Genomic DNA, 111,647 nt, shown 5'->3' with positions numbered 1-111,647 from the left:
CCCCCGGTGCCAGGCCTTGGCCCAGCGCAACCAGCGCGCCGCTGAGGTTTTCCCAGGCATCGCTGTCGAGTACGCCGGCCGGCAGCATCGAGCCGGTAAACACCACGCGCGCATGCAGACCGAGCAACTGGAAGCTCATGGCTGCGGCGCTGTAAGCGAGGGTGTCGGTGCCGTGCAGGATCAGCACGCTGTCGCAGCCTTGAACATCAACGGCGTCGACCACCGCTTCACGCAACTGTTGCCAGTACGTGGGGGTCATGTTGGCGCTGTCGATCAGCGGGGCCATTTCGCGGAAGCGCCAGTTCGGCACCACCAGGTCCGGCCGACCGTGGAAGTAGTCGCGCATACGCGCTTCGAAACCGGACGCCGGGGCCAGGCCGTGGGCACTGGCTTGCATGCCGATGGTGCCACCGGTGTAGAGCACCATGACGTGCTGGGCAGCAGGAAAAGTCGAAGGGTTCATAGGATTCTCCGAAACGATGAGTTCCTGTGGGAGCGGGCTTGCCCGCGAAGAGGCCAGCACATTCAGTATCAGTTTTGAATGTAATACCGCAATCGCGGGCAAGCCCGCTCCCACAGTTTTCCGAACTTTAAATGACGGGCACAGAGTATGCGCCCATCATTCACCGATCAGCGTTGCGCTGCGGTCACGCCTTGCGGCTCAGCTGCGGCCGTAGGAGCGACGGCTGGCGGATTGGCTGGCCAGGCTTTCAGGTCGAGATCCAGATCCGGGAATTTGCTCGAATCGAACACCGGCGTCTTGATGCCCGCAGCGCGTTGGTCGTCGTAGTCACGCAGGATGCGCATGCCGACCTTGAACAGCAGGAACAGCGCGATCAGGTTGACGAAGGCCAGCAGGGTCATGGTGATGTCAGCGAAGGCGAACACCGTACCGAGGTTCTCGATCGCGCCCCAGAAGATCAGCACCAGTACCAGTGCGCGGTAGCCGATCAGCGCCTTGCGGTTCTCGCCGAGCAGGAAGCGTAGGTTGTTCTCGCCCAGATAGTAGTTGTAGAGGATCGAGGTGAACACAAACAACGCCAGGGCCACGGAGATGAACATCCGGCCCCAGTCACCGACCACGGCGGCCAGAGAGTTCTGGGTCAGGGCAATGCCGTCGCCTTCGAAGCCCGGGGTGTAGAAGCCCGACAGCAGGATCAGCAACGCGGTGCAGGTGCAGATCACGAAGGTGTCCAGGAACACGCTGAACGCCTGAACCACGCCTTGCGAAACCGGGTGCTCGACCGAGGCCACAGCGGCCACGTTCGGTGCACTGCCCAGGCCCGCTTCGTTGGCGAATACGCCACGCTTCACGCCCATGACGATCGCACTGCCGATCAGGCCGCCGAACGCCTGGTCCAGACCGAAGGCGCTTTTGACGATGGTCATCAACATGCCCGGAACGTGGTCGAACTGCAGCACGATCACGTAGATGGTCACGCCGATGTACACCAGGGTTTTCACCGGCACCAGCAGGTCAGCGACCCTGGCGATCCGCTTGATACCGCCGATGAACACCAGACCCAGCAATACTGCCAGGGCCAACCCGGTGTAAGTGGTGTCGAGGCCGAAGGCGTTGTTCAGCGAGTGGGTCACGGCGTGGGCTTGCAGGCCGTTGAAGGCGAAGCCGAAGGTGATCAGCAGCAGGAAGGCCATGATCATGCCCAGCCAGCGTTTCTGCAGACCGTGCTGAATGTAGAAGGACGGGCCGCCACGGAACTGGCCTTCGGAGTCGCAGCGCTTGTAGAGCTGGCCGAGGGAGCATTCGAAGAAGCTGCTGGACATGCCGACCAGCGCGGTCACCCACATCCAGAACACCGCACCGGGGCCACCGAGGGTCACGGCGATGCCGACACCGGCGATATTGCCCGCACCGACGCGGCCGGCGAGGCTGAGCATCAGGGCCTGGAACGAGCTGAGTTGACCGGCGCTGCTGCGCAGGCTGTCACGGAACACCGCGAACATGTGAAAGAAATGACGGAACTGAACGAAACGCGAGCGGATCGTGAAGTAGCTACCGAGCCCGACAATGAGCACGATCAGTACTTTCCCTGAGAGGAAGTCGTTAATGACTTCGAGCATGGAGTATTCCTCGCTGTTTTTTGTGTAGGCAAATGCTGGCCGGTCCGACACATCGTGTTACACCAGTCTGCGCACGGCACAACGGGTGGGGCGAAGGTACGTCCCGGATCCATATCGCGGGTTGTTATTAGTTCGGGTTTCGCATGTGTTTGGGCCTCGTTACCGACGACCGCTCACGCGAAGAGGGGCGGCACTATACATAGGAGTGCGCCGTCCGTCTGCACGGTTGTGGTGCAAGCGATGAAACGAAGCGTTGAAACACCTGACGTTATGGCGTCGGGCTCTTGTGGGAGCGAGCCTGCTCGCGATGCAGACACCGCGGTTTTTCAGGTACACCGCGTTATCGTTCATCGCGAGCAGGCTCGCTCCCACAGGTTCTGCGTTGTTGCAAACAAGTTAAAAAAAAGGGCCCGGAGAGTAATCTCCAAGCCCTCAAAAGGTGAGAGGTGTCTAGTCCCTCGACCTGGTGAGCGGTGCTCTTCGTGCTCTTCGTTAAATAGAGAAAGAGCCAGCGTTCGGTTAAGCCTTCAGAGGCACGAGACGCGGAGCAATCATGTTTTCCGGGCGCAGGATGTCGGCGAGCATGGCGTCGTCGAGCAAGCCTTCTTCGCGCACCAGTTCCAGCACGCCGCGGCCGCTTTCAAGGGCGATACGGGCGATGCGGGTGGCGTTTTCATAGCCGATGTAGGGGTTCAGCGCGGTGACCAGACCGATCGAGTGTTCGACCAGTTCGCGGCAGCGGGCTTCGTTGGCCGTGATGCCGACGATGCAGTGCTCGCGCAGCATGTCCATGGCGCGTTGCAGCAGGCGGATCGAGTCGAAGATCTTGAAGGCGATCAGCGGCTCCATCACGTTCAGTTGCAGCTGGCCGCCTTCGGCCGCGATGGTCAGTGCCAGGTCGTTGCCGATGATCTGGAATGCCACCTGGTTGACCGCTTCCGGGATAACCGGGTTGACCTTGCCGGGCATGATCGAGCTGCCTGGCTGACGGGCTGGCAGGTTGATTTCGTTGATGCCGGTACGCGGTCCGCTGGACAGCAGGCGCAGGTCGTTGCAGATCTTCGACAGCTTGACCGCAGTACGCTTGAGCATGCCGGAGAACAGTACGAAGGCGCCCATGTCGGAAGTGGCTTCGATCAGGTCGGCGGCCGGTACCAGTGGTTGACCGCTGATAATCGCCAGACGCGATACGGCCAGGTGCTGGTAACGCGGGTCGGCGTTGATGCCGGTACCGATCGCGGTGCCGCCCAGGTTCACTTCGGTCAGCAACTCAGGTGCCAGTGTTTTCAAGCGCGCCAGGTCTTCGCTCAGGGTAGTGGCGAAAGCGCGGAATTCCTGGCCGAGGGTCATCGGCACGGCGTCTTGCAGCTGGGTACGGCCCATCTTCAGAACGTGGCTGAATTCTTCACCTTTGGCGGCGAACGACTGGATCAGGCTGTCGAGGCTGGCCAGCAGCGCGTCGTGACCCAGCAGCAAACCCAGGCGGATCGCGGTCGGGTAGGCGTCGTTGGTCGACTGCGCCATGTTCACGTCGTTGTTCGGGTGCAGATACTGGTATTCGCCCTTGCTGTGGCCCATGGCCTCCAGCGCGATGTTGGCGATGACTTCGTTGGCATTCATGTTGGTTGAAGTGCCAGCGCCGCCCTGAATCATGTCCACCACGAACTCTTCGTGGAAATCGCCGCGGATCAGACGTGCACAGGCTTCGCTGATCGCTGCGTGCTTGGCTTCACTGAGGTGACCCAATTCACGGTTGGCGTCTGCGGCGGCCTGTTTGACCATTGCCAGACCGACGACCAGCTTCGGGTAATGCGAAATCGGAACGCCGGAGAGACGGAAGTTGTTCACCGCTCGCAGGGTCTGGATGCCGTAATACGCTTGAGCAGGTACTTCGAGTACGCCAAGCAGGTCTTTTTCTGTGCGGAAAGATGCAGCGGAGGACATGATAGAAATCATCTCGATATGGACCCGGTCTGTGCCGGAACGCTGTCAATGCTAGGCTTGCAGGCAATTTAGGGCCAATGCTGTTAAGCACTAGCCTATGCATAAACGGCATAATGCCCATGTGACGCCGCTTAGGCGTCGAGCGTATGACCTAAAATGGTGCGTGTCCGGGAGGACGTGATGAATCTGGAAAGTAAATGGCTCGAGGATTTTAGTGCTCTGGCCGCCACCCGCAGCTTCTCCCAGGCTGCCGAGCGACGTTTCGTCACCCAGCCGGCGTTCAGTCGGCGGATCCGCAGCCTCGAGGCCGCGCTGGGCCTGACGCTGGTCAACCGCTCGCGCACGCCGGTCGAACTGACGGCGGCGGGGCAGTTGTTTCTGGTGACCGCGCGCACCGTGGTCGAACAGCTCGGCGAAGTGCTGCGGCACTTGCATCACCTGGAGGGCGGGCAGGGCGAAGTGATGCAAGTCGCCGCCGCCCACTCTCTGGCGCTGGGCTTCTTCCCGCGCTGGATCGCGCAATTGCGCAATGAAGGCCTGAACATCGCCACGCGGCTGGTGGCGACCAACGTCGGCGACGCCGTGCATGCTCTGCGTGAAGGCGGCTGCGATCTGATGCTGGCGTTCTACGATCCGGATGCGGCGATGCAGATGGACCCGGAAATCTTCCCTTCGCTGCATCTGGGAGACACCGAGATGCTCCCGGTCTGCGCGGCCGATGCCGAGGGCAAGCCGCTGTTCGACCTGGAAGGCGAAGGCAGTGTGCCGTTACTGGCCTACAGTGCCGGCGCCTTTCTCGGGCGTTCGGTGAACATGCTTTTGCGTCAGCGCGCCCTGCGCTTCACCACCCTCTATGAAACCGCCATGGCCGACAGCCTGAAAAGCATGGCGCTGGAAGGCCTGGGGATTGCCTGGGTGCCGCGACTCAGCGTACGTGCCGAGCTGGCGCGTGGTGAACTGGTAATCTGCGGCGGTCCGCAATGGCATGTGCCGCTGGAGATTCGTTTGTATCGCTGCGCTTTGGTGCGCAAGGCGAATGTGCGGTTGTTGTGGCGCAAACTTGAGGGCGGAGCAGCCCAAGGTACGACCGGATCCTGAATACAATGAAGAACCCTGTGGGAGCGAGCTTGCTCGCGATGACGGACTAACATTCACCATCAATAGTGACTGTCCCGACGCTATCGCGAGCAAGCTCGCTCCCACAGGGGATTTGTGTCGATCTTTCGTTGACCTTCGAGTCAACAAAATCGCCACTTTGCGCCATATGACAGATGGTCGAACCGGGGGCTGTTTATCTGCCTCTTTGCGGTATACTGCGCGGCCTTCGGCCGGTCCAATCCGGCCTTAATTCGTACAACAAGCCACGCCGGTCCTCCCGCGTGGCTTGTTGTTTTTTGACGCGCCTGCGGGCGCCCAGAGAGAAGAGGCACGACGATGAGTGCACTGGTTGGCGTGATCATGGGCTCGAAGTCCGATTGGTCCACCCTTAGCCACACCGCCGATATGCTGGAAAAGCTCGGCATCCCTTACGAGGTGAAAGTGGTCTCTGCCCACCGCACCCCGGACCTGCTGTTCCAGTACGCTGAAGAGGCCGAAGCGCGTGGCATCGAGGTGATCATCGCTGGCGCCGGTGGCGCTGCCCACTTGCCTGGCATGTGCGCGGCCAAGACCCACCTGCCGGTGCTGGGCGTACCGGTGCAGTCGTCGATGCTCTCGGGGGTCGATTCGCTGCTGTCCATCGTGCAAATGCCCGCGGGCATTCCGGTGGCGACCCTGGCAATTGGCAAGGCCGGCGCAATCAATGCCGCGCTGTTGTCCGCGAGCATCCTTGGCGCCAAGCACCCGCAATTTCATACGGTGCTGAAAAAATTCCGCGCTGAGCAGACAGACAGCGTCCTGGAAAATCCAGACCCACGCATCGCCTGAGGTTGTTGACGATGAAGATCGGTGTAATCGGTGGCGGCCAGTTGGGTCGCATGTTGGCCTTGGCGGGTACCCCGCTGGGGATGAACTTCGCTTTTCTGGACCCGGCGCCGGATGCCTGCGCAGCGGCTTTGGGCGAACACCTGCGGGCCGATTACGGCGATCAGGACCATTTGCGTCAGCTGGCCGATGAAGTGGATCTGGTGACCTTCGAGTTCGAAAGCGTCCCGGCTGAAACCGTGGCCTTCCTGTCGCAGTTCGTGCCGGTCTACCCGAGCGCCGAAGCCTTGCGCATCGCCCGCGATCGCTGGTTCGAAAAGAGCATGTTCAAGAACCTCGGGATTCCAACCCCGGCGTTCGCCGACATCCAGTCGCAAGCTGATCTGGATGCGGCCGTGGCCAGCATCGGTCTGCCGGCCGTGCTGAAAACCCGCACCCTGGGTTACGACGGCAAGGGCCAGAAAGTCCTGCGTATACCAGCTGATGTGGTTGGCACTTTCGCCGAGCTGGGCAGCGTTGCCTGCCTGCTGGAAGGCTTTGTGCCCTTCACTGGTGAAGTCTCGCTGATCGCTGTGCGTGCCCGCGACGGCGAAACGAAGTTCTACCCGCTGGTACACAACACCCACGACAACGGCATTCTCAAGCTGTCCGTGGCCAGCACCGACCATCCGCTGCAAGCCTTGGCTGAAGATTATTCCAGCCGGGTGCTCAAGCAGTTGGAATACGTCGGCGTGATGGCGTTCGAGTTCTTTGAAGTCGACGGCGGCCTCAAGGCCAACGAAATCGCCCCGCGTGTGCACAACTCCGGGCACTGGACCACCGAAGGCTCCGAGTGCAGTCAGTTCGAAAACCACCTGCGGGCGGTGGCCGGTCTGCCGCTGGGTTCTACCGCCAAGGTCGGCGAGAGCGCAATGCTCAACTTCATCGGCAAGGTGCCAGAGGCCGAGAAGGTCATGGCCATTGCTGACTGCCATCTGCACCACTACGGCAAGGCGTTCAAGGTCGGTCGCAAGGTCGGTCATGTCAGCCTGCGTTGCGCCGACAAGGCCACGCTTGCACAGCAGATCCTGAAGGTCGAAGCACTGATCGCCGAGTAACTATCCTCATGGCTGGCGGGAACCTTCGTTCCTCGCCGATCTCTGATGGCAGTATGCCAAAGTCTGTCTAGGCTTTGGCATATCCAATTCATACAGAGGGAAATGTCATGGGTATCATCGGAACCATCTTTATCGGCTTGATCGTTGGGCTGCTGGCGCGCTTCCTGAAACCTGGCGATGACAGCATGGGTTGGATCATGACCATTCTGCTCGGTATCGGCGGTTCGCTGGCGGCAACCTATGGTGGCCAGGCATTGGGCATCTATCAGGCGGGCCAGGGCGCGGGCTTTATCGGTGCATTGGTCGGCGCCGTGGTGTTGCTGGTGGTCTACGGCCTGGTTAAAAAGAACTGATTCAAGCGACAAAGTCCTCTCTGCGCCGCATGCAGGGAATGGTGCCCTGTCTCGGAAATGACTGTTCCGCATTTCCGAGACAGGGCACTAGAATGCTCGGCGATCGACTGTCCCTTTCTTTTGCCGAGCACCTCCATGCGCCGTCTTCTGTTGACTCTCCTCTTGCTGGGCAGTGGCCTGGCCCATGCCGGCGAACTGCCGGAAACCGACTGGCTGGAACTGATGCCCAAGTCGGACCAGAAAGCCCTCGAACAAATGCCGGAAATCGATCATGACTCGCCCGAAGCCAATGGCACCTTTACCGACAAGGGTGGCTTGAAGCAAAGCAAAGGCCTGCCCGCGGTGATGTATTCGAGCAAAACCGTGGCGGCGATGAACGACAAGAACATCCGTATCGGTGGTTATCCGGTGCCGCTGGAAACGGATGCCAAGGGTCGCAGCACGCTGTTCTTCCTGGTGCCATACCCGGGCGCCTGCATCCACGTGCCACCGCCACCCCCCAATCAACTGGTGCTGGTGCGGTATCCAAAGGGTTTGACGCTGAACGACATCTACACGCCGCTGTGGGTGACCGGCACGCTGAAAGTCGAGAAGGTCAACAATGACCTGGCTGATGCGGCGTATGCGCTGGATGCGGCGAAGGTGAAGGTGGTGCAGGAGTCGGATTTGTAGGTGTGAGTTGAATCCATTCGCGGGCAAGTCGGATCGCCGCACCGCCGCTCCCACAGGTCTTGTGGCGAGCACAATGTCTGTGTCTGGCAGCAACACTCCTTGTGGGAGCGGCGGTGCGGCGATCCGGCTTGCCCGCGAAGGCGTCGGGGTGATCGCTACAAAGGCTTGCTGACAATACTCACACCCAGCGTATGACTCGCCTCCGGCGCCAGAGTCACCACGTCATCCATCACATTCGCCGTCTCGATGCACAGCATGCGCTGCCAGCCATCGTCGGCCATGTCGCTGAATTGTCTGGCGCGTTCGATCCAGGGATTCCAGATCACCGCCGAGCGCGAGCCGCGGCTGGTCAGTTGAATTCGCCGTTCCCAGCTTGGGTCAACGATACTCATCAGTTCAGGCGTATCAAGGTAGATGCGATCCGTTTCACCGCTGAAATGCAGATCGCCGGCCTGAGTACAGGTTTTCCAGTCGTCCAGGGTTTCGATATAGCTCAGCCCGTCCAACCCTTCGACGTGCACGTTGCGTACATCGCTGACTGCAAAGTAGCTGTGCAGCGCCTGGCTGATGCTCACGCTTTCAGTGCCCAGGTTGTGGCTGGTGAGGCTGATGTGCAATTGCTCATCCAGACGAATGCTCAGCTTCAACTCAACCTGGTGCGGCCAGCCCGGCAAGCCGTCTTCGGGCTGCGGGAGGACGAATTCGACCTTCAGGTTTTCACCTTCAGCTTCGATCCCGAGCAACTCCCAGTCTATCGTCCGTACCAAGCCGTGAGCGGTGGCGGGTTCAGTGCTCTGGCGCATGTCCTGAACACTTTGCGGGTTGCGCGCCAGATTGCCGAACCACGGCCAGCACACCGGAACCCCGGCACGAATGCTCTTGCCGGTGTTGAACGCGGCCTCATCGTTGAGCCAGATCAGTGGTGGTTGCCCGGCCAACTGATAGCTGAGGATATGCGCACCTTGCTGGGCCACCAGCAATTCGGCCTGCCCGTGGCGAATGCGCCAGCAGTTCAGTTCATCCAGTTTCACGGCTTCAACGTTGGGCGTAGGCATGCTGCAGGTCTCACTCAGGAACAATGACTGCAATGGACCCGCAAAGGGCCCATGAGTTTAACGCCGTGGCGGCACCGAGCGGGTGCGGCCGCTGCCATCGATAGCGACGAAGACAAACACGGCTTCAGTCACTTTACGCCATTCGCTGGACAGTGGATCGTCGCTCCAGACCTCGACCATCATTTGAATCGAGCTGCGACCGATCTCCAGCGTCTGGGTATAGAAGGACAGTTGTGCGCCAACCGCGACCGGCACCAGAAATGCCATGCGATCAATCGCCACCGTTGCGACGCGTCCGCCCGCGACTCTGCTGGCCATCGCCGTGCCAGCGAGGTCCATCTGCGCGACCAGCCAACCGCCGAAAATATCGCCAAAACCGTTGGTTTCGCGAGGAAGTGCGGTGATTTGCAGGGCCAGATCGCCTTGCGGAATAGGATCTTCTTGTTCGAGCTCTATCATGCCGGGGGTGCCTCTGACCCGTGACTCTCTTGGTACTTCAGGTGAATAGCCGTCTTGGGAAAAACGATTCAGCCCGAACATACTACGTTCGTCGCGTTTTTCGTAAGGCGTACTAAAGGGAAACTCTGCGAAACCGGCTGGCTGGCACCCAACGGCGTTTTCGCACAGCAACCCTTCTAACGTGCGGGTGTGTATCCGCAGATTGTGAGTATATCGATCGGTAGACCTCGCGACGACCGTCCGGTTCTCATTTTGACCGCCTATTGCGCTCATCTATGTGCTTTTTCGAACAATTTGCTATCGTGCCGAACCTGCCAGGCCCCAACCAGCGCTGTTGCGGCTTCCAGACCTGACTATAAGAGAAGCCCTTGCCATGACCAGTGTGCCCTCGAGCATTGCGCAGCCAGCGCAAACCGCACGTCCGTTGACCCGCAATGACTACAAGACTTTGTCGCTTTCTGCCTTGGGCGGGGCGTTGGAGTTTTACGACTTCATTATCTTTGTGTTCTTCGCCACAGTGGTCGGCAAACTGTTCTTCCCGGCGGACATGCCGGAATGGCTGCGCCTGATGCAGACCTTCGGGATTTTCGCTGCCGGGTATCTGGCCCGGCCGTTGGGCGGGATCGTCATGGCGCACTTCGGCGATCTGCTGGGACGCAAGAAGATGTTCACCCTGAGCATCTTCATGATGGCTGTGCCGACGCTGATCATGGGTCTGCTGCCGACCTACGCGCAGATTGGCATGTGGGCGCCGATCCTGTTGCTGCTGATGCGGGTGATTCAGGGCGCAGCCATCGGCGGTGAAGTGCCGGGGGCCTGGGTGTTCGTGTCCGAGCACGTGCCGCAACGGCACATCGGTTACGCCTGTGGCACGCTGACTTGCGGCCTGACCGCCGGGATCCTGCTCGGCTCGCTGGTCGCCACCGCGATCAACAGCATTTATACCCCGACTGAAGTCTCCGATTACGCCTGGCGTATTCCGTTCCTGCTGGGCGGGGTATTCGGCCTGTTTTCGGTGTACCTGCGTCGCTGGTTGCACGAAACCCCGGTGTTCGCCGAACTGCAATTGCGCAAAGCCCTGGCTGACGAAGTGCCGTTGCGTGCCGTGCTGCGCGACCATCGCGGGGCAATCGTGATCTCGATGCTGCTGACCTGGCTGCTCTCCGCCGGTGTCATCGTGGTCATTCTGATGACCCCGACGGTGCTGCAGACCATCTACCATTTCCCGGCGACCACTGCGTTGCAGGCCAACAGCCTGGCGATCGTCTTCCTGAGTCTGGGCTGCGTGGCTGCCGGTGCGCTGGCCGATCGTTTCGGCGCGGGTCGGGTGTTCGTGTTTGGCAGCGGCGCGCTGTTGCTGACCTCCTGGACCTTCTATCACAGCCTGTTCAACCACCCCGATTGGCTGTTCCCGCTGTACGCGCTGACCGGTCTGTTCGTCGGCACCATCGGCGCGGTGCCGTATGTGATGGTCAAGGCCTTCCCGGCTGTGGTCCGTTTCAGCGGCTTGTCGTTCTCCTACAACCTGGCCTACGCGATCTTCGGTGGATTGACACCAATGGTCGTCACCTTGCTGCTCAAGGAAAGCCCGATGGGGCCGGCTTATTATGTTGCGATTATTTGCAGCATGGGGATTCTGGTGGGTGGCTATCTCTGGAAGAAAAGTCGCTAGGTTGACGCTGATCGCTTGAGCGCTGCGTTGTCTCAGGTGGCCTCATCGCGAGCAGGCTCGCTCCCACATTTGACCGCACTGGACACAAATTCTGTGTTCACCGCAGATCCAGTGTGGGAGCGAGCCTGCTCGCGATGAACGATGACGCGGTGCCCTGTCAAAGCCAAATGCTGGCCTTTCATCTAATTGTCATATTCCAGTCATAGAGTGTTCACACGGCCTACAGATACTTGGCCCCGACTTAACACACCCTATCTACCAGGAGTAAGGCATGAAACTGAAGCGTTTGATGGCGGCAATGACTTTTGTCGCTGCTGGCGTTGCGACTGCCAATGCGGTTGCCGCTGTTGACCCTGCTATCCCGAGCTACACCAAGACCACTGGTGTGTCGGGCAACCTGTCCAGCGTCGGCTCCGATACCCTGGCGAACCTGATGACCTTGTGGGCCGAGAACTACAAGAAAGAATACCCGAACGTAAACATCCAGATTCAGGCTGCCGGCTCCTCCACTGCGCCACCTGCGCTGACTGAAGGCACCGCTAACCTGGGCCCGATGAGCCGTAAAATGAAGGACAACGAGCTGCAAGCCTTCGAAACCAAATACGGTTACAAGCCGACCGCCATCCCGGTCGCTGTGGATGCCCTGGCCGTGTTCGTGCACAAGGACAACCCGATCAAGCACCTGACCATGGAACAAGTCGATGCGATTTTCTCTTCGACTCGTCTGTGCGGCGCCAAAGCTGATGTGAAAACCTGGGGCGACCTGGGTGTGACCGGCGACCTGGCCAACAAGCCGGTTCAACTGTTCGGTCGTAACTCGGTATCCGGCACCTACGGCTACTTCAAAGAAGAAGCTCTGTGCAAAGGCGACTACAAGCCAAACGTCAACGAACAACCAGGTTCGGCTTCGGTCGTGCAATCGATCAGCAGCTCGCTGAACGGTGTTGGTTACTCGGGCATCGGCTACAAAACCGCTAGCGTGAAAACCGTGGCACTGGCCAAGAAAGGCAGTACCGAGTTCGTTGAAGACACCGAAGAAAACGCCCTGAACGGTAAATACCCGCTGGCGCGCTTCCTCTACGTCTACGTCAACAAAGCCCCGAACAAGCCTCTGGCACCGCTGGAAGCCGAGTTCGTGAAACTGATTCTGTCCAAGCAGGGTCAGGAAGTGGTGGTGAAAGACGGCTACATCCCTCTGCCAGCCAAGGTTGCTGCAAAAGCACTGGCTGACCTGGGTCTGCAAGAAGGCGGCTCAGTCGTAAAAAAGTAACACCTTAGTCTGGGTTGTGACCCAGGCTGCACCACCCCGGCGGGGTCTGTTCGACCTGGACCCCTGCCACTAATTTTCGATCCGCTGCCGGCTCCTGCTTCGCGGCGGATTTGTCGCGTCACTGCATTGTCATGTTTTTGTCATAAAGGATCGCTAGGGTGAGCGCATGAATGATCTGGCCAATTCCACCATGACTACCAATCCCCCCAAGCGAATTGACTTCAATACGCCTGAGTTGCAACGCAAGCGCCGTATCCGTGCGCTTAAAGATCGCCTGACCCGCTGGTACGTGCTGATAGGCGGCCTGGCCGTTCTCGGTGCGATCACCTTGATCTTCTTCTTCCTCGGTTATGTCGTGATGCCGCTGTTCCAGGGCGCTGACCTGACCGCCAAGGACGCCATCACCCCTGCCTGGATGCAAGATGCCGGCAAGCCGTTGCTGATCTCCCTTGAAGAACAGAACCAGGTTGCCATGCGGGTTTCCGACAAAGGCCAGGCGCTGTTCTTCGACATCGACAGTGGTGCCGAACTGAGCCGCGTGAGCCTGCCGATTCCGGCCGACGTCAGTGTGACGTCCATTGGCGAAGACCAGCCGGGCCACCCGTTGGTGGCGGTCGGCTTGTCCAACGGCCAGGCCCTGGTGTTCCGCCATACCTATAAGGTCAGCTACCCGGATGGCAAAAAGACCATCAACCCGGCCATCGAATACCCGTACGGCGAAACACCGATCGTGCTGAACGAGCAGGGCGGTGCTCTGGAGCATGTCAGCCTCAACGCCACCGATACTGCTTTGGTGGTCGCCGGCTCTACTGGTCCGCAGCTGCACGTGCTGTCGCTGACCCAGGAAGAAAACATGATGACCGGTGAAATCACCAGTGATCAGGTGCGCATCGAACTGCCGCAAATGACCGAGACGGTCAAAGCGATCTTCATCGACCCGCGCCAGCAATGGTTGTACGTGCTCAACGGCCGTGCCCAGGCCGACGTATTCAGCCTGCGCGACAAGAGTCTCAACGGTCGCTACAAGCTGCTCGAAACCGGCGAGACCGAAGTGACTGCCAGTACCCAACTGGTGGGTGGTATTTCGCTGATTATCGGTGATTCAAAGGGCGGTCTGGCCCAATGGTTCATGGCCCGCGACCCGGATGGCGAGCAACGCCTGAAGCAGATCCGCACCTTCCAGATGGGCACCACGCCGATCGTCGAAATCACCGCTGAAGAACGTCGCAAAGGCTTCGTCGCCCTGGACGCCTCGGGCAAGCTCGGCGTGTTCCACAGCACCGCACATCGCACCTTGCTGGTCGATCAAGTGGTCGACGGCACCGGCATCTTCGGTCTGTCGCCACGGGCCAACCGGGTTATCGTCGAACAGGGCGGCAAGCTGCAACCGCTGTTGCTGGACAACCCGCACCCGGAAGTCTCCTGGAGTGCATTGTGGAACAAGGTCTGGTACGAGAACTACGACGAGCCTAAATATGTCTGGCAATCGACCGCCGCCAACACCGACTTCGAACCCAAGCTGAGCCTCTCGCCGCTGACCTTCGGTACGCTCAAAGCCGCGTTCTACGCCATGCTGCTGGCCGCTCCACTGGCCGTTGCCGCTGCGATCTATACCGCTTACTTCATGGCTCCAGGCATGCGCCGCAAGGTCAAGCCGGTGATCGAGCTGATGGAAGCGATGCCGACGGTGATCCTCGGCTTCTTCGCCGGATTGTTCCTGGCGCCATATGTCGAAGGGCATTTGCCGGGGATTTTCAGCCTGCTGCTGTTGATGCCGATCGGCATTCTGGTCGCCGGTTTCACCTTCAGTCGCCTGCCTGAATCGCTGCGCCTGCGGGTGCCGGACGGTTGGGAAAGCGCGATCCTGATTCCGGTGATCCTGTTCGTCGGCTGGCTCTCGTTGTACATGAGCCCGTACATGGAGACCTGGTTCTTCGGCGGCGACATGCGCATGTGGATCTCCCACGATCTGGGCATCACCTACGATCAGCGCAACGCACTGGTGGTCGGCCTGGCCATGGGCTTCGCGGTCATTCCGAACATCTACTCGATTGCCGAAGACGCCGTGTTCAGCGTGCCGCGCGGCCTGACCCTGGGCTCCCTGGCCCTCGGTGCTACGCCATGGCAGACCATGACCCGTGTGGTGATCCTCACCGCCAGCCCGGGCATCTTCTCTGCCTTGATGATCGGCATGGGCCGCGCGGTGGGTGAAACCATGATCGTGCTGATGGCCACCGGTAACACTCCGGTCATGGAAATGAACCTGTTCGAAGGCTTGCGCACCCTGGCCGCCAACGTCGCGGTGGAAATGCCCGAATCGGAAGTCGGCGGCAGCCACTACCGCGTGCTGTTCCTCTCGGCGCTGGTGCTGCTGTTGTTCACCTTCGTCATGAACACCCTCGCCGAGCTGATCCGTCAGCGTCTGCGCAAGAAATACTCGTCGCTTTAAGAAAGGTAGAAGTCTGTGAAACAGAACTCCCTGAAAGGATGGTTCAAGAGCGGCGCCCCAGGCGTCTGGATCAGCGGTGGCGCGGTGTCCATCGCGGTCATCATGACTATCGGTCTGCTGGCGGTGATTGCCGTGCGCGGTCTGGGCCACTTCTGGCCGGCGGATCTGGTGCACGCCCGTTACGACGTCCCTGGCCAGGCCAATCAGCTGGTCATTGGCGAAGTGGTGCAGAAAGAAGAAGTGCCCCGCGAGCGCCTGAAAAGTGCTGGCTTGCCAGTACCCGATCAAGGCCCGGAGTTCATGACCCGCGAGCTGATCAAGGTCGGTAACCGTGACCTGAACGGCACCGATTTCACCTGGATCGTCGGTGAATGGCTGACCAATCAGACCACTCCACCGGAACTGATGGCCATCGAGCGTCGTGAGTGGGGCAACTTCTACGGCTACCTGGTCAACGTCAAACAGGATGGCAAGGTCATCGCTGAAGGCGAGGCCGCATGGCCGGAGCTGCAAGCCCGTGTCGAGCGCGTCAACCAGCTGGCCGCGCAACTGAAAACCCTCGAAAAATCTGACATCGGCGCGATCAACGCCGGTCTTGAACGTCTGCGTCTGCAGGCTCGTAAGCTGGAGCTGGCCGGCAACCTTAACGCCGCCGCTCAGGCTGATATGGATGGCGAACGCGCCGAACTCAACAATCGCTACCAGGCAGTCGAAGCGCAACTCAGCGACTTGCATGCGCAGTTCAATCGCGACAGCCTCACCGCCCGCGACGCCAACGGCAAAGAAGTGGAAATCAGCATCGGCAAAGTGGTTCATGCCTACCAGCCGAACGCCATGGGCCAAATGACCAAAGTCGGCTTCTACTTCAGCAAAGTCTGGGAGTTCCTCAGCGACGATCCACGTGAAGCCAACACCGAAGGCGGGATCTTCCCGGCGATTTTCGGCACCGTGATGATGACGCTGATCATGGCGATGGTCGTCACCCCGTTCGGCGTGCTGGCAGCGGTGTATCTGCGTGAATATGCCCGTCAGGGCCCGATGACCCGGCTGATCCGTATCGCCGTGAACAACCTTGCGGGTGTTCCGGCCATCGTTTATGGCGTGTTTGGTCTGGGCTTCTTCGTCTACGTACTGGGCGGTTCGGTCGACCGTTTGTTCTTCCCTGAAGCTTTGCCGGCGCCGACCTTCGGTACGCCGGGTCTGCTTTGGGCGTCGCTGACCCTGGCGTTGTTGGCGGTGCCGGTAGTGATCGTCGCCACTGAAGAAGGTCTGGCGCGGATTCCTCGCACCGTCCGCGAAGGTTCGTTGGCACTCGGTGCGACCAAGGCGGAGACTTTGTGGAAGATCGTCCTGCCAATGGCCAGTCCGGCGATGATGACCGGCATGATCCTCGCCGTGGCCCGTGCCGCGGGTGAAGTGGCACCACTGATGTTGGTGGGTGTGGTGAAACTGGCGCCGTCGCTGCCGCTGGATGGCAACTACCCGTACTTGCACCTTGACCAGAAGATCATGCACCTGGGCTTTCATATCTATGACGTCGGCTTCCAGAGCCCGAACGTCGAAGCCGCACGGCCACTGGTGTACGCCACGGCGCTGCTGCTGGTGCTGGTGATCGCCACGCTTAACCTGTCGGCCGTTTATATCCGTAACCATCTGCGCGAAAAATACAAAGCACTGGATAGTTGATTTCATGTGGGAGCGAGCTTGTGTGGGAGCGGGCTTGCCCGCGAAGCTTTTGGCGGCCGGGATGGCCCATTCGCGGGCAAGCCCGCTCCCACTGGCTCGCGCCAAATAGACACACATATTGGAAATGCCGCTCAGCGGCCAACCAAACCGAATTTGTTAGCACAGGGAGCCTCCCATGCAGCACGAAGCACATAGCCACGGCATCAACATGTCCGCCCTGGGCCGCGACAAGCAAGGCTTGAGCCTGGCGCAAGAAACCGTCGCCATCCAGGTCCCGGGCCTGAACCTGTACTACGGCGAAAAACAAGCGCTGTTCGACGTCAGCCTGAACATCCCGAAGCAGCGCGTGACCGCCTTCATCGGCCCGTCCGGCTGCGGCAAGTCGACCCTGCTGCGCACCTTCAACCGGATGAACGATCTGGTCGACGACTGCCGCGTGGAAGGCGAAATCAACCTGTATGGCAACAACATCTACCGCAAGGGCGAAGACGTCGCCGAGCTGCGTCGCCGGGTCGGGATGGTGTTCCAGAAGCCCAACCCGTTCCCGAAAACCATCTATGAAAATGTGGTTTACGGCCTGCGCATTCAAGGCATCAACAAAAAGCGCGTGCTCGACGAAGCGGTCGAGTGGGCACTGAAGGGCGCGGCGCTGTGGGAGGAGGTCAAGGACCGTCTGCACGAATCGGCTCTCGGCTTGTCCGGTGGTCAGCAGCAACGTCTGGTGATTGCCCGCACCATCGCCGTGGAGCCGGAAGTTCTGCTGCTCGACGAGCCATGCTCGGCACTCGATCCGATCTCGACGCTGAAAGTCGAAGAGCTGATCTACGAACTGAAATCCAAATTCACCATCGTTATCGTCACCCACAACATGCAACAGGCCGCTCGGGTTTCCGACTACACGGCGTTCATGTACATGGGCAAACTGGTGGAATTCGGCGACACCGATACTCTGTTCACCAATCCGGCGAAGAAGCAGACCGAAGACTACATCACCGGTCGTTACGGCTAGGAAGCCGCAGGCAGCTCTCACTGAACCCACGCTGCGGTCCACCGCACCTTACCGGACGCTCCAAGGACGCCAACCATGATTAGTAAAGACAGCCTCACGCATCACATCTCCCAGCAGTTCAATGCCGAACTCGAGGAGGTGCGCAGCCACCTCCTGGCGATGGGCGGTCTGGTCGAGAAACAGGTCAATGACGCGGTGACTGCGCTGATCGAGGCCGACTCGGGTCTGGCCCAGCAAGTGCGTGAGATCGACGACCAGATCAACCAGATGGAGCGCAACATCGACGAAGAATGTCTACGCATCCTGGCCCGTCGTCAGCCGGCTGCGTCCGACTTGCGCTTGATCATCAGCATTTCCAAATCGGTGATCGACCTGGAACGCATCGGCGACGAAGCGACCAAGATCGCCCGCCGTGCCATTCAGTTGTGCGAAGAAGGTGAAGCGCCGCGCGGTTACGTCGAGGTTCGGCACATCGGCGACCAGGTGCGCAACATGGTCCGCGATGCGCTGGACGCTTTCGCCCGCTTCGACGCCGACCTGGCGCTGTCTGTGGCGCAGTATGACAAGATCATCGACCGCGAATACAAAACCGCGCTGCGCGAGCTGGCCACTTACATGATGGAAGACCCGCGCTCTATCTCGCGGGTCTTGAGCATCATCTGGGCCCTGCGTTCGCTGGAACGGATCGGCGACCACGCGCGTAACATCTCGGAACTGGTGATCTACCTGGTGCGCGGCACCGATGTGCGTCACCTGGGTCTCAAGCGCATGAAGGAAGAAGTTGAAGGCACAAGCGCTGAAAACGCTAATGTTCCGGGCAAACCTGACGATAAGTAAGATTGCCCAAGAAAAGCGCCCGGCCTTTTGGTCGGGCGTTTTTGTTTGTGGTTTTCGAATTCATAGCACCCGCGAACGAAAAAAGTCCCGGCGTGACTGAAGAGTTTTGGCAAATTGCCATCAGCCAAGCGTTATGCTTGCCGGGATTTTTTAAAGGGGTGGTCGATGAGTAAGGTAAGTGTGTTGGTGGTGGATGATGCTTCGTTCATTCGTGACCTGGTGAAGAAGTGCCTGCGCAACTACTTTCCCGGCATCAGGATTGAAGACGCCGTCAACGGCAAAAAAGCTCAGGCCATACTCGCCCGTGAAGCGTTTGACCTGGTCCTGTGCGACTGGGAAATGCCGGAAATGTCCGGCCTCGAACTGCTGACCTGGTGCCGCGAACAGGACAACCTCAAGGCCATGCCGTTCGTCATGGTCACCAGCCGTGGCGACAAAGAGAACGTGGTTCAGGCGATTCAGGCCGGCGTTTCCGGCTACGTCAGCAAACCCTTCACTAACGAGCAGTTGCTGACCAAGGTCAAACAGGCCCTGAACAAGGCCGGCAAACTCGACACCCTGATGAACAGCGCCCCGACCAAAATGAACTCGGCGTTCGGCAACGATTCCCTCAGCGCCCTGACCGGCGGCAAGGCTGCAGTGATCCCGTCGGCCGCCCCGGTCAATCCGTTTGCAGCCGCTGCGCCGGCTCGCGGTCTGCTCAACAGCCCACCGGTCAAGGCGCCAGCAGCCTCCGCGGCGACTGGCGGTCGTGGTCAAGGCCAATTGCGTCTGCCCAGCGGTACCCAACAGTGTGCGATCAAGGCGCTGAGCATCAAGGAAGCGCTGCTGGTAGTGAAACGCACCGACACCCTGCCGCAGATCCTCGACAGTGCCGTGCTCGACCTGGAGCAGGGCGACAACGCCGAAGTGGCCCGTCTGAACGGCTACCTGCACGCGGTCGTCGCCTTCGAGCAGAAGCCGGACAGCGAATGGCTGCAGCTGACCTTCCGCTTCGTCGACCAGGATGCGCAGAAACTCGACTACATCTCCCGTCTGATCGCTCGCGGTACGGCGCAGAAGCATTTTGTGCCGGGTGCGTAAGCGTTTTTTGGTCTGATCCGTCATCTATACCGACTGTCAGACCGTCTTCGCGGGCAAGTCGAATCGTCGCACCGCCGCCCCACAGGTACTGCACGGTCCTTGTGGGAGCGGGCCCGCGAAAGCGGTTTTGAATTCAACACAACCCTCCCTGAATGAACACACTGTACTGAAACATCTCGCGACCACGCTGGTCCATTGCAGCTGCTAGGCTGATTTCCAGGCCTTACTCAATAGAACTTTGCCCATGCTCGCGCGATTGCTGCTTTTCTGTGGTCTTGTCATGGCCGCCACTTCGGCTGTGGCCATGACGATCTACAAGTCCACCGACGCCAATGGCGTGGTCTCGTACAGCGACCGGCCGACGCGAGGCGCGCAGGTGTTTGTGTTTCGCGACCGGATGGTCGAGCATCTCGACCGCCAGGTTCGTCTCGATATCAAGAAGCAGAAGGGTGTGGACAGCGTCTTCGTCCGCAACGATTTGTATGCGCCGGTGGAGATCGAACTGAGCTTCGCCGGTTTGCGCAATGTCAGTGGTGCACCGCAACAGCCGATTCGCCGGGTCTTGCCGGCGCGCAGCAACTCGCGTCTGGCGCTGCTCACGGCGACCCAGGCCGGCAAGCCGCTGGCCTATACCCCAAGGTTCCGTTATTCGCTGGGTGACCCTTCAGGGATGGCGCAGGCCTATCGTTATCCGCTGCCCTGGCGTGGCGGGCCGTTTCGGCTGAGCCAGGGGCCCAACGGCCAATACAGTCACTTCGGGGCCAAGAGTCGCTATGCCATGGACATCGCCATGCCCGAAGGCACGCCCATCATCGCGGCGCGTGGCGGGGTGGTGGTGAAAACCGAGAATGCCCAGACCGGGCGTGGCACTGATCCGTCCGGCAACTTTGTCCGGGTGCTGCACGACGACGACACCATGGGCGTCTATCTGCACCTCAAGCGAGGTTCGGTGAGTGTTCGGGAGGGGCAACGCGTGACGGTGGGCAGCGCGCTGGCGTTGTCGGGCAATACCGGCAACAGCAGCGGGCCGCATTTGCACTTTGTCGTGCAGCGCAATACCGGGTTGGGGCTGGTGTCGATTCCGTACCGGTTCAATCAACCTGTGGGGGCGTTGCCGAACTTTGCGGTGGGTGGGCAATAGCGCGGACAGGGTCGGTATTCAATGTCGCCTGAAATGACGTCTTCGCGGGCAAGCCCGCTCCCACAGGTGATGCGATGTCCTTGTGGGAGCGGCGGTGCGGCGATCCGACTTGCCCGCGAATGGATCGACGCCGCTCCCGACATTGGCTGATCAATCCAGCATCAACACCTTGGCCAGCACGATTTTCGGGCCTTTCATCTTTTTGATGATGATCCGCAAACCGTCGACTTCCAGCACTTCTTCCTCTTCCGGCACCCGTTTCAGGGTTTCGTAGATCAGTCCTGCCAGGGTTTCGGCTTCGATGTGGTCCAGGTCGATGCCCAACAGGCGTTCGACCTTGAACAGCGGCGTATCGCCGCGCACCAGCAGTTTGCCCGGCTGGTAGGCGAGGATGCCGCGTTCGGCCTTGCGGTGTTCGTCCTGGATATCGCCGACCAGCACTTCCAACACATCTTCCATGGTCAGGTAGCCGATGATGTTGCCGTCGGCTTCTTCCACCAGCGCGAAGTGCGAACCACCCTTGCGGAACTGCTCCAGCAAGTGCGACAGCGGCATGTGCCGGGACACGCGCTCTAGCGGCCGGGTCAGTTCGGCGAGGTTGAACGACTCGGGGATATGGTCCAGCGCCGCCAGTTCCAGCAGCAGATCCTTGATGTGCAGCAGGCCGACGAACTCATTGCGCTCGGTGTTGTAGACCGGATAGCGGCTGAATTTGTGGCGACGGAACTGTGCAAGGATTTCCTTGAGCGGTGCATTGAACTCGATGGTCACCAGGTCTTCACGAGAATTGGCCCAGTCGACCACTTCCAGCTCGCCCATTTCCACGGCCGAGGCCAGTACACGCATTCCTTGATCGCTCGGGTCCTGGCCACGGCTGGAGTGCAGGATCAGTTTCAGCTCTTCACGGCTGTAGTGATGGTCGTGATGCGGGCCGGGTTCGCCCTGGCCGGCGATCCGCAGGATGGTGTTGGCGCTGGCATTGAGCAGGTAAATGGCCGGGTACATCGCCCAGTAGAACAGGTACAGCGGCACCGCGGTCCACAGCGACAGCAGCTCGGGTTTGCGAATCGCCCAGGATTTTGGGGCCAGTTCGCCGACCACAATGTGCAGGTAGGAAATGATGAAGAAGGCGGTAAAGAACGACACGCCTTTGACCACTTCGGGGGAGTCTACGCCCACCGCGCTGAGCAGCGGCGCCAGCAAGTGCGCGAACGCCGGCTCACCGACCCAGCCCAGGGCCAGCGAGGCGAGGGTGATACCCAATTGGCAGGCGGACAGGTAGGCGTCGAGCTTGCTGTGTACGGTGCGCAGGATCTGCCCGCGCCAGCCGTTTTCATGGGCGATGGCCTCGACCCGGGTCGAGCGCAGTTTGACCATGGCGAATTCGGCCGCAACGAAGAAGCCGTTGAGCAAAACCAGGATAAATGCAAAAAGGATCATGCCGAAGTCGGCGAAGAATGTCGCGAGGGTGATACTAGGGGAAGGGTCCATGGTGGAGTTTTGCGGGTTCCGTATATTCGAAAAGAAAGAGGATTGCTGTGCCTGAAAGGCAGGCCCAAGTCAGCCAATGTAGCGGCTGACAGGGCGATTGCCTAGTGGCGAGTCACTGTGGGCGCTGGTCGGTCAGGCTGCCGGCTCTGGATTTCGTGACTTGGGCTGGCGCGAAATGGCAGGTAAAGGTGCTGCCATGGCCTAGCACGCTGCTGATCTCCATCCGCGCGCGGTGGCGCAGCAGCACGTGTTTGACGATGGCCAGACCCAGCCCGGTGCCGCCGGTGTTGGAGTTGCGGCTGGAATCGACGCGGTAGAAGCGCTCGGTCAGACGCGGCAGGTGCTTGCTGTCGATACCGATGCCGGAGTCTTGCACGCTGAGGTGCGCGCCTTGTTCGTCGGCCCACCAGCGAATGCGGATGTTGCCTTCGGCGGGGGTGTATTTCACCGCGTTGAACACCAGATTGGAGAACGCACTGCGCAGTTCGGCCTCGCTGCCCTTGAGCAGAATCGAAGGGTCGGCTTCCAGTGTGATGTGTTGATTGCGCTGTGCGGACAGCGCCTGAGCATCGTTCTTGATCGATTGCAGCAGGTTGTCGACCTGCACTGGCTGGTTGTCCGACGGGTAATCGGTGGCTTCCAGTTTGGCCAGCAGCAACAAGTCATTGAGCAGGGTTTGCATGCGCCCACCTTGCTGCTGCATTTGCTGCAAGGCACGGGTCCAGCGCGGATTCACTTCTTCGACGTTGTCGAGCAAGGTTTCCAGGTAACCGCAAATCACCGTCAGCGGTGTGCGCAGCTCGTGGGACACGTTGGCGATGAAGTCTTTGCGCATCTGTTCGAGCTGATGAATACGGGTGACGTCGCGCACCAGCATCAAGTGTTCGTTGTTGCCATAGCGGGTGATATACAGCTGGATGCGCAGGCGATCATTGGTCGGCGAAGGGATTTCCAGCGGCTCGGCGTAGCTGTCCTGCTCGAAATACTCCTTGAAGCGCGGGTGGCGCACCAGGTTGGTCACCGGCTGGCCGCTGTCCTGCGGGGTTTTAAGACCGAGCAGGGTTTCTGCGGCGCGATTCCACCATTCCAGGTTGCCATCGCTGTCGAGCATGATCACCGCGTCTTTGAGCGCGGCGGTGGACTCCTGAACCCGGTCGATGACCGCTTGCAGGCGCCCGCGCACCCGTTGGTCGCGGCGTTGCAGGTGATAGATGCTGTCGAACACTTCGCCCCACAGGCCATAGCCGTCGGGTGGGGCTTCGTCAGGTTTGTGCAGGCGCAACCATTCATGCAGACGCAATAGCTGCTTGAGGGTCCAGCCCAGATAGACCGCCAGGCCAATGGCCAGGCTCCAGCCGTAATAACCGCTGATCAAACCGACCAGCAAACAGCCGGTGACCAGGAGCAGCATGTGGCGGATCAGAGTGCCATGCCAGTTTTGGTTCACTTAAACACGCGTCCTTGTCAGCTTGTCTGGCGGGTAAAGGCCGGCTCAGCCTTTGGTGGAAAAGCGATAGCCGGTGCCGCGTACGGTTTGTACCAGATTCTCATAAGCCTCGCCGAGGGCTTTGCGCAGACGCCGGATATGCACATCGACGGTGCGCTCTTCGACATACACGTTGCCACCCCAGACCTGATCCAGCAGCTGCCCGCGGGTATAGGCGCGTTCCTGGTGAGTCATGAAAAATTGCAGCAAGCGGTATTCGGTGGGGCCCATCTCGGCGGGTGTGCCGTCGATGGTCACGCGGTGGCTGATCGGGTCGAGCAGCAGGCCGCCGACTTCGATCGGCGCTTCGCCATCGGTCGGACCGGCGCGGCGCAGTACGGCCTTCAGGCGGGCGACCAGCTCACGGGGGGAAAAGGGTTTGGTGATGTAGTCATCGGCGCCGACTTCCAGGCCCTGGATCTTGTTGTCCTCTTCGCCCTTGGCGGTGAGCATGATGATCGGGATATCCCCGGTCAGCTCATCGCGCTTGAGGCGCCGGGCCAATTCGATGCCCGACGTGCCAGGGAGCATCCAGTCGAGCAGAATCAGGTCGGGCTTGCGGTCGACAATGATGGCATGGGCCTGCTGGGAGTTTTCCGCCTCCATGCAGTCGTAGCCGGCCATTTCCAACGCAACGGCGATCATCTCGCGAATGGGCGCTTCGTCGTCAACAATCAGAATGCTCCTGCCAACCATGCTTAATCCTCTTGTCATTTAACTGTCTTGCGCCGCATTAGATAACGGAATTATTGCAGTCGTGTGACAGTATTTTAGCGCTACGGCGATCGATGCGTTCCTGAACTAAGCTCTAAGTCCGAATCCTGACAACCACAAGAGGAAGGTTTCCATGACTCACAGCACTGTTTCCTGGAAGGCCCTGTTGGTGACTGCCGTACTGGCCCTGCCGGGGTTGGCGTTTGCCGCAGACCCAGCAATGGAAAAAGATGGCATGTTCGTCGATCAAAAGGGCATGACCTTGTACACCTTTGCCAAAGACACGGCTGGCAAGTCCATGTGCAATGACAAGTGCGCCGAGAACTGGCCGCCGCTGATGGCCACCAGTGCCGATAAGTCCATGGGCGAGTGGACCGTGATCAAGCGCGACGACGGCATGATGCAATGGGCCTACGATGGCAAGCCTTTGTACACCTTCATCATGGATAAGAAGGCTGGAGACATGACCGGTGAAGGGAAAATGGACGGTGCCTGGAAAGTCGCGAAATACGATTGATCCTGGTTGATCAAAGCCTCGCTGCTACCCGTAGGAGCGAGGTTTGCCCCAATGCCGGTCAGAACCTGTGGGAGCGGGCTTGCCCGCGAAGAACGATGACGCGCAATGCCTGAAAAACCGCGGTGTTCGCTTCGCGGGCAAGCCCTCTCCCACAGAGGTTTGTGCCTGGAACGATCAGCGCAGCGCGTAATCCAGCACGATCCCCACAAAAATCGCCAATCCCGCCCAATGGTTGTGCAAAAACGCCTTGAAACAGCGCTGCGGATCTTTCCCGCGGGTGTACCAGAACTCCCAGACAAAACACGCCGCCGCCGCCACAAGCCCGAGATGGAACCAGCCACCCAGCTCGAAACGCGCGCCCGCCAGCAGCAAGCAACCCAGTGCCAGCCCTTGCAGGGTGAGGATGATTACCCGATCTGCATCGCCAAACAGGATTGCCGTGGATTTCACGCCGATCTTCAGGTCGTCATCACGGTCGGTCATGGCGTAATAGGTGTCGTAACCCACGGTCCACAGCAGGTTGGCGATATACAGGAGCCACGCCGCGGCTGGCAGATCACCGGTCTCGGCCGTGAAGGCCATCGGCATGCCCCAGGAAAATGCCGCGCCCAGCACCACTTGCGGGTAATAGGTGTAGCGCTTCATGAAGGGGTAGCAGGACGCCAGCGCCAGCCCGCCGAATGACAACCAGATAGTCGTCGAATTGGTGCACAACACCAGCAAAAAGCTCAGGCTCATCAGCACGGCAAAGAACACCAGCGCCTCTTTGGAGCCGATCTTGCCGCTGACCAGCGGGCGCTGTTCGGTACGTTTCACATGGCCGTCGACCTTGCGATCAGCCCAGTCATTGATCACGCAGCCGCCAGCACGGGTCAGCACCACACCCAGAACGAAAATCACCATGTTGCTCAGCGACGGCGAGCCCTTGCCGGCAATCCACAATGCCCATAAGGTCGGCCACAGCAGCAGGTAAATGCCGATCGGCTTGTCCATGCGGGTCAGCTGAATGAAATCCCAGGCCCGTGGGTTCAGGCGATTCAGCGATTTGAGCAGGCTCAGGTACATCAGCAGTTCTCCGGATGGGCGCTTGCGGCGAGCCAAAGGGTCGGGAGGAATATTTCTGCGACCAGCACGCTCAAGGCGCCCCGGTCAAAACGCGAGCGACGCCCCCAAAGCCCGGCAGCCCGGGATTCGGCAGGCAGCCATTCGAGGGGATAGCGGCAGACCTCAATGGCGCGACGCTGGAACGCCTGATCGCAGAACAACAGCTCGCCCAGTGAACGACTGCCCAGTTCATCCATATTCAGCCCGCCATCCTGCAAGGCACTGCGCGCCGCCACGCTGCGGGCAAAGACCCAAGCCTGGCCGTGACCGCGCAAATACACCTCGCGGACCCAGCCCTCACTCTTCGCGGGCAGTTCCAGCGCGACGCATTCGTCTTCACGCAAGGTTTGCCAGCCTTCGAACAGCGGCGTGACACTGAAGCCGTCATTGGACAGCCGGGTCAGGCGGCGAGTCAGCGAACGTTCATCGAACAACCAGTCGAGGGTGTGCGCGTCGGGGAGGGGCGTCAGCCGGCTGTGGGGCAGCCAGACGGGGACAAGGATAGGGGGCGTTGAGTGCGGCACAGTGAGTCATTATTGGCAGCAAATGAGGCGGCGAGCTTACCATGTTGATCAGCGATTTAGCCTGATCGGGTCTGGCCCGCGCGTCGAACGAGCTTGCATCTATTGGTCCCGATCAGTACAAAACCTCCTGAGCCGGACGGCAACCCAAGTGTTACCCCCAACGACCCATCGACCGTCCGCGCCAGCGATAGCCTGAAAATCTGAGGAAACACGTAATGAAGAAGTGGCAATGTGTGGTCTGCGGCCTGATTTATAACGAGGCTGACGGCTGGCCAGACGAAGGCATCGCGCCCGGCACCCTGTGGCAAGACGTGCCGCAAGACTGGCTGTGCCCGGACTGCGGCGTGGGCAAAATGGATTTCGAAATGATCGAAATCGGCTGATCGCCGCTTTTCGAATCAACTGAACATAAAAAGGAAAAAGGGATGAACGCACCTGTCGTGATCGTCGGCACCGGGTTGGCTGGCTACAACCTGGCCCGGGAGTTTCGCAAACTCGATGGCGAAACTCCGCTGCTGCTGATTACCGCAGATGACGGCCGCTCCTATTCCAAGCCGATGCTCTCCACCGGCTTCGGCAAAAACAAGGACGCCGACGGCCTGAGCATGGCTGAACCCGGCGCCATGGCCGAGCAACTCAAGGCCGAAATACGCACCCATACCCGCATCAGCGGCATCGATCCGGGCCACAAGCGCCTGTGGATCGGCGAAGAAGCGGTGGCTTATCGCGACCTGATCCTGGCCTGGGGCGCAGAAACCGTGCGGGTGCCGGTTGAAGGCGATGCCCCGGAAGCGATCTTCCCGATCAATGATCTTGAGGATTACGCACGCTTTCGCGCAGCAGCCGCCGGCAAACGCCGGGTCCTGCTGCTCGGCGCCGGCCTGATCGGCTGTGAATTCGCCAACGACCTGATCCTCGGTGGCTATGAAGTGCAACTGGTGGCGCCGTGCGAGCAAGTGATGCCGACCTTGCTGCATCCGGCCGCCGCTGCCGCCGTTCAGGCCGGGCTGGAAAGCCTGGGCGCGCGCTTCCACCTCGGGCCGGTGCTCAACCGCTTGCAGCACGCCGAGGACGGGCTTGAAGCTCACCTCTCCGATGGTCAGATCATCCCCTGCGATGTCGTCGTTTCAGCCATCGGCCTGCGCCCGCGCGTCGATCTGGCGGCAGCAGCCGGTTTGGTCGTCAACCGTGGCGTGGTGGTCGATCGTCATCTGAAGACCTCCCACGCCAATATCTACGCCTTGGGCGACTGCGCGGAAGTCGACGGCCTGAACCTGCTGTACGTCATGCCGCTGATGAGCTGCGCCCGCGCGCTGGCCCAGACCCTGGCCGGCAACCCGACCGTCGTCAGCTATGGCCCCATGCCGATTACCGTGAAAACGCCGGTCTGCCCGTTGGTCGTCTCGCCGCCGCCACGGGGTTTGGAGGGTATCTGGACGGTCGAAGGCCAGGGCACCGATATCAAAGCGCTGTGCCGCGACGCCAGCGGCAAACTGCTGGGTTATGCCCTCACCGGCAGCGCCGTGATGGAAAAACTCGCTCTAAACAGGGAACTTCCAGCCCTGCTGGCGTAAATGCTGGTCGTTCTGTCGGATTCAGCACACTTTTGCCCCTACAAAGGTCGCGGGGAGACTGGCGCCAGTGCTGTCGGCGTGCCATCCTCATTCCCGTCTGCCGCAGAGTAGAGCCTGCGGCGCCTTGGGCGCTGTTCCGGAAGAACAGCACGGACATAACAACAAAAAACCGTCAAAGAGGCTTCACTCATGCGTAAACCAGATCTCGCAGCCGCCATTGCTGAAAAAGCTGATCTCACCAAAGAACAGGCCAATCGCGTTCTCAACGCCGTTCTTGAAGAAATCACCGGCGCTCTGCACCGTAAAGACAGCGTCACCCTGGTGGGTTTCGGCACCTTCCTGCAACGCCACCGCGGCGCCCGCACCGGCAAAAACCCGCAAACCGGCGAGCCTGTGAAAATCAAGGCAAGCAACACCGTTGCCTTCAAACCGGGCAAATCGCTGAAAGACAGCGTCAATCCGTAACGGATACGAACTCCCCGAATAGTGGGAGAACGGTATTTAAGATGGGCATGCCAACAAGGTTGGGTGCCCATTTTTTGTGGGCGCAGGTTTTACCTGATACTGATCGTTCCCACGCAGAGCGGCAACTCTACAATTGATTACGTGCCATGAATCCTTTCTCATGGGCTACTGACTCTCTAAAAAAAGGACTTTGCATGCTCTGCCTGGACTGGCTCGACAATCACATGGGCCATTGCGACACAATGGCTGGTTGGCTTCATCGGCAGTTCAGCTACGAGTTTGCGTTGGAAAGTGCTAGAGCGCTTTCAAGCGTGGGGGAAAGAGGAGTGGCTCATGGCGCGCAATCTATGAATCTGTTTTAGATGCAAAGAGGATCAGCGGTCATACGCCGAGTTCGGGACGCTGCTATTCCTTCCCATGGGTGTAGTCGTTTCAGGCCGGCCGGGAGGCGGGCCGGGGACAGACGCGTGGCCATGGCCGCGGCGCCAGCCGGGTGCGCGAATAGAAGAACAGGTGCCAATCCTTATCAGGAGGTGGCAGATGCTATTCATCGTCAGTTGGTCCATCAGTTCCGAACGTCGTAATAGTGCGATTGAGCGTTTTCTTAAAACAGGTGGAGCTCCACCAGAAGGCGTGAAGATGCTGGGACGCTGGCATGCCGTAGGCGGCATGACCGGCTTTGGCGTCGCAGAGGCCAGTGATGCCGCGCTGATACAGAAATGGGTGCTCGACTGGAGCGACCTTATGAGTATGGATGTTCACCCAGCGCTGACCGATGAGCAGTTAGGTCCGCTACTGGCAGCAGCGGTCGGCAAGCAATAGTCTGCGTTCGAAAAAGCGCCGACAAGAAAGGACAGATTCATTTTCGCAGAATGAATCTGTCTCTTTCTTCTGCACTGCTCAGCAAAGCCCCTGATCAGGGCCGCACATCACTCAATAGCCCAGCGAAAGCCCCGAGCCACGGCGTGGATCGTTCGCGCCATAGAAGCGGTTGTTGCCGACCGGTTTTCCGCCGAGCGAAGGCGCTCCGACCAGAATCGCTGCGACATGGTTGGGGTCTTGCGGGCCGGTGAATTTTTGTCCCCAGCTTTCGAGGATCTTCTGGGTATCAGGACTGATGGCAAACGCTTCGAGATTGGTTTCTTCCGGCAGCCACTGCTGATGGAATCGCGGCGCGTCGACCGCTTCCTGAATGTTCATTCCGTAGTCGATCACGTTGAGCATGGTCAGCAAGGTCGCCGTGATGATCCGGCTGCCACCTGGCGTACCGACGACCATGACGGTTTTACCGTCCTTGGTGACGATGGTCGGGCTCATTGAGGACAGTGGGGCTTTGCCCGGCGCGATGGCGTTCGCTTCTCCTTGAACAAGGCCATACATGTTGGGCACGCCGATCTTGGAGGTGAAGTCGTCCATTTCGTCATTGAGGATGATGCCGGTCTTGCTGGCCATGACCCCCGCGCCGAACCAGTCGTTGAGGGTGTAGGTCACCGAGACCGCGTTGCCCCATTTGTCGACGATCGAGTAGTGCGTGGTGTTGCTGCCCTCGTGAGGCGCTACTCCAGGTTTGATATCGCGGGAAATACCGGCTTTTTGCGGGTCGATAGCGGCGCGCAGCTTCGTTGCATACTCCTTGTCCAGCAGCTGCGTCAGCGGGTTTTTGACGAAGTCGGGGTCACCTAGATAGCTGTTGCGGTCGACATAGGCGTGGCGCATGGCCTCGATCTGATAGTGCAGCCCCTGAGCCGAGCGAAAGCCCAGGCTCGGCATCGGATAGCCTTCGAGGATGTTCAGGATCTCGCAAATAATGACCCCGCCCGAGCTCGGTGGCGGTGCAGAGATAACATGGTAGCCGCGGTAGTCGCACTCGATTGGCGCGAGCTCGCGGGTCTGATACTTGTCGAGGTCGGCCTGAGTGATAAGACCCTTGCCGGCCTGGCTCGAGGCGACAATGGCCTCGGCAACCCAACCCTTGTAGAAACCGTCGGCACCTTTGCTGGCAATTTCCCGCAGGGTCTTGGCCAGGTCCTTTTGCACCAGCTTCTGGCCGACCTGGAGCGGCTCGCCGTTGCGCAGAAAGATCGAGCCCGAGTCGTTGATATCTTTCTTGAACTGGTCGGTTGCGGTATGCAGCAAATCGACGTCGCCCTGGTCGAGCACGAAGCCGTCCTCGGCGAACTTGATGGCCGGTGCGATGACATGGCCACGCTTCATCGTGCCGTATTTGCTCAGCGCCAGCTCCATGCCGGACACGGTCCCCGGGATGCCGACGGCCAGGTGGCCCTTGGTGCTCAGGTCCGGGACGACATTGCCATCCTTGTCGAGGTACATGTTCGGGGTGGCCGCCAGGGGCGCCTTCTCGCGGAAGTCGAGGAAGGTCTTGCGGCCATCGGCCAACTGGATCGTCATGAAACCGCCGCCGCCAATGTTGCCTGCAGCCGGGTAGACCACCGCCAGCGCATAGCCGACTGCCACTGCGGCATCGACTGCGTTGCCGCCGTCCTTGAGCACGTCGACACCGATGCGGGTGGCCAGATGTTGGGCCGTGACCACCATGCCGTTTTCGGCCGCGACCGGGGCTTGCGAAGCCGCCTGTGCGCAGGTGAAACCAATGGCGAGTGCCGTCGCAATGAGCGATTTGGCAAGGGGTTCGAATTTCATGAGTCGAATCTCTTGTTTTAGGGTAGGGAGAGTCGTGTCAGATGCCCGAAAGCCAATTGACTGTAGGACCGATTCGACTCGCCCGACTCGCTAAAGACTCGATGAGTGTCAGGGATACTGCCGCTCAAAGCGGCAGATGAGGGCGCGGGGGGCTTGGGGTGAGTATTACAGCTGGATCAAAACGCCAACTTGGAACCAATGAAAATCAGCATAACGGCCAGGCAAGGGCGCAGTATTTCGTCAGAAACACGGCCGGATAAATGACTGCCAATGTAAATCCCTGGCAGTGATCCAATCAGCAAGTAGCCTAATAAATTCCAATCCATATTGCCCATGCTCGCATGGCCCAAACCGGCGACCAGCGTCAGGGGCACTGCGTGGGCAATTTCTGTCCCCACCAAGCGCTTGGTGGCAAGAAAAGGGTACAAGATAAACAGCGCCACAGTGCCCAAGGCACCGGCACCGATGGAGGTGAGTGCCACCATTGTGCCGAGTATCACGCCAGTGACGACCGTCAGTATGTTCAGGTTCGAGTCACTGAGGTGATAGTGGTCGCCCGCATGCTTATGGGCAAATGCCAGCAGTCGTTTCTTGAAGAAAATGGCCAGTGCGGTCAGCAACAGAACGAAGCCCAAGGCCTGTTTGATAACCGAATTCATCGCTTGGGTGTCAGTATGCAAACTTTTCAAAAACCACAGCGTAAGCAATACCGCCGGGACACTGCCAAGGGTCAGCCAGCCGGTAATTTTCCAGTCAATGTTGTCGTTCTTTTTATGAACTAACACGCCGCCAGATTTGGTGATTGCTGCGTAAAGCAAGTCCGTCCCAACTGCAGTTGCGGGATTAATGCCAAACCATAAAAGGATGGGCGTCATTAAAGAACCACCCCCTATGCCAGTCATGCCGACAATGAAGCCGACAACCAAGCCTGCAACGACAAAACCCAAATTACCGAAATCCATTAGCAAGACCTGCAAATCAAGCGTGACCACACAAAAGTCCGGCCGGCAGCATAGCGAGTTTTTTTATAACTACTTATATCGATGCGGTCTGACTTTATAACCTTTTGTGGTCGATGCTCCAGCAAGCCCTGCGCCAGACAGTTTTGTCGCCATAGTTGCTGCTTTTTTTCAGAAAGGGCTGGAAGCAGCCTGCAAAGCGCAGTCTCAAGTGAACTGAATGAAGAGATAACCCGCATCAGCGCCTGCTGGAGCAATCCGATCCGGTGTCGGGTAATTCACTGGATCGTTTCAACTTGCGCCTGCGGGTCGATGGCGCGAACATTTCTTATGAGCTGCGGTGCTTTCGCCCCTTGGGACAGCAGGCGGGCGGCCGGTTTGCTGTGCTTGGGCAGGAGGGTTGTCAAAATGCGTTCAGTTACTGAAATGTCCTTTAAGTCCGCCAGCTACAGCCATGTCGGCATGGTTCGGAAAGTCAACGAAGACGCCGTTCTGGAACTACCTGAAGCCGGTTTGTGGGTGGTCGCTGATGGCATGGGCGGGCATGTGGCTGGCGACTTCGTCAGCAACCTGATTGTCGATAGCTTGCGGCGAATCCCACCCGCGCCCTCTCTGGACCAGTATGTGGAGGCCTTGCGTACCGGACTGATCGACGTCAATGCCGCCGTGCGCGAAGAAACCGCCAACCGTGGTGTGTCGATGATGGGCAGCACCGTGGTGGTGTTGGTGGCTCGGGGTGAGCAGGCGTTTTGCCTGTGGGCCGGTGACAGTCGCTTGTACCGCTTGCGTGACGGGGTGCTCGAAGGCATCTCCCGGGATCACAGCTATGTCCAGGACCTGCAAGACAGTGGCCTGATCAGCGAGGCGCAAGCGCGGGTACACCCGATGTCGAACATCGTCACCCGCGCCATCGGTGTCGACAGTCAGCTGCGATTGTCGATGGTTGATCTGCATGTTCTGCCCGGCGACAGTTTCCTGCTGTGCAGCGATGGCCTGAACAAGACCGCCGAAGATCATGAAATTCACGATGTGCTTGGCCACCCCGACCCTTATGAAGTGGTGCGCAGTCTGGTGCATCTGGGCCTGACCCGGGGCGCCCCCGACAACATTACCGCCATCGTCGTGAAAGCCTCTTGAAGACGAACTCCATGGACGGTTTGTAATGATTTGTTGCTATAACCGCTAAAAGCCGGCCGATCTCCTTCTAACGAAGGGGATCGGTGGCGTTCTACCGTTAAATCGTTAAACTCCCACGGCCATCCAATAACTCCACTGAGGCCGTGTGCATGAAATTTCGTTTTCTTCTCTGGATGCTGGGCCTGTTGATGGGCAAAGCCAGTCGCAACAACCCGGCGTTTCAGCAGCAGTTGGGTGACAAGGAGCTGGTGTTCCAGTTGCAGACCCTCGACGGCAAAGTTGCCCGTCACTTCTTCGTCAAAGATCAGCGGATTACCAGTCGCTCGGGTGTTCATCCTGCGCCTGCGTTCGCCATTGCCTTTAAAGACGCCGCGTACGGCTTTGCCACGATGCAGGCAAAGAACAAGCAACTGGCGTTCATGACGGGGATTCAGGACAAATCGATCCAGATCAAGGGCAATCCGGCGCTGGTGATCTGGTTCCAGGGGTTGACCAAGTATTTGAAGCCGAGGAAGGCCAAGGTTTGAGTCTGGTCTGTCAGACCGTATCGACTTCTTCGCGGGCAAGCCCGCTCCCACAAGGGCCGATGCATAACCCTGTGGGAGCGGGCTTGCCCGCGAATGTTTTAAGGCTGGCTGAACTGCGAAGCCAGCTCGCGCAGCAGGACTTCGGCTTCGAGGACTTTGCTGACGGCGTCTTCGGCTTTGTCGCGGGTCAGGCCCAGGCGTTCGAGCAAGGTGTCGGGAATTTCTGCGTCGGGCCCGGAGCCGATGCCGCGGCTGCGCAGCAGGCGTACGGCCAGGCACACCAGGTTCGGGTACTCGGCGTAGTCGCCGTCGTAGCCTGGGTCGTGCTGGAAACGCAGGGCGGTGGACAGTTCTTCCGGCATGTCCCAGTAGCGCATCAGCCAGGAACCGATCTGTTCGCGGCTGATGCCCAGCAGGTGCTGCTCGACATAGCTGTGGCACAGGTGCGGGTTGACCTCCAGATGACGGCAGATCAGCGAGAAGTGCGGCGGGAAGACGTGGGCCAGCAGCAGATAGCCAAAGTTGTGCAGCAAACCTGCGAGGTAGGTCAGGCCGGCTTCCGGGCGCTGGGCGCGGGGCATGGCGCGGGTCAGGCCTTCGATGACCGCGGCGGTGTAGATCGACTGCTGCCAGTAGGGCGTGGTGTGTTGCGGATGATCCTTGGGCAGGCTCAGGGTTTTGCCGAGGGCCAGGCCCAGCGCCAGGTTGATCACCAGATCGAAACCGAGCACGCGAACGATCGCGTCTTCCACTGAACGAATCTTGCCCGGCGAAGCGTAGTACGGCGACGCCGCCCAGCTCACTACTTGCGCGGCCAGAGCCGGATCGGTTTCCACGACGCCGGTGATGTCGTCGATGGTGGCGTTGGGGTCGACCCGCAGTTTGATGATCTTCTGCGCAGTCTCGGCCAGCGGTGGAATCTCGATGGTCTCTTCCAGCCGTTGCTGAATCCTTCGGGCGGTGAAGGCCTGCACCGCCTGGGTGATTTCCTCGCGGTCATCGTCGGGGCGGTCGAGGTTCGGGCGGATGGTGTGCAGGGCTTCGCCGAAGTTCGCGGCGCTGGCCTTGGTCAGCATGCTTTTGAAGGCTTCGCTGGAGATTTCCAGCAGCACACCCGGCTCGCCCGAATTGATCAGCAGATTCGGCTCGCGCAGCAGGCTTTCTTCATAGAGGCAGGGTGAAGTGGTGAGGGCTGGCAGACCGGGCAGCAGGCTCAGGTTGTGTTTGCCGAGCATGCGCTCCAGGCGATCCAGTGGCACCGCGGTCAGGCGTCGGCCGGTCAACTCGGCGAGGCGGTTGAGGTCCAGCAACTGGCTCTGTGGAAACAGCACCATGAGTGCGCCGACTGCGTCCTCCAGCAGAACGGCCTGAACCTTGCGCGCGGCGGGAAGGCCGGGATGGTCGAGCACTTCGTTATAGCTGATGGCCAGCTTGCCGAGCAGCAGCCGGATAACAGACGGGGCGTGCGGGGCTGCAGGAGCGAGGGCAACTTCGGTCATGGTCTGTATCCGTCTTTTTACAATTCAACCAGTATAACCAGCTTGTTTAGCGTGATCGCCCATTAACTGAGGCAGTGCTCACACTTGGCCATATTGCTGTCCATGACGCAGCCAGCGCTCCAGGAGCGGGCTCACGTGTTGCGGCCAGCGTTCGAGCAAGGCCTGGGCGGCGTCGCGCACGGCGGGCAGCAGATCGGCATCGCGCATCAGGTCGGCGACCTTGAATTGCAGCAGGCCGGTTTGCCGGGTGCCGAGCATTTCGCCGGGACCGCGCAGTTCCAGGTCCTTTTCGGCGATGATGAAGCCATCGTTGGTCTCGCGCATGATACCCAGGCGCTGACGGCCGATTTGTGACAATGGCGGATGGTAGAGCAGTACGCAGTGGCTGGCGGCGCTGCCCCGGCCAACCCGGCCGCGCAATTGGTGCAGCTGCGCAAGACCCAGGCGCTCAGGGTTTTCGATGATCATCAGGCTGGCGTTGGGGACATCGACGCCGACTTCGATCACCGTGGTCGCCACCAGCAGTTGCAGGGCACCGGCCTTGAACTCGGCCATGACCGCGGCCTTCTCGGCGGGCTTCATTCGCCCGTGAATCAGCCCGACCCGCAGCTCGCCGAGGGCGCTGGTCAGGTCTTCGTAGGTGGTTTCGGCAGCCTGGCAGGTGAGTTCTTCGGATTCTTCAATCAGCGTGCACACCCAATAGGCCTGACGACCTTCAGCACAAGCGCCGCGCACGCGTTCGATGACTTCGATACGCCGGGTATCGGTGATCAGCACGGTGTTCACCGGAGTCCGGCCGGGTGGCAGTTCGTCGAGGATCGAGGTGTCGAGGTCGGCGTAGGCACTCATGGCCAACGTGCGCGGAATCGGCGTAGCCGTCATGATCAGCTGATGCGGACACATCCGACCGCCCACGCCTTTCTGACGCAGGGCCAGACGTTGCTGCACGCCGAAGCGGTGCTGCTCATCGATGATCACCAGTGCCAGATTTTTGAACTGCACTTCATCCTGGAACAGCGCATGGGTACCGACCACCATCGGGCTGCCATTGGCGATCTGTTCCAGCGCCGCTACACGGTTTTTGCCTTTGAGCTTGCCAGCCAGCCAGGCGGTTTCGATACCCAGCGGCTCGAGCCAGCGGGTGAAGTTGATGAAGTGTTGCTCGGCGAGAATCTCGGTCGGCGCCATCAATGCGACCTGATAGCCAGCCTCCAGCGCCTGCAAGGCGGCGAGGGCGGCGACCACGGTTTTACCGGCGCCGACATCACCCTGAATCAGTCGTAGCATCGGCTCGGGCTGGCTGAGGTCGTAGGCGATTTCCTTGCCGACCCGTTGCTGCGCGCCGGTCGGCGGGAAGCCCAGATTGGCCAGGTATTTCGCTGGCAGCATTTTGGCGTTCGGCAAGGCGGGCGCAAGTTGGGAGCGCAGACTTTCGCGCAGGCGCTGCTGGGACAGTTGATGGGTCAGCAGCTCTTCGAACGCCAGTCGGTGCTGCGCCCAGTGATGACCCAATGCGAGCTCGTCGACATCGGCGTCCGCCGGTGGGTGGTGCAGGTAGCGAATCGCGTCGGCCAGCGGGGCCAGCTGATAGTCCCGCGCGAGTTCTTCCGGCAGCCAGTCAGGCAGGCTGCTCGGGCCGAGCAGGGCCAGGCTTTGTTGGCACAGCTGGCGCAGGCGCTGCTGGGTCAAGCCCTCGGTGAGCGGGTAGATCGGCGTCAGGGTTTGATCCACCGGCGGCGGTTTGTCGCCGTTTATGGCGCGGTATTCCGGGTGATAGATTTCCAGCCCCAAAGCGCCGGGCCGGGCCTCGCCATAACAGCGCACTCGGGTGCCGCGTTTGAGGCCTTCTTTTTGCGCGTTACTGAAATGGTAGAAGCGCAGACTGAGCCCGCCGGTGCCATCCTGCAGGCGCACCAGCAAGCTGCGACGCTTGCCCATGACCACGTCGGCGCCGCTGACGGTACCTTCGATCACCGCATCCTGACCCGGCCGCAGTTGGCCGATCGGCACCACGCGGGTGCGATCCTGATAGCGCATAGGCAGGTGAAACAGGACGTCCTGGAGGTTCTCCAGGCCGACCTTGGCGAGTTTCTCGGCCATGGCTTCACCGACGCCCTTGAGCGCCGTGACCGGCACTTTCGACAGCTCAGTCATTGCGCTTACTTAGCTCGCCGCTGGCGGCTTGGCCACCGAGCACAGGCGGATCGAGTCCGCGAGGATTTCAATCGCTTTTGGCCGCGGGAAGCTGGCGCGCCAGGCGATCGCCACGGTGCGGAACGGCACGGGTGGCGCCAGCGGGCGTACCTCGATCACGCCGGGGGCGTAGTGATGGCTGTCCACCGCCGAGAGCGGCAGGATCGAGATGCCCAGGCCGGAAGCGACCATGTGCCGAATGGTTTCCAGGGAGCTGGATTCGACCGTGGTGTGCTTGGCGCCTTCGCTGCCCTTCAGGGTCGGGCAGGCCTCGAGTACCTGATCGCGGAAGCAGTGACCTTCGCCGAGCAGCAGCAGGCTCTTGTCGTTGAGCAGGCTGGCGTCGATGGTCTTCTTCTGGGTCCACGGATGCGAGCTGGGCATCAGCACGTAGAACGGCTCGTCGTAGAGCTGCAGAGTCAGCACGTCGGCTTCGTTGAATGGCAGGGCGATGATGATCGCGTCCAGCTCGCCATTGCGCAGTTTGTCGCGCAGGACGTGGGTGAAGTTTTCTTCGATGTACAACGGCATCTGCGGGGCGACCCGGTGCAGTTGTGGGATCAGATGCGGGAACAGGTAAGGACCGACGGTGTAGATCGCGCCGACTTTCAGCGGGGCGGTCAGCTGGTTCTTGCCGGCTTGGGCCAGTTCACGGATGCCCTGGGCCTGTTCGAGAACCTTCTGGGCCTGGGCGACGATGCCTTCGCCGACCGGCGTCAGGCGCACCGCGCTTTTGCTGCGCTCGAAAATCAGTACACCGAGTTCGTCTTCAAGCTTCTTCACGCCTACCGAAAGCGTCGGCTGGCTGACATGGCAACGCTCGGCCGCGTGACCGAAGTGCTGCTCTTGGGCGAGGGTAACGATGTAGCGTAATTCTGTGAGAGTCATAGCGGGCGTCCATGAGGTTGCGACCAAGCATACCGGCTGCAATCGATAGACGCACGTTATCAGACTGAGTGAGGAGAGCGACACTGGGCAATGCATGTTTGCCGTTGCTGGATACGCAAAAGGCTCTTGTGGCGAGGGAGTGGCCGCCGCGTCTTCGACGCTGCGCTGTCGCGCAGCAAACAAGTGTCCGACCTAAAATTGAAGTGCGCGCGGGGACAGAGACCCGTAGCCAATCACTGGTGTGTTCGCACCCGCGAGGGAGAGTGGTCCGCACGGTATCGGCGTGGAGTCGTTGTCGGCACAGCAAGCTGTGACCACGTATGAGAGAGTGAATCCGTTCGCCACCGTGTTCCCCGCGCGCCCCTCAATCCTGCGAGGAATTGTCATGGCGCGCAAGAACCAGCAGAAACGATTTGAAGTGATTCACCCGCAGTGTGCGGGCATCGATGTTGGCAGTCGGGAGCACTGGGTCGGCGTCAATCCTGAGCAAAGCGACACACCGGTTCGCGGCTTCTCGAGCTTTACCGATGATTTGCTCAGGTTGGCTGAGTGGCTGGAGTCATTGAACATCAATGTCGTGGCCATGGAGGCCACCGGTGTTTACTGGATACCGCTATTCGAACTTCTCGATTCGAGAGGTTTCGAGGTGTATCTGGTCAACTCCCGGGCGACTCGCCAGATATCCGGCCGCAAATCCGACGTGCTGGATTGCCAATGGATCTGGCAACTGATGACCCACGGCTTGCTCAGGGGCGCTTTTCGGCCGGCCGACGACATTTGCTCGATGCGCTCGTTGGTCCGCCAGCGTGCCCTGAAGGTTCGCGATCAGGCCAAGACCATCAATCGCATGCAAAAAGCCCTGACCCAGATGAACCTCCAATTGGCCAATGTCATCAGCAATATTGCCGGTCTGACCGGCATGAAAATCCTCAAGGCCATCATCGGCGGCGAGCGCGATCCGCAGGTTCTGGCCAGCTATCGAGACGGTCGGATCAAGGTCGATCACGAAACCATTGCCCGGAGTTTGCACGGTAACTGGCGGGTCGAGCATCTGCATGCGCTGGCTCAGGAAGTGGCGGCCCATGATTTTCTCGAGCGGCAAATTGCCGAATGCGATCAGGCCATCGCTCAGGCCCTTGATCGGCTCCCCGTGTTGAACGATGAGCCTCTGCAACCGGTCAAGGCACTGCGCAGTCCGCATCGATCTTCAGCCGAACAGGCCCAGCTGCACCGGGCGCTCGGAAAAATAATGGCCGTCGATTTGACCGCGATTCCCACCATTGGCGTGGAAACCGCCTTGGTCCTGTCGAGCGAAATCGGACCCGATCTGTCGCGCTTTCCAACCCAGCAGCATTTCTGTTCCTGGCTGGGGCTGGCGCCCGCCACCCGGATATCCGGCGGCCGAGCACTGCCCGGCAGTGCACCGAAGGTGCTTAATCGAACGGCGCAAGCCCTGAAGCAGGCGGCGTCCAGCGCGCGCAACGACCAGAGTTTTATCGGCGCCAGCCATCGCGCCCGGCTGGCGCGCATGGACACCTCATGCGCGATCAAGGCCACCGCGCATCAACTGGCCCGGCTGATCTACGCCATGCTGACCCAAGGACAGCCGTATGTGGAGCAAGGCATGGACGCGTATGAAGCCAGAAGTCGTGATCGCCAGCTCAGGGCCTTGCAGCGCAAGGCCGTTAAGTTGGGGATGAGGTTGGTCATGAATGATTAAAAAACCAATTCAAAAACAACGGGTTATATTTTGTTTGATGAGAGCTTGCTCCCGCTCGGCTGCGTAGCAGTCGTAAAACCAGCGCCCGCGGTACTCCTGATGGGCCACGGTTGCCGGTTTTGGGGTCGCTGCGCGACCCAGCGGGAGCAAGCTCCCTCGCCACAGGGGTTTGTATCCGACTTCAGCTGCGACGTTTTTCGATGTTGTAAACGAACGGCGCGACGATTTCGATGGAGCCGTTGTTCAGCATGTCGGCCGGTGGCTTGGGCAATGGCTGGGCACGACGGATCATTTCCAGGGTGGCTCGGTCCAGATCGGCATTGCCGGAGCGTCCGACCAGTTCGAAGGACAGCACGTTGCCTTCACCATCGACCACGAAACGCAAGCGGTTCATGCCTTCCTTGCCCCGGGCTTGCGCACCGGCCGGGTACTTCTTGTACTTGGCCAGGTGAGCGAGCAGGGTACCTTGCCAACTGGCCTTGGCCGCCTGCTGCGCGGGCGACGGACCGGGAGCAGGTTGCGCGGATTTCTCTGTCGGTGCCTGGGTTGGCGGCGTGTCGCCAGGTTTTTCCTCGGAAGGTTTTTCCTTCGGCGGCTCCGGCTTTTTCTCCACAGGCTTGGGCGGTTGAGGCTTTGGCTTGGGTTTGACTGGCTTGGGCACGGAGATCGTCGGTTTTGGCGCCTCCGCGAGTTTTGGCAACGGCAGCTCTTCCACCGGTGCCGGTGGTTGCGGCGGCGTCACGACTTTCGGCGGTGCGGGTGGAGGGGGGGCCGGAACCGGCGCCAACTCGACCATCATCGCCAGCGGTGGCAGTTCGACCGGCGGTGACGACGACCAATTGAGCGCGAGGAGAATCGCGACCGCGTGGGCGCCCAGCACCACTGCCAGGCTACCGCTGTAACGCGTCAGCTTTTGGCGCGTCGTGATCATTTTTTGGCTGCCGTCTCAAGTCCGACCAGGCCGACTTTCAGGTATCCGGCTGCCCGCAGGGCGTCCATCACACTCATCAGGTCGCCGTAGTCCACGCCTTTATCGGCCTGGAAGAAGATCGTCGTGTCCTTTTTGCCTTGAGTCTTGGCGTCCAGAGTGGCGCCAAGGCTTTCAGTCTTCACTTCGTCTTCGCCGAGGAACAGCCGCTGATCAGCCTTGACGCTGAGGAACACCGGCTTCTCCGGCCGCGGCGCCGGTTTGGCGCTCGAGGCAGGCAGGTCGACTTTAATATCCACAGTCGCCAGCGGTGCTGCCACCATGAAGATGATCAGCAGCACCAGCATCACGTCGATAAACGGCGTGACGTTGATTTCGTGGTTCTCGGCGAGATCGTCGTCAGCGCCTTCTTTCAAATGCAGGCCCATGGCCGATTACCCCACTTTCACCATGTGCGGTTGCGAGCTGCGCTCGGGCGGCAGGTGGTCGAGGTCGCGGCTGACCAGCAGCAGGACTTCTGCCGAGGCATCGGAAACCTGCGCCTTGTAACCGGCGATGGAGCGGGCGAAGACGTTATAGATCACCACCGCAGGGATCGCTGCGACCAGACCCAGAGCCGTCGCCAGCAAGGCTTCGGCAATGCCGGGAGCAACGACAGCGAGGTTGGTGGTCTGGGTTTTGGCAATGCCGATAAAGCTGTTCATGATGCCCCACACGGTACCGAACAGGCCGACGAAGGGCGCGGTGGAACCGATGGTTGCCAGCACGCCGGTACCGCTGCTCATGTTGCGGCCGCAGGCTGCAACCAGGCGTTCGAGGCGGAAGGCGACGCGCTCCTTGATGCCTTCTTTTTCACGGCTGTTGGCCGACAGGCGCATTTCTTCCAGGGCGTCGTGGACCAGCAGGTTGGCGAGGGTGCCTGGCTGGCTGGCGCTTGCGCTGGCTTCTTTGAGGGTGATGGCTTTTTTCAGATTGGCGATTTCACCGCGCAGACGACGCTTGGCGCCGAGCAGCTCAAAGCCCTTGGCGATCCAGATGGTCCAGGTGATGATCGAGGCGATAGCCAGGCCGATCATCACGATTTTCACGATGATGTCGGCGTTCTGGTACATGCCCCAAGGCGACAGGTCGTGGGCCATGCCCAGCGAGTTGTCCGCTTCGAGTACTTCAGGTTGGTCTTCGAGGATTGCGCCTTCAGCCTTGGCCGGGTCGGTGGCAACCGGGGTCGTCACCGGAGCGGTATGATCAGCGGTGCCATGCGCAGACTCTTCGGCGAATGCGGCGGTCGGTGCCAGCAACAGGCTGAACACCAGCGCTGCTACCATGCGCCAGGCGCGCGTTGGGCTAGGAAGCGTGGTTGGCAAAGCGGGGAGTTGATTGCTTGTCATGCTGGCCGGACCTAAGAGGAAAAAAGGGTAAATGTCCTTCCAGGCCTCGTGGGCCGAGAACAAAGTGGCGGGCATTATTGCAATTAATTCTTGTTAACAAAAGTAATAGAGTATCTTTTTTTCTTCGATTGCTGGCCGGTCGTCCAATGCCGGCGTTAAGCCAAGCCTTTCTGAAAGGAGTTTTGTGATGTCTACCCCTGCTGTTTTGATCGCTGGCTGTGGTGATGTTGGCTGCCGTCTGGCCACTCAGCTACTGGCCGAGGATTGGTTGGTTTATGGGCTGCGGCGGAATATTTCGCACTTGCCGGCTGGTGTCACGGGGGTGGCAGGTGATCTGTTCGGCGAGCAATCCCCGGCCGACTGGCCGACTGAAAAAATCGATTACCTGGTGTATTGCGCCGCCGCCACCGAACACGACGAGGCCGGCTATCGCGCCGCCTATGTCGAAGGCCTACAGCATGTGCTGGGCTGGCTGAAGCAGCATGGTCAGCAACCCAAGCGCCTGCTGTTTGTCTCCAGCAGCAGCGTTTATGGTCAGCAGACGGGCGAATGGATCGACGAAAATTCGCCGACCGAGGCGGGCGGTTACTCCGGACGTTTGATGCTGGAAGCCGAGCAAGTGGCGTTGCGCAGCGGCATACCGGCCAGTCTGGTGCGTTTGACGGGCATCTATGGTCCGGGTCGTGAGTGGCTGTTGACTCAGGTGCGCCGGGGCTACCGTGTGGCTATCGATCCGCCGCTGTATGGCAACCGGATTCATGTCGACGACGCAGCGGGACTGCTGGCCTTCCTGTTACAGGCGGATCATCGGGGTGAAGCGCTGCACGACTGCTATATCGGTGTCGACGATGCGCCCGCGCCGCTGGCGGAAGTGGTCGACTGGTTGCGCGAGTACCTGGGTGTCACTGAATGGGCGGTCGATGCCAGTGTTCGGCGCAACGGCAGCAAGCGTTGCAGCAATGCCCGGGCGCGGGCGTTGGGCTGGGTGCCACGTTATCCGGACTTTCGTGAAGGGTATGCGGCGATTCTTGAGGGGCGGTGCTGACGGTCAGTCAACACGATTCAAATGTGGGAGCGAGCTTGCTCCGGGCGGCGTTCCGACGATGGCGGTGTAACAGCCAACATAGATGGTGAATGTTATGGCCTCATCGCGAGCAAGCTCGCTCCCACATTAGATTGGTGTTGGCATTACTGCTTTTCCAGCAGCCACTGACGATTACCCGGGGTGAACGAAGGCATCTCGTCCGCCTGAGCGGTGTTAATCGTCTGGAATATCTCCAGCTGTTTGCCCTTGCGCGCGAAAATCCAGGTATTGCCTTGGCCGCCCTGCTGTAGCCAGATGTTGTCGTTGCCGCCGCTCATGGAGGCGCAATCACCTGCAAGACAAAGGGCATAGCGGTCGTTGCCTGGCAGGCCTTCAATCCGGCCATCGGCCTGGAACTGAACGGTATTGCCTTCGCCCGGACCGCTGACGACTTTCCAGCTACCGCCCATGTAAGCGGCGTACAGGGCGCGCTCGAAGCTGGCGCCAATCGGTGCGCCTTCGGGAACCGTGTCTTGTGTCCGATCGAAAACCTGTTCCGGTTCGGAGTCGGTTGCCACTTGCAGCAGTTGTTTGCCGTCACGGCTCAACTTGCTGCCAGAGCTGCCATAGAAGTCGATCTTCCAGGTGCCGGACTCTTCACCCAGCAGCTTGCCATCGACATTTTCGAAGCCGTTGGTGTATCGCGCCTGGCCGGCTCTGGTATTGATATCCCATTCCAGGTTTGGACCGTAGGCCTGGAGGGCTTCACGCAAGGGGCCGCCTTCGGCAGCAGCATCGATTGCCGCCTGGTTGATCCAGGTGCCGCTGATGTCGCGGTCGGCAGGGTCGCTGGCACAGCCGCCGAGAAAAAGGGCAAGCAAAGAGAGAGCAAGCGCTTTGCGCATGAGGGAATCCTTTCAAAACGGAATTGGCGCAGCGCGGCGGCTGCGCCAGGACGTGTTACCCGTTACTCGATGACGAGAATGGCGTCCATCTCGACCTGCGAGCCTTTTGGCAGTGCAGCGACACCGATGGCGGCGCGGGCAGGGTAAGGCTGGTCGAAATATTTGCCCATGATCTCGTTGACCTTGGCGAAGTGGCTCAGGTCGGTGAGGAAGATGTTCAGTTTGACGATGTCCTTGAACGAACCACCGGCGGCTTCAGCCACGGCCTTGAGGTTCTCGAAAACCTGAATGGTCTGGGCTTCGAAGCCTTCGACCAGTTCCATGGTTTTTGGGTCCAGAGGGATTTGACCGGACATATAGACAGTGTTGCCAGCTTTGATCGCCTGGGAATAAGTACCGATGGCGGCAGGTGCCTTGTCGCTGGTGATAACAGTCTTGGTCATTTATGACTCCTTGTAATGGGCTGGGCTATTTGGGCGAGCTATGCACGCATGCGAGTGATGCGGGTGACCCCGGTCAGGGCACGCAGTTTCTTGATCACGCGGGCCAGGTGCACGCGGTCGTGCACGCTGACCACCAGTTGGACCACGCTGATGCGACCATCGCGCTCGTCCATGCTGATTTTTTCGATATTGCCGTCGGCAGCGTTGACGCTGCTGGCCAGCAGCGCGATCAGGCCGCGCTGGTGTTCCAGCTCGACGCGCAGCTCGACGTTGAATTCGCCGGTGACATCCTTGGCCCAGGAGAGCTGGATGCATTTTTCCGGGTTATGGCGGATTTCGCTGATGTTGCGGCAGTTGTCCAGGTGCACCACCATCCCTTTGCCAGCGGACAGGTGGCCGACAATCGGGTCGCCAGGGATCGGTGTGCAACATTTGGCGTAACTGAGGACCAGGCCTTCGGTGCCGCGAATCGCCAGCGGGCCTTCCGCGCTTGGCAACTGTTCGCCTTCGCCGAGCAGGCGGCGGGCGACGACATAGGCCATGCGATTGCCCAGGCCGATGTCTTCAAGCAGGTCTTCGATGACCTCGAGGCGGTACTCGTGGAGCATCAACTGGATGCGCTCGGCCGGAACTTTTTCCAGCGAACTGTCGAAGCCGTTGAGCACCTTGTTCAGCAGGCGCTCGCCGAGGCTGATGGACTCGGAGCGGCGTTGCAGCTTCAAGGCGTGACGAATATGCGTGCGGGCCTTGCCGGTAACCACGAAGTTGAGCCAGGCCGGGTTAGGTCGCGCGCCCGGGGCGCTGACGATTTCCACGGTCGAGCCGCTTTGCAGGGGTTCGGACAGTGGCGCCAGGCGACGGTTGATCCGGCAGGCGATGCAACTGTTGCCGACGTCGGTGTGCACCGCATAAGCGAAGTCGACCGCCGTGGAGCCTTTGGGCAGCTCCATGATCCGGCCTTTGGGCGTGAAGACATAGACCTCGTCCGGGAACAGGTCGATTTTCACGCTTTCGATGAATTCGAGGGAGTTGCCAGCGCGTTGCTGCATTTCCAGCACGCCCTTGACCCACTGACGGGCGCGGGCATGAGTGCCTTTGGGTTGCTCGTCGTCGGTGGATTTGTACAGCCAGTGGGCGGCGATGCCGTTATTGGCCATCTCTTCCATTTCACGGGTGCGGATCTGGATTTCGATCGGTACGCCGTGCATGCCGAACAGCGTGGTATGCAACGACTGATAGCCGTTGGCCTTGGGGATCGCGATGTAATCCTTGAAGCGCCCCGGCAGCGGTTTGTACAAATTATGTACAGCGCCGAGCACTCGATAGCAGGTATCGACCTTGTCGACGATGATGCGGAACGCGTAGACGTCCATGATCTCGTTGAAGGCCCGACGCTTGCCGCGCATCTTCTTGTAGATGCCGTAGATGTGTTTCTGTCGACCGCTGACCTCGCCCTGAATGCCGTCAATGGCCAGGCAGTGGCTGAGGGACTCTTCGATCTTGTTGACGATTTCCTTGCGGTTGCCCCGGGCGCGCTTGACGGCCTGGTAGATTCGCGCGGAACGCATCGGGTGCATGGCCTTGAAGCCGAGGTCTTCGAACTCTATGCGGATGCTGTGCATGCCCAGGCGATTGGCGATGGGCGCATAGATTTCCAGGGTTTCCTTGGCGATCCGTCGGCGTTTTTCGCCGGACAGCACTTCCAGGGTCCGCATGTTGTGCAGGCGGTCGGCCAGCTTGACCAGGATCACGCGAATGTCGCGGGCCATGGCCATGGCCATTTTCTGGAAGTTTTCGGCCTGGGCTTCGGCTTTGGTCTCGAAGTTCATCTGGGTCAGTTTGCTGACCCCATCGACCAGTTCAGCCACGGTTTCACCGAACTGCGCCGAGAGCGCTTCCTTGGCAATACCGGTGTCTTCGATCACGTCATGCAGCATGGCCGCCATCAGGCTCTGATGGTCCATATGCATGTCGGCAAGAATATTCGCGACCGCTAAAGGGTGCGTGACGTAGGCTTCACCGCTGCGGCGGCGCTGGCCGTCGTGGGCTTGTTCGGCGTAAAAGTACGCTCGGCGGACCAGGTTGACCTGGTCCGTGCCGAGGTAGGTCGATAAGCGATCGGCGAGGGCGTCTATGCTCGGCATGATGACTCCTGCCGATGGCTTTGACCCTGCGCCGTGCTACGTCGACCAGGCATAGGCTTAGACGGCCTCGTTGGACTCGTCCTCGAACGCCGCGAACAGCGGTTCGTCTTCAACGATCTCTGCTTCAGCGATGACTTCATAGCTCATCAAGCCTGCTGCGATTTCACGCAGCGCCATGACTGTAGGTTTGTCGTTTTCCCAGGCCAGCTTCGGCTCTTTGCCGCCGGTTGCCAGTTGGCGAGCACGCTTGGTAGAGAGCATGACCAGCTCAAAGCGGTTAGCCACGTGATCTAGGCAGTCTTCAACGGTTACGCGGGCCATGGTATTCCTCGTAGCAAATGCAATATGCGCGCTGCCCGGATGGGCGAGCGGACTCAACAGTTTAAAAAATCACCAGCGTTTAGGGAAGCGCTGATTTTCCGCCCCGCTCTTCAACGCGCTGCAAGTGCCAATGTAAAGCCCTTGCAGCGGTTTTGGGAAGTGCTCTTTAGCCCAGCAATTCAGCGAGTAATTTACCGAAACGCTGTTGCTGACGCTTTTGGTGGAGCTGATTGGCCCGGAAAATCGCTTTCAGATCGTCCAGTGCGACGGCAAAGTCATCGTTGATGATCAGGTAGTCGTAATCGACGTAATGGCTCATCTCACTGACCGCTTCGCGCATCCGGCCTTCGATGATCTCGTCGCTGTCCTGGCCGCGATTGGTCAGGCGTTGACGCAAGGCCTGCTGGGACGGCGGCAGAATGAAGATCGAACGAGCCTGGGGCATCAACTTGCGCACTTGCTCGGCACCTTGCCAGTCGATTTCCAGAATCAGGTCATGGCCTTCATCCAGGGTCTGCTGCAAATGGCTCTGCGAGGTGCCGTAGAGGTTGCCGAACACTTCGGCTCGCTCGAGGAAATCCCCATGTTCGATCATCCGCACGAACTCGGCGCGGTCGACGAAGTTGTAGTTCACCCCATCGACTTCGCCTGGACGCATGGCGCGGGTGGTGTGCGAAACCGATACGCGGATTTGCGGCTGCGCGTCGATCAGGGCCTTGACCAGGCTGGTCTTGCCCGCGCCTGAAGGGGCGGAAATGATGTAGAGAGTGCCGGTGCTATGGGTCATGTCGGGGTAGCCTTACTCAATATTCTGCACTTGTTCGCGCATCTGCTCGATCAACACTTTGAGGTTGACCGCAGCTTGCGTGCTGCGCGGGTCGAAGGCTTTGGAGCCCAGTGTATTGGCTTCGCGGTTGAGCTCTTGCATCAGGAAGTCCAGGCGCCGACCGGCGGCGCCGCCGGACTTGAGGACGCGGCGAACTTCGATGATGTGGGTGCTCAGCCGGTCCAGTTCTTCGGCCACGTCGCTTTTTTGCGCGAGCATGACCATTTCCTGTTCCAGGCGTTGCGGGTCCAGCTCGGCCTTCATGTCGGCGAAGCGGTCGAGGACTTTCTGGCGCTGGGTGGCGAGCATTTGCGGGACCAGCTCGCGCAAGGTCACCACATCTTCTTCGATAGAACTCAGACGTTCGTTGATCAGGCGGGCCAGCTCCGCGCCTTCGCGCTCACGGCCGCTCTTGAGCTCTTTCAGGCCCTGGTTGAACAGGGTCAGGGCTTCAGCGTTCAGCGCTTGCGGGTCGCTTGCATCGGCTACCAGTACGCCCGGCCAGGCCAGGACTTCCAGCGGATTCAATGCGGCCGGTTGTTTGATCAGGCTGGCCACGGTCTCCGCCGCAGCGACAAGCTGTGCGGCGCGCTCACGATCAACCTGCAAAGGCTTGCCGGTGGTTTCTTCGGTGAAGCGCAGGGTGCATTCGAGTTTTCCGCGGGACAAACCCTGGCGCAGCGCTTCGCGCACGGCGCCTTCGAGGTCGCGAAAAGACTCTGGCAGACGCAGGTGGGGTTCCAGGTAGCGGCTGTTGACCGAGCGCAACTCCCAGCTCAGGGTGCCTTGGGTGCCGGCTTTTTCGACGCGGGCGAAGGCGGTCATGCTGTGCACCATGGAGGTACCTCGCGATTCGGGCCTGCTTCAAACCGCAATGGGTTCCAGCAGGCCTGATGGATAAATTAAAGCCGACAGGCTGCAAAGGCGCAGGATTGTAACGCAGTGCAGCGAATGCGCCCAAACCGAGCATGTGACAAAGGGCTGCAGGCCGTCGCCGATCAGCGCCGGGCCCTTGTTCAGAGCCTTTGGTCGCCGCACAGGTTTTTTAGAAGTGCCCAGTCGACGCTGCGGGCTCTATAATGCTCGGCAGATTTCCGTCCCTGTACAGGTGTTCCCCTATGAAACGTCCAAGTGGTCGCGCCGCCGATCAGCTCCGCTCGATCCGCATCACCCGCAACTACACCAAACACGCCGAGGGATCTGTACTGGTCGAGTTCGGTGATACCAAGGTGATTTGTACGGTCAGCGTCGAAAACGGCGTACCGCGCTTCCTTAAAGGTCAGGGCCAGGGTTGGTTGACTGCTGAATACGGCATGCTGCCGCGCGCCACCGGCGAGCGTAACCAGCGTGAGGCGAGCCGTGGCAAACAAGGTGGCCGCACGCTCGAGATCCAGCGTTTGATCGGCCGTTCCCTGCGCGCAGCGCTGGACATGTCCAAACTGGGCGATATCACCTTGTTCGTCGACTGCGATGTGATCCAGGCCGATGGCGGCACTCGCACCGCGTCGATCACCGGCGCCATGGTTGCACTGGTCGATGCCTTGAAAGTGATCAAGAAGCGTGGCGGCCTGAAAGGTGGTGATCCGATCAAGCAAATGATCGCTGCCGTTTCGGTGGGTATGTATCAAGGCGAGCCAGTGCTCGATCTGGACTACCCGGAAGACTCGGCTGCCGAGACTGATCTGAATGTGGTGATGACCAGCACTGGCGGTTTCATTGAAGTGCAGGGCACTGCCGAAGGCGTGCCGTTCCAGCCTGAAGAGCTGAACGCTATGCTGGCTTTGGCGAAGAAAGGCATGAACGAGATTTTCGAACTGCAAAAAGCCGCTCTGGCCGACTGATTGCCCCGACTTCCAGCAAGGAGAGCATCATGAGTGACGAACGGCTTCCACTGCCTGCGCCGAGCCAGGAGGTTCGCCAATGGGCGATGTTTTGTCACTTGTCCGCCTTGCTGGGGATCTGGATTCCTTTCGGTACCTTGATCGGGCCGCTGATTCTCTGGCAGATGAAGCGTGAAATGGACCCTTTCATCGATGCGCAGGGCAAGGAAGCGCTGAATTTTCAGATCACTGTCGCCATCGCATCGGCCATCTGCTTCCTGTTGATGGTGGTGATCATCGGGTTCTTCCTGTTCGCGTTGGTGGCGATCGGTGCCTTGGTGCTGGCGATCATCGGCGGCATCAAGGCCAATGAAGGGGTGCCATATCGCTATCCTTTCACCTGGCGCCTGATCAAATAGATCTTCAGTTGCACTGAAGATCCCCTGTGGGAGCGAGCTTGCTCGCGATGAGGGCGGCACATTCAACATAGATGTTGTCTGACAGTCCGCTATCGCGAGCAAGCTCGCTCCCACATTAGAATTAGATTTCAGCACACACAAAAAAGCCGACATCGCTGTCGGCTTTTTTGTGGCTAAGACGCTTAGATGGTCAGCGTCCAGTCGTAATCCACAATCAATGGTGCATGCTGCGAGAAGCGTGGCTGACGTGGCAGGCGTGCGCTACGCACGAAACGACGCAGGCCCGGGGTCAGCAGTTGGTAATCGAAACGCCAGCCCAGGTTGAGCATTTCGGCCTGTTCGTTGTCCGGCCACCAGCTGTACTGATCGCCTTCACGGCTGACTTCACGCAGGGCATCGACATAACCCATATTGCCGACAATCTCATCCATCCAGGCCCGTTCAGGCGCCAGGAAGCCCGGAGTTTGCTGGCTGTCGCGCCAGTTTTTGATATCCAGCTTCTGTTGCGCCACGTAGAGCGAGCCACAATAAATGTACTCGCGACGTTTGCGCCGCTGTTTATCCAGGTAGCGAGCGAAGTCGTCCATAAGCTTGAACTTCTGGTTCAAGTCTTCATCGCCGTTCTGCCCTGATGGAAGCAGCAAGGTCGCGATGCTGACCTTGTCGAAATCGGCTTGCAGGTAGCGCCCGTAGCGGTCTGCCGTCTCGAAACCGAGACCGCTGATGACAGCCTTCGGTTGCAGCCGCGAATACAAAGCCACGCCACCTTGGGCGGGGACTTCGGCATCGCAGGCATAAAGGAAGTAGCCATCCAGTTGGAAGGCTGGGTCGTCCAGTTCAAAGGCGGAGGCGCGGGTGTCCTGCAAGCAGATGACGTCGGCATTCTGTGCTTGCAGCCAACTGAGCAAACCACGCTCGACTGCAGCCTGAATACCATTGACGTTCACACTGATGATCCGCATAAGTGGCCCCAAAAATCGCGTGCGGGTATGATACCCGAGGTCTACCTAATTAGCTAAATCCGTGATATTGGGGCTTTTTTCATGCAGGCGTATCAGCGCGATTTCATTCGTTTTGCCATCGATCGCGGCGTTTTGCGCTTCGGTGAGTTCACCCTGAAGTCCGGGCGCACCAGTCCTTACTTCTTCAATGCCGGCCTGTTCAACAGCGGTTCGGCCCTGGCTCAGCTCGGGCGTTTTTACGCTGCGGCCATCGTCGAAAGCGGCATTTCCTTCGATGTACTGTTCGGTCCGGCCTACAAAGGCATTCCTTTGGCGGCGACCACCGCCGTGGCGCTGGCCGAACATCATGGCCGTGATCTGCCATGGTGCTTCAACCGCAAGGAAGCCAAGGCCCACGGCGAAGGCGGTAGCCTGGTCGGCGCGCCATTGACCGGCGACGTGCTGATCATTGACGACGTGATCACCGCAGGCACCGCCATCCGTGAAGTGATGCAGATCATTGCTTCCCAGGATGGAGCCAAAGCCGCCGGCGTGCTGATCGCCCTGAACCGTCAGGAGCGTGGCAACGGTGAATTGTCGGCCATCCAGGAAGTGGAGCGTGACTTCGGCATTCCGGTGATCAGCATTGTTTCGCTGAACCAGGTGCTCGAATTCCTGGCGGATGATCCGCAGCTCAAGCAGCATTTGCCTGCCGTGGAAGCCTATCGCGCACAATTCGGCGTCTGATGGTCTTGTGAAAAACCTGTGGGAGCGAGCTTGCTCGCGATGAGGCCATAACATTCAACATCATCATTGACTGTTAAGCCGCTATCGCGAGCAGGCTCGCTCCCACAGGAGCTCGGTGGACAAAAAAAGACCCCGCTCAGCCAGGCTGAGCGGGGTCTTTTTGTATGCGTTGCTTAGTGGCGCTTGCGATTGCTGATCAGTGTGCCCACGCCGGTATCGGTGAAGATTTCCAGCAATACTGCGTTGGGTACGCGACCGTCGATGATGTGCGAGGTGGTCACGCCGCCTTGCACCGCTTCCAGTGCGCAACGGATCTTTGGCAGCATGCCGCCGTAGATGGTGCCGTCAGCGATCAGTTCGTCGACCTGCTGGGTAGTCAGACCGGTCAGGACTTTGCCGGACTTGTCCATCAGACCGGCAATGTTGGTCAGCAGCATCAGCTTCTCGGCTTTGAGGGCCTCAGCTACCTTGCCCGCCACCAGATCGGCGTTGATATTGTACGACTCGCCATCGGCGCCGACACCGATAGGTGCGATGACCGGGATGAAATCACCTTTGACCAGCAGGTTCAGCAAGTCGGTATTGATCCCGACCACTTCGCCTACATGGCCGATATCGATGATTTCCGGGGTGGTCATTTCTGGCGTCTGACGGGTGACCGTGAGCTTTTTCGCGCGAATCAGCTCGGCGTCCTTGCCGGTCAGGCCGATGGCGCTGCCGCCGTGACGGTTGATCAGGTTGACGATGTCTTTGTTCACCTGGCCCCCGAGGACCATTTCCACGACGTCCATGGTTTGCGCATCGGTGACGCGCATACCATCGACGAAATGACTCTCGATCGACAGCCGCTTGAGCAGATCACCGATCTGCGGACCGCCGCCGTGAACGACCACCGGGTTGATGCCCACGGCCTTCATCAGCACGATATCGCGAGCAAAGCCGGTTTTCAGCTCCTCGCTTTCCATAGCGTTACCGCCATATTTGATCACCAGCGTCTTGCCGACGTAACGGCGAATATAAGGCAGCGCTTCGGAGAGGACCTTGGCGGTATTGGCGGCGGCATCGCGTTCGAGGGTCATGCGGGGCTCCAGTGGAACAAATCAGAACGGTAGTTGAAGATCAGGGGCAACACGTTTCAGTTGGGCGTGGAACACGTCCTTGATGCGCTGCAGTTCGGCCTCGGTATCGGCCTCGAAACGCAGCACCAGCACCGGTGTGGTGTTGGACGCGCGAACCAGGCCCCAGCCTTCGGCATAGTCGACTCGCACGCCGTCAATGGTGGTCAGGTCGGCGCCTTCGCCCCACTGCGCGTCGTGCAATGCATCAATGATGCTGAATTTGCTCTCTTCGGTCACATGGATATTGATTTCCGGCGTAGAAATATCGTTCGGGAAGGTCGCGAACAGCTCTTCCGCGGTGAATTTTTCCTTGCTGAGGATCTCCAGCAGCCGCGCGGCGCTGTAAATGCCGTCGTCAAAACCGAACCAGCGTTCCTTGAAGAAGATATGCCCGCTCATTTCACCGGCCAACAGGGCGCCAGTTTGCTTCATTTTCTTTTTGATCAACGAATGACCGGTCTTCCACATGAGCGGACGACCCCCGTATTCCTTGATCAACGGGGTCAGGCGCCGGGTGCATTTGACGTCGAAGATGATTTCCGCATCCGGGTTGCGCGCCACGACGTCGCGGGCGAACAGCATCAGCAGGCGGTCCGGGAAGACGATGCTGCCGGTGTTGGTCACAACCCCAACACGGTCGCCGTCGCCGTCGAAGGCCAGGCCCAGGTCGGCGTTGGTTTCCTTGACCTTGGCGATCAGGTCGACGAGGTTTTCAGGCTTGCCCGGATCCGGGTGGTGGTTCGGGAAGTTGCCATCGACTTCGCAGAACAGCGGGATGACTTCGCAGTTCAGGGCTTCGATCAGTTGCGGGGCGATCACGCCGGCAGCGCCGTTACCGCAATCGACCACCACTTTCAGGCGGCGAGCCAGTTTGATGTCCTGGACGATTTCGGTGTTGTAGCGATCGAGGATCTCGACCTTGGTGATGCTGCCCTTGCCGCTGCTCAGGTCGTTGGTCTTGAGGCGTTCGTGCAGGGCCTGGATCTGTTCGTTCGCCAGGGTGTCGCCGGCAATGACAATCTTGAAGCCATTGTAGTTCGACGGGTTGTGGCTACCGGTAAGCATCACGCCGGATTTGCCGGCCAGTACGTTGGCGGCGTAATACAGCGCAGGCGTTGGCACCAGGCCGACATCGCTGACGTGGCAACCGCTGTCGGCCAGGCCCTGGATCAGTTGTTCCACCAACTCCGGACCGGACAGGCGACCGTCGCGGCCGACGGAAACGTTGGGTTCGTCCTGGGCCAGGCTCTGGGAGCCGATAGCGCGACCGATCCAGTAAGCGGTTTCAGCGGTCAGGGTTTCCGGGACAGTGCCGCGAATGTCGTAGGCGCGGAAAATGCTGTCGGGGAACTTCGGTGCGACTTGGGCTGGGGTGCTCATCTGTAAGAATGCTCCATCTCGAAAGTGGCTGGACCTGCCTGCGAAAAACTCGTCGACAGGTTCAAACTGAAGGGTATGACGGTGTTTTCGGCAGAGAGTTCGTGGTGTGCAAAGGCCATGTCACCAGAGTCCGCGACCGAATGGCCGGTCAATGCCTTGATTTCCGGCGGTAAAGGTTCCACATGAGGTCTGCGCAATTTGTGGCGAGGGAGCTTGCTCCCGCTTGAGTGCGCAGCACTCACAAATTCGGCAAGTTGCCAGAATCGTGGGGCCGCTACGCAGCCCAGCGCGAGCAAGCTCGCTCGCTCGCCACAGGGTGCATATCAGTGACTGCCGGTGTGTCCGAAACCGCCGACGCCGCGCTGGCTTTCGTCGAATTCTTCGACCAGCTCGAAGTGCGCTTGAACCACGGGCACCAGTACCAACTGGGCCAGGCGTTCGCCAACCACGATGTTGAAATCGGCCTGGCCACGGTTCCAGCACGACACCATCAGCGGGCCCTGGTAATCGGAGTCGATCAGACCGACCAGATTGCCGAGCACGATGCCGTGCTTATGGCCCAGGCCCGAGCGCGGCAGAATCAGCGCCGCCAAACCCGGATCGCCGATGTACACCGACAGGCCGGTAGGGATCAGCAGGGTTTCGCCCGGCTTGATGACAGTGTCTTGTTCCAGCATGGCGCGCAGGTCGAGGCCGGCGGAGCCTGGCGTGGCGTACTGCGGCAGCGGAAATTCGGTACCAATACGTGGGTCGAGGATTTTGGCTTGCAAAGCGTGCATGTAAATTAAACCTGATTCAGACGTTCGGCGATAAAAGTGATCAGCTGGCGGGCAATCTTGCTCTTGCTGGTCTGGGCGAAAAGGGTGGCATGCAACTCCCGGTCAATCACGCTGCAGGCGTTTTCTTCGCTGTTGAAGCCAATGCTCGGGTTGGCGACGTCGTTGGCGACGATCAAATCGAGGTTCTTGTCTTTCAACTTGCGGGCAGCGTAGTCGAGCAGGTGTTCGGTTTCGGCAGCGAAACCGACACTGAACGGACGATCGGGACGGGTGGCGATGGTGGCCAGAATGTCTGGGTTGCGCACCATCTGTAGCAACAAGCCGTCGCCGTTCGTAGGGTCTTTCTTGAGTTTCTGTGGGGCGACGACTTCGGGGCGGTAGTCAGCAACCGCTGCGGAGGCGATGAATAGGTCACAGGGGATCGCGGCTTCGCAGGCGGCGAGCATGTCCCGAGCGCTGACCACGTCGATTCGCGTCACCCGATCCGGGGTCGGCAAGTGCACCGGGCCGGTGATCAAGGTCACGCGAGCGCCGGCTTCGACAGCCGCTTCCGCCAGCGCGAAGCCCATTTTCCCGGAGCTGTGGTTGGTGATGTAGCGCACCGGGTCGATGTTTTCCTGGGTCGGGCCGGCAGTGATCAGCACGTGTTTGCCGGTCAGCGACTGGCGCTGGAAGCAGTCTGCGGCGCAGAGCGCGAGGTCATCGGCTTCGAGCATGCGGCCCATGCCGACATCGCCACAGGCCTGGCTCCCGGAGGCCGGGCCGAACACCCGCAGGCCGCGGCTTTCGAGCAATTGGGTGTTGGCTTGGGTCGCCGGGTCGCGCCACATGGCCTGGTTCATGGCCGGGGCGATGGCAACGGTGGCGTCGGTGGCCAACACCAGAGTGGTGAGCAGGTCATCGGCGATGCCTTGGGCCAGGCGGGCGATAAGGTCTGCGGTAGCGGGGGCGATCAATACCAGATCGGCCCACTTCGCCAGCTCGATATGGCCCATCGCAGCTTCAGCCGCCGGATCGAGCAAATCCATATGGACCGGGTGCCCGGACAGGGCTTGCATGGTCAGCGGGGTGATGAACTCGCTGCCGCCACGGGTCATGACCACGCGCACTTCCGCGCCCTGGTCGAGGAGTCGGCGAACCAGTTCGGCGCTCTTATAGGCGGCGATGCCGCCGCCGACGCCGAGAACAATGCGTTTCCGATACAGCCGCTGCATAGGCCTGCCTTTCAGTTCAGTGATGACTACGTTGCCAGGTGAAATTGCATGCAAAAAAGATGGGCTAAGATAGCACAGCGACCGCAACGGAACAGCGGCGCCCACTTACACATGGAGGTGCTATGAGCATTCGCGACTGGCCTGCGGCAGAACGCCCGCGGGAGAAACTTCTTGATCAAGGTTCGGCGAGTCTTTCCGACGCCGAGTTGCTGGCGATCTTTCTACGAACCGGCGTGAGCGGTAAAAGTGCCGTCGACCTTGCGCGACACCTGCTGCATCAATTCGGCAGTCTGCGGGCACTGATGGAGGCGGATCAGCTGACCTTCAGCCGTCAGTTGGGGTTGGGGCCGGCGAAATTCGCTCAATTGCAGGCGGTACTGGAGATGGCCCGGCGTCACTTGGCCGAGAGGTTGCGGCGAGACTCGGTGCTGGACAGTCCGTTAGTGGTACGTGACTACCTTAAAGCGCTGTTGCGCCATGAGCCGCATGAAGTGTTTGGCTGTCTGTTTCTGGATGCCAAGAATCGTGTGCTGGCGTTCGAGGCGCTGTTCAGAGGCTCGATCGACACCACCAGTGTCTATCCTCGCCAGGTCATCAAGCGTGCGCTGGCGCACAACGCAGCGGCGCTGATCCTGTGTCACAACCACCCTTCGGGCGTTGCCGAGCCGAGTCAGGCGGATCGTGTGCTGACCAAGCGCCTTCAAAAGGCGCTGGATCTGATCGATGTGAGGGTGCTCGACCATTTCATCATCGGTGAAGGCGACCCCTTGTCGATGTCCGAGTACGGCTGGATGTAGCCGTACGAGGGCTCAGGGCTTGATGCTGACCTTTGAAAAGTCCTGGCGACCGAACGGGCTGACCTGGTAGCCCTGCACCTCCTTGCGCGTCAGGGCGAAGGCGGTCGGGTGCGCCAGTGGCAGCCAGAGCGCCTGTTGCTGGATTTGCGCCTGAGCCTGTTGGTACAGCTTGCTGCGCACACCTTGCTCGCTGGTGGTTTTACCGGCGCTGATCAGCTTGTCCAGGCCTTGGTCGCAGTAGCGGGCGAAATTGGTCCCGGACTTCACCGCTGCGCACGAGAACTGCGGCGTGAGGAAGTTATCCGGATCACCGTTATCACCAGACCAGCCCATGAACAGCAGGTCGTGCTCGCCGGCTTTCGCGCGGCGGATCAGCTCACCCCATTCGATGACCCGAATCTCGGCCTGAATGCCGATTTCGGCCAGATCAGCCTGCAACAGTTGGGCACCAAGGCTTGGGTTCGGGTTGAGCAGGCTGCCCGATGGGCGGGTCCAGATGGTGGTCTTGAAACCGTCCTTAAGACCGGCCGTGGCCAGCAATTGTCGCGCTTTAACGATGTCATGGGCGTAGCCCGGCAGCTCCTTGGCATAGCTCCAGGTAGTGGGCGGGTAAGGGCCGCTGGCGGGTTCGGCAGTATCTTCGAAGACGGCTTTCAGGTAGCTGTTTTTATCAAAGGCGAGGTTGATGGCCTGGCGTACTTCAGGTTTGTCCAGCGGCGGATGTTGACTGTTGATGGCGACGAAAGCGGTCATGAAAGCCGGGGTTTTCTCGACTTTCAGCGTCGGCTCCTTGCTGACTGCCAGCACATCCAGCGGTTTCGGCGAAAGGGCAATCTGGCACTCGTTGCGTCGCAGTTTTTGCAGGCGCACGTTTGCGTCTGGTGTGATAGCGAATACCAGAGAGTCCACCGAAGGCTTGCCGCCGAAGTAGTCGCGGTTGGCCTTGTAGCGAATCGACGCGTCCTTCTGGAAACGCCCGAAAATGAACGGGCCGCTACCGATCGGCTGGCTGTTGAGTTTTTCCGGGGTTCCGGCCTTGAGCAGCTGGTCGGCGTATTCAGCCGAATAGATCGACGCGAAGCCCATGCTCAGGGTTGCGAGGAAGGTCGAGTCCGGATGGTCGAGGGTGAAGCGAACGGTCAACGGGTCGAGCGCGTCGATTTTTTTGATCAGGGCCGGCAATTGCATCGATTGCGCATGCGGGAAGCCGCTCTGGGCGATTTGATGCCATGGGTTGGCCGGGTCAAGCATCCGCTCGAAGCTGAACTTCACATCTTCTGCGGTCAGGTCGCGGTTCGGGCTGAAGTAATCGGTGTGATGGAATTTCACCTGCGGATGCAGTTTGAAGACATAGGTCAGGCCGTCCGTGGAGACTTCCCAGCTGTCAGCGAGACTGGGTACCACTTTGCCGCTGGCGGTATCGAAGTCCACCAAGCGGTTCATCAGCACGTCGGCAGACGCACTGGTGGTGGTCAGCGAGTTGTATTGCACCACGTCGAAACCTTCCGGGCTGGCCTCGGTGCAGACGCTCAGGGCGGCGGCATGGGCCAGCGGGCTCAGAAGGGGAGCGAGCAGTAGCGGTAGGGCAGCGAGGCGCATATTCAGTTTCCTTTGCAGATCGAAGGCCCATCTGCGAGTGCAGTCTGGAAATGGTTTACCCTAGTAGTCTCTTTTGAAAATGACTATCCAATTTTGCAGATTGCCGTTTATTAAGCGGTAAATTGCCAAATGAGCGGCTTTTCTGACAAAGCCAGAGCCGTTATTTCGGGATATCATGTCGTTCTCCAGCGTTTGAGCGGGACAATTCACGGCTAACCTTCGTGGGTGAGTCGGGTGTTGTGGCAACAAAGCTCAAGCTCGGCGACGAGCGGTAACTGTCTGCGTTAGCCTTTGGTTAGGGCGCCCGGAGCAAGAAAACCGGGACTTTACGAAAGGCAGATCACATCGCCTGTTGTTGCTATGGGGTCTTTCTGGTATAAAGCAGCGCTCTTTTCTAGGGGCCCGGTTCCTTCGCTTGTAGGTGTAGCCGGTAAGACCCTTAAAGAAACGCGGCGCCTGGCGCCAAATGACTGAGAGATTAAGCGGCCAACCCATGCCGGGTTGGGCATGTGGTTTTAGAGGGCTGAGGCATGTCGAGAGTATGTCAAGTTACCGGTAAGGGTCCGGTGACTGGGAATAACATTTCCCACGCAAACAACAAAACCCGTCGTCGTTTCCTGCCGAACCTGCAGCATCACCGCTTCTGGGTCGAGTCCGAGAAGCGTTTTGTGCGTCTGCGCGTATCTGCCAAAGGCATGCGTATCATCGACAAGCGTGGCATTGATGTCGTGCTTCTCGAAATTCGCCGCAATGGCGCTAAGGTCTAAGGGAGAGAATCATGCGTGAATTGATCCGTTTGGTGTCGAGTGCCGGTACTGGCCACTTCTACACCACTGATAAGAACAAGCGCACCACTCCGGATAAAATCGAAATCAAAAAATTCGATCCGCGGGTTCGCAAGCACGTGATCTACAAAGAAGCCAAAATCAAGTAATTGGTTTTGCTTCTGACGAAAAAACCCGCCTTCCGGCGGGTTTTTTTGTGCCTGTGATTCAGGCCTTCTGTTCAAACGCCACGTAGATTTTGCGGCAGGGCTCCAGCACCTCCCAAGTGCCTCTGAAGCCAGCCGGGATGACGAAGCGATCACCGGTGCGCAGAGTCTTGGCGTTGCCTTCGCTGTCGCGTAACACCGAAACGCCCTGCACGATTTCGCAGTATTCGTGTTCGGTGTAGTTCACCAGCCACTGACCCGCGGCACCTTCCCACACGCCTGCACTCATCTGGCCGCAAGGGCTGTTGTAGTGGTTGTAGAGGGTTTGCTCGGGGTCGCCCTTGAGGACTTTTTCCTGGATCGGGCGATAGTGTTCCGCCTTGGTATTGGCCTGGCTGAAGTCGACGATGTCCAGGATGCTCATTCTTTTATCCCCCATGATTGCGGCGCGAGTGGCTGGAAAGTCCAAAGTCTATGTTTATTAAAATGAACATCGCAAGGCCGTTTGACGGCCTTGTGTCAAATATATTGAAACTAGAGGCGCCGCTGGTTTAGGGTGGCAGATGCCTTGGGCCGATGTGAAGGCTGGCTGGGCAGAATTCTTGAGGGTGCCTGCGCAGAGCGCGTGGCGCTAGTATTCAATAAGAGGAGGACACTCGTATGACCACCCTGACTCATGCCGACTGGGAACAGCGCGCCCGCGATCTGAAGATCGAAGGCCGTGCCTTTATCAATGGCGAGTACACCAATGCGGTCTCCAGCGAGACGTTCGAGTGCATCAGCCCGGTCGATGGCCGTCTGCTGGGCAAGATCGCCAGCTGTGACGCAGCCGACGCCCAGCGCGCAGTAGAAAATGCCCGCACCACCTTCAATTCTGGTGTCTGGTCGCGTCTGGCGCCGAGCAAACGCAAATCCACCATGATTCGTTTCGCCGGCCTGCTGAAAAAGCACGCCGAAGAGCTGGCGCTGCTTGAAACCCTCGATATGGGCAAGCCGATCAGCGATTCCCTGGGCATCGATGTTCCGGGCGCAGCGCAAGCGCTGAGCTGGAGCGGCGAAGCCATCGACAAGATCTACGACGAAGTCGCTGCCACGCCGCATGATCAGCTGGGTCTGGTGACCCGTGAGCCGGTCGGCGTTGTCGCTGCCATCGTGCCGTGGAACTTCCCGTTGATGATGGCCTGCTGGAAACTCGGCCCGGCGTTGTCCACCGGTAACTCGATAATTCTCAAACCGTCCGAAAAGTCGCCGCTGACCGCCATCCGTATTGCTGCTCTGGCCGTTGAAGCCGGCATCCCGGCCGGTGTGTTGAACGTGTTGCCTGGCTACGGCCATACCGTCGGCAAGGCTTTGGCCTTGCACATGGACGTCGACACACTGGTATTCACCGGTTCGACCAGGACCGCCAAGCAATTGCTGGTTTACTCCGGCGAATCGAACATGAAGCGCGTCTGGCTCGAAGCCGGTGGCAAGAGCCCGAACATCGTGTTCGCCGATGCGCCAGACCTGCAAGCCGCCGCCGAGGCCGCGGCCGGTGCCATCGCTTTCAACCAGGGCGAAGTCTGCACCGCCGGTTCGCGCCTGCTGGTCGAGCGTTCGATCAAGGACCGCTTCCTGCCATTGGTGATCGAAGCCCTCAAAGGCTGGAAGCCCGGCAATCCGTTGGACCCGGCGACCAACGTCGGTGCGCTGGTGGATACGCAGCAGATGAACACCGTGCTGTCGTACATTGAAGCCGGTCATACCGGCGGCGCCAGATTGGTGGCCGGCGGCAAGCGCATCCTGGAGGAAACCGGTGGCACCTATGTTGAGCCGACGATTTTTGACGGCGTCAGCAACGCGATGAAAATCGCTCAGGAAGAAATCTTTGGCCCGGTGCTTTCGGTCATTGCTTTCGACACCGTGGAGGAAGCCATTCAAATTGCCAACGACACGCCCTATGGCCTGGCCGCAGCAGTGTGGACGTCCAACATTTCCAAGGCTCACCTGACGGCCAAAGCCCTGCGTGCCGGTAGCGTCTGGATCAACCAGTACGATGGCGGCGATATGACCGCACCCTTTGGTGGCTTCAAGCAATCGGGCAACGGTCGCGACAAGTCGTTGCACGCGTTCGACAAGTACACCGAGCTGAAGGCGACCTGGATCAAGTTGTAATGGATTAGACCGGGTCATCGTTTATCGCGGGCAAGTCGGATCGCCGCACCGCCGCTCCCACAAGGAATGCGAACATCTTGTGGGAGCGGGCTTGCCCGCGAAGAGAGCGCACTCGGTCCAGGATCCATCTCGCAGCCGGGCTTCCTCAAGGAAGCCCGGCTGTGTTGCATCAGCTTCCTGAAAACAACAATCCACAGGAGCGTGGAAATGCGTTGGGCGACTTATTTCGCCGTATTGGCGTCTGTCCTGAGTGTCGGTCTGGCGCTGGGCGTCAGCATGCCGCTGGTGTCGTTGCGGCTGGAAAGCTGGGGCTATGGTTCGTTCGCCATTGGTGTGATGGCGGCGATGCCGGCGATGGGAGTGTTACTCGGCGCGAGGATCTCCAGTCGCCTGGCGGCGCATTTCGGTACGGCGGCCTTGATGCGCTTGTGCCTATGGGCCGGAGCGATCTCCATCGGCCTGTTGGCGCTGTTGCCGAACTACCCGGTCTGGCTGGTGCTGCGCCTGATGATCGGGGTCATCCTGACCATCGCTTTCATCCTTGGCGAAAGCTGGATCAACCAGCTGGTCGTGGAGCAATGGCGTGGACGGTTGGTGGCGCTGTATGGCAGCAGTTATGCCTTGAGCCAACTGTCCGGGCCGTTGCTGCTGGGCGCTCTGGGAACCGAAAGTGATTATGGCTTCTGGGTCGGCGTCGGATTGCTGGTGGTCTCGCCGTTCCTGCTGCTGGGACGCAGTGGGGCGCCAACCAGCGAGGCGTTCAATGTGACCTTGAGCGACTTGTCGGGCTTTTGCCGTGGTTTGCCGGCGATTGCCTGGGCGGTGGCGCTGTTCGCCGCGTTCGAGGCGATGATCCTGACCTTGCTGCCGATCTATTGCCTGCGCCAGGGTTTCACCGCAGAAATTGCTTTGGCGATGGTCAGCACTGTGGTGGTCGGTGATGCCTTGTTGCAGCTGCCGATTGGCGCGCTGGCGGATCGATTGTCCCGCCGTACGCTGTTTACTGGTTGTGCAATGGCCTTGCTGCTGTCGAGTCTGGCGATTCCGCTGCTGATCGACACCTTGCTGATCTGGCCGCTGTGGGTGCTGTTCGGTGCCAGTGCCGGCGGGTTGTTTACCCTGTCGCTGATTCTGATCGGCGAGCGCTATCGCGATGATGCGCTGGTCCGCGCCAACGCCCATGTCGCGCAGTTGTGGGGCATCGGTTGCCTGATCGGGCCGTTGGCGGCAGGGGCGGGTAGCCAATGGATCAGCGGACATGCCTTGCCGTTGCTGATGGCGGCCGGGGCTTTCGGCCTGGTGATTCTTGTGTCGCGCCAAGGGGCGTTTGGCGCTGTGCGGACTGCGTAGTGGCGAGGGAGCTTGCTCCCGCTGGGGCGCGCAGCGGCCCTAAAACCTGCAATCACATTTCGTCAGGCATACGGCATTCACAGGTTTTGCGACTGCTGCGCCCGAGCGCGGACCGGCCGGCGGGAGCAAGCTCCCTCGCCACAGTTGATCGTCCGGCCATAGATTTCTGTTAGTTGACTGGCATTGAGGTGAGCCCAGGCCCGTTAAATATCAGTCGATGGCGCTATCGGTTTCGGCCAGCAATTTGCTCGCCGCAGCCCCGACCTTGCGTACCGCCTCTTCAATCTGTGCCGTCGGCTTGGCGGCGTAGTTCATCCGCAGGCAATTGCGGTATTTGCCCGAGGCCGAAAAGATACTGCCGACGGCGATCTGTACGCCTTGTTCGAGCAATACGCGATTCAGTTTCAGGGTATCGAAGCCGTCGGGCAGTTCGATCCACAGCATGAAGCTGCCTTGCGGGCGGCTGGCGCGGGTGCCGGCGGGGAAATAACGGCTGACCCAGTCGATCATCACATCGCGGTTGCGCTGGTACTGCGTGCGCATGCGCCGCAAATGCGGCTCGAAATGCCCGGCCTTGAGGAATTCGGCGATGGCGATCTGTGGCTGCGGCGCGGTCGAACCGGTGCTGATGTATTTCATGTGCAGCACCCGCTCCAGGTAACGCCCCGGTGCTACCCAGCCGATACGCAGGCCCGGCGCGAGGGTTTTCGAGAATGAGCTGCAAAGCAGGACGCGACCATCTTCATCGAAAGACTTGATGGTCCGGGGGCGCGGGTAGGTGTAGGCCAGTTCGCCATACACATCGTCCTCGATGATCGCCACATCGTAGCGCTGGGCCAGGGTCAGCAAGGCCCGCTTGCGCGATTCCGGCATGATGTAACCCAATGGGTTGTTGCAGTTGGGGGTCAACTGTATGGCCTTGATCGGCCATTGCTCCAATGCCAGCTCAAGGGCCTCGAGGCTGATCCCGGTGAGCGGATCGGTCGGGATTTCCAGGGCTTTCATGCCCAGGCCCTTGAGGGTTTGCATGGCGCCGTGAAAGCTCGGTGAGTCCACGGCGACGATGTCGCCTTGCTCACAGGTAGCCCGAATGCTGGTGGACAGCGCCTCATGGCAGCCGGTGGTGATCACCAGTTCATTGGCGCTTAGCTGGCAGCCGGAGTCGAGCAGCAATCGGGAGAGCTGTTCACGCAACTCCAGGGTGCCGTAGATGTTGTCGTAATACAGACCAGGCATGTCTTGCCGACGGCTGATCCGGGCCAGGCCGCGTAGCAGCGGTTTCAGGGTGGGTGTGGTCACGTCCGGCATACCGCGACCCATCTGTATGACATCCTTGCGCGGTACGGCGCGGATCAGTTCGAGCACCTGATCCCACTGGGAAATCTCCACCGGTCGCTGGGCGGGGCGGCCGATCGCCGGCAGCTCTGGCAGCTCGCGTCCGACCGGGACGAAGTAGCCGGATTTCGGCTTGGGCGTGGCCAGACCACTGTCTTCCAGCATCCGATACGCCTGCTGCACAGTGCTCAAGCTGACCCCGTGCTCGACACTCAACGCCCGCACCGAAGGCAACCGATCACCCGGGCGATAGAAGCCTTGTTCGATACGCGTGCCGAGCAATTCGGCGAGATTGACGTAAAGGGTCATGACAGTGCCTCGGTGGGATCGATTCTGATAACCAGTACAGATGGAGCAAAAATACAGGATTCAGTGCTGCAATTGAAAGTTCTGTATGGAAATAATACAAATGTTTTGAATCTGTAATGGTTTTGCATGTCTGCGCATCATGTCTGCTCATGGCTACCCAAGTAAACAGGAGCAGAAAAATGAACGGCTTGAGCGATGTGCGGCTCGCGTTACAGAGTCAGGAGCTAGTGGCAGGGCAGGAGAAAGGGTCAAGTGCGGCGATTACGCGCAACGCCCCGTCCGGTCTGAGCCATTGGGGTCTGTTCTGGCATCGCCTGCGCACCCGCAAAGCCTTGCTCGATCTGACGACCGAGCAACTGCGCGACATCGGTTTGAGCCGGGAGCAGGCGCGGGAGGAGGGACTCAAACCCTTCTGGCGGATTTGAGTGCTGTGGTGTTCTTGCGATCCATTCGCGGGCAAGCCCGCTCCCACATTTGATCTCTGTTGTTCACAAGAGGTGTGTTCACAGATGATCCCTTGTGGGAGCGGGCTTGCCCGCGAAGGCGACGGCACGGTCGCCGAAAGTCTTTCAGACCAACTCCTTCAGCCGATGCCACAACATCCCCAACGCCAGCAACGGCGAACGCAAATGTTTGCCGCCGGGGAAGGTGATGTGCGGAACCTTGGCGAACAGATCGAAGCCACCGCTTTGCTGGCCGCTGATGGCTTCGGCCAGCAGTTTGCCGGCCAGGTGCGTGGTGTTCACGCCATGACCCGAGTAGGCCTGGGCGTAATACACATTCGGCTGGTCCCTGAGCCGCCCGATCTGCGGCAAGCGATTGGCGCCGATGCCGATCATCCCGCCCCATTGATAATCGATCTTCACCTCGGCCAGTTGCGGGAACACTTCCAGCATTTTCGGCCGCATGTAACCGGCGATGTCCTGCGGGTCGCGCCCGGAATAGTGACAAGCGCCGCCGAACAGCAAACGCCGATCGGCCGAGAGACGGTAGTAGTCCAGCGCTACCCGTTGATCGCAGACCGCCATGTTCTGTGGCAGCAACGCATGGGCCTGGGCTTCGCTCAAGGGTTCGGTGGCGATGATATAGCTACCGGCCGGCAGCACTTTGCCGCTGAGTTGCGGATTGAGTTCGTTGAGGTAGGCGTTGCAGGCCAGCACTAATGTCTTGGCCCGGACCGAACCCTGCGCGGTGTGAACACGAACTTCAGTGCCGTATTCGATGCGGGTGACAGCCGATTGCTCGAACAGCTTCACGCCCAGTTGCTGTGCGACGACGGCTTCGCCCAAGGCGAGATTCAACGGATGCAGATGTCCCGAGCCCCTATCGATCAGGCCGCCGACATAGCGGTCGGAGCCGACCACGCTGTGCATTTCATCGGCTTGCAGCAGGCGGGTTTCGTAGCGATAACCGAGGCTGCGTAGCTCTTCGGCGTCCTCGGCGAACCTTTCAAGATCGCGGGGTTTATTCGCCAGATCGCAGTAACCCCACGTCAGGTCGCAGGCGATCTGGAAGCGTTCGACCCGCTGGCGGACGATCTCTACCGCTTCCAGCCCCATCAGCTTCATCTGACGCACGCCGTCCGTACCGATCACGTTGGCGAACTGATCGAGACCATGACCGACACCACGAATCAGCTGCCCGCCGTTGCGCCCGCTGGCGCCCCAGCCAATTTTGCGGGCTTCCAGCAGTACTACGCTGAGGCCGCGTTCGGCCAGTTCGATCGCCGTGTTCAAGCCTGAGAAACCGCCACCGACCACACAGACGTCGGCCTGCAACTCGCCCGTGAGCAGCGGATGGTCGGGCTGCGGCAGGCTGCTGGCGGCGTAGTAAGAAGTGGTGTGCTGGTTGCTCGGGACAGGTTGTTGAGCACGGGCGTTCATGTGCGTGATCCTGATTATTGTGTTTGAAAAACTTTACGAGCATAAGCCGGACCTTTCAGGCGCGGCAACACTGGTCGGCTGGCGCTGTCTGGAAAGCGGCTTTTAAGGCAGAATCCCGATCCATCCACGTTCTTGGTAAGCGCTTCGATGAGCTGCAACAGCCAGAAAATTCGCACGCTCCGACAGCAGATCCCCTCGTTCGAGTGTGTACCCGGCTGCCACGACTGCTGTGGACCGGTCACCACTTCGACCGAAGAGATGTCCCGCTTGCCGCGCAAGACCGCCGCCGAGCAAGAAGCGGCGATGGACGAGTTGAACTGTGTACACCTGGGCCCCAACGGCTGCACCGTGTACGACGAGCGGCCGCTGATCTGCCGTCTGTTCGGCACCACGCCGACCTTGCCATGCCCCAATGGCCGCCGCCCGGTGGAGATGATTCATCCGCGGGTGGAAAAGCAGATTCATGAGTACATGGCCAGCACGCGGCAGGTTTTGGTCTAGAAAACACAGCAATATTTTGTGCGAGCAGGCTTTTGTGGGAGCGGGCTTGCCCGCGAATAAGCCGACGCGGTGCTTTAGACAAGCCGCGTTATCGTTCTTCGCGGGCAAGCCCGCTCCCACAAGGTTCGGTCTCAATCCGCAATCGGCAGATTCAAACTCTCTTTCACCTCTTCCATCACGATGTAGCTCTTCGACTCCCGCACGTGGGGCAGCTTGAGCAGAATGTCGCCCAATAGCTTGCGGTACGAGGCCATCTCGGAAATTCGTGCTTTCACCAGGTAATCGAAGTCGCCGGAGACCAGGTGACACTCCAGCACGTGAGGGAGTTTCAGCACGGCCCGTCGGAATTCCTCGAAGGTGTCGCCGGATTTGTAGTCGAGGCTGATCTCGACGAACACCAGCAGGTTGGCCTTCAAGTGCTGAGGGTTGAGCCGGGCGTTGTAGCCCATGATGATCCCTTCGCGCTCCAGGCGCCGTACCCGTTCGGTACAGGGTGTGGTCGACAGGCCGACCTTTTCCCCCAGCTCAGTGAAGGAAATCCGTCCGTCCGCCTGCAGGATGCGCAGGATGTTACGGTCGATCTTGTCCAGCTCACGTTTGGTCTGGGTGTTGGTACGCATAGGGGATGCGCCTCCGTGAAAAGGGTTTTTGCCGAGAATTCTCGCCAAATATAGGCACTTATATAGTGAAAAGCACTGGCTAATGTTTTTTACACTGCGCGTATCAATGCTCGAAACAACAAACGTCAGCGGTAAGCCGCGATGAGGGATATGAAAATGCGCGTTCTGGTCTTGGGTAGCGGCGTCATCGGTACCACCAGTGCTTACTACCTGGCTCGGGCCGGGTTTGAAGTGGTGGTTGTCGACCGTCAACCGGCCGCGGCCATGGAAACCAGCTTCGCCAACGCCGGCCAGGTCTCGCCGGGATATGCCTCGCCGTGGGCTGCGCCGGGCGTGCCGCTCAAGGCCATCAAGTGGTTGTTGCAGCGCCACGCGCCGCTGGCGATCAAGGCCACCGCCGACATCGACCAATACCTGTGGATGGCGCAGATGCTGCGCAACTGCACCGCCAGCCGCTATGCGGTGAACAAAGAGCGCATGGTTCGCCTGTCCGAGTACAGCCGTGACTGTCTCGACGAACTGCGCGCCGAAACCGGCATTGCCTACGAAGGCCGTAGCCTGGGGACTACTCAATTGTTCCGCACTCAGGCGCAACTCGACGGCGCGGCGAAAGACATCTCGGTGCTCAAAGAGTCCGGCGTACCTTTTGAACTGCTCGACCGCGCTGGCATTGCCCGCGTCGAGCCCGCACTGGCCAACGTCACCGACATTCTCGCCGGTGCCTTGCGCCTGCCGAACGACCAGACTGGCGACTGCCAGATGTTCACCACCCACCTGGCCGACATGGCCGTGAAACTGGGCGTGGAATTCCGCTTTGGTCAGGACATTCAGCACCTCGACTACGCCGGTGACCGCATCAATGGCGTATGGATCGACGGCAAGCTGGAAACCGCTGACCGCTATGTGCTGGCGCTCGGCAGCTACTCGCCGCAGTTGCTCAAGCCGCTGGGCATCAAGGCTCCGGTATATCCGCTCAAGGGTTACTCCTTGACCGTGCCGATCACCAACCCGGCGATGGCCCCGACGTCGACTATTCTCGACGAGACCTACAAGGTCGCGATCACCCGTTTCGATAACCGCATTCGTGTCGGCGGCATGGCTGAAATCGCCGGTTTTGACCTGTCGCTCAATCCACGTCGTCGCGAAACCCTGGAGATGATCGTCAACGACCTCTATCCTCAGGGCGGTGATTTGTCCAAGGCCAGTTTCTGGACCGGCCTGCGTCCGACTACACCGGACGGCACACCGATTGTCGGTGCCACGCCGTTGCGTAATCTGTTTCTGAACACTGGCCACGGTACGCTCGGCTGGACCATGGCCTGTGGCTCTGGTCGTTTGCTGGCTGACCTGATGGCGAAGAAAACGCCGCAGATCAGTGCCGAAGGCCTCGATATTTCTCGTTACGGTAACAATCCCAAGGAGTCAGCCAAACATGTCAATCCAGCGCCAGTTCACCAATGAGCGCATGAGCCAGATCGTTGTTCATGGCAGTACCCTGTATCTGGCGGGGCAAGTCGGCGACGATATGAACGCCGGGATTGAACAGCAGACTCGTGAAACTCTCGCCAATATCGAGCGTTTGCTGGATCTGGCCGGTACCGACAAGAGTCGTTTGCTGTCGGTGACGATCTATCTGAAAGACATTGATGCCGATTTCGCCGGTATGAACGCGGTCTGGGACAAGTGGCTGCCAAAAGGCGTGGCGCCTGCCCGTGCAACCGTTGAAGCCAAACTGTGCGAGCCGGAAATTCTGGTTGAGCTGTCGGTTGTGGCCGCTCTGCCTTAACTAACGCTTTGAGTAACAACGATCCCTCTCCCGGTGCTGTTGGTGGTTCACGCTGTCAGCCAGCGCCGGTTTTTTCTTCCCTCATGACCGCCTAGAAGGCTGCCGCCATGCGTCCTGCCCGTGCCCTGATCGATCTTCAAGCTCTGCGTCACAACTACCAACTGGCTCGCGAAGTGTCGGGAGCCAAGGCTCTCGCCGTGATCAAGGCCGATGCTTATGGACATGGCGCGGTGCGTTGCGCCCAGGCTTTGGAAGCGGACGCCGACGGCTTTGCCGTGGCCTGCATCGAAGAAGCGCTGGAACTGCGCGCAGCGGGCATTCGTGCGCCAGTGCTGTTGCTCGAAGGCTTTTTCGAAGCCGATGAGCTGGCGCTGATCGTCGAGCATGATTTCTGGTGCGTGGTGCATTCGCTGTGGCAGCTCGAGGCGATCGAAAAGGCTGCCCTGGCCAAGCCGCTGACCGTCTGGCTCAAGCTCGACTCGGGCATGCACCGCGTCGGTCTGCATCCGGCGGACTATCAGGCGGCCTATCAACGACTTTTGGCCAGTGGCAAAGTGGCGAAGATCGTCCTGATGAGCCACTTTGCCCGTGCCGATGAGCTCGATTGCACCCGCAGTGCCGAGCAGGTCGCGGTTTTCGAAGCGGCTCGCCAGGGATTGTCGGCGCAGGTCAGCCTGCGTAACTCGCCGGCCGTTCTCGGCTGGCCGAGCATTCCCAGTGACTGGGTGCGTCCAGGCATCATGCTTTACGGCGCGACACCGTTCGAAGAAGCCAACCCGGTGGCCGCACGTCTGCAGCCAGTGATGACCCTGGAATCGAAAGTGATCAGCGTGCGTGAGCTGCCAGCCGGCGAGCCGGTGGGTTACGGCGGGAAGTTCGTCACCCGCAAGCCAATGCGTATCGGTGTGGTCGCCATGGGCTACGCCGACGGCTATCCGCGTCACGCACCCACCGGCACGCCAGTGTTGGTGGCCGGTCAGCGCAGTCAACTGCTCGGGCGGGTATCGATGGACATGTTGTGCGTCGATCTGACCGATGTGCCGCAGGCTGGCCTCGGTTCGACGGTCGAGTTGTGGGGCAAAAACATCCTGGCCAGCGACGTAGCGATGGCCGCGGGCACCATTCCTTATCAGATTTTTTGCAATATACGCCGAGTACCACTGCTCTATTCCGAGAGCTAACGGCAGCATGCCCTACCGGAAGTCGCCTTCCTGAAGAGGATTCAGGCCCAAGTGTTGTAAATACTGAACGCTGTCGCCATGATAACGCTCAGTATCCATACAACCTGAATCCTGGGAGGCTAATGCATTGGACGTCGGTGAACGACTGCAATCCATCCGTAAACTGAAAGGTCTTTCCCAGCGTGAACTCGCCAAACGTGCGGGCGTCACCAATAGCACCATTTCGATGATCGAGAAAAACAGCGTCAGCCCCTCGATCAGTTCGCTGAGGAAGGTTCTTGGCGGTATCCCCATGTCCATGGTCGAGTTCTTTTCCGAAGAAATCCTCCAGGAAAAACCGACTCAGATTGTCTACAAAGCTCATGAGCTGATCGACATTTCCGATGGTGCAGTGACCATGAAGCTGGTCGGCAGGGCCCATCCGAGCCGGGCGATTGCTTTTCTCAACGAAATTTACCCGCCAGGCGCCGATACCGGCGGCGAAATGCTCACCCATGAGGGTGAGGAGACCGGGATTCTCCTGGAAGGTCGACTGGAATTGGTGGTGGGGCTCGAGACATTCGTGCTCGAAGCCGGTGACAGCTACTATTTCGAAAGCACCAAGCCGCACCGTTTCCGTAATCCGTTCGATGCGCCGGCGCGACTAATCAGCGCAGCCACACCCGCGAATTTCTAAGAACAGAGGCGCCCTGCAGGATTTCCAGCGGCGCCCTGGTTAGTTCCCCCTCATGACTAATCCCCCTTCGACTTTAGGGTTGTTTCAGTGTGGCGGGCTAACCGTTATACTTGCGCCGCCTGCGAACCGTGGCCGTGGGCGTGACTAGCCACCATTGAGGGTGTACGCGTGAACCTAATTATGAAAATGCTGGCTGCACCAGCAACCGTATTGGCCCTTTGGGCAGTCAGCGCTCAAGCTGCGACCAACGACGAAATCGCTAAGCGCCTTGAACCTGTCGGCCAGGTCTGCGTGCAAGGTCAAGAGTGCAAGGGCATGGAAGTCGCAGCTTCGGCTGGCGGCGGTGGTGCGAAAACACCTAAAGAGATCATTGCCAAGCACTGCAATGCTTGCCATGGCACCGGCCTGCTGGGCGCGCCGAAAATCGGCGACAAGGCTGCCTGGAAAGCACGTGCCGACCATCAAGGTGGTCTGGACGGTATCCTTGCCAAAGCGATTACCGGTGTCAACGCGATGCCACCAAAAGGTACCTGCGCAGATTGCTCGGATGCTGACTTGAAAGGCGCGATCAAGGAGATGTCTGGCTTGTAACAAGGCCGATCTTCTGGAAAAAAGCCGCTTGCGAGCGGCTTTTTTGTACCTGAGATTTGGGCCCTGAGGCTATTCAATACAGCAAAGACCCTGCAAGCTCGGTCTAACCTCAATTCAAGGAAGGTCCGGGAGGGTCAGATGGTGCAGTCCTGTTCAATCGAGCATGCGGTCGATGACGTGCTCGCGCGTTTGCCGGTGCATATTCATTTGGGCCTGCCGCTGGGGCTGGGCAAGCCCAATGCTTTCGTCAACGCGCTATACCAACGCGTTGCGCAGCTGCCCGAGCGGCAGCTGACAATCTATACGGCCTTGAGTCTTGGTCGTCCACCGTTGGGCGACGGTTTGCAGCGGCGCTTTCTCGAGCCCTTTGTCGAGCAGGTATTCGGCGATTATCCAGAGCTGGATTTTCTCGCTGATCTGCATTGCGACAGCCTGCCAGCCAATATCCGCATTGAGCAGTTTTTCCTGCAGCCAGGCAGTTTGCTCAACAGCCTGTCTGCTCAACAGGACTATGTCAGCAGCAACTACAGCCATGCTGCAAGGGACATCAATGCCGCCGGTTTGAACCTTGTCGCGCAACTGGTCGCTCGTGATCCATTGCAACTGGATCGCCTGAGCTTGAGCTGCAACCCGGACATCACCCTCGACTTGTTGCCGATGATCGCCAAGCGTCGCGCGGCGGGTGAAACCATTCTGATGCTCGGCCAGGTTCACCGCGACCTGCCCTACATGCCGGGCCATGGGGAAATCGACAGTGACACCTTCGATCTGCTGATCGACGAGGAGGACCGCACCACGCTGTTTTCCACGCCGAATATGCCCGTGGGCTTCCAGGACCATTTTATCGGCCTGCATGCCAGCACGTTGGTGCGCGATGGCGGCACCTTGCAGATCGGTATCGGCTCCATGGGCGATGCGCTGACCGCCGCACTGCTGGCGCGGCAGGCGGATAGCGACGGTTATCGAGCGCTGTTGGCGGATATCAATGTCACTCATTGGCAGAGTCTGATCGAGCGTGAAGGTGGCGTTGAGCCTTTCGCCAAAGGGCTTTACGGTTGCAGTGAAATGTTCGTCAACGGGCTGTTGGTTCTGGCCGATGCTGGAGTTGTGCGACGCAAGGTTTACCCGGATGTCGCGCTGCAAGAGCAGGCAAATGCTGGATTGCTGGATGAAACGGCCGAGTCTGGCGGCATCTCGGTGCATGGTGGGTTCTTCCTTGGGCCACGCAGTTTCTATCAGCGCTTGCGCGAGTTGCCGCTGAGCAAGCTGGTCGAGTTCAACATGACCGCCATCAGCTTCATCAATGAGCTGTATGGCAACGAACAGCTCAAGCGTTTGCAGCGCCAGGATGCACGCTTCATCAATAGCGCCTTCACCATGACCCTGCTCGGTGCCGGGGTGGCGGATCAACTGGAGGATGGGCGGGTACTCAGCGGTGTCGGTGGGCAATACAACTTTGTTGTCCAAGGGCACGCGCTGGAGGGCGCGCGCTCGATTCTGATCCTGCGAAGCTGGCGCGAGTCTGGCGGCGAGGTGAGTTCGAACATTGTCTGGGAGTACGGCCACTGCACGATCCCGCGGCATCTGCGCGACATTGTAGTGACCGAGTACGGTATCGCCGATCTGCGCGGCAAGACCGACGCCACGGTGATCGAGGCGTTGCTGAATATCAGCGATTCACGCTTCCAGCAGGGTTTGATCGAGCAGGCGCAGAAAGTCGGCAAGTTGCCCAGGAACTTTCGTCTCGATCCACGTTTCGCCGACAACAGCCCACAGCGTTTGCAGGCGATTCAGGCCCGGCATTCGCAGCTGTTTCCAGAGTATCCATTGGGCAGTGATTTCAGCCCTGAGGAGCGGGATCTGTTGCGGGCGCTGAACTGGCTGAAGAGCAAGTTCAAGCTCACCGAGATTCTTGATCTGGGCAAGGCCGCGCTGGATGCGCCGGAGCCGTCGCAATACCCGGTTCATCTTGAGCGGATGCAGCTGGAGAAGCCGGAGGGGCTGCGCGAGGACCTGTACCAGCGGTTGCTGCTGGCGGGTCTACAGGCCACCGCGCGTTAACTACCGACAAAGATCAACTGTGGGAGCGAGCTTGCTCGCGATGGCGGTGTAACAGCCAACATTGATGTCGAATGTTATGGCCTCATCGCGAGCAAGCTCGCTCCCACAGGGGGGTGTGGTGCGGCGGATCAGTCGATAAAGGTCACGACGCCGCCCGCCAGGGATTTCACCCGAGCCAGGGATTCGACGCGGTAGCCTTGGGAGTCCAGCTCGGCACGGCCGCCCTGGAACGACTTCTCGATCACGATACCCAGGCCCGCCACGGTGGCGCCGGCTTGTTTGATGATCGAGATCAGCGCTTGCGAGGCCTTACCATTGGCCAGGAAGTCATCGATGATCAACACCCGGTCGCTGCTGGTCAGGTGACGCGGGGAGATGGCCACGGTGCTTTCGGTCTGCTTGGTGAACGAGTACACGGTCGCCGACAGCAGGTTTTCGGTCAGGGTCAGCGACTGATGCTTGCGGGCGAAAATCACCGGCACGCCGAGGTTCAGGCCGGTCATGATTGCCGGGGCAATGCCCGAGGCTTCGATGGTGACGATCTTGGTGATGCCGGAATCTGCGAACAGTGCGGCGAATTCGTCGCCGATCAGCTTCATCAACTGCGGATCGATCTGGTGGTTCAGAAAGGCGTCGACTTTCAGGACTTGATCGGAAAGCACGATGCCTTCTTCGCGAATTTTCTTGTGCAGGGCTTCCACGATACTTCCTCTTTTAGCGCCTTGTGCGCCTAAGCTCTGATAAAAAGTGGTCAATTCTAGCGCTTTAACATCGCGCGTATATCCGCCAGTGCGGTATTGCCGCGAACGGCTTTAACTTCGGTCGGGATATCGTCGGTACCTTCCCAAGCCAGGTCGTCCGGCGGCAGTTCATCGAGGAAGCGGCTGGGCGCGCAGTCGATGATTTCGCCGTATTGCTTACGCTTGGCCGCGAAGGTGAAGGCCAGGGTCTGACGGGCGCGGGTAATCCCGACGTAGGCCAGACGGCGTTCTTCTTCGATGGTGTCGGCTTCGATACTGGAGCGATGGGGAAGAATTTCCTCTTCCATGCCCATGATGAACACGTAGGGGAATTCCAGACCCTTGGAGGCGTGCAGGGTCATCATTTGCACGCCTTCGGCGCCGTCTTCCTCTTCCTGCTGACGTTCGAGCATGTCGCGCAAGACCAGCTTGCCGATGGCGTCTTCGATGGTCATCTCGCCATCTTCGTCTTTCTCCAGGGTGTTCTTCAGCGCCTCGATCAGGAACCAGACGTTGCCCATGCGGTAGTCCGCGGCTTTGTCGCTGGAACTGTTGGTGCGCAGCCAGTTCTCGTAATCGATGTCCATGACCATGCTGCGCAGAGCGCAGATCGGGTCTTCTCCAGCACACTGCTCGCGCACGCGGTCCATGAAGCGCTTGAAGCGCGCCAGACGGTCGGTGAAGCGGCTGTCCAGATGTTCGCCAAGGCCGATTTCCTCGGTGGCGGCATACATCGAGATCTTGCGCCCGGTGGCGTAGTTGCCGAGCTTTTCCAGGGTAGTCGAACCGATTTCCCGGCGTGGGACGTTGATCACCCGCAGGAAGGCGTTGTCGTCATCCGGATTTACCAGCAGGCGGAAGTAGGCCATCAGGTCTTTCACTTCCTGACGTCCGAAAAAGCTGTTGCCACCGGACAGACGATAGGGAATCTGGTGATGCTGAAGCTTCAGCTCGATCAGCTTGGCCTGATAGTTACCGCGATAAAGAATGGCGAAGTCGCTGTAGGGCCGGTCGGTACGCAGGTGCAGGGTGAGCAGTTCCACGGCCACGCGTTCGGCTTCGGCGTCTTCGTTGCGGCAACGGATCACGCGGATTTCGTCGCCGTGACCCATATCGCTCCACAGCTGCTTTTCAAACTCATGGGGGTTGTTCGAGATCAGCACGTTGGCGCAGCGCAGGATGCGGCTGGTAGAGCGGTAGTTCTGCTCGAGCATCACCACTTTCAAGGACGGGTAGTCGTCCTTGAGCAGCATCAGGTTTTCCGGGCGGGCACCACGCCAGGCGTAGATCGACTGGTCATCGTCGCCCACCACGGTGAACTGGTTACGCTTGCCGATCAGCAGTTTCACCAGCAAATACTGACTGGCGTTGGTGTCCTGGTATTCGTCCACCAGCAGATAACGGACCTTGTTCTGCCATTTTTCCATGATGTCGGCGTGTTCCTGGAACAGCTTCACCGGCAGCAGGATCAGGTCGTCGAAGTCCACCGCGTTGAACGCCTTGAGCGTGCGCTGATAGTGGGTGTAGACGATGGCAGCGGTCTGCTCCTTGGGGTTGCGCGCGTTTTCCAGGGCTTCGGGTGGCAGGATCAGGTCGTTTTTCCATGAGCCGATCATGTTCTTGATCTCGTCGACGCCGTCGTCGCCCGAGTATTCTTTCTGCATGATGTCGGTCATCAGGGCTTTGACGTCGGTCTCGTCGAAAATCGAGAAGCCTGGCTTGTAGCCCAGCCGCGCATGCTCCTTGCGGATGATGTTCAGCCCCAGATTGTGGAACGTGCACACTGTCAGGCCACGTCCTTCGCCGCCTTTGAGCAGGGTGCCGACCCGCTCTTTCATCTCCCGTGCGGCCTTGTTGGTAAAGGTCATGGCGACGATGTACTGGGCACGGATGCCACAGCTCTGGATCAGATGGGCGATTTTGCGGGTGATCACGCTGGTCTTGCCGGAGCCAGCGCCGGCGAGCACCAAAAGAGGGCCGCCGACGTAGTTCACGGCTTCTTGCTGCCGGGGATTGAGTCGGGACATGACGGAGTAGGAAGTCGCTTGCGAAATGGGCGGGCATTTTAACAGGCTGGACAGATTCTGCTGAACCTCTGCGACTTGTGACGTAGCACTCGATCTAAATTTGCCGGTTTTGTTACTTTCCCGCAGGATGCACGTTGAAATTGCGTCTAATGTTCGTGTTTGAGCGGTACAACATGGTTTTTGATAATCAATATCATTGGCCGTTGTTTGTCCGCGCATCATAATGCCCGCCGCCCACTTCTTTTGCAGAGTCTAGGGAGCTAGCTTGTCTACGCCTGTCGAACCCTTGCGTTTGCTGCTACTGGCCCAAGAGCCAGCGTGGGCAGCGTTGTTGCGCGAGTGTCTGGCTCCGATGGGGAGCTCGGCTGTGCTGATCTGTGCGCCGACCTGGGAGTCGGTCAGCAGTTTGTTCGATGACGACCGCACTGCGGTGTTGTTGACGATCCCGGCCCTGCAACCCGCGCCGGGTCGCTGCTCCTTGCCGACAGTTTTGCTGTTGGAGCATGAACCGGATATCGCACCGGACGGTGTCAGCGACTGGTTGGTCCGCGATGTCCTGGATATCGCTACCTTGCGCCGTTGCCTGCGCCATGTTCGTGAACGGGGTGTGCTGGAAAACACTCTGCAACGCCTGGCTGAACAGGACCCGCTGACGGGTATCGCCAATCGCCAGGGTTTTCAGACCTTGCTGGCGACCCGTCTTGCCGAGAGTGAAGGCCGTGGCCTCGCGTTGGGTCACCTGGACCTCGACAACTTCCGTCACGCCAACGATGCCCTCGGTCACCAGGCCGGCGACCGGCTGATCCTGCAGGTGGTCTCGCGGCTCAAAAGCCAGCTGGAGGCCGGCGATCAACTGGCACGTCTGGGTAGTGATGAATTTGCCTTGCTGATCGACACCCGCCGCGCACCGCAGCGCGCCGAGTGGATGGCTGAACGGATTATCGAAGCCATGTCCGAGCCCTATTGGGTCGATGGCGAAAGCCTGCTGATTGGCTGCAGCCTGGGTATTGCCCACGCTCGCGCACAGGCCGGTGCCGACCCGCTGATGTGGCACGCGCATATCGCCATGCAACAGGCCAAAAGCACTCAGGGCTGTACCTTTCACACTTTCAATGAGCGCATCAATCGCAACGCCCGCAGTCTCGCCGATCTCGAAAGCGAACTGCGTCGAGCCTTGCGTCGCGACGAACTGGAACTGCATTACCAGCCACGACTGAATCTGGATGACGGGCAGATTGTCGGCCTTGAAGCCTTGGTGCGCTGGCGACATGGCGAGCGCGGACTGTTGCCGCCGAGCGAATTCGTGCCGCTGGCCGAGCAAAGCGGCTTGATCGTGCCGCTCGGTTATTGGGTGATTTCCCGCGCCCTGCGGGATATGCAGGCCTTGCGTGAACGCGGCCTGCCGCCGTTGCACATGGCGGTCAACCTGTCGTTCCGTCAGTTTCAGGACAGTCAGCTGCTTTCGACCTTGAGTCGACTGATTGCCGAGCGTGGCGTCGAAGCGCAATGGCTGGAGTTCGAACTGACGGAAACCGCGGTGATGCGTCGCAGTGATCTGGTCAAGCAGACCATGGATGCGCTGGGTCGTTTGGGCGTGCGCTTCTCACTGGACGATTTCGGCACCGGTTTCTCTTCGTTCGTCCATCTCAATAGCCTGCCGATTGCGCTGCTGAAGATCGATAAAAGCTTCGTCGGTGGCATGGAGATGCGTGAGGAAAATCGCAAGCTGGTCCACGCTATGATCAACCTGGCCCACAACCTCAACCTGGAAGTGGTGGCTGAAGGTGTCGAAACACCGGAGCAGCTTGCGCTACTGCGGGGCTTTGGCTGCGATCAGGTTCAGGGCTACTTGATCAGCAAGCCGTTGCCGCTGGTTGAATTGGTCGAGTACTTGACGTTTGGCACCAGCGAGCTGGCAATGACCCAGGCATAAAGATCATGTGGGAGCGGCGGTGCGGCGATCCGACTTGCCCGCGAAGAGGCCATATCAGTCGACAAATGCGCTAAGCGACCATCGCTTTCGCGGGCAAGTCGGATCGCCGCACCGCCGCTCCCACGACCACCAGCGTACTCGCGATCTAATCCGGCTGAACCGCCCGAAACTGCAGCTGCTGCTCTGGCTGCTCGCGTTTGATCATCCGCTTCATCCGCCATTCGAACGCCCACGTCAAACTCACCGCCGCGCAGGCCAGCCCCAGCGCCAGACCCCACCAGACACCGGTCGGCCCCCAGTCCAGGGTAAAAGCCATCAACCACGCTGCAGGTGCGCCGATCAGCCAATAGCAACCCAGCCCCACCAGAAAGGTGGTCTTGGCATCCTTGAGCCCCCGAATCGCACCCATGGCGATGGTCTGCGTGCCGTCGAACAACTCGAACCAGGCCGCTACCGCCAGCAAGCTCACCGCCAGATTGATCACCTCGCGAAAAGCCGGATCGTTATGGTCGAGGAATAGCCCGACCAACTGGTTCGGTAACAGCCAGAACACCATGGCGAAACCGAGCATCGCTGCCCCACCGAAGGCGATCCCGACCCGACCGGCCAGGCGTGCATCCAGCAGTTGCCCGGCGCCGTAGTGCTGACCGATGCGCATGGTGATCGCGTAGGAAATACCCGCCGGAACCATAAACGCCACCGAGACGATCTGCAGGGCGATCTGATGCGCCCCCAGTTGCGTGCTGCCCATGGTGCCCATGCACAGCGCGGCGAACGCAAACAGACCGACCTCGACCGCATAGGTGCCACCGATGGGCAGCCCCAGACGCCACAGCTCACGCAAGTATTGGCGGTTTGGTCGCGACAGGCCCTGACGCAACGGATAAGCGTCATAGGCCGGATGTCGACGGATATGCCAGGCCAGCGCCAGCGCCATGCAGTTGGCGACGATTGCCGTGACCAGGCCGATCCCGACCAACCCCAGTTTCGGCAGACCGAACATGCCGGTGATCAACGCATAGTTGAGCAGGAAGTTGGCCAGGGTACCACCGAGGCTGATGACCATTACCGGCGTCGCACGGCCGATGGCGCTGGTAAACCCGCGCAAGGCCATGAAGCTCAGATAGCCGGGCAGGGCGAACGGCAGGATCAGCAAAAACTGGCCGGCCGCGTGAACGTTGGTTTCGGTCTGGCCGAACAGCAGCAGCACCGGCTTGAGGTTCCACAGCAGCAGACCGGCCACCAGCGCCATCAACCAGGCCAGCCAGAGCCCGGCCTGGGTCAGGCGGGCGGCGCCTTCGATGTCGCCGGCGCCCTGGCGAATGGCAACCAGGGTGCCGACCGCGGCAATCACACCAATGCAGAAGATCGACACGAACGAATAACTAGCCGCGCCCAAACCACCGCCGGCAAGGGCTTCCGGGCTCAGTTTGGCCATCATCAAGGTGTCGGTGAGCACCATCAGCATATGCGCCAACTGCGAGGCGATCAGCGGCCCGGCCAGCCGCAGGATGGCCCAGAGTTCGATACGTGCTGGATGCTGCATGATCATCTGACCCGATTATTCAAAGTGAACTGGAAGGGCTGATTCTCGGCGCTCTCGGACGTCTGCACAAAGGGATAAAAACGATTGCTTGCATGATTAAAACTCATGACTGAGAGTTTCTGATAGTGTTTCGATGTCGCGCTATAGGAACCTTCCCAATGTCTCGTCGTCTTCCTCCTCTTTACGCCTTGCGCGCTTTTGAAGCCGCGTCGCGGCATAGCTCGTTCACCCGTGCGGCCGAAGAACTGTCGATCACCCAGAGCGCAGTCAGTCGACACATCCGTACGCTGGAGGACCACTTCGCCTGCCGGCTGTTTCAGCGCAGCGGTCGTAACGTGCAACTGACCGAGGCCGCGCGCCTGCTACTGCCCGGGATACGCGAGGGCTTCTCGGCGCTGGAGCGTGCCTGCAATACCTTGCGCGCCGAAGACGACATCCTGCGCATGAAGGCCCCGTCGACCTTGACCATGCGCTGGCTGCTGGCGCGCCTCAGCCGTTTCCGGCACTTGCAGCCGGGTAACGAGGTGCAACTGACCAGTGCCTGGATGGACGTGGACTCGGTGGACTTCAATCAGGAACCCTTCGATTGCGCGGTGCTGCTCAGCAGTGGGCATTTTCCGCCGGACTGGGAGGCCAGCTATCTGTTCCCCGAACTGCTGATCCCGGTAGGCGCGCCGAACCTGTTGAGCGATCAACCATGGGACGTCGCGCGGCTGGCCAGCGCCGAGTTGCTGCACCCCACTCCGGACCGTCGCGATTGGCGCAACTGGCTGGAGCGCATGGGCCTGTCCGCACAGGTGTCGCTCAAGGGCGGCCAGGTCTTCGACACACTGGAGCTGGGCATGATCGCCGCCGCCCGTGGTTATGGCGTTTCCATGGGCGACTTGCTGATGGTGGCCGAAGATGTCGCGCAGGGACGGCTGAGTCTGCCGTGGCCGACTGCCGTCGCCAGTGGTGAGAATTACTACCTGGTCTGGCCGAAAACCCGCCCCGGCGGTGAGCGTTTGCGCAGGCTCAGTGATTTTCTCCAGAGCGAAGTCCAGGCGATGGAGCTACCTGATGTCGAGCGCCTGAGCTGAAACGATGATGCCCCTGTAACTGCGGAACCCTGTGGGAAGGGCCGGGCGACGTTCGCTTGCCCGCGAAGACGTCAGATCAAGCAACCCAAATCCCCCCGAAATGCCCCAATAACGGATCCGCTGCCAAAAGCCCGATTGGCGTTTAATTATGCGTTTTTATACTTGCTGAATCGTTTCATCAGCGCTATAAAAATGGCACAACTCCAAGAAAGGCTTTCCTATGACCCCGCTCAAATTGATCGTTGCCCTCAGTACCCTGACTGCTGTATCTCAAGCCATGGCCTGGGATTATGTGTTGCTCGATACCGACAAAGCCGCGCAAAACTTTCAGGTCACCAGCGAACAGTTGGGGGTGAAAACCGCCAAGCCATTCGCCGTGACGATGCGCACGCTGCATGGTGGTCGTCAGGAGGGCGTCAGCATCGTCGACATCGATAACGGCGTGATGAAACTGTCCGTAGTCCCGACTCGCGGGATGAACGTCCTGCAGGCGTCGGTGGGCGATGTGCGCATGGGCTGGGATTCGCCGGTCAAAGAGGTGGTCAATCCATCGTTTATCGAGCTCAATGGCCGCGGCGGACTGGGTTGGCTGGAGGGTTTCAACGAATTGGTCACCCGTTGTGGCTACGAATGGGTCGGCCACCCGGGCATGGACAACGGCGAACTGCTGACCCTGCATGGCCGCGCTGCGAACATCCCGGCGAACAAGGTCACCCTGCATATCGACGAAAAACCGCCCTATGCCATCAGCCTGCGCGGTGAGCTGAAAGAGCAGGCCTTCAAGAAAGTCGACTTTTCGGTGGTGACTGAACTGGTCACCGAGCCCGGCAGCGTGCGCTTTGCGCTCAACGACAGGCTGACCAACAACGGCGACTATCCGAAGGAATATCAGGCGCTCTATCACAGTAACTTCAGCACGCCGTTCCTGGAGCAAGGAGCCCGTTTCGCCGCGCCGGTGAAACAAGTCTCACCCTTCAACGACAAGGCCAAAGCGGATCTGTCTGACTGGCAAACCTACCGAGGTCCGACCAAGGACTACGACGAAACCGTCTACAATGTGGTGCCATACGCCGACGCCAAGGGCGACACGCTCACCGTTCTGCATAACAAGGCGGGCAGTCTGGGCGTGGCAGTCGGTTTCAACACCGGGCAATTACCGGTGTTCTCACTCTGGAAAAACACCGACACCCAAGGCCAGGGTTACGTCACCGGCCTGGAGCCAGGCACGAGTTTTTCCTACAACCGCCGTTATCAACGGCCACTGAACCTGGTGCCGACCATCGGCGCGAAACAGCAGCGGAAGTTCCAGATCAATTACAGCTTGTTGGCGAATAAGCCGGCTGTGGATAAAGCGCTGAAGCGGGTCAGTGAGATTCAGAACGGGCGTGAGACTGAAGTGCGGCAGACGCCGTTAGTGGACCTTTCCAAGGGGTGACGGGGGTTAACTGGCCGTCGGCCGATACTGCAACGCCTCAGCCAGATGTTCCCGACTGATCAAGTCGACCTGCTCAAGGTCCGCCAACGTGCGCGCTACCTTGAGTAGTCGGTGGGCCGCCCGCAGCGACAACGTCAACCGCTCGCATGCCGTCTCCAGCCAATTCTCGTCGATTGTGGATAACTGGCAGTGTCGGCGCAGGCCAGGCAGGTCGAGGAAGGCATTCGCGCAACCCTGACGTCGTTGCTGCCGTTCGCGGGCATTGGCGACCAGTAAAGCGGCACTGGCAGTGTCATCGCCGGCTTGTTGTGTAGGGTTGAGCGCCGTGGCTTCGCGGGCGACGGTCAGGTGCAGGTCGATGCGGTCCAGCAGCGGGCCGGAGAGTTTGTTGCGATAGCGCTGAATCTGTTCCGGCGTGCAGCGACAGCGTCCGCTGGGTTCGCCGAGATAGCCGCATGGGCAGGGGTTCATCGCCGCAACCAGTTGGAAGCGCGCCGGGAAACGTACCCGGTCTCGGGCTCGGGCAATGACGATCTCGCCGGATTCCAACGGCTCTCTTAAAACCTCCAGAACCTTGCGATCAAACTCCGGCAGTTCATCGAGAAACAGCACGCCATGGTGGGCGAGGGTGATTTCCCCCGGCTGCGGTTTTGAGCCGCCGCCCACCAGCGCCGGGCCGGATGCCGAATGATGGGGTTGGCGAAACGGCCGTTGTGGCCAGTGGCTCAGCGGCACATGGCTGGCGACTGACTGAATCGCTGCGACTTCCAGCGCTTCATGCTCGTCCAGCGGTGGAAGCAAACCGGGCAAGCGACTGGCCAAGAGCGTTTTACCGGTGCCTGGCGGACCGCTGAACAACAGGTTATGAGCGCCCGCCGCGGCGATCAGCAAGGCTCGCTTGGCCGCAAGCTGGCCCTGTACTTCATTCAAGTCGGGATAAGGCTTGTTCGCCAGCAGCAGGCCGTTGGAAACAAAGGGTTCGACAGGTGTATGGCCGTTGAAGTGCGAGACTATCTCCAGCAGATGATCGACCGCGATCACCTTCAACCCCGAAGCCAGGCAAGCTTCTTCGGCATTGGCGCGCGGCACCACCAGAGTGCGCCCGGCCTTACGGGCGGCCAGCGCGGCCGGCAGCACGCCGCGTACCGCCCGCACGGCGCCGGACAGCGCCAACTCCCCAAGACACTCGACATCGTCCAGCGTCAATGTCGGAACCTGCATGCTGGCCGCGAGAATCCCCAAGGCAATCGCCAGATCAAAGCGTCCGCCGTCCTTGGGCAGATCGGCCGGAGCGAGATTCAAGGTAATGCGACGTGCCGGAAAATCGAGACCTGAATTGAGAATCGCACTGCGCACCCGGTCTTTGCTTTCCTTGACGGCCGTTTCCGGCAGGCCCACCAGCGTCAGGGATGGCAAGCCGTTGGCCAGATGGACCTCAACGGTAACAGCGGGTGCGTCCACGCCGATCTGGGCGCGGCTGTGGACGATGGCCAGAGACATAGATCATTCCTTGAGGGTGCGAAAGCCGCGTCCTGCGGTTTTGGAAGGGTAGTTGAGCGAAGAGTAAAAACTGGAGGATTACAGCGATTGAATCCAGACAGGATGTATCAAACTAAATGAGAAGGTGACTGCTACGCAGTCATTCGCGGGCAAGCCACGCTCCCACAGGATGGGCGGGGTTCCTGTGGGCGGACGGTGTCCTTATTCCGCAGGCGGCGTCAATCTGGCTTCCAGCTCCGCCACCTTCGCCTCAAGGCTCTCCAGCCGAGCGCGGGTGCGCGCCAGTACGACCATCTGACTGTCGAATTCTTCTCGGCTCACCAGATCAAGCTTGCTGAAGCCGCTTTGCAGCAGAGCTTTGAACTGGCTTTCGATTTCGTTGCGTGGCAGCGGGGTGTCGCCGCTGAACAGTCGGGAGGCGTGGCCGCTCAGGGCGTCGAGGAGGTCTTTGGGCGCGAGCATGGAAGGTGTCCTGTAAACAGATGGTCGGCAGTGTATCACGCAGTGTCTATAGTCAATGGCGCAGGCAGGAGTGCACGCTTTTCGCGCATGTCGGCGGGCAGTCGCGCACCGTTGTTGTGCGTATCTGTTGCGGTAGTTGTAAAAAGATGCCTGCGACAGCGACCAAGGGTTTGAAATCAATGGGTTTTCACGAGATGGCAAGCTTTCTGCTTAGTCCTTGGTAACCCATGCACTGATGCAGTCGCTGTGACGAATGCAGTGCGCCGGTCGGAACGGGGGAAGTGTTTCGTCAGGAGCGGTTAGCTGGCGTCGGGATGGCTGAGTCAGGCCGACGATGCGTTACAAAGCCAGGCACTGCGCTTAGACTTGAGCCGGGTTTGTTTTTCCTGGGGCAAGTCCACCAATTCGGGAGAGAGTTTTCATGAAGCTAGTCACTGCCATCATCAAGCCGTTCAAACTGGACGACGTACGCGAGTCGTTGTCCGAGATCGGCGTGCAGGGCATTACCGTTACTGAGGTCAAAGGCTTCGGTCGGCAGAAGGGTCACACCGAGCTGTATCGCGGCGCGGAGTATGTGGTCGATTTCCTGCCCAAGGTGAAGATTGATGTCGCCATTGACGACAAGGATCTGGACCGGGTTATCGAGGCGATAACCAAGGCGGCCAACACCGGCAAGATTGGTGACGGCAAGATCTTCGTGGTCAATCTGGAACAGGCTATTCGCATCCGTACCGGCGAAACCGATACCGACGCAATCTAAGCCGCCAAACCCAACGCCCCAGGAGAAAACAATATGACTCTGCGTAAAATCGCAGGGCTAGGAGCCCTGTTGTCCCTCGTAATGCCCAGCCTGGCTATGGCGGCAGACGAAGTGGCGGCCCCAGTCCTCAACTCCGGCGATACCGCCTGGATGATGACCTCGACAGCCTTGGTGCTGTTCATGACCATTCCCGGCCTTGCGCTGTTCTACGGCGGCATGGTTCGGTCGAAAAACATTCTTTCCGTGATGATGCAGTGCTTCGCCATTACCGGTCTGATCAGCGTTCTGTGGGTCATTTATGGCTACAGCATTGCGTTCGACACCACCGGCATGGAGCAGGGCGTCGTCAACTTCAACTCGTTCTTTGGCGGCATGGGCAAGGCGTTCCTCGCCGGTGTCACTCCATCGAGCCTGACCGGGCCTGCGGCGTTGTTCCCTGAGGCGGTGTTCATCACCTTCCAGATGACTTTCGCCATCATCACCCCGGCGCTGATCGTCGGTGCCTTCGCCGAGCGGATGAAGTTCTCCGCCATGCTGATCTTCATGGGCATCTGGTTCACCCTGGTCTACGCGCCGATTGCGCACATGGTCTGGTCCGGTAACGGCGGCCTGATGTGGGACTGGGGCGTGCTGGACTTCGCCGGCGGCACCGTGGTGCATATCAACGCCGGTGTGGCCGGTCTGATTGCCTGCCTGGTGCTCGGCAAGCGTAAAGGCTTCCCGACCACCCCGATGGCTCCGCACAACCTCGGTTACACCCTGATGGGCGCCGCGATGCTGTGGATCGGCTGGTTCGGTTTCAACGCCGGTTCCGCTGCTGCCGCCAACGGCACGGCCGGTATGGCCATGCTGGTGACTCAGATCGCTACCGCTGCCGCAGCCCTCGGCTGGATGTTCGCTGAGTGGGTGACTCACGGTAAGCCAAGCGCACTGGGTATCGCTTCAGGCGTGGTAGCTGGTCTGGTCGCTATTACTCCGGCAGCGGGCACAGTCGGTCCGATGGGCGCTCTGGTGATCGGTCTGTCGGCTGGCGTGGTGTGCTTCTTCTGCGCCACCACCCTCAAGCGCAAGCTGGGTTACGACGACTCCCTGGATGCCTTCGGCGTGCACGGTATCGGCGGTATCCTCGGCGCGATCCTGACCGGTGTGTTCGCGGCACCGTCGCTGGGCGGCTTCGGCACTGTCACCGACATCGCTGCTCAAGTCTGGATTCAGTGCAAAGGTGTTGGCTTCACGGTGATCTACACTGCGATCGTTACCTTCATCATTCTCAAGGTGCTGGATGCCGTCATGGGTCTGCGTATCACCGAAGAGGAAGAAGCGGTCGGCATCGATCTGGCGCTACATAACGAGCGCGGTTACAACTTGTAAGGTCGCGAGAAAAAAATTGCCCGGCTTGCCGGGCATTTTTTTGTCTGGTTTTTGTCAGTAGTGGAACAGCTGAAAGGTTTTTTTTCGCTACTTTCCGGCGTGTTCATGACGGCTATTTTTCCTGGGCCAATGGCTTGCAGCATTGCAGGAGTATTAGGCACTTTGTTTTTTCCCTGAGCACGCTAGAATGCGCGCCGAACGTGCGGAGAACTGTAGGTGGCGACAGACTCTGATTACCCTGCGGGCAAGGCCTCGGGGCTTTCATCTGGTAACACTCGCCGGCGCACGTCAAGGCCAGCTTGCCAGGCTGTCAGTTGAGTTTGCCGGTCACGGCAGGTCGACTGGCGCTGGGTAGCTGGCAAGGTGTTTATCTGGGCGAGTATCGTGATCAGGGCGGTGCTCGTAGAGTCCTCGTCACCTTGCACGGTGATGGGGCATAAGCCGCTGGTGACCAGCGGACAATGATTTTTTTCCAGCAGCCTTCGACAGTTGGCGAAGCTGGGCTATAACTAATCTGCTTTTCGCAAGTCATGAGGTAGAACATGAGCGACGATGATCTGGAAAACGACGACCTCGAAACAGGTGACGAAGACGAGACCGAAGAAGGTCTTGAAACGGCGGCCGAAGACGTAGCTGACGACGACGGCGGCGATGCACCTGCCCCTACCGCTAAAGGCAAGGCCAAGGCGGCTATTTCAGTCGATGAGCTGCCGAGTGTCGAAGCCAAGAACAAAGAGCGTGATGCTCTGGCGCGCGCTATGGAAGAGTTCCTTGCCAAAGGCGGTAAGGTGCAGGAAGTCGAGGCCAACGTGGTGGCTGACCCACCAAAGAAGCCTGACAACAAGTACGGCAGCCGGCCTATCTAAGGGCCTGCTACGTGCTTGCTGAAAAAGCCCGCCGTCGCTGCGGGCTTTTTCATGGGTGTAAGGAAATGGAACGTCGAACGCAATACCTGTGGCGAGGGAGCTTGCTCCCGCTCGGCTGCGCAGCAGTCGTAAAATCGACTGGCGGGTTCTATCTGGAGAATCGCGTTGGCTGGTTTTAGGACTGCTTCGCAGTCCAGCGGGAGCAAGCTCCCTCGCCACAAAAGCGGTTCTCAGGTAGTCAGGACGCTGTGTTCCACCGCGCCAACAACTCAGGCAACTCCGTCAAACTGCGAATCTCGGCATCCGGCTGTTTCTCGGCTTCCCAGATCTTGCTGCCCGGGTTGAACCAGATCGCCCGCAACCCTGCCTGCTGTGCCCCGGCAATATCATCCCCTGGGTGATCGCCGATGTGCACGGCGGTTTGCGCTGTTGCTTCACCACGTTGCAACGCTTCGTGGAACAGCCGCGAATCCGGCTTGGCAATGCCGATGTCTTCTGCGCAAAGGGCAAACTTGAAGTAGTCCGCAAGGCCCAGCCGGCGCACGTCGGCATTGCCGTTGGTGACCACCCCCAGCGTGTAGTGCCTGGCGAGAACTTCAAGAGTCGGCTGCACCTCGGGAAAGATCTCGAGCTGATGCCGCGCATGCAGAAACACTTCAAAACCCTGATCGGCCAGCTCCGACGCTTGCTGATGGGTGTACCCGGACTCCTCCAGCGCATGGAACAGCACCCTGCGCCGCAAGGCACTGATCCGGTGTTTGAGGCCCGGCTCGTTACCCAGCACTCGCTCACGGATCGCCCAGAGGTGTTCGACAGGTACGCCGCCGAGGTCCGGCGCATGTTGCACCAGCCACTCGCGCAGCACCGCTTCCGCGCTGACGATGACCGGGGCGGTGTCCCACAGGGTGTCGTCGAGGTCGAAAGTGATCAGTTTGATCGTCATTACTCACCGCCTTTGTTGCGTTTGGCCCGAGGATGGGCGCTATCGTAGACCGACGCCAAATGCTGGAAATCCAGATGAGTGTAAATCTGCGTGGTCTTGATGTCCGAGTGGCCGAGCAACTCCTGCACGGCGCGCAGGTCCTGGGAGGACTCCAACAGGTGACTGGCGAAGGAGTGCCGAAGCATGTGCGGATGCAGATTCTGTCCCAGCTCGCGCTCACCGGCGGCCTTCACCCGCAACTGAATCGCCCGCGGACCTAAACGTCGGCCTTGCTGGCTGACAAACACTGCGTCGTCTACCGGGTTGGTCAGGGCGCGGAGCGGCAACCACAGCTGTAATGCCTCCCGAGCCTTCTTGCCGACTGGCAGAACCCGGGTCTTGCTGCCTTTGCCAAGGACTTGAACCAGGCCGTCCGCCAGATCGAGCTGATCGAGGTTGAGCCCGGTCAGCTCGGAGAGACGCAGGCCGGAGGAGTAGAACAGCTCCAGAATCGCCTGGTCACGATGAGCCAGAAAGTCGTCCTCGACCGCGCCGTCGAGCAGTTGCAGCGCGCGGTCGGTATCGAGGGTCTTGGGTAGCCGGCGTTCGCCCTTGGGCGGTGCCAGACCGTTGGCCGGGTCGTGGTCGCAGAGGCCTTCGCGATTCAGGTAGTGATAGAGACCGCGAACCGCTGAAAGCAGCCGCGCCAGGCTGCGAGAGGATTGCCCCTGTTGATGCAGACGGGCGATCAGGCTGCGCAGGCGCTGAATATCCAGCATGGGCCAGCTGGATATCTGCTGTTTTTCGCAGTACCCCAGCACTTTGTTCAAGTCGCGGCGGTAGGCTTGCAGCGTATGGGGTGACACTTGGCGCTCACTGCGCAGGTGAGCGCAGTAGGCGTCCAGTTGTCGTTCCACGGTTAGCGTACCGCGCGTAGGGAGTTGTGGATGCGCGGCAGGACGCGGCCCATGACTTCGGCGATGTAGCTGAGAAACAGTGTGCCCACCGAGCTTTTGTAGTGCTGCGGATCGCGGCTGGCAATGGCCAGAACGCCGTGCAAGCCTTGGTGGCTGAGGGCGACGACGGCCGTGGAGCCAATTTGCTTGCGCTGTTCTTCGCCAAACAGGAAGTCCAGCTCGTGCTCACGCAAACTGCCGCTGACGGTTTTGCCTTCCGACAACAAGCCGCCGATGGCTTGCTGCGCTTCGGCGCTGGTGACCCAGCGGCCGACCGGGAGGGCGGTGTCACTGAACAGAATCAGGCTGACAAAAGGCACCTGAAAGTCCTGGCGCAGACTGTCTTCGACACTGATTACCACGTCTTCCAGGCTGCTGGCGTCCATGAGCGCGAGAACCAGCCGACGGGTCTTGTCGAACAGCCGGTCATTGTCGCGAGCGACGTCCATCAGTTGCGAGAGGCGATGCCGCATCTCGATATTGCGTTCGCGCAGCATTTTCAGCTGACGCTCGACCAGGGAAATGGTGTCGCCGCGCTGATGGGGGATGCGTAATGCCGGGAGCAGTTCTTCGTGCTCGATGAAGAAGTCCGGATGAGCCTCCAGGTACGCGGCAATTGCCGCCGCCTCAAGGCTTCCGCAAGGCGATTCGTCGGGCAGTTGGGCTGGAACCTGAGGCTGATCGGTCATGGATTTCGCTCACTCATAGACGCACCTGTCCTTCGTATACACGCACTGCCGGGCCGGTCATCATCACCGGTTGGCCGGGGCCGGCCCATTCAATGGACAGGCGCCCGCCGGGCAGGTCGATCAATAGTGGCGAATCCATCCACCCCTGGCTGATCGCGGCCACTGCTGCTGCGCAGGCGCCGGTTCCGCAGGCCCGGGTTTCCCCGGTGCCGCGTTCCCAGACGCGCAACTGCGCACGCTGGCGGTCGATGACCTGGAGAAAACCGACGTTGACCCGTGCCGGGAAGCGCGGGTGGTTTTCGATTTTCGGCCCCAGTTCATGCACCGGCGCGTTGTTGATGTCGCTCACGCGCAGCACCGCGTGTGGGTTGCCCATGGACACTGCGGCCAGCTCGACGGTTTTGCCGTCCACTTCGACCGGATAGCTTACGGCCTGAACCTCGGCTTGAAATGGAATGTCAGCCGGAACCAGGCGCGGCGGGCCCATGTTGACGCCGATCTGGCCGTCGCTACGGATATCCAGTTCGATAATGCCGCTTTTGGTCTCGACCCGCAGCTGCCGTTTTGCGGTCAGGCGTTTGTCGAGCACGAAGCGGGCGAAGCAGCGTGCACCGTTGCCGCACTGTTCCACCTCGGAACCGTCGGCGTTGAAGATCCGATAACGGAAATCCACGTCCGGATTGCTCGGTGCTTCGACGATCAGCAGTTGATCAAAGCCGACGCCGGTGTGTCGGTCGCCCCATTGCATAGCGTGTTTGGGCAGAATGTGCGCGTGCTGGCTGACCAGGTCGAGGACCATGAAGTCATTGCCCAGGCCGTGCATCTTGGTAAAACGCAGCAGCATGGTTTTACTCCGGCAGCAGGCTTTCGCCAGCAAACAACTCGGCTACCGTCTCGCGGCGACGCACTTCAAAAGCCTGATCGCCATCTACCAGCACTTCGGCGCAACGGCCACGGGTGTTGTAGTTGGAGCTCATGACAAACCCGTAGGCACCGGCCGAATGCACGGCGAGCAAGTCACCTTCTTCCAGCGCCAGTTGACGATCCTTGGCGAGGAAGTCACCGGTTTCGCAGATCGGCCCGACGATGTCGTAGGCGCGAGCCTGGGTATCGCGAGGACGCACAGCCGTGACGTCCATCCAGGCTTGATACAGCGCCGGGCGGATCAGGTCGTTCATGGCCGCGTCGACGATGGCGAAGTCTTTGTGTTCGGTGTGCTTGAGGTATTCGACCTGGGTCAGCAGCACGCCGGCGTTGGCCACAATGAAGCGGCCCGGTTCGAACACCAGTGCCAGTTCGCGACCTTCCAGGCGTTCGCGCACGGCTTTGATGTAATCCCCGGCCAGCGGCGGCTCTTCATCGCGATAACGCACGCCGAGGCCGCCACCGAGATCGATGTGGCGCAGGTAAATCCCGCAATCGCCGAGACGGTCGACCAGGGCCAGCAGGCGGTCGAGGGCGTCGAGGAAGGGCGCAAGAGTGGTCAGTTGCGAGCCGATATGGCAATCGACGCCGACCACTTCCAGGTTTGGCAATTGCGCGGCGCGGATATACACGTCTTCGGCGTCGGCAATGGCGATGCCGAACTTGTTCTCTTTCAAACCGGTAGAGATGTATGGATGGGTACCGGCATCGACGTCCGGGTTGACCCGCAGCGAGACCGGCGCGCGAACGCCCAGCTCGGCGGCCACCACTTGCAGGCGCTCCAGCTCATCGGTGGACTCGACGTTGAAGCAGTGCACGCCGACTTCCAGCGCGCGACGCATGTCGTCACGGGTCTTGCCGACACCGGAGAAGACGATCTTGTCAGCCTGGCCGCCAGCGGCCAGAACACGTTCCAGCTCGCCACGGGAGACGATGTCGAAACCAGCGCCCAAGCGCGCCAGGACATTCAGTACACCCAGGTTGGAGTTGGCCTTGACCGCAAAGCAGACCAGGTGCGGCATACCCTTCAGGGCGTTGGCGAAAGCCAGGTATTGCGCTTCGATGTGCGCACAGGAGTAGACGTAGGTCGGTGTGCCAAAGCGCTCGGCGATGGCGGACAGGGCTACACCTTCCGCGAACAGCTCACCGTCACGGTAGTTAAAAGCGTCCATGGTGTTCCCTTAGTAGGTGTCTTGCTTGTGCGACTTGGATTGCGACTTGGCCTGGTCTTCAGGAGATTTGCTGTCATCGGGAAGATACAGCGGACCTTTTTGACCACAGGCAGCAACAAGGCAGGCAACCGCGACGAGCGCAGCAAGGGAAGAGATCAGGCGCTTCATGGCGAAATCCTTGAAAATGCATTAATTGCGCCGGAGTATACCGGCCACCCGGCAGCTTGCCTATGTGGGCGGCTGGCCGTCCGGCGGGGTGTGTGACGTGCTTCGGCGGATAATTTCTGCCACTGGCGGGCGCTTGATCGGTATCCTTTGCATTCGCCCGGACGCGCCCGTATCTTGCGGCGCTTGAGCGTGAGTAGACACTTTTAGAGGTTCCTGCAATGAGTTTGACTGAAGCCCGTTTCCACGACCTGGTCGATGCCACCCAACAGACGCTGGAAGATATTTTCGATGAGAGCGAACTGGATGTTGACCTGGAGAGCTCGGCCGGTGTGCTCACCGTTGAGTTCGAAAATGGCAGCCAGGTGATCTTCAGCCGACAGGAACCCTTGCGTCAGCTGTGGCTGGCTGCGCGCTCCGGTGGTTTCCACTTCGACTACGACGAAGAAAGCGAGCGCTGGATGTGCGACAAGAGCGAAGAACAGCTCGGCGAAATGCTGCAGCGCATCGTGCTTGAGCAGGCCGATGTGGAACTCGATTTCGAAGGTCTCTGAAGCCGTGACGCAATCCGCTCCAGTGCGTCCCGCCAAACCGCTGTACAGCAACGTCAGCCCGGCCGTGCCTTCACCGTGCATCAGTTTGTGCCGGCTGGATGAGCAGAAAGTCTGTCTCGGTTGCTTTCGCCACGTCGAAGACATCCGCGAGTGGCGCTCGGCCGACGACGAGCGGCGGCAGGTGATTTGCGCGCAGGCCGCGCAACGCAAGGCTTGCGTCTGACAAATCCTCGGGCTGAGGTGGCTCGTGTGGGAGCGGGCTTGCCCGCGAAGAACGATAACGCGCAATGCCTGAAAAGCCGCGGTATCCGCTTCGCGGGCAAGCCCGCTCCCACAGGGCCCGCGTCGCACTGGCTTGTATATTTATTGAGCTGTGATAGTGTCCGGGTACGCCTCAACTCATCGAGGCCCGTGAAAACCCCGCCTTTTTCTGGCGGGGTTTTGCTTTTTTGTGCAGAAGAAAAGGAGTCTGCCTGAATCATGAGCACTGCACCTTCCATCATCCTTACCCGCCTGGATGTTCAACGTCTGGAGCGCCTGATCGACAGCCTGGATGACACGCTGCCGGGCGTCGTCGCGCTGCAAGCCGAGCTGGATCGCGCCGAAACCCTGGTGAGTCACGATGAAGTCCCGGCGGATGTCGTGACCATGAATTCCCGTGTGCACTGCCGTGAAGAAAGCAGCGGCAAGGACTACCACCTGACCCTGGTTTATCCACAGGACGCGAATGCTGACGAGGGCAAGATCTCGATTCTCGCACCGGTAGGCAGTGCATTGCTCGGCCTGAAGGTCGGCCAACACATCGACTGGCCGGCACCGGGTGGCAAGACCCTGAAACTGACCCTGCTGGAAGTCGAATCGCAGCCTGCCAATGGCGGCGACTGCTCATTCTGATAGCACCTCAGACCTGCTCGAGTGCCTCGTTCAATGCACGCTCCAGGTCAGCCTTGTACCGCAGGTAAAGATTGCTTGGGCTCTGAACATCACCGAGCAGGCCGGACAGGTCCAGATCGGTGATGTAGCAGCGGTAAAGCTCAACCTCGCGACGCTGCCCGACGATTTCCCGGGCGACCACGGTAAACAACTGGTCGCCATATTCCAGTTCGCAAAACTCTCGCTGATTGCAATACAGGGTGACCTGCACCTGCCCGCGTGCGGCTTTGCCGATAATCGCCTGAACGTCATAGAACGGCTTGTTCACCGGCGTTTGTGGCGCAGGTCGCGGCTCGACCCGCCGAGCGCGCCCTGTGCCTGCCGGCAGCACCTGGTAATACAGGGTCTCCAGGCTCGCCATAGGCCGGGCGGCATCCAGCGGCAGCAACGCATCGCGACGATACAGAATTGACTGCAGGAAGCGTTGCAGCGGCACCAGCAGGCTTTGCTCATCATGATAGGGCAGGCGCTGCTGCCAAAGCGCGTTGAACTCATCCAGCACGTACAGCTCGGCCTGGGACTCGTTGAGCCGGTAGAACACCTGAATGCATTCGGGCTGACCCATGGGCAGGATCAGCGCCAGATCGTGATCCTCCAGCGCCATCGGGTCGAGATGCAGCGGGCTGTAGTGCGCCTGTTCTTCGGCGAGATAATCGAGCAGCGCCGGGAGACTGGTCAGGGCGACATGATTGACCTGGCCGGGGATCAGTTCCAGCACGTGATAATGCTGCTGCACCTGAATCAGGTAACGATGGTTGAGCTTGCTGAGCAGCAGGTTCTGCGCGGTGTCGAAAATTCCCTCGACTCGCCGGGCGATGAACCGGGCGCGGTTATGGCAAAAGCAGCGGACCTGCAAGCGTGGCTGCTGCGATCCGCCCGGCAGGTTGTTGAGGTAATCGCGCAGGCAGTCGAGCAGTGCGTGGGCGCCGTCGTAACGGCTGACCAGCACCTCGTGCCAGCTGTTGAGCGTGACCTGATCGAGGGTCAGCACCAGGTTCTCCCGAACCCCGGCGTAACTCAGTGAGTCCGTGCGCTCGGTGGTCATAAGGATATTCAGGTCGCGATGATGCTTGAGCGGATCGATCCCGACATTCACCAGAATCAGCACTTCGCTCGGCACGCTGGCGTGCAGCAACTGTTCTTCGTCGACGCTGGTCAGCGGTAAAGCGATGGTCTGTTGCAGGCTGCCCAACAGGTTGAACAGCTCGAATTCGCTCAAGTCGCTGCTGCCGGGGTGCAGTGCGAGTCGGGTGCTGCTGTCGATCACGCCATTGCGATGACACCAGGTCAGCAATTCCAACAGCCCACGATTGCGTTTGATGGGCGCGAAATGTTCCCACTCGAGGGCGTTCAGGCTGCCGTTGTACAAACTCCAGTGGGTTTGCCCGGGCTCTTTGCGGTTGGGCGATTGCACCAGCGTCAGGGTGTCTTCGGCCAGGTCTGGAGCAATGCCGGGATTGATGAACTCGATCTTGTCGGCCTTGCGCTCGAAGGCTGCATACAGCCGCCGGCCAAGAATATTGAGATCTCGCTTATTGATCAGGCTGACGGTTTGTTCGGTGCGGGCGAACTGGGTCAGAAAGCGATAGCTGTAGTTCAGCTCGTTAACCAGTGCCCGGCGCTCGGCGCTGACCTGGCGGACTTTCCATTGGCTGCGACTGTCGAGCATCGCCAGTTGGCGTTGATCCCAGCCCCATTCGTCGGCCAGGCGCTCAAGCAACAGACGCTGCCAGCTTTTGTTGCGCTGGGCGGCGTTGCCGGTGAGTTTGCGGTTGACCTTCAGGTACAGGCTGCGGCGTACCAGTTCCAGGCGTTCCGGCTCGCCGCGAGCTTTGAGATACTCCTCGATGCGACGATAGACCACGATGTAGGGGTCCAGCTCATCCAGGTCCAGGTGATTGGCGAACACGGCTTGCTTGAAGCGCAGGCTCAGGCACTCGACCTTGGGATGCTCGCTGGCGTAGACCTCGGTCAGCAACAGCTTGAGCACGGATTTGTAGGGCGATTCGATGCCCTTGTACAACTGCCAGAGCCCGGCACCGATGAACTCGCCCGGCGGAATGTGTGCCAGGTGGCCAAGATCAAGGGTTTCATCGGCGCGAATAAAGCGTTTCGACAGCAGCGTATGGGTGTATTGGTCGTAGTGCTGTTCTTCGTACACCGGCACCAGCCACCACAGCGGTGTACGCCCGGCCAGCCAGATGGCGGTGCGGTAGAACTCGTCCAGCAGCAAATAGTGCTGGGTGGTGCCGCAGTCGTCCGAGCTCAATTGAGTATCGCGTTCGCCGCGCACGAAGCGGCTCGGGTCGATCAGGAAAAAGTGTGCCTCGGCGCCCTGGCTGGCGGCCCAGATTTCCAGCAGCTGGCATTTCCTGCGCAGCTCGGCGAGTTCGTTTTCGCTCAGGTCCGGTGCGTGGCAGACCCACATATCCATATCGCTTTGATCGGCCTGGGCCAGAGTGCCCAGGCTGCCCATCAGAAACAGGCCATGAATCGGCCGCGGCGGATTACCGTGGCGAGCTTTGTAGGAGAAAGAGCGGGTAAGACGCTGAGCTTCGGCGAGCGCTTGCGGGTCTGGCTCGAAATTCGATAGCCCGGCGGGTGTGCTGCCGCAAACATAGCCCGGTAACAGTGGATGGTTGACGTGAAAGAACAGCGGCAACAAGGTCAGAACCACTTGCTGGCGTGGCGACAACCCTTCCAATGCACGGGCCATGCGGCCCTCGTTGAGCTTCAGGAAACGCGCACGCAGTTGGCTGAGAACCTTGCGATCGATTCCCTCGTCCAGATCGGGGCGGATTTCATGGGTGCGGGTCATTTCAAACTCAAACCGGCTCGCGGAGCTCGAAGGTGGGAGGTCTCGGGACGGTGTGCAGTTTACAACCTCAAGGCGTCGACCTTGTAAGTTGAATTTTATTTTTTGGCGTCAGATTTTTATCGTGTGGCGATAGTGTGCCCGCGGAATCCGTTATAGGGATCCCGTGGGCGATGCGCTGGTCTTTATACGGTTTCTTGAACGGTCAGGATGGTCAGCAATGTTTGCACATGCTGAGCGGCGTCCCGACCCAGGCTGGTCAGATAACCACCATCGTTTTGGGTGATCAGTTCTTTGTCGAACAGTCGTTGGGCAGCAGCGATGGCTTTCGGGGCAGCGGTCTGATGAATTTTCAGGCCTTCCTGGGAACTGTCCAGGTTGAAGAGTGCAAGGATTTCCAGTTCGGCAACCAACTCAGGGGTAAGCGACATAAGGACTCCAGACTTTCTAGGAATTAGACGGTAGCGCTCCTAAGGTGACCGCACTTGTGCGAGCTGTCCAGTGTTCGCTGAGCGCTTTTTTGGCCCGGGGGGAGGTTGTCATGGTAACTGTGGCGAGGGAGCTTGCTCCCGCTCGGGTGCGCAGCAGCCGTAAACCAGTGCACTCGGTACATCTGAAAGAAAGAAGTTGCAGGAGTTAGGGCCGCTTCGCGACCCAGCGGGAGCAAGCTCCCTCGCCACAAAAAGCGCGCTCGACAAGGGGGGGCTTACTTCTTCTCTGGCGGCAGCTCTGGCAGGGCACGCAACGCAGCCTCGTACCACTCGGTATTGAATGGCCGGTCTTCTTCGAGGATCGCATCGATCTCGACGGCCAGTACATGGGCCATCAGTTGCAGGATTTCTTCACGCTCGTAGCCGACCAGGGTCAGTTTGTTGAGGGTCGCCTTGGCTGCTGGCGGGTTGTCGCTTTCGATCTGGTTCTCGATCGCTTCGATCAAGGTGGTTTCGGTGAAGTCTTCTTCGTCGTTGTCGTCTTTGTTGGTGCCGGGGGTTGGCTCGCTCATGGCAGGCTCCTCAAGGAAAGGCGGCCAGTTTAACTGCATTCAGCGCTTTGATGCTGCTGGCCAGATTTCAGTGGAGGTTCTATAACAAGTGCTGCCAACCCCTGCACGGCCTGGAGGCTTTGTGATGCTCAAGCTTTATGGATTTTCAGTCAGCAACTACTACAACATGGTCAAGCTGGCGTTGCTGGAGAAGGGACTGCCGTTTGAAGAAGTGCCGTTTTATCCCGATCAAAGCCCGGAAGCGCTCGCCATCAGCCCGCGGGGGAAAGTCCCGGTGCTGGGTGTCGAGCAAGGTTTCATCAATGAAACCAGCGTGATCCTCGAATACATCGAACAAACCCAGCCGGGCCCGGCGCTGCTGCCGAGTGAGCCCTTTCAGCGAGCTCAGGTGCTGGCGCTGGCCAGGGAAATCGAGCTGTACATCGAGTTGCCCGCCCGAGCGTGTTTTGCCGAGGCGTTCTTTGGCATGTCGGTGCCTGAGGCGATCAAGGAAAAGGCCAAGGCGGAGCTATTTCAGGGATTTGCTTCGCTGGGTCGACATGGCAAGTTCGCGCCGTATGTAGCGGGTGACAGTTTGAGCGTGGCGGATCTGTATTTTCTCTACAGCGTCAGCCTGGCCTGTGCCGTCGGCAAAAAACTGTTCGATATGGATTTTCTGGCTGATTTGCCGGCAGCCAGGGCGCTGCTCGAGCGTTTGGAGCGGACGCCGCATGCACTGCGAATTGCAGCAGACAAGGACGCGGCGATGCCGCAGTTTCTGGCGATGATCAGCGCCAGGAAGTAAATTTTGTAGCGCCTTCCAGGATGCATTCGCGGGCAAGCCCGCTCCCACAGGTTTTTGGCTGGCCACAGATTTGTGGCCAGCCAATATCGAGTGTGGGAGCGGGCTTGCTCCGGGCGGCGTTCCGACGAAGCTTTTGGCGGTTTAGCGGCTGGCGAGCAACGCCTGGCCGCGAACCACGGCAGCCTTGACCTGATTCGGCGCGGTGCCGCCGATATGGTCGCGCGCATTGACCGAGCCTTCCAGGGTCAACACGGCAAACACGTCCTGCTCGATCTGGTCGCTGAACTTGCGCAGTTCTTCCAGACTCATTTCCGCCAGATCCTTACCGCTTTCCACGCCGTATTTAACCGCGTGGCCGACGATTTCGTGGCAGTCACGGAAGGGCAGGCCGCGGCGCACCAGATAGTCAGCGAGGTCGGTAGCGGTGGAGAAACCGCGCAGCGCCGCTTCACGCATGATTGCGTGTTTGGGTTTGATGGCCGGGATCATGTCGGCAAAAGCCCGCAGCGAATCGCGCAGCGTATCGGCGGCGTCGAACAGCGGTTCCTTGTCTTCCTGGTTGTCCTTGTTGTAAGCCAGAGGCTGGCCTTTCATCAACGTCAGCAGACCCATCAGCGCGCCGAACACCCGGCCGCTCTTGCCGCGAACCAGTTCAGGTACATCAGGGTTTTTCTTTTGCGGCATGATCGAGCTGCCGGTGCAGAAGCGATCAGGCAAATCGATGAACTGGAATTGCGCGCTGGTCCACAGCACCAGCTCCTCGGAGAAGCGCGACAAGTGCATCATCGCGATGCTCGCGGCCGAGCAGAACTCGATGGCGAAGTCGCGATCGGAAACGTTGTCCAGCGAGTTACCACCGACAGCGTCGAAGCCCAACAGCTGGGCCGTGTATTCGCGGTCGATCGGGTAAGTGGTGCCGGCCAGTGCGGCGCTGCCCAATGGCATGCGGTTGGTGCGTTTGCGGCAATCCACCAGGCGCTCGTAGTCACGGCTGAGCATTTCGAACCAGGCCAGCATGTGGTGTCCGAAGGTCACCGGCTGCGCGGTTTGCAGGTGAGTGAAACCGGGCATGATGCTGCCGGCTTCACGCTCGGCCTGTTCCAGCAGGCCTTTTTGCAGGCGGGTGATTTGCGCCAGGATCAGGTCGATCTCATCACGCAGCCAGAGACGGATATCGGTCGCTACCTGATCGTTACGGCTACGACCGGTATGCAGTTTCTTGCCGGTGACGCCGATGCGGTCAGTCAGGCGGGCTTCGATGTTCATGTGCACATCTTCGAGGTCGATGCGCCAGTCGAACGTACCGGCTTCGATTTCGCTCTGGATGGTCTTCAGGCCATCGATGATGCTGTCGCGCTCGATATCGGTCAGGACGCCGACCTTGGCCAGCATCGTGGCGTGGGCGATCGAGCCCATGATGTCGTGGCGATAGAGACGCTGGTCGAAAGTGACCGAGGCGGTGAAGCGGGCGACGAAGGCGTCGACGGGTTCACTGAAGCGGCCGCCCCAGGACTGATTGGTCTTGTCAGTGCTCATGAATTCGCTCGTGATCTGCTGAAGGAAGATGGCGTGAAAAGCTGCCGCGGATAATAACAGGGTTGCCAAGCCTGTCGTTGACACTGGTCGGCAGGTTTTTTATTTCTTGCGCAGACACCGGATGCCTTGCAATGGACCTCTTGCGCGCAGAGAGTAGGTTCGTGGCATATTGCCAGCTCAGGCGAAGATACGCGTCTGGTCAGGCAGGCGGAGCGAGGCTTTTACGATCGGTTCCGGGGCCCGAAATTCGGCTGTCCTGGTGTGATGAACGAGCGCTGACGAAACGATATTTGTCGATTGGGCAATGCCGTCTTGGCGAGCGTCTACAGTTGGACTAAAGGATCAGCGCAAATGCAGATGAATTGCCAATCCCGCAACTGATTTTGCAACCATTGCTGGAAAGCGTTCTGATCCATGGAGTCGACCCGCGAGACGATGATGTGGTCAGCGTAGAAGCCAGCTATAAAGAGGGGTGTGCGTATTGTGTATCAGCAATCCCTACGACGATGCCGCGCCAGAACGGGCTTGGAGCGGTAATCGGCGGGCACTGGTAAATATAGGTGTCCGACTCGGGGCACTTTTTGGCCCTCGCGCTAGTCTTAGCGTGGATCGCCGTGACGGATGTCACGTCACCTGTCTACGCTATCCTTGTGCGAGACTCACGCAGGAATCCAGCGCAATATGAATGTCCTGATCGTTGATGACGAACCCCTGGCCCGCGAGAGACTGAGCCGTATGGTCAGCGAACTCGAGGGTTACAGTGTCCTGGAGCCGAGCGCCACCAATGGCGAAGAGGCACTGGCCCTGATTGACAGCCTCAAACCGGATGTCGTGTTGCTCGATATCCGCATGCCCGGCCTCGACGGCTTGCAGGTTGCCGCCAGGCTGTGCGAACGCGAGACACCGCCAGCGGTGGTGTTCTGTACGGCCAATGACGAGTTTGCCCTGGAGGCTTTCCAGGTCAGTGAAATGGGCCATCTGGTCAAACCTGTACGCGCCGATCTGCTGCTTGATGCGTTGAAAAAGGCCGAGCGACCCAATCGCGTCCAGCTGGCTGCCCTGACCCGTCCGGCAGCGGAAAGCGGCAGCGGTCCGCGCAGCCATATCAGTGCACGAACCCGAAAAGGTATCGAGCTGATTCCTCTGGATCAGGTTGTCTATTTCATTGCCGACCACAAATACGTGACCCTGCGCCATGAAGGCGGCGAAGTCCTTTTGGACGAACCGCTGAAGGCCCTTGAGGACGAATTTGGCGACCGCTTTGTGCGAATCCATCGCAACGCACTGGTAGCCCGCGAGCGGATCGAGCGCTTGCAGCGCACACCCCTTGGGCATTTTCAGTTGTTTCTCAAAGGCCTCAACGGCGATGCCTTGATCGTCAGTCGACGTCATGTGGCCGGCGTGCGCAAAATGATGCAGCAGCTTTAGTCCGGCGCCTGCGCGCGGATCTTGAGCGCTGTCGTCGGATATGTCGGATATAGGACCAGGGAGGTCGTGCCGTTTCTGATTCAAATCAAAGCTGATTTGGCTGAGATGTTATTATCTGCCATATCTATTCAGTACGGATTGATCCATGTCCTCTCGCGAAATCCGCATCGCTACCCGCAAAAGTGCCCTGGCCTTGTGGCAGGCCGAATACGTCAAGGCTCGACTGGAAGAAGCCCATCCCGGTCTGGTCGTGACGCTGGTGCCCATGGTCAGTCGCGGCGACAAGCTGCTCGACTCACCGCTGTCGAAAATCGGTGGCAAGGGGCTGTTCGTCAAAGAGCTGGAAACCGCTCTGCTCGCACACGAAGCCGACATCGCCGTGCACTCGATGAAAGACGTGCCGATGGACTTCCCGGAAGGCCTCGGTCTGTTCTGCATCTGCGAGCGTGAAGACCCGCGGGATGCTTTCGTCTCCAATACTTGTTCCAGCCTCGATGACCTGCCCAAGGGCAGCGTGGTCGGCACTTCCAGTCTGCGTCGCCAGGCACAGTTGCTGAGCCGTCGACCTGATCTGCAGATCCGTTTCCTGCGCGGCAACGTCAACACTCGTCTGGCCAAACTGGATGCCGGTGAGTACGACGCAATCATTCTGGCGGCTGCCGGCTTGATTCGCCTGGGTTTCGAAGATCGCATCAGTTCCTCGATCAGTGTCGATGAAAGTCTGCCGGCGGGCGGGCAGGGTGCCGTCGGCATCGAATGCCGCAGCGTCGATACCGAAATTCATGCCCTGCTCGCGCCTCTGCATCATCAGGACACCGCCACTCGGGTGACGGCTGAACGTGCTCTCAATAAACACCTGAATGGCGGCTGCCAAGTGCCGATCGCCTGCTACGCCGTGCTCGAAGGCGAGCAGATCTGGTTGCGTGGCCTGGTCGGGGATCCGGGCGGTGGCCTGCTGCTGAGCGCCGAGGCCCGTGGCCCGCAAAGCGCGGCAGAGGCGCTGGGTGTGCAAGTGGCTGAAGACCTGCTGGCCCAGGGGGCCGATGCCATTCTGCGAGCGGTATACGGCGAGGCCGGCGAAGAGTGACGGGTTGGCGTCTGCTGCTGACCCGGCCGACGGATGAGTCAGCGGCGCTTGCCGCGATCCTGGCTGAAGCCGGCATTTTCAGCAGCAGCTTGCCGTTGCTGGAAATCGAGGCGCTGCCAGTCTCTGGCGCACAGCGCGCCATGATTCTCGAGCTGGACCGCTACTGTGCGGTGATCGTTGTCAGCAAACCTGCTGCCCGGCTGGGGGTGGATCTGCTCGACCAGTACTGGCCGCAGCCACCGATCCAGCGCTGGTTCAGCGTGGGCGCGGCCACTGCGCAAATTCTGTCCGATTACGGTCTTGATGTGAGCAACCCCCAGGCGGGCGATGACAGCGAAGCATTGCTTGAGCTGCCACAGTTGCGCGAGGCTATCTCGCGGCCTGACGCGCGGGTGCTGATCCTCAGGGGCGAGGGTGGACGCGAGTTGCTGGCTGAGCGTTTACGCGAGCAAGGTGCTAGTGTCGATTACCTGGAGCTCTATCGTCGCTGCCTGCCGCAGTATGTGGCGGCTGCCCTGGCGCAGCGGATTGCCGCGCAGCACCTGAACGGGTTGGTGGTCAGCAGTGGGCAGGGATTTACGCATCTGCACCAATTGGCAGGCACGGCCTGGCCTGAGTTGGCGCGGTTGCCGTTGTTTGTTCCAAGCCCTCGGGTCGCTGAGATGGCACGTGCTGCCGGGGCCGAAAAAGTTGTGGATTGTCGTGGCGCCAGTGCCGCGGCTTTGCTAACGGCGTTACGGGAGCACCCCGTGCCCGTTCTCTAACGCAAAGGATGGATACGTGAGCGAAACAACCTTGCCTAAAGATGAAGTCCAGCCAGTGCTCGACGCACCGACTGAACCTGCGACCATTGCCCCGCAACGCCGAGGCAATGGCTTGGTGATTCTGGCCTTGTTGTTGGGGGCTGCGGGTGTCGCCGCCGGTGGTTGGGGGATTTGGCAGGTGCGCAGCCTGCAAGCCAATAACCAGCAGCAGCTCGGGCAGTTGCAGGCGCTGGGCGATCAGGCTCAAGCCCTCAAACTCAGCGAACAGCGTCTGACCGCTCAGCTGGATCAATTGCCGGCCGCCGATGAACTGGAAGAGCGTCGGCGTCTGGTGGCGCAATTGCAGGGCGATCAACAGCGCTTGAGTCAGCGACTGGAAACCGTTTTGGGTGCCAGCCGCAAGGACTGGCGTCTGGCCGAAGCCGAGCACTTGCTGCGTCTGGCCAGTCTGCGCCTGTCGGCGTTGCAAGATATCAGCAGTGCCCAGGCGTTGGTGCAAGGCGCTGACGAGATCCTTCGCGAACAGAATGATCCTGGCTCCTTCGCTGCCCGTGAGCAGTTGGCAAAAAGCCTTGCGGCGCTTCGCAGTACTGAACAACCGGACCGTACCGGGCTGTTCCTGCAACTGGGTGCCTTGCGTGATCAAGTGGTCGAGCTCAGCGCGTTGGCGCCGGAGTACAAGGTCCGTGGCGAGTCGCTGTCGGGCCTGACGGCCGATGGCGATGGCGCCAGTCGCTGGGCGCAATGGTGGGATGAAATCTCGCGTTATTTCCGCATCGATTTCAACGCCGACAAAAACATTCGGCCACTGTTGGCGGGGCAAGGTCTGACCCAGGTGCGACTGGCCCTCAGCCTGGCGCTCGAGCAGGCGCAGTGGGCTGCGCTGAACGGGCAGGCAGCGGTTTATGCCCAGGCATTGGCTGAGGCGCGGGATGTTCTCAAGAGCAACTTCAACCAGGACAACCCACAAAGCAAAGTGATGCTTGAGCGTATCACCGAGCTGAGCAAGCAGCCGGTTACGGTGATCACCCCTGATCTGACGACGACCTTGAGCACGGTCCAGGCTTACCTGGCGCGTCGGAATGTGAGTGCCGAGGAATCGGTTAAAACTTCCGCCAAGCCTGCTGCGAACACTGCGCAGGAGACCAGCCCATGAAACGCATCTACGTGATTCTGTTTGTGCTCATCGCCGCTGCAGCGTTGCTGGGACTGGCGATCGCCGAGCACGCAGGCTATGTCCTGATTGCGTACAAGAACTTCCGCTATGAGTCGAGTGTGTGGGCGACCCTGGCTCTGCTGGCGGTTCTCTGGCTAGTGGTCTGGGGGGTGAAGGCGCTGATCGAACTGGTGACGACGTCCGGTGGCGTGGTCAATCCATGGTCACGGCGCAACCGCAGTCGCCGTGTGCAACTGGCGATCGAGCACGGTCAAATGGACCTCGCTGAAGGTCGCTGGGCCAGTGCTCAGCGGCACTTGCAGCGGGCGGCCGAAGCCGAACGTCAGCCGTTGCTGTACTACCTCGGCGCTGCACGAGCGGCAAACGAGCAGGGCCTTTATGACGAAAGCGACAGCCTGCTTGAGCGGGCTCTTGAGCGCCAGCCTCAGGCCGAGCTGGCGATTGCCTTGAGCCACGCCCAGCTGCAGACCGATCGCAATGATACCGAAGGCGCACTCGTTACACTGCAAGCCATGCATGAGCGCCATCCGCATAGCGTTCAAGTCCTGCGCCAGTTGCAGCGTTTGCATCAGCAGCGCGGTGATTGGTCGGCGGTGATCCGTCTGTTGCCAGAGTTGCGTAAAGACAAGATCCTGCCGCCCGGTGAACTGACCGAGCTGGAACGCAGAGCCTGGGGTGAAAATCTCACTTTGGCTGCGCGCCGGGAAGAAGATGGGACGGTCGGGTTGCAGTCGCTAAATCGTGCCTGGCAGCAACTGACTTCCGCTCAGCGCCAGGAACCGCAACTGGTGCTTGCCTACGCCGAACAGCTGCGTCAACTGGGCGCAGAGGTCGAGGCCGAAGAGATTCTGCGGGCTGCTCTCAAGCGCAAATATGACAGTCATCTGGCCCGGCTCTACGGATTGCTTCGAGGCAGTGACCCTGCGCGGCAATTGCACATCGCCGAGGGTTGGTTGAAAGAACATCCGGCGGATCCGGGCTTGCTGCTGACGCTTGGTCGCCTGTGCCTGCAGAGCAGTTTGTGGGGAAAGGCGCGTGACTATCTGGAGAGCAGCTTGCGTCTGCAGCGCAACCCGGAGGCCTGTGCCGAGCTCGCGCGGTTGCTGGCTCAATTGGGTGACACCGAGCGCAGCAATCAGCTCTTTCAGGAAGGGCTGGTGCTGTTGGACGAGCGTTTGCTGGCTTCACCTCTGCCAGTACCGGCCCAGGTGTAAAGCGCGCCACGGAGGGTCGGTTCTTCCGCCAGGATGGGGCCGACCTCAGACGCGACAGAATTTTCTACCCATGGCTGTCCGCAGTGGCAGCGTCTTACACGGGACTACGCCTGATCGCCTCTCTTCTGTCGGGAATTCCTTACAGTCTGGAGGAAGTGTCCGCCAAGGCCCGCCTTGAAAGGGCTGAGCGCTTTCCTCTACCGTAACTGCCTGTCCCTTCTGTTACGGAAGCCATGCTTTTGGCCCACTCACGTTCCTTGTTCTTCATGGCTTTCATCGCAGGAGCTTTGGCCTTGGGCGCTTCGCTGTACCTGGAATATGCGGTCGGGCTCAAGCCTTGCTCGTTGTGTATCGTGCAGCGATTCTTTCTGATTGTGTTCACGGCCATTTGCCTGATTGCCGCCGTGCATGGGCCCCAGCGTTCGGGTTGTTACCTGTATTGGCTATTGGGCGTACTCAGTTGTCTGGGCGGAATGCTCACCGCATGGCGCCATGTCTTGCTGCAAGGTGCCCCGGCGGCGGCAAATTCGCCCGGCCTCGAGTACATGCCTGAAAACATGTCCTGGCTATCTACGTTGAAACAAGCCTTTCAGGGAGCGGCGGACTGCACACACATCCTGTGGACGCTGTTCGATATGAGCATTCCCGAATGGAGCCTGTTGTTCTTCGTCGGGATGATGATTCCGGGTATTTTTCAGTTGCTGCACCTGCTGCGTTCCACCTACCGGATGGCCGCCAGGTAACGGTCGTCGTTCTGCGATACCAGCGAAGATTAAACGCTTGTATGAACTTTATCTCCTGCGTACCTTGAAGCCGTTGTCGCGCGGGCATAATCTGGCCCGCATGTGTTATTGGAATTATGTTTCAGTGGCGCTCTGCTTGGCCGAATCTTGATCATTCAAGTCTTGCGGCGGGTGTAGGGCGGTACGACCCAGAAGGGAAGAAATCACCATGCTCGAAAGTTGTCAGAATGCTCAGGAACGCTGGGGTGGAGTGCATCTGCTGATCGATCGTTGGTTGCAGGAGCGTCACGAGCTGGTTCGGGCCTATGATGCTCTCGGCGCCAAGCCAGAAGCGCTGGGCGAGAACCGAAAACCATTGCAGGAGTTTTGCGGAACTCTGGTCGATTACGTTTCCGCCGGGCATTTCGAGATTTATGAACAGTTGACCGGCGAAGCCAAGGCGTTTGGTGACGAGCGTGGGCTGAAGCTGGCCGAGACGATTTACCCGCGCATCGATGTGATCACCGAGAAGTTGTTGGCGTTCAATGATCTCTGTGACGCTGGAAAATGCGTTGCGGAGAAATTCAAAGAGTTGGGCGGTCTGTTGCATGAGCGCTTCGAACTGGAAGATTGCCTGATCGAAGTGCTGCACACAGCTCACAAGGAAGAGGCTCCGGCTCAGGTCTGAGTATTCGCTTTCGCGACAAGGATCATCGAAACGGTGCGCTATGCGCGCCGTTTTTCGTTGGCGCGCCGTTGCTCAGCCAGTGGCGCCAAGCAACTCGATTTCGAAGATCAGCGGTGTGAAGGGCGCAATCAGGTCACCTGCTCCGTCGGCGCCGTATGCCTGGGCTGAAGGAATGACCAGGCGCCACTTCGCCCCGGTGGGCATTTGCTGCAATGCGCTGCGCCATCCGTTGATCACGCTGTCGAGACGAAACCACTGCGGTTGAGTGTTCTGATCGAACACTGTGCCGTCAGGCAGGCGACCGATATAGCGAACCTGGACACCGCCGTTTGGTCCTGCCTTTGGACCGTTGCCAGGCGTCAACTCGGTCAGCAGAATTCCATCCGCCAACTCATGAGCTCCCGACCTGGCTTTTTCGGCTGCAAGAAAACGCCGCTCCGTTTCGAGGGCAATTTCACTTTGCGGTAGCGCCGACTTCTCTGTGAGCTCAGCTTCGTGTTCGGCAAGGATTTGTTCAATTCGCTCGTCTTTGAGTGCCAATGGCTTGCCTTCGTAAGCCTGTCGCAAGCCGTCTACCAACGCTCGAATTTCAAGATCCGGAGCCTCTTGGCGCAGGCGTTCGCCGAGGCTCGCACCAAGGCTGTAAGCGAGATCGTGGGCGTCATTTCCTTTGGGTTTTTCTGCGGCTTGGGCCAAGGAAAAAAACACGCACAACGATAAAAAAAGACAACGCGACATGGGCACTCTCCGGCCTGAGATGCGAGGGATTATGCCAGTGTGAATGCGTTGATGACTGAGCAACTTTCAAGGACCTGAAGAACATTTTCAATCCGCTGCAACGTCGAGCCTTCGATACTGTCAGCATGCCCTAGCGGCGGTAGCTGCAGAGGTCTAGTATGAGCCGCAGTCACTTCAGCCAGGAGGTAAACCATGTCGGCCAATAAGAAGCCTGTAAATACTCCGTTGCACTTACTCCAACAGCTCTCGGGCAGCCTGCTCGAACATTTGGAAAACGCTTGTTCCCAAGCCTTGGCTGATGCTGAAAAATTGCTCGCCAAACTGGAAAAGCAACGCGGAAAAGCCCAGGAAAAACTGCACAAGTCGCGCACCAAATTGCAGGACGCTGCGTCGGCCGGCAAGGCCAAGGCCCAAGCCAAGGCCAAGGACGCAGCGAAGGAACTTGAAGACCTGCTCGATGCGCTGAAGGATCGTCAATCCGAAACCCGCAGCTACATTCTTCAACTCAAGCGCGATGCCCAGGAAAGCCTGAAACTGGCCCAAGGTGTTGGTCGCGTGAAAGAAGCTGTCAGCAAAGTGTTGACCCTGCGCTCCGCCAAGTCTGCCGCTGCCCCGGCGAAGAAGCCGGCGGCCAAACCGGTTGCCGCCAAGGCACCTGCAAAAGCGGCTGCCAAACCTGCCGCCAAGGCACCGGTTAAAGCTGCGAGCAAACCTGCTGCAAAACCTGCGGTGAAAAAACCAGTCGCTGCCAGCGCTGCCAAACCAGCGGCTAAATCGACTGCTGCCAAACCTGCCGGTGCCAAACCGGTTGCCAAACCTGCCGCTGCCAAACCGGTTGCCAAGCCTGCGGCTGCTAAAACCGCCGCTGCCAAACCGGCAACCAAGCCTGCCGCTGCGAAACCCGTCGCTGCTAAAGCGCCTGCCAAAGCGGCGGCAAAACCGGCAGCCAAACCTGCGGTAGCCAAAGCGGCATCCGCAGCCAAACCTGCTGCTGCAAAAGCGCCAGTCGCCAAACCGGCAGCACCAAAAGCCGCAGCCAAACCTGCCGCCAAACCGGCGGCAAAACCAGCAGTGAAAAAGCCGGTCGCCGCCGCTAAACCGGCAACGGCTCCAACTGTGGCCAAGCCAGCGACTCCGGCTCCAGCCGCATCGCCAGCGCCAACCGCGAGCACGCAAACGACCTCTCCTGCGGCAGCACCAGCAGCCTCAGCGAGCAGCACCACCCCAACCAGCGCGTCCTAAGCGCCGGTTACCGCGACGCGCAGTTCATTCAGCGCGTCGCGGTTCAGGTTGGCGGCTTGCGCCGCCAATCCTTCCAGCCAGGCGGATAAATCCTTTGCCTCGTCTTCCGGCCAATCACGCGCCGTCGTCTCCAGACGCAACAACAGTTGCCGCTCCGCTTCGAACTCCAGCGCCTTGACCTGCTCGCGCAGAATATTCAGTTGCACATCCTGGAGGGCCATCGAGCGCCATTGCGTACGCAGTTGCCGCAGTGGTTGCACGACATCGTCATGCCAGGGAGCAGCGAGCTGATGCAGTTGCTGCAAGCGTTGTGCATTGCACGCCACGCCACGCTGGCCAAGCCAGACCGCGCACAGCAGCAGGCAGACATTGGCCCCCGCCGCCTGCAGTTCCAGGCATGCGCCCTCGACTCCGGGCAGGGCGTAGGTTGTGAGGGTAAAGCTCCACAGGTCAGAGGACATGTTCCTACTCGCGCCAGTTGCGAGCGAAGCTGGTAGACTCCGCCGCCATTATGATTCGACTTCAAAGCCTAACATTACAGCGTGGTCCGCAACGTCTTCTAGAAGACGCCGAGCTGACCCTGCACGCCGGCCATAAAGCCGGCCTGATCGGTGCCAACGGCGCCGGCAAATCCAGCCTGTTCGCATTGCTTCAGGGTGAACTGACCCCTGATTCGGGCGACTGCTTCCTGCCGGCGGACTGGCGTATCGCCCACATGCGCCAGGAGGTCGACACCCTTGAGCGGGTGGCGGTCGACTACGTGCTCGATGGCGACCTGCGCCTGCGACAGGTGCAGCGAGAGCTGGCGGACGCCGAAGCGGCCCATGACGGTGCCGCTCAGGCGCGCCTGCATGCCGAACTGGACAGTGCCGACGGTTACACCGCTGACGCCCGGGCGCGCAAGCTGCTCGCAGGTCTGGGGTTCACCAACGAGCAGATGGATCGCCAGGTCGGCGATTTCTCCGGTGGCTGGCGGATGCGTCTGAATCTGGCGCAGGCATTGATGTGTCCGTCGGACCTGCTACTGCTCGACGAACCCACCAACCACCTGGACCTCGACGCCATTCTGTGGCTCGAAGACTGGCTCAAAAGCTACCCTGGCACTTTGCTGCTGATCTCCCACGACCGTGACTTCCTCGATGCCGTGGTCGACCACGTGGCCCACGTCGACCAACGCAAGATCACCCTCTATCGCGGTGGTTACAGCGCTTTTGAACGTGCCCGTGCCGAACGTCTGGCTCAGCAGCAACAAGCTTACGAGAAGCAGCAGGCGCAGCGTGCGCACATGGAAAGCTACATCGCGCGATTCAAGGCCCAGGCCACCAAGGCCCGTCAGGCTCAGAGCCGGATCAAGGCCCTGGAGCGCATGGAAGAGCTGTCCGCGGCCCACGTTGATTCGCCATTCGATTTCGTTTTCCGCGAGTCGGTAAAAATCTCCAGCCCGTTGCTCGATCTCTCCGATGCCCGTTTGGGTTACGGCGAGAAGACCGTGCTGGAAAAGGTCAAATTGCAATTGACCCCCGGCGCGCGGATCGGCCTGCTCGGCCCCAACGGTGCGGGCAAGTCGACGCTGATCAAAAACCTTTCCGGTGAACTGGAACCTTTGGCTGGCCGTCTGGTGCGCGGCGAGAACCTGGTGGTGGGCTACTTTGCCCAGCATCAGCTGGACTCGCTCGACGCCAAGGCCAGTCCGCTGCTGCATATGCAGCGTCTGGCGCCGACCGAGCGTGAGCAGACCTTGCGCGACTTCCTTGGCGGTTTCGACTTCCGTGGTGCGCGCATCGATGAGCCGGTGCTGAATTTCTCCGGCGGCGAGAAGGCTCGTCTGGCGCTGGCGTTGATCGCCTGGGGCCGTCCGAACCTGCTGCTGCTCGACGAACCAACCAACCACCTCGACCTGGAAATGCGCCTGGCGCTGACCATGGCCTTGCAGGAATTCAGTGGCGCGGTATTGGTGGTCTCCCACGATCGGCACTTGCTGAAAAGCACCACCGATGAGTTCCTGTTAGTTGCCGATGGCAAGGTTCAGGAGTTCGACGGCGACCTGGAAGAC

General features: G+C 59.8%; 107 protein-coding genes and 3 pseudogenes (2 of these 110 cut by a window edge). 59 read left to right on the top strand and 51 right to left on the bottom strand.

Translation table 11 applies throughout. From position 1 onward, the window contains the following. From AC3I0A_RS26820 to AC3I0A_RS26810, 3 genes are all read right to left on the bottom strand, one after another. Positions 1-463 carry the 5' portion of an asparaginase gene (locus AC3I0A_RS26820; protein ID WP_489375506.1) on the bottom strand. Its footprint begins 542 nt before the window's first position, so 463 of the gene's 1,005 nt are visible here — the first part of the coding sequence; the start codon lies at positions 461-463; its stop codon lies off the left edge, out of view. 167 nt (positions 464-630) lie between these two features. Then, positions 631-2,082, bottom strand: coding sequence for an alanine/glycine:cation symporter family protein (locus AC3I0A_RS26815; RefSeq protein WP_489375505.1), 1,452 nt, complete (start codon positions 2,080-2,082; stop codon positions 631-633). Positions 2,083-2,601: 519 nt separating this feature from the next. Further along, positions 2,602-4,026, bottom strand: coding sequence for an aspartate ammonia-lyase (locus tag AC3I0A_RS26810; protein WP_489375504.1), 1,425 nt, complete (start codon positions 4,024-4,026; stop codon positions 2,602-2,604). Positions 4,027-4,206: 180 nt separating this feature from the next. Here AC3I0A_RS26810 and AC3I0A_RS26805 point away from each other — a divergent pair, with 180 nt between their 5' ends. The 5 genes from AC3I0A_RS26805 to AC3I0A_RS26785 all read left to right on the top strand — a co-directional run bounded on the left by AC3I0A_RS26805 (position 4,207) and on the right by AC3I0A_RS26785 (position 8,071). Further along, complete coding sequence (locus AC3I0A_RS26805; protein ID WP_489375503.1) at positions 4,207-5,124, top strand: LysR substrate-binding domain-containing protein; 918 nt, start codon at positions 4,207-4,209, stop codon at positions 5,122-5,124. Positions 5,125-5,460: 336 nt separating this feature from the next. Next, positions 5,461-5,952: a 5-(carboxyamino)imidazole ribonucleotide mutase gene (purE, locus tag AC3I0A_RS26800; RefSeq protein WP_462003315.1), complete on the top strand. Its 492-nt coding sequence runs from the start codon at positions 5,461-5,463 to the stop codon at positions 5,950-5,952. An 11-nt stretch (positions 5,953-5,963) separates the two neighbouring features. Further along, complete coding sequence (locus AC3I0A_RS26795; protein ID WP_489375502.1) at positions 5,964-7,046, top strand: 5-(carboxyamino)imidazole ribonucleotide synthase; 1,083 nt, start codon at positions 5,964-5,966, stop codon at positions 7,044-7,046. 107 nt (positions 7,047-7,153) lie between these two features. Continuing rightward, entirely contained in the window at positions 7,154-7,399 is a 246-nt protein-coding gene (locus AC3I0A_RS26790; protein ID WP_092421333.1) for a GlsB/YeaQ/YmgE family stress response membrane protein, read from the top strand. 135 nt (positions 7,400-7,534) lie between these two features. Further along, on the top strand, positions 7,535-8,071 hold the full coding sequence (locus AC3I0A_RS26785) for a DUF3299 domain-containing protein (protein ID WP_489375501.1): 537 nt from the start codon (positions 7,535-7,537) through the stop codon (positions 8,069-8,071). A 155-nt stretch (positions 8,072-8,226) separates the two neighbouring features. On the opposite strand, the gene AC3I0A_RS26780 is transcribed toward AC3I0A_RS26785, so the two are convergent. Continuing rightward, positions 8,227-9,126, bottom strand: a complete 900-nt coding sequence (locus tag AC3I0A_RS26780) for a D-hexose-6-phosphate mutarotase (protein WP_489375500.1) — start codon at positions 9,124-9,126, stop codon at positions 8,227-8,229. A gap of 57 nt (positions 9,127-9,183) precedes the next feature. Then, entirely contained in the window at positions 9,184-9,585 is a 402-nt protein-coding gene (locus AC3I0A_RS26775) for an acyl-CoA thioesterase (RefSeq protein WP_009402429.1), read from the bottom strand. 373 nt (positions 9,586-9,958) lie between these two features. Between AC3I0A_RS26775 and AC3I0A_RS26770 the strand changes: the two genes are divergently transcribed. The 8 genes from AC3I0A_RS26770 to AC3I0A_RS26735 all read left to right on the top strand — a co-directional run bounded on the left by AC3I0A_RS26770 (position 9,959) and on the right by AC3I0A_RS26735 (position 20,732). After that, complete coding sequence (locus AC3I0A_RS26770) at positions 9,959-11,257, top strand: MFS transporter (protein ID WP_489375499.1); 1,299 nt, start codon at positions 9,959-9,961, stop codon at positions 11,255-11,257. Between the two features lie 271 nt (positions 11,258-11,528). Beyond that, the gene (locus AC3I0A_RS26765) at positions 11,529-12,527 is read left to right on the top strand and encodes a phosphate ABC transporter substrate-binding protein PstS (protein WP_489375498.1); all 999 of its coding nucleotides are present in this window, start codon (positions 11,529-11,531) and stop codon (positions 12,525-12,527) included. Positions 12,528-12,942: 415 nt separating this feature from the next. After that, positions 12,943-14,976, top strand: coding sequence for an ABC transporter permease subunit (locus tag AC3I0A_RS26760; protein WP_489378612.1), 2,034 nt, complete (start codon positions 12,943-12,945; stop codon positions 14,974-14,976). A 15-nt stretch (positions 14,977-14,991) separates the two neighbouring features. Next, complete coding sequence (gene pstA, locus AC3I0A_RS26755) at positions 14,992-16,662, top strand: phosphate ABC transporter permease PstA (RefSeq protein ID WP_489375497.1); 1,671 nt, start codon at positions 14,992-14,994, stop codon at positions 16,660-16,662. A gap of 175 nt (positions 16,663-16,837) precedes the next feature. Beyond that, a complete protein-coding gene (pstB, locus tag AC3I0A_RS26750; RefSeq protein WP_489375496.1) occupies positions 16,838-17,671 on the top strand; it encodes a phosphate ABC transporter ATP-binding protein PstB in 834 nt (277 codons plus the stop codon). Between the two features lie 75 nt (positions 17,672-17,746). After that, the gene (gene phoU / locus AC3I0A_RS26745; protein ID WP_489375495.1) at positions 17,747-18,508 is read left to right on the top strand and encodes a phosphate signaling complex protein PhoU; all 762 of its coding nucleotides are present in this window, start codon (positions 17,747-17,749) and stop codon (positions 18,506-18,508) included. Between the two features lie 165 nt (positions 18,509-18,673). Continuing rightward, positions 18,674-19,591, top strand: coding sequence for a response regulator (locus AC3I0A_RS26740; protein ID WP_489375494.1), 918 nt, complete (start codon positions 18,674-18,676; stop codon positions 19,589-19,591). Between the two features lie 244 nt (positions 19,592-19,835). Then, positions 19,836-20,732, top strand: a complete 897-nt coding sequence (locus AC3I0A_RS26735; protein ID WP_489375493.1) for a peptidoglycan DD-metalloendopeptidase family protein — start codon at positions 19,836-19,838, stop codon at positions 20,730-20,732. Between the two features lie 150 nt (positions 20,733-20,882). Here the strand turns inward: AC3I0A_RS26735 and AC3I0A_RS26730 are convergent, their stop codons facing one another. The 3 genes from AC3I0A_RS26730 to phoB form a co-directional block, all read right to left on the bottom strand. Then, on the bottom strand, positions 20,883-22,223 hold the full coding sequence (locus AC3I0A_RS26730) for a hemolysin family protein (protein ID WP_489375492.1): 1,341 nt from the start codon (positions 22,221-22,223) through the stop codon (positions 20,883-20,885). A 112-nt stretch (positions 22,224-22,335) separates the two neighbouring features. Then, a complete protein-coding gene (gene phoR / locus AC3I0A_RS26725; RefSeq protein WP_489378610.1) occupies positions 22,336-23,634 on the bottom strand; it encodes a phosphate regulon sensor histidine kinase PhoR in 1,299 nt (432 codons plus the stop codon). Positions 23,635-23,715: 81 nt separating this feature from the next. Further along, complete coding sequence (gene phoB / locus AC3I0A_RS26720; RefSeq protein ID WP_489375491.1) at positions 23,716-24,405, bottom strand: phosphate regulon transcriptional regulator PhoB; 690 nt, start codon at positions 24,403-24,405, stop codon at positions 23,716-23,718. A 151-nt stretch (positions 24,406-24,556) separates the two neighbouring features. Between phoB and AC3I0A_RS26715 the strand changes: the two genes are divergently transcribed. Continuing rightward, the gene (locus AC3I0A_RS26715) at positions 24,557-24,940 is read left to right on the top strand and encodes a COG4315 family predicted lipoprotein (protein WP_489375490.1); all 384 of its coding nucleotides are present in this window, start codon (positions 24,557-24,559) and stop codon (positions 24,938-24,940) included. 174 nt (positions 24,941-25,114) lie between these two features. On the opposite strand, the gene ubiA is transcribed toward AC3I0A_RS26715, so the two are convergent. Both ubiA and AC3I0A_RS26705 read right to left on the bottom strand, forming a co-directional pair. Further along, positions 25,115-26,005: a 4-hydroxybenzoate octaprenyltransferase gene (gene ubiA / locus AC3I0A_RS26710; protein WP_489375489.1), complete on the bottom strand. Its 891-nt coding sequence runs from the start codon at positions 26,003-26,005 to the stop codon at positions 25,115-25,117. Next, the gene (locus tag AC3I0A_RS26705; protein ID WP_489375488.1) at positions 26,005-26,568 is read right to left on the bottom strand and encodes a chorismate--pyruvate lyase family protein; all 564 of its coding nucleotides are present in this window, start codon (positions 26,566-26,568) and stop codon (positions 26,005-26,007) included. The genes ubiA and AC3I0A_RS26705 overlap by 1 nt, the downstream gene beginning before the upstream one ends. 215 nt (positions 26,569-26,783) lie before the next feature. Here AC3I0A_RS26705 and AC3I0A_RS26700 point away from each other — a divergent pair, with 215 nt between their 5' ends. The 4 genes from AC3I0A_RS26700 (at position 26,784) to AC3I0A_RS26685 (ending at position 29,429) form a co-directional block, all read left to right on the top strand. Then, complete coding sequence (locus AC3I0A_RS26700; protein WP_489375487.1) at positions 26,784-26,951, top strand: rubredoxin; 168 nt, start codon at positions 26,784-26,786, stop codon at positions 26,949-26,951. 42 nt (positions 26,952-26,993) lie between these two features. Further along, positions 26,994-28,142 (top strand): NAD(P)/FAD-dependent oxidoreductase, encoded by a 1,149-nt coding sequence (locus tag AC3I0A_RS26695; protein WP_489375486.1) that lies wholly within the window; start codon positions 26,994-26,996, stop codon positions 28,140-28,142. A 189-nt stretch (positions 28,143-28,331) separates the two neighbouring features. Then, on the top strand, positions 28,332-28,607 hold the full coding sequence (locus AC3I0A_RS26690; protein WP_003195589.1) for an HU family DNA-binding protein: 276 nt from the start codon (positions 28,332-28,334) through the stop codon (positions 28,605-28,607). Between the two features lie 540 nt (positions 28,608-29,147). Beyond that, positions 29,148-29,429, top strand: a complete 282-nt coding sequence (locus AC3I0A_RS26685; RefSeq protein ID WP_489375485.1) for a DUF3303 domain-containing protein — start codon at positions 29,148-29,150, stop codon at positions 29,427-29,429. 111 nt (positions 29,430-29,540) lie between these two features. Here the strand turns inward: AC3I0A_RS26685 and ggt are convergent, their stop codons facing one another. Beyond that, positions 29,541-31,268, bottom strand: coding sequence for a gamma-glutamyltransferase (gene ggt / locus AC3I0A_RS26680; RefSeq protein WP_489375484.1), 1,728 nt, complete (start codon positions 31,266-31,268; stop codon positions 29,541-29,543). A gap of 176 nt (positions 31,269-31,444) precedes the next feature. After that, the gene (locus AC3I0A_RS26675) at positions 31,445-32,230 is read right to left on the bottom strand and encodes a sulfite exporter TauE/SafE family protein (protein ID WP_489378608.1); all 786 of its coding nucleotides are present in this window, start codon (positions 32,228-32,230) and stop codon (positions 31,445-31,447) included. Positions 32,231-32,635: 405 nt separating this feature from the next. On the opposite strand from AC3I0A_RS26675, the gene AC3I0A_RS26670 reads away from it, so the two are divergent. Both AC3I0A_RS26670 and AC3I0A_RS26665 read left to right on the top strand, forming a co-directional pair. Further along, positions 32,636-33,364 (top strand): PP2C family protein-serine/threonine phosphatase, encoded by a 729-nt coding sequence (locus AC3I0A_RS26670; RefSeq protein ID WP_489375483.1) that lies wholly within the window; start codon positions 32,636-32,638, stop codon positions 33,362-33,364. A gap of 149 nt (positions 33,365-33,513) precedes the next feature. Further along, a complete protein-coding gene (locus AC3I0A_RS26665) occupies positions 33,514-33,891 on the top strand; it encodes a helicase (protein WP_489375482.1) in 378 nt (125 codons plus the stop codon). A 98-nt stretch (positions 33,892-33,989) separates the two neighbouring features. On the opposite strand, the gene AC3I0A_RS26660 is transcribed toward AC3I0A_RS26665, so the two are convergent. The 3 genes from AC3I0A_RS26660 to AC3I0A_RS26650 all read right to left on the bottom strand — a co-directional run bounded on the left by AC3I0A_RS26660 (position 33,990) and on the right by AC3I0A_RS26650 (position 38,471). Further along, positions 33,990-35,390: an aminoacyl-tRNA deacylase and HDOD domain-containing protein gene (locus tag AC3I0A_RS26660; protein WP_489375481.1), complete on the bottom strand. Its 1,401-nt coding sequence runs from the start codon at positions 35,388-35,390 to the stop codon at positions 33,990-33,992. Positions 35,391-35,468: 78 nt separating this feature from the next. Next, positions 35,469-37,544, bottom strand: a complete 2,076-nt coding sequence (recG, locus tag AC3I0A_RS26655) for an ATP-dependent DNA helicase RecG (protein ID WP_489375480.1) — start codon at positions 37,542-37,544, stop codon at positions 35,469-35,471. Positions 37,545-37,553: 9 nt separating this feature from the next. Further along, positions 37,554-38,471 (bottom strand): hydrogen peroxide-inducible genes activator, encoded by a 918-nt coding sequence (locus AC3I0A_RS26650; protein ID WP_489375479.1) that lies wholly within the window; start codon positions 38,469-38,471, stop codon positions 37,554-37,556. A gap of 385 nt (positions 38,472-38,856) precedes the next feature. Between AC3I0A_RS26650 and AC3I0A_RS26645 the strand changes: the two genes are divergently transcribed. Beyond that, a complete protein-coding gene (locus tag AC3I0A_RS26645; protein ID WP_489375478.1) occupies positions 38,857-40,191 on the top strand; it encodes an IS110 family RNA-guided transposase in 1,335 nt (444 codons plus the stop codon). Positions 40,192-40,372: 181 nt separating this feature from the next. Here AC3I0A_RS26645 and AC3I0A_RS26640 read toward each other — a convergent pair whose 3' ends face one another. Genes AC3I0A_RS26640 through exbB form a run of 3 tightly spaced genes read right to left on the bottom strand, consistent with a single transcriptional unit; the run spans position 40,373 to position 42,507 of the window. Further along, complete coding sequence (locus AC3I0A_RS26640) at positions 40,373-41,122, bottom strand: energy transducer TonB family protein (protein ID WP_489375477.1); 750 nt, start codon at positions 41,120-41,122, stop codon at positions 40,373-40,375. Continuing rightward, complete coding sequence (gene exbD / locus AC3I0A_RS26635) at positions 41,119-41,547, bottom strand: TonB system transport protein ExbD (RefSeq protein ID WP_489375476.1); 429 nt, start codon at positions 41,545-41,547, stop codon at positions 41,119-41,121. Before exbD ends, AC3I0A_RS26640 begins: the two co-directional genes overlap by 4 nt. Before the next feature lie 6 nt (positions 41,548-41,553). Further along, on the bottom strand, positions 41,554-42,507 hold the full coding sequence (gene exbB, locus AC3I0A_RS26630) for a tonB-system energizer ExbB (protein WP_489375475.1): 954 nt from the start codon (positions 42,505-42,507) through the stop codon (positions 41,554-41,556). Positions 42,508-42,694: 187 nt separating this feature from the next. On the opposite strand from exbB, the gene AC3I0A_RS26625 reads away from it, so the two are divergent. Next, positions 42,695-43,552 (top strand): SDR family oxidoreductase, encoded by an 858-nt coding sequence (locus AC3I0A_RS26625; protein ID WP_489375474.1) that lies wholly within the window; start codon positions 42,695-42,697, stop codon positions 43,550-43,552. 143 nt (positions 43,553-43,695) lie between these two features. On the opposite strand, the gene AC3I0A_RS26620 is transcribed toward AC3I0A_RS26625, so the two are convergent. The 6 genes from AC3I0A_RS26620 to AC3I0A_RS26595 form a co-directional block, all read right to left on the bottom strand. Then, positions 43,696-44,436, bottom strand: coding sequence for a hypothetical protein (locus AC3I0A_RS26620; RefSeq protein ID WP_489375473.1), 741 nt, complete (start codon positions 44,434-44,436; stop codon positions 43,696-43,698). Positions 44,437-44,498: 62 nt separating this feature from the next. Beyond that, on the bottom strand, positions 44,499-44,879 hold the full coding sequence (locus AC3I0A_RS26615) for a RidA family protein (RefSeq protein WP_015097371.1): 381 nt from the start codon (positions 44,877-44,879) through the stop codon (positions 44,499-44,501). 38 nt (positions 44,880-44,917) lie between these two features. Continuing rightward, on the bottom strand, positions 44,918-47,023 hold the full coding sequence (gene spoT / locus AC3I0A_RS26610) for a bifunctional GTP diphosphokinase/guanosine-3',5'-bis pyrophosphate 3'-pyrophosphohydrolase (protein ID WP_489375472.1): 2,106 nt from the start codon (positions 47,021-47,023) through the stop codon (positions 44,918-44,920). Positions 47,024-47,080: 57 nt separating this feature from the next. Further along, the gene (gene rpoZ, locus AC3I0A_RS26605) at positions 47,081-47,344 is read right to left on the bottom strand and encodes a DNA-directed RNA polymerase subunit omega (protein WP_150640823.1); all 264 of its coding nucleotides are present in this window, start codon (positions 47,342-47,344) and stop codon (positions 47,081-47,083) included. A gap of 166 nt (positions 47,345-47,510) precedes the next feature. Then, complete coding sequence (gmk, locus tag AC3I0A_RS26600) at positions 47,511-48,131, bottom strand: guanylate kinase (protein ID WP_489375471.1); 621 nt, start codon at positions 48,129-48,131, stop codon at positions 47,511-47,513. 12 nt (positions 48,132-48,143) lie between these two features. Next, a complete protein-coding gene (locus AC3I0A_RS26595; protein WP_489375470.1) occupies positions 48,144-49,007 on the bottom strand; it encodes a YicC/YloC family endoribonuclease in 864 nt (287 codons plus the stop codon). 281 nt (positions 49,008-49,288) lie between these two features. On the opposite strand from AC3I0A_RS26595, the gene rph reads away from it, so the two are divergent. Both rph and AC3I0A_RS26585 read left to right on the top strand, forming a co-directional pair. Further along, the gene (rph, locus tag AC3I0A_RS26590) at positions 49,289-50,011 is read left to right on the top strand and encodes a ribonuclease PH (RefSeq protein WP_489375469.1); all 723 of its coding nucleotides are present in this window, start codon (positions 49,289-49,291) and stop codon (positions 50,009-50,011) included. A gap of 29 nt (positions 50,012-50,040) precedes the next feature. Beyond that, on the top strand, positions 50,041-50,409 hold the full coding sequence (locus AC3I0A_RS26585) for a DUF4870 domain-containing protein (protein WP_489375468.1): 369 nt from the start codon (positions 50,041-50,043) through the stop codon (positions 50,407-50,409). A gap of 182 nt (positions 50,410-50,591) precedes the next feature. Here the strand turns inward: AC3I0A_RS26585 and crc are convergent, their stop codons facing one another. Continuing rightward, positions 50,592-51,371, bottom strand: a complete 780-nt coding sequence (crc, locus tag AC3I0A_RS26580; protein ID WP_489375467.1) for a catabolite repression control protein Crc — start codon at positions 51,369-51,371, stop codon at positions 50,592-50,594. Between the two features lie 81 nt (positions 51,372-51,452). Between crc and pyrE the strand changes: the two genes are divergently transcribed. Beyond that, the gene (pyrE, locus tag AC3I0A_RS26575; protein ID WP_007894680.1) at positions 51,453-52,097 is read left to right on the top strand and encodes an orotate phosphoribosyltransferase; all 645 of its coding nucleotides are present in this window, start codon (positions 51,453-51,455) and stop codon (positions 52,095-52,097) included. 173 nt (positions 52,098-52,270) lie between these two features. Here the strand turns inward: pyrE and argB are convergent, their stop codons facing one another. From argB to coaBC, 4 genes and pseudogenes are all read right to left on the bottom strand, one after another. Beyond that, positions 52,271-53,176, bottom strand: a complete 906-nt coding sequence (argB, locus tag AC3I0A_RS26570; RefSeq protein WP_489375466.1) for an acetylglutamate kinase — start codon at positions 53,174-53,176, stop codon at positions 52,271-52,273. Between the two features lie 21 nt (positions 53,177-53,197). After that, positions 53,198-54,574, bottom strand: a pseudogene (locus tag AC3I0A_RS26565) (phosphomannomutase/phosphoglucomutase); the annotation flags it as partial. A gap of 344 nt (positions 54,575-54,918) precedes the next feature. Further along, the gene (gene dut / locus AC3I0A_RS26560) at positions 54,919-55,374 is read right to left on the bottom strand and encodes a dUTP diphosphatase (RefSeq protein ID WP_489375465.1); all 456 of its coding nucleotides are present in this window, start codon (positions 55,372-55,374) and stop codon (positions 54,919-54,921) included. Between the two features lie 5 nt (positions 55,375-55,379). Next, the gene (gene coaBC / locus AC3I0A_RS26555) at positions 55,380-56,588 is read right to left on the bottom strand and encodes a bifunctional phosphopantothenoylcysteine decarboxylase/phosphopantothenate--cysteine ligase CoaBC (protein ID WP_489375464.1); all 1,209 of its coding nucleotides are present in this window, start codon (positions 56,586-56,588) and stop codon (positions 55,380-55,382) included. Between the two features lie 122 nt (positions 56,589-56,710). Between coaBC and radC the strand changes: the two genes are divergently transcribed. Continuing rightward, positions 56,711-57,385: a RadC family protein gene (gene radC, locus AC3I0A_RS26550; protein ID WP_489375463.1), complete on the top strand. Its 675-nt coding sequence runs from the start codon at positions 56,711-56,713 to the stop codon at positions 57,383-57,385. A gap of 12 nt (positions 57,386-57,397) precedes the next feature. Here radC and AC3I0A_RS26545 read toward each other — a convergent pair whose 3' ends face one another. After that, positions 57,398-58,984: an ABC transporter substrate-binding protein gene (locus tag AC3I0A_RS26545; RefSeq protein ID WP_489375462.1), complete on the bottom strand. Its 1,587-nt coding sequence runs from the start codon at positions 58,982-58,984 to the stop codon at positions 57,398-57,400. Between the two features lie 530 nt (positions 58,985-59,514). Between AC3I0A_RS26545 and rpmB the strand changes: the two genes are divergently transcribed. Both rpmB and rpmG read left to right on the top strand, forming a co-directional pair. Further along, complete coding sequence (gene rpmB, locus AC3I0A_RS26540) at positions 59,515-59,751, top strand: 50S ribosomal protein L28 (RefSeq protein ID WP_163944889.1); 237 nt, start codon at positions 59,515-59,517, stop codon at positions 59,749-59,751. An 11-nt stretch (positions 59,752-59,762) separates the two neighbouring features. Continuing rightward, positions 59,763-59,918 carry a 50S ribosomal protein L33 gene (gene rpmG / locus AC3I0A_RS26535; RefSeq protein WP_003437824.1) on the top strand — a complete coding sequence of 52 codons (156 nt, stop codon included), beginning with the start codon at positions 59,763-59,765 and terminating at the stop codon, positions 59,916-59,918. A 58-nt stretch (positions 59,919-59,976) separates the two neighbouring features. On the opposite strand, the gene AC3I0A_RS26530 is transcribed toward rpmG, so the two are convergent. Further along, complete coding sequence (locus AC3I0A_RS26530; protein ID WP_489375461.1) at positions 59,977-60,339, bottom strand: cupin domain-containing protein; 363 nt, start codon at positions 60,337-60,339, stop codon at positions 59,977-59,979. Between the two features lie 236 nt (positions 60,340-60,575). Here AC3I0A_RS26530 and AC3I0A_RS26525 point away from each other — a divergent pair, with 236 nt between their 5' ends. After that, positions 60,576-62,069, top strand: coding sequence for an aldehyde dehydrogenase (locus AC3I0A_RS26525; RefSeq protein WP_489375460.1), 1,494 nt, complete (start codon positions 60,576-60,578; stop codon positions 62,067-62,069). Positions 62,070-62,276: 207 nt separating this feature from the next. Beyond that, positions 62,277-63,419 (top strand): MFS transporter, encoded by a 1,143-nt coding sequence (locus tag AC3I0A_RS26520; RefSeq protein ID WP_489375459.1) that lies wholly within the window; start codon positions 62,277-62,279, stop codon positions 63,417-63,419. Between the two features lie 210 nt (positions 63,420-63,629). Here AC3I0A_RS26520 and AC3I0A_RS26515 read toward each other — a convergent pair whose 3' ends face one another. Beyond that, entirely contained in the window at positions 63,630-65,063 is a 1,434-nt protein-coding gene (locus tag AC3I0A_RS26515; protein ID WP_489375458.1) for an aminotransferase-like domain-containing protein, read from the bottom strand. Between the two features lie 179 nt (positions 65,064-65,242). Between AC3I0A_RS26515 and AC3I0A_RS26510 the strand changes: the two genes are divergently transcribed. Beyond that, positions 65,243-65,488, top strand: a complete 246-nt coding sequence (locus AC3I0A_RS26510; protein WP_489375457.1) for a DUF1127 domain-containing protein — start codon at positions 65,243-65,245, stop codon at positions 65,486-65,488. A 144-nt stretch (positions 65,489-65,632) separates the two neighbouring features. Here the strand turns inward: AC3I0A_RS26510 and AC3I0A_RS26505 are convergent, their stop codons facing one another. Continuing rightward, positions 65,633-66,946 carry an NAD(P)/FAD-dependent oxidoreductase gene (locus AC3I0A_RS26505; RefSeq protein WP_489375456.1) on the bottom strand — a complete coding sequence of 438 codons (1,314 nt, stop codon included), beginning with the start codon at positions 66,944-66,946 and terminating at the stop codon, positions 65,633-65,635. A 147-nt stretch (positions 66,947-67,093) separates the two neighbouring features. Here AC3I0A_RS26505 and AC3I0A_RS26500 point away from each other — a divergent pair, with 147 nt between their 5' ends. Next, a complete protein-coding gene (locus AC3I0A_RS26500) occupies positions 67,094-67,447 on the top strand; it encodes a YkgJ family cysteine cluster protein (protein ID WP_419113957.1) in 354 nt (117 codons plus the stop codon). A 131-nt stretch (positions 67,448-67,578) separates the two neighbouring features. Here the strand turns inward: AC3I0A_RS26500 and AC3I0A_RS26495 are convergent, their stop codons facing one another. Then, positions 67,579-68,067 (bottom strand): Lrp/AsnC ligand binding domain-containing protein, encoded by a 489-nt coding sequence (locus AC3I0A_RS26495; RefSeq protein WP_489375455.1) that lies wholly within the window; start codon positions 68,065-68,067, stop codon positions 67,579-67,581. A gap of 156 nt (positions 68,068-68,223) precedes the next feature. Between AC3I0A_RS26495 and dadA the strand changes: the two genes are divergently transcribed. From dadA to AC3I0A_RS26465, 6 genes are all read left to right on the top strand, one after another. After that, positions 68,224-69,528, top strand: coding sequence for a D-amino acid dehydrogenase (gene dadA, locus AC3I0A_RS26490; protein ID WP_489375454.1), 1,305 nt, complete (start codon positions 68,224-68,226; stop codon positions 69,526-69,528). Then, a complete protein-coding gene (locus tag AC3I0A_RS26485; protein ID WP_489375453.1) occupies positions 69,500-69,853 on the top strand; it encodes a RidA family protein in 354 nt (117 codons plus the stop codon). The genes dadA and AC3I0A_RS26485 overlap by 29 nt, the downstream gene beginning before the upstream one ends. Before the next feature lie 107 nt (positions 69,854-69,960). Beyond that, positions 69,961-71,034, top strand: a complete 1,074-nt coding sequence (alr, locus tag AC3I0A_RS26480) for an alanine racemase (protein WP_489375452.1) — start codon at positions 69,961-69,963, stop codon at positions 71,032-71,034. 127 nt (positions 71,035-71,161) lie between these two features. Next, a complete protein-coding gene (locus AC3I0A_RS26475) occupies positions 71,162-71,710 on the top strand; it encodes a cupin domain-containing protein (protein ID WP_150640739.1) in 549 nt (182 codons plus the stop codon). Between the two features lie 180 nt (positions 71,711-71,890). Beyond that, positions 71,891-72,301 carry a c-type cytochrome gene (locus AC3I0A_RS26470; RefSeq protein WP_489378607.1) on the top strand — a complete coding sequence of 137 codons (411 nt, stop codon included), beginning with the start codon at positions 71,891-71,893 and terminating at the stop codon, positions 72,299-72,301. A gap of 138 nt (positions 72,302-72,439) precedes the next feature. After that, positions 72,440-74,362: an acetyl-CoA hydrolase/transferase C-terminal domain-containing protein gene (locus tag AC3I0A_RS26465; RefSeq protein ID WP_489375451.1), complete on the top strand. Its 1,923-nt coding sequence runs from the start codon at positions 72,440-72,442 to the stop codon at positions 74,360-74,362. 128 nt (positions 74,363-74,490) lie between these two features. On the opposite strand, the gene AC3I0A_RS26460 is transcribed toward AC3I0A_RS26465, so the two are convergent. Together AC3I0A_RS26460 and rep are read right to left on the bottom strand one after the other, a co-directional pair. Further along, entirely contained in the window at positions 74,491-75,063 is a 573-nt protein-coding gene (locus tag AC3I0A_RS26460; RefSeq protein ID WP_489375450.1) for a xanthine phosphoribosyltransferase, read from the bottom strand. Positions 75,064-75,119: 56 nt separating this feature from the next. After that, entirely contained in the window at positions 75,120-77,129 is a 2,010-nt protein-coding gene (rep, locus tag AC3I0A_RS26455; protein WP_489375449.1) for a DNA helicase Rep, read from the bottom strand. A gap of 265 nt (positions 77,130-77,394) precedes the next feature. On the opposite strand from rep, the gene AC3I0A_RS26450 reads away from it, so the two are divergent. Further along, positions 77,395-79,062 carry a putative bifunctional diguanylate cyclase/phosphodiesterase gene (locus AC3I0A_RS26450; protein WP_489375448.1) on the top strand — a complete coding sequence of 556 codons (1,668 nt, stop codon included), beginning with the start codon at positions 77,395-77,397 and terminating at the stop codon, positions 79,060-79,062. A 145-nt stretch (positions 79,063-79,207) separates the two neighbouring features. Here AC3I0A_RS26450 and AC3I0A_RS26445 read toward each other — a convergent pair whose 3' ends face one another. After that, the gene (locus AC3I0A_RS26445) at positions 79,208-80,608 is read right to left on the bottom strand and encodes a NorM family multidrug efflux MATE transporter (RefSeq protein WP_489375447.1); all 1,401 of its coding nucleotides are present in this window, start codon (positions 80,606-80,608) and stop codon (positions 79,208-79,210) included. A gap of 158 nt (positions 80,609-80,766) precedes the next feature. On the opposite strand from AC3I0A_RS26445, the gene AC3I0A_RS26440 reads away from it, so the two are divergent. Both AC3I0A_RS26440 and AC3I0A_RS26435 read left to right on the top strand, forming a co-directional pair. Further along, complete coding sequence (locus AC3I0A_RS26440; RefSeq protein ID WP_489375446.1) at positions 80,767-81,687, top strand: LysR substrate-binding domain-containing protein; 921 nt, start codon at positions 80,767-80,769, stop codon at positions 81,685-81,687. 220 nt (positions 81,688-81,907) lie between these two features. Beyond that, positions 81,908-83,122 (top strand): aldose 1-epimerase family protein, encoded by a 1,215-nt coding sequence (locus AC3I0A_RS26435; protein WP_489375445.1) that lies wholly within the window; start codon positions 81,908-81,910, stop codon positions 83,120-83,122. A 6-nt stretch (positions 83,123-83,128) separates the two neighbouring features. Here AC3I0A_RS26435 and AC3I0A_RS26430 read toward each other — a convergent pair whose 3' ends face one another. Further along, positions 83,129-84,622 (bottom strand): YifB family Mg chelatase-like AAA ATPase, encoded by a 1,494-nt coding sequence (locus AC3I0A_RS26430; protein ID WP_489375444.1) that lies wholly within the window; start codon positions 84,620-84,622, stop codon positions 83,129-83,131. 201 nt (positions 84,623-84,823) lie between these two features. Further along, positions 84,824-85,084, bottom strand: a complete 261-nt coding sequence (locus AC3I0A_RS26425) for an accessory factor UbiK family protein (protein WP_027608312.1) — start codon at positions 85,082-85,084, stop codon at positions 84,824-84,826. A gap of 421 nt (positions 85,085-85,505) precedes the next feature. Here AC3I0A_RS26425 and glnK point away from each other — a divergent pair, with 421 nt between their 5' ends. The 4 genes and pseudogenes from glnK to sutA all read left to right on the top strand — a co-directional run bounded on the left by glnK (position 85,506) and on the right by sutA (position 88,081). After that, positions 85,506-85,844 (top strand): P-II family nitrogen regulator, encoded by a 339-nt coding sequence (glnK, locus tag AC3I0A_RS26420; RefSeq protein WP_002555808.1) that lies wholly within the window; start codon positions 85,506-85,508, stop codon positions 85,842-85,844. A gap of 33 nt (positions 85,845-85,877) precedes the next feature. Then, entirely contained in the window at positions 85,878-87,215 is a 1,338-nt protein-coding gene (locus tag AC3I0A_RS26415; protein WP_489375443.1) for an ammonium transporter, read from the top strand. 187 nt (positions 87,216-87,402) lie between these two features. Beyond that, positions 87,403-87,655 (top strand): annotated as a pseudogene (locus AC3I0A_RS26410) (YjbQ family protein). A 102-nt stretch (positions 87,656-87,757) separates the two neighbouring features. Further along, complete coding sequence (gene sutA, locus AC3I0A_RS26405; RefSeq protein ID WP_489375442.1) at positions 87,758-88,081, top strand: transcriptional regulator SutA; 324 nt, start codon at positions 87,758-87,760, stop codon at positions 88,079-88,081. A gap of 238 nt (positions 88,082-88,319) precedes the next feature. On the opposite strand, the gene AC3I0A_RS26400 is transcribed toward sutA, so the two are convergent. From AC3I0A_RS26400 to lptM, 6 genes are read right to left on the bottom strand one after another with little or no spacing between them, the layout of a single operon-like run. Beyond that, positions 88,320-89,024, bottom strand: coding sequence for an HAD family hydrolase (locus AC3I0A_RS26400; RefSeq protein WP_489375441.1), 705 nt, complete (start codon positions 89,022-89,024; stop codon positions 88,320-88,322). Then, entirely contained in the window at positions 89,024-89,920 is an 897-nt protein-coding gene (gene xerC, locus AC3I0A_RS26395; protein ID WP_489375440.1) for a tyrosine recombinase XerC, read from the bottom strand. The genes AC3I0A_RS26400 and xerC overlap by 1 nt, the downstream gene beginning before the upstream one ends. Before the next feature lie 2 nt (positions 89,921-89,922). After that, complete coding sequence (locus AC3I0A_RS26390) at positions 89,923-90,648, bottom strand: DUF484 family protein (protein WP_489375439.1); 726 nt, start codon at positions 90,646-90,648, stop codon at positions 89,923-89,925. Between the two features lie 13 nt (positions 90,649-90,661). Further along, a complete protein-coding gene (gene dapF, locus AC3I0A_RS26385; protein ID WP_489375438.1) occupies positions 90,662-91,492 on the bottom strand; it encodes a diaminopimelate epimerase in 831 nt (276 codons plus the stop codon). Positions 91,493-91,496: 4 nt separating this feature from the next. Continuing rightward, a complete protein-coding gene (gene lysA / locus AC3I0A_RS26380) occupies positions 91,497-92,744 on the bottom strand; it encodes a diaminopimelate decarboxylase (RefSeq protein ID WP_489375437.1) in 1,248 nt (415 codons plus the stop codon). Between the two features lie 9 nt (positions 92,745-92,753). Beyond that, positions 92,754-92,912, bottom strand: coding sequence for an LPS translocon maturation chaperone LptM (lptM, locus tag AC3I0A_RS26375; RefSeq protein WP_489375436.1), 159 nt, complete (start codon positions 92,910-92,912; stop codon positions 92,754-92,756). A 218-nt stretch (positions 92,913-93,130) separates the two neighbouring features. Between lptM and cyaY the strand changes: the two genes are divergently transcribed. The 3 genes from cyaY to rnk all read left to right on the top strand — a co-directional run bounded on the left by cyaY (position 93,131) and on the right by rnk (position 94,357). Beyond that, a complete protein-coding gene (gene cyaY, locus AC3I0A_RS26370; protein ID WP_489375435.1) occupies positions 93,131-93,463 on the top strand; it encodes an iron donor protein CyaY in 333 nt (110 codons plus the stop codon). A gap of 4 nt (positions 93,464-93,467) precedes the next feature. Next, positions 93,468-93,686: a DUF1289 domain-containing protein gene (locus AC3I0A_RS26365; RefSeq protein ID WP_489378606.1), complete on the top strand. Its 219-nt coding sequence runs from the start codon at positions 93,468-93,470 to the stop codon at positions 93,684-93,686. Positions 93,687-93,943: 257 nt separating this feature from the next. Beyond that, positions 93,944-94,357: a nucleoside diphosphate kinase regulator gene (rnk, locus tag AC3I0A_RS26360; RefSeq protein WP_489375434.1), complete on the top strand. Its 414-nt coding sequence runs from the start codon at positions 93,944-93,946 to the stop codon at positions 94,355-94,357. A 7-nt stretch (positions 94,358-94,364) separates the two neighbouring features. Here the strand turns inward: rnk and AC3I0A_RS26355 are convergent, their stop codons facing one another. The 3 genes from AC3I0A_RS26355 to AC3I0A_RS26345 all read right to left on the bottom strand — a co-directional run bounded on the left by AC3I0A_RS26355 (position 94,365) and on the right by AC3I0A_RS26345 (position 98,214). Beyond that, a complete protein-coding gene (locus AC3I0A_RS26355) occupies positions 94,365-97,214 on the bottom strand; it encodes a class I adenylate cyclase (protein WP_489375433.1) in 2,850 nt (949 codons plus the stop codon). Between the two features lie 182 nt (positions 97,215-97,396). Next, positions 97,397-97,642 (bottom strand): TIGR02647 family protein, encoded by a 246-nt coding sequence (locus AC3I0A_RS26350; protein ID WP_489375432.1) that lies wholly within the window; start codon positions 97,640-97,642, stop codon positions 97,397-97,399. A gap of 275 nt (positions 97,643-97,917) precedes the next feature. Continuing rightward, positions 97,918-98,214: a hypothetical protein gene (locus AC3I0A_RS26345; protein WP_489375431.1), complete on the bottom strand. Its 297-nt coding sequence runs from the start codon at positions 98,212-98,214 to the stop codon at positions 97,918-97,920. A gap of 124 nt (positions 98,215-98,338) precedes the next feature. On the opposite strand from AC3I0A_RS26345, the gene AC3I0A_RS26340 reads away from it, so the two are divergent. Then, positions 98,339-98,998, top strand: coding sequence for a glutathione S-transferase family protein (locus AC3I0A_RS26340; RefSeq protein WP_489375430.1), 660 nt, complete (start codon positions 98,339-98,341; stop codon positions 98,996-98,998). Positions 98,999-99,139: 141 nt separating this feature from the next. On the opposite strand, the gene argH is transcribed toward AC3I0A_RS26340, so the two are convergent. Beyond that, positions 99,140-100,534 (bottom strand): argininosuccinate lyase, encoded by a 1,395-nt coding sequence (argH, locus tag AC3I0A_RS26335; protein ID WP_489375429.1) that lies wholly within the window; start codon positions 100,532-100,534, stop codon positions 99,140-99,142. Positions 100,535-100,761: 227 nt separating this feature from the next. Here argH and AC3I0A_RS26330 point away from each other — a divergent pair. The 8 genes and pseudogenes from AC3I0A_RS26330 to rsd form a co-directional block, all read left to right on the top strand. Further along, positions 100,762-101,219 (top strand): annotated as a pseudogene (locus AC3I0A_RS26330) (sensor histidine kinase); the annotation flags it as partial. Further along, the gene (locus AC3I0A_RS26325; RefSeq protein WP_489375428.1) at positions 101,216-101,962 is read left to right on the top strand and encodes a LytR/AlgR family response regulator transcription factor; all 747 of its coding nucleotides are present in this window, start codon (positions 101,216-101,218) and stop codon (positions 101,960-101,962) included. The pseudogene AC3I0A_RS26330 and the gene AC3I0A_RS26325, both read left to right, overlap by 4 nt. A 145-nt stretch (positions 101,963-102,107) precedes the next feature. Continuing rightward, the gene (hemC, locus tag AC3I0A_RS26320; RefSeq protein ID WP_489375427.1) at positions 102,108-103,049 is read left to right on the top strand and encodes a hydroxymethylbilane synthase; all 942 of its coding nucleotides are present in this window, start codon (positions 102,108-102,110) and stop codon (positions 103,047-103,049) included. After that, a complete protein-coding gene (locus tag AC3I0A_RS26315) occupies positions 103,046-103,813 on the top strand; it encodes a uroporphyrinogen-III synthase (protein WP_489375426.1) in 768 nt (255 codons plus the stop codon). Before hemC ends, AC3I0A_RS26315 begins: the two co-directional genes overlap by 4 nt. Before the next feature lie 16 nt (positions 103,814-103,829). After that, complete coding sequence (locus tag AC3I0A_RS26310; RefSeq protein WP_489375425.1) at positions 103,830-104,969, top strand: uroporphyrinogen-III C-methyltransferase; 1,140 nt, start codon at positions 103,830-103,832, stop codon at positions 104,967-104,969. Beyond that, on the top strand, positions 104,966-106,204 hold the full coding sequence (locus tag AC3I0A_RS26305; protein ID WP_489375424.1) for a heme biosynthesis protein HemY: 1,239 nt from the start codon (positions 104,966-104,968) through the stop codon (positions 106,202-106,204). Before AC3I0A_RS26310 ends, AC3I0A_RS26305 begins: the two co-directional genes overlap by 4 nt. A gap of 233 nt (positions 106,205-106,437) precedes the next feature. Beyond that, positions 106,438-106,947, top strand: coding sequence for a disulfide bond formation protein B (locus tag AC3I0A_RS26300; RefSeq protein ID WP_489375423.1), 510 nt, complete (start codon positions 106,438-106,440; stop codon positions 106,945-106,947). A gap of 208 nt (positions 106,948-107,155) precedes the next feature. Continuing rightward, positions 107,156-107,614 carry a sigma D regulator gene (rsd, locus tag AC3I0A_RS26295; RefSeq protein ID WP_489375422.1) on the top strand — a complete coding sequence of 153 codons (459 nt, stop codon included), beginning with the start codon at positions 107,156-107,158 and terminating at the stop codon, positions 107,612-107,614. Positions 107,615-107,686: 72 nt separating this feature from the next. Here rsd and AC3I0A_RS26290 read toward each other — a convergent pair whose 3' ends face one another. Beyond that, positions 107,687-108,352, bottom strand: a complete 666-nt coding sequence (locus AC3I0A_RS26290; RefSeq protein WP_489375421.1) for an FKBP-type peptidyl-prolyl cis-trans isomerase — start codon at positions 108,350-108,352, stop codon at positions 107,687-107,689. Positions 108,353-108,544: 192 nt separating this feature from the next. On the opposite strand from AC3I0A_RS26290, the gene AC3I0A_RS26285 reads away from it, so the two are divergent. After that, complete coding sequence (locus AC3I0A_RS26285; protein ID WP_489375420.1) at positions 108,545-109,594, top strand: AlgP family protein; 1,050 nt, start codon at positions 108,545-108,547, stop codon at positions 109,592-109,594. Here the strand turns inward: AC3I0A_RS26285 and AC3I0A_RS26280 are convergent. Continuing rightward, positions 109,591-110,055 carry a TIGR02444 family protein gene (locus tag AC3I0A_RS26280; RefSeq protein WP_489375419.1) on the bottom strand — a complete coding sequence of 155 codons (465 nt, stop codon included), beginning with the start codon at positions 110,053-110,055 and terminating at the stop codon, positions 109,591-109,593. The two genes, AC3I0A_RS26285 and AC3I0A_RS26280, sit on opposite strands and share 4 nt — an antisense overlap. Positions 110,056-110,105: 50 nt before the next feature. On the opposite strand from AC3I0A_RS26280, the gene AC3I0A_RS26275 reads away from it, so the two are divergent. Beyond that, positions 110,106-111,647: the 5' portion of an ATP-binding cassette domain-containing protein gene (locus AC3I0A_RS26275; protein WP_489375418.1), read on the top strand. 369 nt of this gene lie beyond the right edge of the window; 1,542 of the gene's 1,911 nt are visible here — the first part of the coding sequence; it begins with the start codon at positions 110,106-110,108; its stop codon lies beyond the right edge, outside the window.

This window comes from Pseudomonas sp. KH_024_B2, assembly GCF_057839965.1.
Note: the sequence above shows the minus strand (reverse complement) of the source record. Positions and strands in the feature narration are given on the sequence as shown.

What these genes read in the sequence shown, in the direction of transcription:
- cyaY (WP_489375435.1), top strand. Translation starts at nt 93,131, where the DNA reads ATGAGTTTGACTGAAGCCCGTTTCCACGACCTGGTCGATGCCACCCAA.
- AC3I0A_RS26685 (WP_489375485.1), top strand. Translation starts at nt 29,148, where the DNA reads ATGCTATTCATCGTCAGTTGGTCCATCAGTTCCGAACGTCGTAATAGT.
- AC3I0A_RS26775 (WP_009402429.1), bottom strand. Translation starts at nt 9,585, where the DNA reads ATGATAGAGCTCGAACAAGAAGATCCTATTCCGCAAGGCGATCTGGCC.
- argH (WP_489375429.1), bottom strand. Translation starts at nt 100,534, where the DNA reads ATGAGCACTGACAAGACCAATCAGTCCTGGGGCGGCCGCTTCAGTGAA.
- AC3I0A_RS26620 (WP_489375473.1), bottom strand. Translation starts at nt 44,436, where the DNA reads ATGCGCAAAGCGCTTGCTCTCTCTTTGCTTGCCCTTTTTCTCGGCGGC.
- AC3I0A_RS26505 (WP_489375456.1), bottom strand. Translation starts at nt 66,946, where the DNA reads ATGAACGCCCGTGCTCAACAACCTGTCCCGAGCAACCAGCACACCACT.
- AC3I0A_RS26770 (WP_489375499.1), top strand. Translation starts at nt 9,959, where the DNA reads ATGACCAGTGTGCCCTCGAGCATTGCGCAGCCAGCGCAAACCGCACGT.
- AC3I0A_RS26340 (WP_489375430.1), top strand. Translation starts at nt 98,339, where the DNA reads ATGCTCAAGCTTTATGGATTTTCAGTCAGCAACTACTACAACATGGTC.
- AC3I0A_RS26495 (WP_489375455.1), bottom strand. Translation starts at nt 68,067, where the DNA reads ATGCGTACCAACACCCAGACCAAACGTGAGCTGGACAAGATCGACCGT.
- phoR (WP_489378610.1), bottom strand. Translation starts at nt 23,634, where the DNA reads ATGCTGCTCCTGGTCACCGGCTGTTTGCTGGTCGGTTTGATCAGCGGT.
- AC3I0A_RS26510 (WP_489375457.1), top strand. Translation starts at nt 65,243, where the DNA reads ATGAACGGCTTGAGCGATGTGCGGCTCGCGTTACAGAGTCAGGAGCTA.
- alr (WP_489375452.1), top strand. Translation starts at nt 69,961, where the DNA reads ATGCGTCCTGCCCGTGCCCTGATCGATCTTCAAGCTCTGCGTCACAAC.
- lptM (WP_489375436.1), bottom strand. Translation starts at nt 92,912, where the DNA reads ATGAAGCGCCTGATCTCTTCCCTTGCTGCGCTCGTCGCGGTTGCCTGC.
- rpoZ (WP_150640823.1), bottom strand. Translation starts at nt 47,344, where the DNA reads ATGGCCCGCGTAACCGTTGAAGACTGCCTAGATCACGTGGCTAACCGC.
- AC3I0A_RS26690 (WP_003195589.1), top strand. Translation starts at nt 28,332, where the DNA reads ATGCGTAAACCAGATCTCGCAGCCGCCATTGCTGAAAAAGCTGATCTC.
- AC3I0A_RS26400 (WP_489375441.1), bottom strand. Translation starts at nt 89,024, where the DNA reads ATGACGATCAAACTGATCACTTTCGACCTCGACGACACCCTGTGGGAC.
- AC3I0A_RS26500 (WP_419113957.1), top strand. Translation starts at nt 67,094, where the DNA reads ATGAGCTGCAACAGCCAGAAAATTCGCACGCTCCGACAGCAGATCCCC.
- rep (WP_489375449.1), bottom strand. Translation starts at nt 77,129, where the DNA reads ATGTCCCGACTCAATCCCCGGCAGCAAGAAGCCGTGAACTACGTCGGC.
- AC3I0A_RS26355 (WP_489375433.1), bottom strand. Translation starts at nt 97,214, where the DNA reads ATGACCCGCACCCATGAAATCCGCCCCGATCTGGACGAGGGAATCGAT.
- AC3I0A_RS26815 (WP_489375505.1), bottom strand. Translation starts at nt 2,082, where the DNA reads ATGCTCGAAGTCATTAACGACTTCCTCTCAGGGAAAGTACTGATCGTG.
- glnK (WP_002555808.1), top strand. Translation starts at nt 85,506, where the DNA reads ATGAAGCTAGTCACTGCCATCATCAAGCCGTTCAAACTGGACGACGTA.
- crc (WP_489375467.1), bottom strand. Translation starts at nt 51,371, where the DNA reads ATGCGGATCATCAGTGTGAACGTCAATGGTATTCAGGCTGCAGTCGAG.
- phoB (WP_489375491.1), bottom strand. Translation starts at nt 24,405, where the DNA reads ATGGTTGGCAGGAGCATTCTGATTGTTGACGACGAAGCGCCCATTCGC.
- AC3I0A_RS26740 (WP_489375494.1), top strand. Translation starts at nt 18,674, where the DNA reads ATGAGTAAGGTAAGTGTGTTGGTGGTGGATGATGCTTCGTTCATTCGT.
- AC3I0A_RS26485 (WP_489375453.1), top strand. Translation starts at nt 69,500, where the DNA reads ATGTCAATCCAGCGCCAGTTCACCAATGAGCGCATGAGCCAGATCGTT.
- AC3I0A_RS26520 (WP_489375459.1), top strand. Translation starts at nt 62,277, where the DNA reads ATGCGTTGGGCGACTTATTTCGCCGTATTGGCGTCTGTCCTGAGTGTC.
- AC3I0A_RS26415 (WP_489375443.1), top strand. Translation starts at nt 85,878, where the DNA reads ATGACTCTGCGTAAAATCGCAGGGCTAGGAGCCCTGTTGTCCCTCGTA.
- AC3I0A_RS26530 (WP_489375461.1), bottom strand. Translation starts at nt 60,339, where the DNA reads ATGAGCATCCTGGACATCGTCGACTTCAGCCAGGCCAATACCAAGGCG.
- hemC (WP_489375427.1), top strand. Translation starts at nt 102,108, where the DNA reads ATGTCCTCTCGCGAAATCCGCATCGCTACCCGCAAAAGTGCCCTGGCC.
- AC3I0A_RS26515 (WP_489375458.1), bottom strand. Translation starts at nt 65,063, where the DNA reads ATGACCCTTTACGTCAATCTCGCCGAATTGCTCGGCACGCGTATCGAA.
- AC3I0A_RS26595 (WP_489375470.1), bottom strand. Translation starts at nt 49,007, where the DNA reads ATGGTGCACAGCATGACCGCCTTCGCCCGCGTCGAAAAAGCCGGCACC.
- lysA (WP_489375437.1), bottom strand. Translation starts at nt 92,744, where the DNA reads ATGGACGCTTTTAACTACCGTGACGGTGAGCTGTTCGCGGAAGGTGTA.
- AC3I0A_RS26615 (WP_015097371.1), bottom strand. Translation starts at nt 44,879, where the DNA reads ATGACCAAGACTGTTATCACCAGCGACAAGGCACCTGCCGCCATCGGT.
- AC3I0A_RS26645 (WP_489375478.1), top strand. Translation starts at nt 38,857, where the DNA reads ATGGCGCGCAAGAACCAGCAGAAACGATTTGAAGTGATTCACCCGCAG.
- AC3I0A_RS26790 (WP_092421333.1), top strand. Translation starts at nt 7,154, where the DNA reads ATGGGTATCATCGGAACCATCTTTATCGGCTTGATCGTTGGGCTGCTG.
- AC3I0A_RS26345 (WP_489375431.1), bottom strand. Translation starts at nt 98,214, where the DNA reads ATGAGCGAGCCAACCCCCGGCACCAACAAAGACGACAACGACGAAGAA.
- radC (WP_489375463.1), top strand. Translation starts at nt 56,711, where the DNA reads ATGAGCATTCGCGACTGGCCTGCGGCAGAACGCCCGCGGGAGAAACTT.
- AC3I0A_RS26525 (WP_489375460.1), top strand. Translation starts at nt 60,576, where the DNA reads ATGACCACCCTGACTCATGCCGACTGGGAACAGCGCGCCCGCGATCTG.
- AC3I0A_RS26700 (WP_489375487.1), top strand. Translation starts at nt 26,784, where the DNA reads ATGAAGAAGTGGCAATGTGTGGTCTGCGGCCTGATTTATAACGAGGCT.
- ubiA (WP_489375489.1), bottom strand. Translation starts at nt 26,005, where the DNA reads ATGTACCTGAGCCTGCTCAAATCGCTGAATCGCCTGAACCCACGGGCC.
- rph (WP_489375469.1), top strand. Translation starts at nt 49,289, where the DNA reads ATGAAACGTCCAAGTGGTCGCGCCGCCGATCAGCTCCGCTCGATCCGC.
- dut (WP_489375465.1), bottom strand. Translation starts at nt 55,374, where the DNA reads ATGCACGCTTTGCAAGCCAAAATCCTCGACCCACGTATTGGTACCGAA.
- coaBC (WP_489375464.1), bottom strand. Translation starts at nt 56,588, where the DNA reads ATGCAGCGGCTGTATCGGAAACGCATTGTTCTCGGCGTCGGCGGCGGC.
- AC3I0A_RS26730 (WP_489375492.1), bottom strand. Translation starts at nt 22,223, where the DNA reads ATGGACCCTTCCCCTAGTATCACCCTCGCGACATTCTTCGCCGACTTC.
- rpmB (WP_163944889.1), top strand. Translation starts at nt 59,515, where the DNA reads ATGTCGAGAGTATGTCAAGTTACCGGTAAGGGTCCGGTGACTGGGAAT.
- AC3I0A_RS26675 (WP_489378608.1), bottom strand. Translation starts at nt 32,230, where the DNA reads ATGGATTTCGGTAATTTGGGTTTTGTCGTTGCAGGCTTGGTTGTCGGC.
- AC3I0A_RS26440 (WP_489375446.1), top strand. Translation starts at nt 80,767, where the DNA reads ATGTCTCGTCGTCTTCCTCCTCTTTACGCCTTGCGCGCTTTTGAAGCC.
- dadA (WP_489375454.1), top strand. Translation starts at nt 68,224, where the DNA reads ATGCGCGTTCTGGTCTTGGGTAGCGGCGTCATCGGTACCACCAGTGCT.
- AC3I0A_RS26390 (WP_489375439.1), bottom strand. Translation starts at nt 90,648, where the DNA reads ATGACCGATCAGCCTCAGGTTCCAGCCCAACTGCCCGACGAATCGCCT.
- spoT (WP_489375472.1), bottom strand. Translation starts at nt 47,023, where the DNA reads ATGCCGAGCATAGACGCCCTCGCCGATCGCTTATCGACCTACCTCGGC.
- AC3I0A_RS26805 (WP_489375503.1), top strand. Translation starts at nt 4,207, where the DNA reads ATGAATCTGGAAAGTAAATGGCTCGAGGATTTTAGTGCTCTGGCCGCC.
- AC3I0A_RS26760 (WP_489378612.1), top strand. Translation starts at nt 12,943, where the DNA reads ATGCAAGATGCCGGCAAGCCGTTGCTGATCTCCCTTGAAGAACAGAAC.
- AC3I0A_RS26545 (WP_489375462.1), bottom strand. Translation starts at nt 58,984, where the DNA reads ATGCGCCTCGCTGCCCTACCGCTACTGCTCGCTCCCCTTCTGAGCCCG.
- recG (WP_489375480.1), bottom strand. Translation starts at nt 37,544, where the DNA reads ATGACTGAGCTGTCGAAAGTGCCGGTCACGGCGCTCAAGGGCGTCGGT.
- rnk (WP_489375434.1), top strand. Translation starts at nt 93,944, where the DNA reads ATGAGCACTGCACCTTCCATCATCCTTACCCGCCTGGATGTTCAACGT.
- AC3I0A_RS26280 (WP_489375419.1), bottom strand. Translation starts at nt 110,055, where the DNA reads ATGTCCTCTGACCTGTGGAGCTTTACCCTCACAACCTACGCCCTGCCC.
- ggt (WP_489375484.1), bottom strand. Translation starts at nt 31,268, where the DNA reads ATGAAATTCGAACCCCTTGCCAAATCGCTCATTGCGACGGCACTCGCC.
- dapF (WP_489375438.1), bottom strand. Translation starts at nt 91,492, where the DNA reads ATGCTGCTGCGTTTTACCAAGATGCACGGCCTGGGCAATGACTTCATG.
- AC3I0A_RS26665 (WP_489375482.1), top strand. Translation starts at nt 33,514, where the DNA reads ATGAAATTTCGTTTTCTTCTCTGGATGCTGGGCCTGTTGATGGGCAAA.
- gmk (WP_489375471.1), bottom strand. Translation starts at nt 48,131, where the DNA reads ATGACCCATAGCACCGGCACTCTCTACATCATTTCCGCCCCTTCAGGC.
- AC3I0A_RS26325 (WP_489375428.1), top strand. Translation starts at nt 101,216, where the DNA reads ATGAATGTCCTGATCGTTGATGACGAACCCCTGGCCCGCGAGAGACTG.
- AC3I0A_RS26650 (WP_489375479.1), bottom strand. Translation starts at nt 38,471, where the DNA reads ATGACTCTCACAGAATTACGCTACATCGTTACCCTCGCCCAAGAGCAG.
- AC3I0A_RS26300 (WP_489375423.1), top strand. Translation starts at nt 106,438, where the DNA reads ATGCTTTTGGCCCACTCACGTTCCTTGTTCTTCATGGCTTTCATCGCA.
- argB (WP_489375466.1), bottom strand. Translation starts at nt 53,176, where the DNA reads ATGACCCTCGAACGCGATGCCGCCGCCAATACCGCCAAGGTCCTCTCC.
- AC3I0A_RS26695 (WP_489375486.1), top strand. Translation starts at nt 26,994, where the DNA reads ATGAACGCACCTGTCGTGATCGTCGGCACCGGGTTGGCTGGCTACAAC.
- AC3I0A_RS26470 (WP_489378607.1), top strand. Translation starts at nt 71,891, where the DNA reads ATGAAAATGCTGGCTGCACCAGCAACCGTATTGGCCCTTTGGGCAGTC.
- AC3I0A_RS26660 (WP_489375481.1), bottom strand. Translation starts at nt 35,390, where the DNA reads ATGACCGAAGTTGCCCTCGCTCCTGCAGCCCCGCACGCCCCGTCTGTT.
- AC3I0A_RS26350 (WP_489375432.1), bottom strand. Translation starts at nt 97,642, where the DNA reads ATGTCGCTTACCCCTGAGTTGGTTGCCGAACTGGAAATCCTTGCACTC.
- AC3I0A_RS26465 (WP_489375451.1), top strand. Translation starts at nt 72,440, where the DNA reads ATGGTGCAGTCCTGTTCAATCGAGCATGCGGTCGATGACGTGCTCGCG.
- AC3I0A_RS26285 (WP_489375420.1), top strand. Translation starts at nt 108,545, where the DNA reads ATGTCGGCCAATAAGAAGCCTGTAAATACTCCGTTGCACTTACTCCAA.
- exbD (WP_489375476.1), bottom strand. Translation starts at nt 41,547, where the DNA reads ATGGGCCTGCATTTGAAAGAAGGCGCTGACGACGATCTCGCCGAGAAC.
- AC3I0A_RS26765 (WP_489375498.1), top strand. Translation starts at nt 11,529, where the DNA reads ATGAAACTGAAGCGTTTGATGGCGGCAATGACTTTTGTCGCTGCTGGC.
- rsd (WP_489375422.1), top strand. Translation starts at nt 107,156, where the DNA reads ATGCTCGAAAGTTGTCAGAATGCTCAGGAACGCTGGGGTGGAGTGCAT.
- sutA (WP_489375442.1), top strand. Translation starts at nt 87,758, where the DNA reads ATGAGCGACGATGATCTGGAAAACGACGACCTCGAAACAGGTGACGAA.
- AC3I0A_RS26735 (WP_489375493.1), top strand. Translation starts at nt 19,836, where the DNA reads ATGCTCGCGCGATTGCTGCTTTTCTGTGGTCTTGTCATGGCCGCCACT.
- AC3I0A_RS26305 (WP_489375424.1), top strand. Translation starts at nt 104,966, where the DNA reads ATGAAACGCATCTACGTGATTCTGTTTGTGCTCATCGCCGCTGCAGCG.
- AC3I0A_RS26715 (WP_489375490.1), top strand. Translation starts at nt 24,557, where the DNA reads ATGACTCACAGCACTGTTTCCTGGAAGGCCCTGTTGGTGACTGCCGTA.
- AC3I0A_RS26425 (WP_027608312.1), bottom strand. Translation starts at nt 85,084, where the DNA reads ATGCTCGCGCCCAAAGACCTCCTCGACGCCCTGAGCGGCCACGCCTCC.
- AC3I0A_RS26810 (WP_489375504.1), bottom strand. Translation starts at nt 4,026, where the DNA reads ATGTCCTCCGCTGCATCTTTCCGCACAGAAAAAGACCTGCTTGGCGTA.
- AC3I0A_RS26670 (WP_489375483.1), top strand. Translation starts at nt 32,636, where the DNA reads ATGCGTTCAGTTACTGAAATGTCCTTTAAGTCCGCCAGCTACAGCCAT.
- rpmG (WP_003437824.1), top strand. Translation starts at nt 59,763, where the DNA reads ATGCGTGAATTGATCCGTTTGGTGTCGAGTGCCGGTACTGGCCACTTC.
- AC3I0A_RS26435 (WP_489375445.1), top strand. Translation starts at nt 81,908, where the DNA reads ATGACCCCGCTCAAATTGATCGTTGCCCTCAGTACCCTGACTGCTGTA.
- exbB (WP_489375475.1), bottom strand. Translation starts at nt 42,507, where the DNA reads ATGACAAGCAATCAACTCCCCGCTTTGCCAACCACGCTTCCTAGCCCA.
- phoU (WP_489375495.1), top strand. Translation starts at nt 17,747, where the DNA reads ATGATTAGTAAAGACAGCCTCACGCATCACATCTCCCAGCAGTTCAAT.
- AC3I0A_RS26585 (WP_489375468.1), top strand. Translation starts at nt 50,041, where the DNA reads ATGAGTGACGAACGGCTTCCACTGCCTGCGCCGAGCCAGGAGGTTCGC.
- AC3I0A_RS26640 (WP_489375477.1), bottom strand. Translation starts at nt 41,122, where the DNA reads ATGATCACGACGCGCCAAAAGCTGACGCGTTACAGCGGTAGCCTGGCA.
- AC3I0A_RS26780 (WP_489375500.1), bottom strand. Translation starts at nt 9,126, where the DNA reads ATGCCTACGCCCAACGTTGAAGCCGTGAAACTGGATGAACTGAACTGC.
- pyrE (WP_007894680.1), top strand. Translation starts at nt 51,453, where the DNA reads ATGCAGGCGTATCAGCGCGATTTCATTCGTTTTGCCATCGATCGCGGC.
- AC3I0A_RS26445 (WP_489375447.1), bottom strand. Translation starts at nt 80,608, where the DNA reads ATGCAGCATCCAGCACGTATCGAACTCTGGGCCATCCTGCGGCTGGCC.
- AC3I0A_RS26625 (WP_489375474.1), top strand. Translation starts at nt 42,695, where the DNA reads ATGTCTACCCCTGCTGTTTTGATCGCTGGCTGTGGTGATGTTGGCTGC.
- purE (WP_462003315.1), top strand. Translation starts at nt 5,461, where the DNA reads ATGAGTGCACTGGTTGGCGTGATCATGGGCTCGAAGTCCGATTGGTCC.
- AC3I0A_RS26795 (WP_489375502.1), top strand. Translation starts at nt 5,964, where the DNA reads ATGAAGATCGGTGTAATCGGTGGCGGCCAGTTGGGTCGCATGTTGGCC.
- AC3I0A_RS26785 (WP_489375501.1), top strand. Translation starts at nt 7,535, where the DNA reads ATGCGCCGTCTTCTGTTGACTCTCCTCTTGCTGGGCAGTGGCCTGGCC.
- pstB (WP_489375496.1), top strand. Translation starts at nt 16,838, where the DNA reads ATGCAGCACGAAGCACATAGCCACGGCATCAACATGTCCGCCCTGGGC.
- AC3I0A_RS26430 (WP_489375444.1), bottom strand. Translation starts at nt 84,622, where the DNA reads ATGTCTCTGGCCATCGTCCACAGCCGCGCCCAGATCGGCGTGGACGCA.
- AC3I0A_RS26290 (WP_489375421.1), bottom strand. Translation starts at nt 108,352, where the DNA reads ATGTCGCGTTGTCTTTTTTTATCGTTGTGCGTGTTTTTTTCCTTGGCC.